The following is a 113,736-nucleotide window of genomic DNA, read 5'->3' as shown; positions in this document are numbered from 1 at the left end:
AAGCCCATGTGGTTGAGCACGATGGTCAATCCCGGAAACATCGCGGCCACCTGTGCAGCCTCTTCCAAATGCCAGTAAGGCACACGTAAATCCCAGGACAGCCCATGCCGCTCCAGCAGCGCCAGGCCTCCGAGCCACTGCTCGTCCTGCAGGCTGCCCGACAAGCCGCGCACAGTATCCGCCTGGTGTGGCGTGGCAGCGGTGAGCGGCTTGCTGCGGATACCTCGCACCAGTGGAAATTCCAGGTGCAGTCCCAGAATGTCGGCGCAGTTATCAGCATGCAGCCAGGCATGGGCCACTACCGCATTCGGGAACCCGTAGCGGGCATATTGCTCATGCACCCAACGGGTCTCCCCCACTTGATCGCTGCGCTCGTGCTCGGCCTCGCAATGCACAGTGGCCAACACCCGGTGCGCAGCGCTGTCGGCCAGGTAATCCGGCGCCCGGTAATGCCGGCGCAAAGGCTGATAGTCACCGAGGAAAAACCCCGGGTCCGGCGCCCCTTGCAGCCACGGGTAACGACCGCAATCCAGGTCCCAGAGGTGATGGTGTGCGTCGATCAGGGTGATCGGTGCAGCCCCGTTCATCTCAAGGCCCAGGCGTTCGTGCAGGCCGAGGCTGCTCACCGCACGATGACCTGGGAGACATCCGGCTCCAGCAGGGTTTCGAAGTAACGCTCGAAGGTCCAGGTATTAAGGTCGAGCATGCCCACGCGCTGGTCCTTGAGGGTGACAAACGCCAGGTCTCGCGTGGGGTGCAGGCTCATGGCAATGGCAGTGCTGTCCAACTCGACACGGCGGATTTGCTCCAACTGCGGGCTGAATACCGAGAGCGATTGTTCGCCGTAATTGGTCACATAAAGCCGGTCCTGGCGGTCGCGGTAGATCCGAGTCGGGTCCGCACCGGTACGCCCACGATGGGTCACTTTCAGGGTCTCGACGTCGACCGCGACGATGCTGTTATCGCCACGCGTGGTCACGTACAACGTGCGCTCGTCACGGCTGAAGCAATTGCCTTCCGGCTGGCTGCCCGGCTGCATGGGCAGCGGCGCAATCGTCGGATCCTGGGGCTTGAGCCGGGTGATGGTGTTGCTCAACAGGTTGAGGGCAAACGCGGTCTCGCCATTGCGAGTCATAGCCACCAGATGGCTCTTGTAGCCGCCGGAAGGAATCGCCCGGTCCGGTACATCACGCAAGTGGGGCTGATCGAAGATCAGCAAGGTCGAGTTGCCTTCGCTGAGCACGTAGAGGCGGTCCTGATCATCCATCGCCAGGCCATGGGGGCGGCGGAACGGCCAGATGCTCAGGGTGCGTACATGCTCGGCGCGCTCAAGGTCGATGACGAACACCGAACAACCGCCCTCGCCTTCGTGGCTGGAAGTTTCGATGCCGTAATGGCCGACGTAGGCAAAGCGGTTTTTCGAGTCCACCACAAACTCGTGCGGGAACTCCGGCAACCGGATGTGCTTGAGCACCGCCCCCGTCTGCACGTCATAGAAACTGAAGGTATGGGCGCATTTTTGCACCAGCAAGAGCACTTCCTGATTCATGGTTCGATTCCTCTTCAAGGTAAGTCTTAGGCCTGTTCGCACTTGCGTGGCAAGATCATGGCGAGCACCGCCGCCAGCGCCACCGATAGGGCCAGGCTGTAGACGCCGATGCTTTGGGAGTATTGGCTGATCAGTACGCCGACGATGTACGGCCCGCAAAACCCGCCGAGGTTGCCCAGGGCATTGATCAGACCACGAGCACCGCCAGCCGCTTCAGCGCTGAAAATTTTCGCCGGGATGGTCCAGAAAATTCCCGCTGCCGCTTGCAGGAAGAACCCGCAGCCCACCAGCGCGGCAAAAGACAGCCAGATCTGCTCACGCAGGATAACCGACAACGTCAGGCACAGCGCCAGGCCAGCCAGGGGCACGGCAATAAATGCCCGGCGCTTGCCGCTGCGATCCGACAGGTTGGAGAACATCAGCATGCCGAACATCGCAGCGATATAAGGCAGGGTCGCCAGCATGCCCACCTTGCCCATGCCGCTCTGGGTCAGTTCCTTGACGATGCTCGGCAGCCACAGGGTGTAGCCATAGATACCGGCCTGGTAGAAGAAGTTGAGGGCGATCAGATGCCAAAGGGTCTTGTCAGCCATGACCTCGGACAACGAGGCGTTTTTCACGGCCTTGGCGGCAATGGCTTTCTGTTCTTCGGCCAGGGTGGTGATCAAGTAATCGCGCTCACGCTCACTGATCCACTTGGCCTCTTGCGGTCGGTCGCTGATGGTCAACATCCACAACACCATCACCGCCGCCGACAACAGGCCTTCGATGATGAACAGCATCCGCCAGTCCAGGGCCGCAATAATCCAGCCGGATAACGGCGCGGTGATGATGCCGGCCAATGGCACGAACATGATCACAATCGCGTTGGCCAGCCCGCGCTCCTTGTCGGGGAACCAGTTGCTGATCATGGTCAACACCACCGGCAACATACCGCCCTCGGCCACCCCCAGGGCAAAACGCAGGAACAGCAATTGATAGTGGTTGGTGACAAAGCCCGTGAGGATCGAAATCACCGCCCAAGCCAGCAGCGACCAGCCGATGAAGCGTTTGCCACTGCCATGTACCGCCAACTTGCCGCCGGGCACTTGCAGGAACAGGTAGCCGACAAAAAAGATACCGCCCGCCAGGCCCACCATACTGGCAGAAACACCCAGTTCGTCAGCCATGCCACCGGGCATGGCGAAGGCGATATTGATGCGGTCCATGTAAGACATGATGCAGGTGATGACAATCGGTGGAATCACCCGTAGCCAACGAAGATCGACAACGGGCGGACTCTGGGTAGTCGCCGGGGAGCTGGTTTGCATATCTTGATTCCCACTTCTTATTTTTTTTGTGGAAGCGCTTGAGTACTTGGGTTGCTAGCGCCGGTTGAGGCCCATGCGGCAAGCGATTTCGAAGGCCTGGCGCATCGCGCCGACGTTGGCCTTGCCCTGTCCGGCGATATCAAACGCGGTACCGTGGGCCGGCGTGGTGATCGGGATCGGCAGGCCGCCCTGCACCGTGACGCCACGGGAAAAGCCCATCAACTTGATCGCGATCTGGCCCTGGTCGTGGTACATGGTGACCACCGCATCGAAGGCATTGGCATCACCCTGGACCTTGAGGAAGATCGTGTCGGCCGGGTACGGGCCATCGGCATCGATCCCCAGGACCTGGGCGGACTTGACTGCCGGGCCGATGATGTCCAACTCCTCACGACCAAAACTGCCGTTGTCACCGTTGTGCGGGTTGAGCCCGCAGACGCCGATGCGCGGCTGCGGCAAACCGCTGCGCTTGAGTGCCGTGTCGATCAACTGGATGGCCTGCACCACCCGTTCCTGGCTCAGCAAGCCTGGCACCTGGGCCAGCGCCACGTGGGATGTCACCCGGGAAGTCCAGAGGTTGTCGAGTACGTTGAATTCGCAGAACGGCCCGTCAAAATCCAACAGCTCGGCAAACCAGTGCAACTCGTCGCTATGCTCCATCCCGGCCATGTGCAGGGACGTTTTGTTCAGAGGACCAAACAGCAGGGCATCGGTGGTGCCTTGCTGGGTCAGGCGCAGGCCTGTTTGCAGGGTGTCGAGGCTGTAGCGGCCACCGTTGGCGCTGGCCTGGGCATAGACAAAGTCACGACTGGCATCGCCTCGGAAGGGGTAGAACAGCGGCGTATCGTCGCTGAACACCAGGTCATCCAGAGAGTCGATGGTGCGGTAGGGAAACGACAGGCCGGCGATCGCCATGCCACGCAGCATTTGCGCTTCATCGGCAATCAACAGCACATTGGCCTGGGCGCGGACAACAGGGTCAGCCAGCAACCTGGCCACCAGCTCGGGGCCAATACCGGCGGGGTCGCCCAGGACCATGGCAATGCGGGGTGCGGTCATGCGGGATTCCTCTTAAAACGGCGTGCATTGTTGTTCTTGTATAGGGGCGCAGTTACAAAAGATATCGCCCGTTGGATGGCATGAACTATCAACGCTACGAGTGATAACCGTCCAATCAAAGGTGATGATAGGGCGATACACTGAGGTTATCGCCAGACGCCCCCACTTCCCCCTTGGCAAGCCTGCACAATTCTTGTAACTCTGGGTGCTCTCCTCCTGACCCGAGTCTTGTCCATGAGTCGAATTCCCGAAGCGCACCTGATCCACAGCCGCCTGCGCCTGAGGCAATTGCGCTTGATGCTGGCTCTGGATGAATTGGGCTCATTGCGCAGGGCCGCCGATGAAATCGGCATGACCCAACCCGCCGCCACCAAGATGCTGCACGAGGCCGAAAACCTGCTGGGGGTCGAGTTGTTCGAGCGCATGTCTCGTGGGATGCGGGCCACACCGTTTGGCGAAACGGTGATTTACTACGCCAGGATGGTGTTCGCCGAGCTGTCAGGCATGCGTGAAGAACTGGCCGCGCTGGAATCCGGCAACCTGGGCCGGGTGACCATCGGCGCGATTCCGGCACTGGCGTCCGGGTTGCTGACCCGCACTATTGCCACCCTCAAACAGAGTCATCCTCGCCTCTCGATGAGCATCCAGGTAGACACCAGCGACGTGCTGGTCCAGGCCCTGTTGCAGGACCAGTTGGACGTGATTTTAGGGCGTATTCCGCCTGGCGCCCGCGCCGATGAACTGCTCTTCGACAGCCTCGGCGAGGAAGCCCTGTGCGTGATCGTCGGCGCCCAACACCCGTTGGCCAGCGCCACGGCCCAGGACCTGAGCTGGGGCCAACTGCAAGGCATGACCTGGGTCTTGCAGCAACACCCCAGCCCGATGCGCTCGATCATCAACCAGGCGTTCTACAACGCTCAACTCGACATCCCGAGCAGCATCGTCGAAACCACCTCGATCATGACCCTGCTGTCACTGATCCAGCAGACCGACATGTTGGGCGTCACACCGTTGTCGGTGGTCAATGAATACCCCGGCAAACACCTGCTGGCCGTACTGCCGATCGAGTTTGAACCGCGCCTGCCGCCGTATGGCTTGATTACCCGGCGGCATCGGATCAAGTCGTCAGCCATGCAGGCATTTATGGGGGCGGTGAGGACTGTGTATGAGCAACAGGTTCAGGAGACGGATTGACTTGCCCCAGAAACTCGCAAACCTTAACTGGCCTCTGAGTTGAGCACGGCAACGCCATTACGCCTCGCAAGAGACTTCATCTGGCAAAGGATAATCGCTCGCATGGATGAGTACCCTGGCCTAAAATTCGAGGTATGGTCGTCTACCCCCGCCGTCTCATGGACAGCGGACAGGCCACAAGAGTTGGGAATCCACGTGCATATATATGAGAAAGGACGACGTTTAGTGGATGATACTTTTGGAAAGGTCATATACCAAGGCCAAGAGCTTGACCGAAAAACTTTATAATTCATGTCTTTCCATGCTGCCCCTTAAAGAACCGCGTTTGAAGGGCTGAACCACCTAGGCCAAGCCCTTCAGAATGTCGCGATAGAACCGTGAACTTTGCCTCAAACGGGCTCACCGCATCCACGAACCGCAGAGAGCACCGTTCACTGAATTGGTAGCTTCTGCTCGTGGAGACCAGGCTGCGGGATATCCACGACGACCTCTTTACCACCGAGAACCTTCGCCAAGAACAACGCCGTTACCCATCCGAAAGTCGTGGAACTCCGCGAGCTAATGCAGTGGTCGGAAGGGCAGGTGTGGTGTTCTCCGTAGCGTCATGGATCGATGAGCGCCGTTTTTAAAGCTCAGATCGACTGGGTGCCTTTGGCAATGGGTGCAGTACGTCCAACCCAAGGTAAAACCTTGGCAGTCATGCAGGTCTGTGGAGGCTCCCAGTCTTTCAACGTGGTGAATCAGTTGCGCGTTCTGGGTCGCTGGATGCGCATGGTGACAATCCCCAATCAGTCTTCCGTGCCCAAAGCATTTACCGAGTTCGACGAGGATGGACGTATGAAGCCTTCGTCTTACTACGATCGCCTGGTCGACGTGATGGAAGAACTGATGAAGTTCACCCTGCTATTGCGTGACCGTCAGGATTATCTGGTAGACCGTTACTCGGAACGCAAAGAGTCGGCTGAAGAGCTGTCGAAACGGGTAAATCAGCGCTCCATTTAAACATCTATCAAATAAACACTCAGGGTTACGTTGATGAAATGATGGTCGGTGACCGGCACCACGATGCTTGCCGGTAACCGACAGCATTAGGAACTCATTTCTTTATGGAGACAATCGTTCCTTTACCTCCCTCGACCCGAAAGGTGAATGACACACGATCTCCTACCTTCAACCCTGCCAATTGATCATCCGATACGGAAAAGGCCATGGTCATCGGCGGCCATTGAACAGCTGGAACGGCACCGTGAGCGAGTGTCACGGTATGTTTCGCAGGATCAATGGCCTTGATCGTGCCCTCGGCATTGGCGACAGCCATCTGCTTTGATTCCTGCTTCATTTCCATGCCTTCCATACCGTCCATTTTCATTGCTGACGTGTCTTGTGCATGGGCAGCGAAAGAGAGCACAACCGCAGTGCTGGCAACTGTAATAAGGGTCAGTTTCATACGACATTTCCTTTCAGAGTTACGGGTTTGCTAGGTAGATTTCGACGACGCATTAAGCGATAGGCCGCCGGGATGACAAACAGGGAAAGCAAGGGCGCGGTTACCATACCGCCGACCATTGGCGCGGCAATTCGGCTCATCACTTCGCTGCCGGTACCACTGCCCAACAGTATGGGCAACAGGCCCGCGATGATGACAGCCACAGTCATAGCTTTGGGACGCACCCGCTGCGCAGCGCCTTCACGAATCGACGCCACTAGTGCACGTTCAGAGTTATCGCCGAGGTCTACACGTTCGGCCCAAGCATTCTTCAGGTAGAGCAGCATGATCACGCCGAACTCCGCAGAAACCCCGGCTAGTGCGATGAAGCCGACCCCCGTTGCCACCGACAGATTGAAACCGAGCAAATAGAGGAACCATGCCCCTCCGGTGAGAGCAAAAGGGAGTGTGGCCATGATCAACAATGCCTCATCGAATCGAGCGAATGTCAGGTAAAGCAGCACGAAGATGATCAATAGCGTGGCCGGTACGACCAGTTTGAGTCGTGCGTTAGCTCTTTCGAGAAACTCGAACTGCCCCGAGTAGCTCAGGCTCATACCAGGCTGCAACTTGACCTGTTGATTGACGACCTGACGAAGATCGGCGACCACGGAGGCAATGTCACGACCACGCACATCGATGTACACCCAGCCCGAAGGCCGCGCGTTCTCGCTCTTGAGCATTGGTGGACCGTCAGTGATCTTGATTTTTGCCACAGTACCGAGGGTGATCTGGATGCCTGACGATGTGTAGATGGGCAATTGTTCCAAGGCTCCCGGTGAGTCACGCCACTCTCGCGGATAACGGACGCTGATCGGAAAACGTGCGAGCCCCTCAACGGTCTCCCCGATATTTTCGCCTCCGATAGCACCGGCCACGATGGACTGCACATCAGCGATATTCATGCCGTAGCGGGCGGCTGCATTACGATCGATATCCACATCGATGTATCGGCCACCGGTCAGGCGCTCGGCCAACGCGGAGCTGACACCCGGCACATTCTTGGCTGCCTTTTCAACCGCCTGGGTGACCGAATCGATTTCCGTCAGGTTAGTGCCGGCAACTTTCACCCCGATGGGACTTTTGATCCCTGTGGCCAGCATGTCGATGCGGTTGCGAATCGGGGGTATCCAAATATTGGTCAGGCCAGGCACGCGTACCACGCGGTCCAGCTCCTCCACCAATTTTTCCTGGGTCATGCCTGGGCGCCATTGCTCATGCGGTTTGAACTGAATTGTGGTTTCAAACATTTCCAACGGCGCTGGATCGGTAGCGGTCTCAGCACGACCTGCCTTGCCAAAAACGTGTTCAACTTCAGGGACTGTTTTGATTAGGCGATCGGTCTGTTGCAGCAGTTGTGCAGCCTTCTGTGCAGACAACCCCGGCAGGGCTGAAGGCATGTAGAGCAGATCCCCTTCGTCCAGTGGTGGAAGGAACTCCCCACCCAAGCGAAACATTGGCCATAGCGCACTGACAAATACCAACAGCGCCACCAGCAGAGTAGTTTTCGGACGACGCAGAACTGCGTCCAACGCGGGTTGGTAGATCCGTATCAACCAGCGGTTTAAAGGGTTCTGTTGCTCACTCGGAATTCGTCCCCGAATCCAGTAACCCATCAGCACCGGCACCAGCGTCACCGACAATCCCGCCGCTGCCGCCATGGCGTAGGTCTTGGTAAACGCCAGTGGGCCAAACAGTCTTCCTTCCTGAGCCTCCAATGTGAACACCGGAATGAACGAGAGAGTGATGATCAACAGACAAAAGAAAAGCGCGGGGCCGACCTCGGCCGCTGCATCGGTCATCACATGCCAATGCTGCTCACCCTTCAACTCCTGCCCAGGATGAGAGGTGTGCCAGGATTCTATTTTTTTGTGTGCGTTTTCAATCATCACCACTGCGGCATCGACCATGGCACCGATAGCGATAGCGATCCCACCCAAGGACATGATGTTGGCGTTGATGCCCTGGTATCGCATGACAATGAATGCAATCAACACCCCCACAGGTAGCGAAATGATTGCCACCAAGGATGAGCGCAGGTGCCAGAGGAAGATCCCGCACACTAGGGCAACGACGATGAACTCTTCCAGAAGCTTGTAACTGAGGTTGTCTACTGCGCGGTCGATCAGCTTGCTGCGATCGTAGGTTGTGACGATTTCTACGCCTGCTGGGAGACTGCTTTTCAGCTCATCCAGTTTGCTCTTCACCGCCGTAATGGTCTCGCGAGCATTTTTACCGCTGCGCAAAATCACCACCCCACCGACGGTCTCGCCTTCCCCGTCAAGTTCAGTGATGCCTCGTCTCATTTCCGGCCCAAGCTGAATCGTGGCGACATCGCCAAGGCTTACAGGCACACCGCCTGATTCCAACTTCAGCGGGATCGTCCGAAAATCGTTGAGCGTCTTTAGATAACCCGAAGCTCGCACGATAAACTCGGTTTCGGCCATTTCCAGCACGGCACCACCGGTTTCCTGATTGGCCTTGCCGATGGCTTCAGTCACCTGTGCCTGAGTAATCCCGAGATTGGCCATCTTGAGCGGATCGAGCTGTACTTGGTATTGCTTGACCATGCCGCCCACGGTGGCCACTTCCGCAACATTGGGCAGCGTCTTGAGTTCAAATTTCAGGAACCAATCTTGAAGCGCACGTAGTTGCGCGACATCGTGCCCACCAGTGCGATCCACCAGTGCGTACTGATAGATCCAGCCCACTCCCGTAGCATCCGGCCCCAATGCGGGCTTTGCGCTGGCTGGCAACCGGCTTTGTATTTGACTCAAATACTCCAGCACCCGAGAGCGAGCCCAGTACAGGTCCGTACCGTCTTCGAACAGCACGTAAACAAAGCTGTCGCCGAAGAAGGAGTACCCGCGCACGGTCTTGGCTCCAGGTACTGAAAGCATGGTGGTGGCCAGCGGATAGGTGACCTGATTCTCGACAATCTGCGGTGCTTGTCCCGGATAAGGGGTACGGATGATCACCTGTACATCGGAGAGATCCGGTAGGGCATCGATGGGCGAGTTCTGAACTGACCAGATGCCCCAAGCTGTGACGAAAAGTGTCGCCAACAGCACCAAAAAGCGGTTGGCAACAGACCAACGGATGAGGGCAGCGATCATGGCTGACCTCCCGTTTTATCTAGACGCTCGACACGCAATCCATCGTCGGTTTGGCTCACCGCGACCCGAACCTTGTCGCCCGTTTTCAGACCCTGAATCAGGGTCGGATTGGCAAGTGGAAACGTCATCGTCATGCCCGGCATGCCCAGTGTCTTGAAGGGGCCGTGGGCGAGTGTGACTTCTTTATCGTCGATTTCGACGATCTGCCCGTCTGCCTCATGCAAATTTGAGGCTGCTGCGATACGGGGTGGTTCGTCTGCTGAACTGGCCACGATACCCTTGAGACTGGCCTCCGAGTCGAGCAGAAATTGCCCTGAGGTAACTACCTTCTGACCTTCATCCAGACCTTTAACGATTACTGTCTTGCCACTGCTTTCCTGCCCGAGCTGCACTTCAACGGGGCGATAGCGGCCAGCATCTTCGGCTAGCATCACCAAGGCACGTCGACCCGTGCGAATGACCGCCTCGCTCGGCACCCACAACACACTCTGCTCAGTTGAGCTGCTCAAGCGCACTTGCGCCGTCAAACCGGGCCTTAGGCGGCCGCCTGGATTGGGTAGTTCGACCCGTACGCGCAGGGTGCGGCTGTCCGCATTGGTGTCCGGCAGAATTGTGCTGACAGTGCCATTGACCTTGATCCCAGGGAAGGCCGGCAACTGCGCCTCGACCTTTTGCCCCTCGGCGATGGTGCCCGCGTCGGATTCAGGAACGGACACCGCCAGCCAGACACTGCTCAGACCATTGACTCGCGCCAGCGTCTCGCCCGCCGCGACGGTCATGCCTATGCGCAGGTTGAGCTCTTGCAGCACCCCGCCAATCGGGCTGGTCAACGTCAGATAAGGTTGGATCTTACCGCTACGTTCGATCTGGGCAATCACTCCCGGCGGCATTCCACTGAGCCGTAAGCGCTGCCGCGCAGCGGCGAGCAAGTCGCGATCACCGTTGTTTTTCAGGGCCAGGAACTCAGTCTGAGCCGCCGCCCACTCGGGCACCAGAATATCCGCCAGCGCCGCATTGGCTTTGAGCAGATCTCCGGGTGCATGGGCGTAGACCCGCTCTACAAAGCCTGGAGTACGGGCTTGGATAACCGCGACATCCCGTTCGTTAAAGGCGAGGATGCCACTCACATCAAGGCTGGACGCAAACACTCCACGGCTGACCATCGCCGAGCGCAGACCGAGATTCTGCGCCACGCTCGGATCGATGCTGACCGTCGCTTGATCGTTGCCGCCACTGGCGTATTGCGGAACCAGCTGCATGTCCATGAACGGCGATTTACCCGGTTTGTCGAACTTCTGTTGAGGGTACATCGGGTCATACCAATACAGTGCTTTGCGTTCATTTGGTGCGTTTAGATTTTGCTCAGGCGAAGCGCCCTTCACTTCGCTGACGCGTTGAAGCGCCAGCCAGTAACCACCGGCGATGCCCACTGCCATTGCAACGCCTGCCAACAACACCCCACTCTTTTTAAGGCTCATTGGCTGGCCTCTCCATACGCAAAATACAGTCGTGCATTGGTCAGTGCTCGCTGTTCTTCCACTTCGACTTGTTTGAGGCGAGCCTCGATGAGTTCACGTCGGGCGGCGACAACCGCATTCAAATCGCCTTTACCGGCGCGATAGCTGGCCATGCTGAGTTCGACTTTTTCTTTGGCCAACGGCAGCAGACTTTGCGCATTGCGCTGGACCGCACGATTGAGCCGTTCATAGTCAGCCAGTTCACTTTCCAGTTGCTCGGTATGCTCGCGTGACAAGGCTTCGCGCTCGGATTCGAGTTGGTTGACTTCGGCTTCTCGGGCGGCAATTTTTGGGTTCTGCCGAGTCTGCGGAAACAACGGCAGATCCCAGGAAAGTTGCACGCTTACCATGTCGCCGAACTGCCGATCACGGTGCTGATAATCCACCTCCCAACTCCAGTCGGATTTTTTCTCCGCCTGCGCCTCGCGCACCTTGGCTTGCGCTTCACGGGTCATCGGCCCGTACGCGGCCAGCTCGGGATGATGTTGCAGTTTATGGGGCAAGCCTGACGTATCGATCGGCCACTGCGGAAGACTTCCCGCCGGCGTCGCGTTGGCGGCCGGACCAATCCAGCGTTTCAGCGCCGCGCGCGCTTGAGCACGCTGGCGTATCAGATCGTCCTGCTGCTCGGCCAGTTGCGCCGCTTCCTGCTTCGGAGTCACGGCATCGGCCGGTTGCGCGCGACCGCCGGCAATTTGCGCGCGGACGGTGTCGCTCAGCAGGCGGTTCTCCTTGTAGAAGTCCTGGAACAGCGCGTCTTTGCGCTCGATTGAATAGCTGCTTATCCAGGCCAGCGCCGTGGCTTGGCGCACGTTCAATCGTTCGACCTGACGCTCAGCAGCGGCACGCTCAACCCCTGCGTTCGCCACCTCGATCCGCGCCCTCCGCTTGTCACTATTGGGCATGTCTTGCCTGACCCCGACCATTTGCATGGTCATGAAGTCATCATTGACGCTCCAGCGATCTGGGCCGCCGATGGGATAGTTCTGCAGACCAGCGAGCAACTTCGGGTCAGGTAGCTCACCCGCTGGAATGGCCGCACTGCTGGCAGCCTGAATCTTTGCATCCTGTGCAGACAGCGACGGCGCGGTGTTTTCGGCCAGCCGCAAGGCTTCGTCGAGCGTCAGCGAGGTAGCGAAGCTCGGCAAGGCCAGTACGCTTGCCGCCAGGCCGGCCACTAGGGACCAACCTGTGCAAAAGCACTTGGGGTTCATGTTTGCGATTCCTGTGATGATCCGCTGCGCGCGTCAAAAGATCTGCGCACAGCCATGCCATCCCGTTAAAACAGGATGAGGTTCAATAACGGATAGGAATCAGACGCGGGGCGGTCGCCATACCCCGGACGGGTTGGACACAGAAACGGAATCACTTGAAAAGACCAGCACGACGGGGCTGAACAGTGCCACGGGCGGCTTGACGATCGAGACTTGCAGCATCCCGCCCGTCTTGCACTCCTGACCCGGTTTGCAGGGTTTCCCATGCTCGGTCGGACTCTTCATGTCATTGCAACAATCCATGCCCATGTCGTCCATCATCGCCATGCCCATGGCTTTCATCGGGCACGGTTCTGTTGGTGCCTGCACCCCCGCCATCCCGCTGAGGGGAAGCGCCAGGCTGATCACAAAAATAAGGCAAAACCGCAGGTAGCGTTTCATGGGGTTGGAGTGTAGCCGTCAGAATTGGCGCGAACAATTAATTAGACACTGGCTTTCATCTAGCGCATGCAAGCCGCTTGATAACGCGCGATATAAGCCCATCAGCATTAAGCCTGCATTATTTTGTTTTGACGCAAGACGCCCTATCTTCAGGAAAAAAGCGATTCTCACGAATCGGCTGCGGCTGGATTAAGATGACATGCCCTCAGCCACCTGAATCAGCATTTGTTCGACTAGATGTGTGCCAATGGTTGTAGTGAGCATCGCCGATGGGCTCTCTCCCACAAAACGGGCTTTGGGTTTTGAAAGCCATCGTTCGGCCTTCCCTTTGTCACCGAAGATCACCTCGGCCATTGCAGTAATGTGTCCAAACCGGAACAGGCGGTCGCTCTCATGCAACGTTAAGAGCTGATTGGCTGCCAATTTTTTTTGAGCGTTTTGGGTTGAATGATTCTGTCGCGTTCTTCGTCGCTTAGGGTTCCATCATCACAGAGCACCTTGATCAGGCTGGCCGAGAAGCCAGCTACAATCACGTCGTGAATGTCCAGATCCGAAGCATTGACCGAGATATGAAGAAGCGCCTCCAGACGCGTGCGGTAAGCATGATAGACATCATGACGCAGAACGCCAGCAAACATTGGCCGCACTGATGTTGCGTTGTCCAGGGGCATCAGCACTAATGTGCCATTCGCTACCGTTAGCTCCAGGTCGTCCCCAACACCTAACCCCATTTGGTCAAGCAACTCTGGAGGTAGGTCAATGATGATGTCGCCAGTACCGTCCTCAGTATTCTGGCACTTGACTATCCAACGCTCGCTCATGATTGTCCGGCCCTCATCCGCGATTAGAGAATGACACACATCATTATGCTCGGGCGCAGAGCTGACCAAAGGAACGTGCACTCCTCCAGTAGACATGCACTGCCGCTGCTCGAACGCCGGATAGCGAGTAAAACAGCAAAAAATGGGTCAATGGCTTTGCCGCCTTTCCATTGTCACATGGTTACGAGCTTGATCTGGCAACTACACGAAAAGGATATGACATGAACCCTGTTGAGCTTTATGTTTCCGTCGACGTCGAGACTTCTGGACCTATACCAGGCGAATACAGTCTGCTTTCCATTGGAGCCTGCCTTGTAGATCAACCTGCCACATCCATCTATCTTGAGCTACGGCCTGACAGTCCAAAACACGACCCAGAAGCACTGGCAGTATCGGGCCTGAGTCTGGAGAAGCTGGAGCGCGAAGGACTCACTCCGCAACAGGCGATGCTGACATTTGGTGAATGGCTGAAATCATCCTGCCAAACGGGGCAGAAGGTCATTTTCGTAGGACTCAATGCACCGTTTGACTGGTCATTCGTCAACTACTACTTCCACAAATACTTGGAAACCAACCCCTTTGGTTTTACCGCTATCGACATGAAGGCCTACTTCATGGGAGCTGTAGGTTGCAGCTGGCAGGAAACAAAATCATCCAAGATGACCTCTGCGCTGAAGCCACTCAGCGAACCGAACCATAACGCATTGGATGATGCTCGCTTTCAGGCAGAGCTCTTCGCGCTAATGCTGGCGGATAAAGGTAACCGCTGACGTGCCTCCCATGGCACCGACTTGAAGCTTATCTAAGCCAGGTTGCCTCAACATATCTGCCGCCCCTGAACGACCAAGCCTTGATGCCTTCTGGTTTTTCGGACTTCCCAACGATAACGGCTATTGGGTGCGGCAGATCCTGCGTGTAACGCGCAGCAAATCTGGAGAAACTTCCTATGTCTGCCGGAGAAATCACCGGAACAGATTGGGGATGTGTATGCCAATAGCCCACCAGACGTAACCCTTGTTCGTTGGCAGCTTGGATCTCCTGACGGCACCGCTCCGCATCCAACTCTAGCCAAGACCAGCCTGACCGATCGGCGCGATGAGGCAACGTGGCCAAGGCCAGCAGCAACCCTTTCGGATTAACCGGGTTGACGAATAACTGTCCCCCTCGCTCCACGCCAAAAAGGCCCTGCCGATGACTATCCAAGATGTCCGCGACAGCTTGCGATACCAATAGCTCGGAATCCACCTCCGCCCATCTCCAGCGCCAAGCGATATCCGTCATACCATTTCATCCTTAGGTTCCGGCCATCCGCGCTCGAGTAGGAGTTGCTGCGCCCCCTCTGGCAGTTTGGGCCCATGGTATTGGCCTCCTAGGCTCGGCACATCTTCAGGCCTGTAAATATTGCTGACCCAAGATGCAGTGGCAATGTTGCCGGTCAATGCGCGTAAAGCCGTGTGCGACACCATAGAGGCAATATTGGTCATCCCCAGTGATCCGCCTGGAATAAAGCTCTCCCCACACGCGGGCAGTGGAACCACACCTCCTCCCGGCCACTCTGTAAACTTATGAAGAAAATCGCCGATGTCCGTGAATAAATGACGGCCATCAAAGGTACCGGCTGGTGCGAATAGCGCGTGGCCTACCTGGGTATACGGTTCGCTCCAGGCTTGTAAAAGTCCCCAAGAAACGCCGCTGGATTTGGCTCGCCATACAGTGACCTCCGACTGCCAGTCTGCTGTCGTAATCACCACAAGATCTGCGTTATCGAACACTTCTGGTTTGCTGCTCATAACGACTTCGGCGAAAGTCGAATAAGCGGTGCATTCTGTAGTCGGAAGATCTAACAGAATCTTGTCCCTCAACGCTGAGGCTTTCAGCCTCCCTAGGCTATCCGCTCCCAGAACGTGCCTACCCAGATTGGCTGACACCAGAGTGTCAGGATCGATGAGGGTTAGGTGGCCGACACCGGAGCGTGCCAATTGTATTGCCACCGCACTGCCTAACGAGCCAACGCCAACACAAACGACCCGAGCATTTTCAAGGTGCTTTGCAGTGCCGCTTATATCGCGGGACAGAATGGACGCACGATCAAGCACGTCTAGGGCAGTTGCGCGGACAAGTGCCGGAGGATGCGCATTTGCGATGGCTGGCCGGCGGCGCGATGTGCGCAAGCCAAACTTTGCCCCCCGCTCTTGCTGTACGCCAAGCGAGCGCACATTGAGGCAATAAGTTGGAGCATCCGTCCCCCCAGGAAGCTCCAGGACAATCCATCGACTCGCCAACGTTCCATGCAGCTCAAACCATGCCAGCAATTGCTCGGCATCGTCTGGTTGAAGGTGAGGCGTGAGCCACAGCAATAAATCTTCTGGATCCGGGGTGCGGATATCCGGATAAGTCTGAAGCTTGACGTAAAAACCAGGAGTTTCGGCCGCGCGAATGACAGCGGAGCGCCCGACAACCCGTCGGTAATGCCCTTTGAGTGCAGCTATGTTCGATGCTAGCCAAACCGTTTCCTGACCGGATGGCAGAGCCCTGCGCGGATCGCTGAGAGCAAACAACTGCGAGGCAGCCTGAGGTCGATCCAAAAGTAAAAGGTTCTGGTACGACTGTCCGTGCTGAAAAGACCAGTAGGTAGTGATCTCATTCTGAAATTCGATATCGCGCGTTGCCTGACTTGATCCCATCTTGGACAACGAAACGATCTGGGCCAAGCGAGCAAGGCTGTCCTCTACCACGACCTCCGGAGAGCCCATAATGGGGCGTTCCTGAAAGCCATGAAGGCAAAGCCCCGACTTAGTGGCATGCGGCCAAACCAGCCATGGAGAAGGTTCGACGTTCAGCCGCAAGAGCCCACGGGGAAAGTTGGAGGGGAAACCAATACGCAGTCGCCGCTCCTGCCCCGTGTAATCGATGGGCAAGGGGAAGTGAAAGCACGCCGCTTCGTCAGCCCGCATGGGTGCGGGCTGGAGCAATGCATCGGCTGCATCCTGACCTAGGGTATTTCGCAGTGCTGCGATTCCGCGCTGCAATGGCGTCTTAAGAGGATCAGCCAAGGCGTCCAACTGGCTTTACGCTCGACTGAGAGGTTCCGCCACCGCTGGCCCCTCCGAAGAGCGAACCCATCGAAGCAGAGTTTCGAGTAGTGCCATCCGGTCGACCGGGCATCGTCCAATTCGCAGGGATTTCATTGTTTACTGTTGTGATGAACGCCGGCGCAATACCGAAGTTCTTTTTCACTGCCTCGGCAAAAGAATCATTGGATTCAAAACTTTCCAAACCTAATGACACAGAAGCACTGGCGTCCGCATGCCATTTGGAAAATGCTTGACGATAGCCTTGCCCCTCACCCGGTCGATTCCACTTCTCTGCAAAGTTTTCGCCGTTATCGGCAGGGTTGCAGACAAAGCAATCGCTACCTCTATACGCAATGTGCTGCGGTATTCTGCGAACGATTTCCAAAATTGCATCGAGCGGTGCCAATGGCTTTGACTGGGACTCTTTCACGACATCCAGGTATGCGTGAGTGGCCAGGGTCGTAATGACCGCAGAAATTGGGCGAGTATCAGCGCTTTTTGTCTTGATAGCCCATTCATCGCGATGCCGCTTCAGCAGCTTTATGGTCGCGCGCAGGGGATCTTGATCGATGTAATCCTGATAGTGCGGCAAAGGATCTTGTGTCGCGGCATCAAGCATTCTCTGGCTTTTGGCAATCACCAAGCTTTCCAGAAAGATTTCCTGGGCGGAAGCGACCTGCAACCAATTCGAGTAAGGAATAGGGCTACTTGCTTTCCACCCTGTGACCCGATCCGGAACCTCCAGCTTACCCTCGCCGTTTGCTTCGCCATTTCCGTTGATCGCGCGGGCAGGTGTGACATCAATGTGGAAACCTGGATTTTCGTCGGCATAAACGATCCGAATACCACGACGTAGCTGCTTAACTTCTTCCTGAACGCGGGAGCCTTCCCTGAAACGCTGCTCAATCGCCTCTAGAACTTCCTTTGCACCAGCGCCCTGAGCGTGGGGGAGCCAGATAATCGCATCCGCGTCAATGGTGTCCAGATCCGCAGGCGCGCCGGCAATTGGCTTAATGGTCGTCTTCAGCCGCATTGAGCCCTGGACGAAAATATGAGCCTCAGCGAGCAGCGGATTGTCAGAAGCCGAGAGGATTTTTTCCAGCTGGGAGTAGCGATCATTGATTTTTTCGTACTGCGCTTCCGTCAGCGAGATTTCCCGCGCGGCGCGAAGCAGAAAATATTCCCAACTGCTGCGCTTGGTCTGTTCGTTGCTCAAAAGCATTACATAGCCTCCTGGGCCGAGGGACCCAATTGCAGTGTTTGCGTAAACCGATGTTGGTTTTCTTTGTCCCGGTCGAAGATCAGGTACGTATGTTGATGCTGTGTGGTGAGCAACGCGCCAAATTCGATCGCTAATGCCGCAGGAATTGCGGCGAAGACGTGGATAGGATCAGGAGTCAGAGCCTCAAGCTGGCTCAGTCGTATTTGGAGTGCGTCGCGAAAGGCATGAATCACCCGACGGTTCTGTACCATCGCGTAGCTTGGTTCAGGAATCGACAGCTCTGCAATACGTGCACCGGGTAGAGCGTCGGTCACGTCGCGAACTGGAACTTGCGCAGAAATGGAGAGCACCAACGCCAGTGGACCATCGCCGTTGGGTGGAGGCGTAAACAGAAAACTCGGCGGCTCAGCAGACTGATCGGGCCAGCGCAAAAGATGCTCGCGGTGAAAAGAGAAGATTAAGCGTTTGGAACGATCGCCGATGCTCTGGCCCAACATCATCAAAGCTGGGATATCGGCCAAGCCTACTACTGCTAGTGCGGGCGAGTCGCCATAGGTGCCGCCGCGACGCTTGAGTTGCTGCTCCAGCTCATACTGGATGATGTCTTTGACGTTCTGCCAATAGGCACCGTCCCTGCCGCGCGGTCCGGGCGCAGGGAACGCAATTTTGATGCCTTGATCGAAGGCGGTTAATCCCTCCGCAGACATCGCAGTCAACAGATCGCGAACGGGAATATCGTTGATCGTCTGGAAATGCTGACTCTGGACAATGAGAGGAATCGCTCTGCCACCATCAGGGGTCGTTGCGGCGATTCGGATGCGCTCTAGGTATGCTTGGTGTAAACCACTCAAATCATTTTCAGGATAACCGTCTGCGTCACGATCAATTTTGTCATGACAGCCTGGGCACAGGAGCATCAGGTTAGCAGTATCGTTCGTGTGCGCCTCAGCATCATGATCCGCGCGTCCCCGAGGCCCCTTGGGACTGGCGGGTAGGATATGCGCCACTTCGCCCCATTTCATTGGCTTGCCGGCACGATAGTCGAACGTTAGATCTGTGCCGCACAGTTCGCAATGACCAGCGGTCTGTGTCCATACGATCCGCTTCGTCTCATCATTCGTGTTAAAGCGCCCACTCGCGGGCTTAGCGTCTTCTGGTTCTGCCATTTCGACCTACCCCCGAGAAACATCCATGATTGAAAACGATGATGGCAAGATAAGATCATATTAAGGTCATTTGCCGCGATTTCAAGGTAAGCGGATGGCGAACACATCTTTACTTCGCCCTCACATCGATCCGCTTCCAACTGCCATATAAGGCTCCGTCTCGCTAAGAGGAGTGAGTAGGTCGCGGGAGCGATGCGATCATTTGATCAAAGGCCGCCACCGCATATCTTCCATCAAGGCTTTTCAAGGTTGGCATTTCTGAAGGAAAACCGAATCGCACTCTGCCGGGAAGCACTTCATCCATAGCTGAGTACCAGGTCAGCAGAGCTTGTTGGAGGCGCACGTGTAGCTCGAATCTACTCCGTCGGCGGGTGGTGTCAGCTTTGGCTCGCTCTCGCGCGAGCTGAGGGTCTATGCGGCCAACAATGTAACAGTCAGCAAAGCCAATACGTCCTTGTGCGATCGTTTCTCTTGTGGCGTCCAACTCTATTTGCCAGTCGTGTTCGCTCGCCTCGCCGATCTGCCAAAGACTCCAAATGTAGTGGAGTTTGAGGGGGTCACTGTCACACAAAGCCCACGAAGAAATGTCTTCCATGGCCAGCGCCGTTTGCCAGCGATCCACGTTTCGCTCTGCCCAAAAAGCTGCTGCTCCAGCTGGATCCTTTATCCGATCCGGCTCATTTTCAAAACGGCCGTTTTCAGGAATGACATGTTGCCCTCCATGCTTAGCGCACCAAGTGGTTTTCCCGCTGGTGCTGATACCTTCAACAACCAAAATCATCGTTATGACTACTCCGTTAATTGCGCCATCCTTGTAAGTCTCAAAGCATCGGGGGCTTACGTGGTTTCTGCCGCCACCCACTGATGCGGCAGCAGTTGCCCGATCTCACTCGCTCGTTGTGTCGGCAGCCGCATCAGCACATCTTTGAGATAGGCATACGGATCGTGCCCATTCAGCCGCGCCGACTGGATCAAACTCATGATTGCTGCTGCCCGTTTGCCGCTGCGTAGTGACCCGGCGAACAACCAGTTCGAGCGTCCAAGCGCCCACGGCCTTATCTGATTTTCGACCGCGTTATTATCTATGGGCACGGCGCCATCCTCGACATATCGAGTCAGTGCAGTCCAGCGCTTGAGACTGTAATCCAGAGCTTTGGCGATAGCCGACCCTTCGGGCACAAGGTCGCGCTGGGCCATCATCCAGGTATGTAGTGCGTCGATAATGGGCGCCCCTTTTTCCTGACGTATTCGCCAGCGATCTTCGTCGGTCATTTCCCGAGCTTGTCGTTCGATTTCGTACAAGCTGCCAATTGAGTGCAGCGCCTGTTCGGCCAGTTGGCTTTTGTTCGTTGCGTGCAGATCGAAAAACTTGCGGCGGGCGTGGGCCATGCAGCCGATTTCGGTGATGCCTTGCTGGAAGCTTGCTTTGTAGCCGGCGAAATCGTCGCACACCAGCTTGCCGTTCCACGGGCCAAGGAAGCTGCGTGCATGTTCGCCCGCACGGCTCGGACTGAAGTCGTAAACCACTGCCTTGAGCGCCGAAAACGGCGTAGTGCAGTAGGCCCAGACATAAGCACGATGGGTTTTCTTCTCACCCGGGGCGAGCATCTGTACCGGGGTTTCGTCTGCGTGGATCACGCCTTGGGCAAGTACCGCTTCGCGCAGCGCATCAACCAGGGGCTGGAGCTGCACACCGGTTTGGCCAACCCATTGCGCCAGTGTCGAGCGGGCGATAGCCAGGCCTGCGCGGCCAAAGATTTTCTCTTGCCGGTACAGCGGCAAATGGTCGGCGAATTTGGCCACCATCACGTGAGCCAGCAGCCCTGCGGTCGGTATACCCTTGTCGATTACCTGGGCCGGAACCGGTGCCTGAGTCAGCGTTTCACACTCGCGGCAGGCCCATTTCCCACGCACGTGTTGCTCGACGGTGAACACGCCCGGCGTGTAATCCAGCTTCTCGCTGACGTCCTCGCCGATCCGCTGGAGCTGGCAGCCGCAGGGGCATTGGGTGTTGTCGGGTTCGTGATAAATCACGGTGCGCGGAAATTGCGCAGGCAAAGGAACACGCTTGGGTTGCTTGCGTGGTTCGGCCGGCGCAGCCGGCGGATTCAACGCTTTCAGCTCGGCTTCGATGGCCGCGATGTCGGTATCAAGCAGGTCGTCGAGCAGGCTGCCCTGAGCAGGACTCAATTGCTCACTGCGCTTGGCAAACTTGTTACGTTTGAACCAGGCTATTTCGTGGGTGAGTTGCTCGATGATGGTTTGGTCGCGGTCGTTCTTCTTGCCCATCCTGTCGACTTGCTGCCCGAGAGAATCAACCTGCGACAGCAACTGCGCCGCGAATGCACGCAGTTGGTCGGGGGTCATCTGATCGAGGTTGGGCGAGGAAGTCATGCCCTGGATTTTACCAAAGCAGGTCGCTTGCGGCAGCAGGCCAAGGCTGTTGATGCTGATCCCGGATTGACCCAGTTGCCGACGCAAGACTGCCCCATCTCGAAACCTGCAAAAATCCAGCACAGACAATGATTCACGAGGATTCAGACTGGGTCAGTGAAATCTCGGCAACTCGGTCAACTCGGCATCGGCGCCAACACATTGGGGCTATGGTGCCTTGCACGACGGTGAACGCTATGAGGTGCATCTCTGCGAAACCTGTTTTTTTGCTACCCTCGCTTACCTCAAGCAGGAGAGACGCACAGCGCACATGTTTGAGACTGACCCTAAATGGCCGGGAGACGATTTCGGGCTGGCCACCAAGGATGACTTTTTCCATGACAGGCACTGACCGACAACCATGGTGAGGTCATCTATCTAGGCTTTTTGGAACCGGATGACGGCGACTCCATGTACTGACGGAAGGATCGCATTAAGTCCTCGTCGGTAGCCTTTGGTACGGGCGCGCACCGCGTGGATTTGGCTGGGTGTCGCCAACCGTTGTGGCGATACCGCATAAGCCAAAGCATGAGTCGCAGGGGAAATTGCTGGGCAACTCACTTACCTTTGGAATGACCAACCAGGCTATCGAACACGCACATTGAAGAGATTGTGAACACGGAGGCGCCGCTCATGAAACTCTCGGACTTCGCGATTTATTTGGGAGCAGGTGAGCCTATGTCAGGTTGTTCTTTGCCTCTAGAGGCAGCAACGGATCTGGCTAAGACGCGATGTCCCGAGCACCCCTTCTGCTTGGTTTCGGACTGGATACTCTTTGACCTCACGATGACGCCCGAGCAGATAGGTGCCGTTCATTCCGTTGGACAAGAGCCTTCAGCTGTCTATGCGCGCAAAGTTGTTTTGGACAGTAGACGTAGATTTCAGGAAGGCGACTGGGTAGTGAGCACGTTAAAGATTTGGTGCGAGGACGAAGGGCTTTTTTGTACGCGTAACACGCTCTACATACTTTTAGGAAATGGACGCCGACATTCGCTTACGCTCACAGACTATTTATCACTTATCTGAAAGCGGCCTGCCGCGGCCCACATGATTATGGACTGATGGGCTCGCAGCCTGTGCGGTTTTGTGGCGGCAAGTCCATGTTGTTTGAACGCTCCTGCCCAACGCGCGTAACAATCTGATTTCATCACATAGAAAAGACCCAAGCCATTTTACACATGATTAAGGAATCGCTATTTGGGCTTCGTCGGCTTGGGCGGTGCTACCGTATCGATGTACTCGAAGAATGCACTCGCTTGCTCCTCTGCCGACAGTTGAACTAATGAGGTGGACCGACGTTTTTTGGATAGTTGGGGATCTGTCTGCACGAGAACGTCCACAGACTTCTGAGCCGCTCGTTCGTGCTCAGTCAGCGCTGAATCGAAGACCTTAGAAATGACACGCTGATGACGGTCATCACGCGTAAATTTCACAACGTTCGACTTCATCGGTGCCGGCACATCAAACGGGCATACCAAATGCAGCTGCGCTTTCTTGGGCCGCCCACCTATCGCCAAGTATTGCAATTCCTCCACCTGACCGGCGCTTACTGTGTAGGCGGTAGACCGGTATGCGTTAAGGATGTCTATAACATTCACCGACTGCCGACCCGCACTGCGACATTCCACATATGCAAGCTTCAAAAGCAGCGCTACCAATCGCTTGATCCCAAAAGTGCAACGGTATACCTCCTCAGCAAGCTCAACGATGTCCACGCTAATGTAACCATTGCTCACCCGCAGGCATTCAGCGATGTAATCTATCCAATCCTGGCTATTGGGCTCTTCCGGTAACATCAGTCGAGGAGCAGCAAGCAGCCGCTGAGTATCTTCGCTGTTTCGCTTAAGAAGCTTGTGGGCAAGACTGTAGTTGCACACGAAAACCATGGGTGGGCCAATCGCTGCCATGGTCAACAGGATATCAGTCACCATTGCGGCCCCAGCCCCCGTGCTAATGTGTTGCATCTCCTCCAGTATCGTGAGAGAGACCCCATGCTTGTTAGCCGCTCGTCGCGACTCCTTTAGAAGTATGGCAACAGTGCTCATGCGAAGCTTGGGGTTATCTCCAAAAACAAAGTTCTCAAGAAGAGCTTTTCCGCTCGCCTTACCTCTAGCACTCGCATACCAATGCGACAGCAGGGGCACGGTGCCTTGGTAAAGATCGCACGACAGCTCTGTTGGCTGCGGTAGTACCTTGCGCAACGCCACAATGGTTTGGCTTTTTCCAATCCCGGCCAAACCCGTTAAGCACAGGGGGGATACTTCGAGCTCTGGTGGGTTGAATACCCTCGCTGAGTATTGGGCCTGGCTCGAGAAGAGCTGCTGACTGTGTAATGACGCCCTGCCCACCATCTCTTTGATGAATGCCAGGGAAAACTGATTGGGGATAAAAATTTGTTTAAGCGTACTTTCCAACAGCTCAGCTGCAATCAGAGGATCGATGGATTCCAGTCCCGCTACAGGCTCTGGTCTTACGGTGACCTTGGTACGGATTTTTTCTGAGTCCAAGCAATCACTGAACCGAGTGTCGGTTAGAGTGTTCATCCCGTTTTACCTGTTAAGCGATCATAGTCGTCTGAATCTCGCCGCACCGACGAGTTTCTTGGAGGACGCCCCGGTTTTCGACTACCGCTGAATGCTTCCTCCCCTGTGTTCTGCTTGAACTTGTCCCACATGTGCTGCTCCGTGGCTGGGGTTTCGTCGCGAAGCACAGCCTTACCTTCGTGCCTCATTTGATCAATGTCTTGGAGATCGCGTAGCGAAATATCCACGAACCTCTCACTGGTCCTTTGAGAGCGGAGGAAGTCGAGCTCATAGAGCGTACCGTTTACCTCAATCCATATGTGCCGTACGCACATTGTGAGGGTGTAGGCTGATGTAGAAATCACTCCGTTCTTCGCTACCCGATCAAACACACCTGTCGCGACCAGCGATTGAGATCTGTACTTACGCCCGTAAAAGTACACTGCATCCTTCTGGATTGTGGCTGGTCTTTCCGCCAGGAATTTCCTGACAGCAGTATCGGGATGCATCGTTTGGCCTGAGTTTCTGGCCCGCTTGTCCCAGTACTGAAAGATCGCAACCGGTGTAGGCTTAACTCCCGCCAGTATCAGCTCCTCATCCATTCGACGACTGGCGTCTGACACACGATTATCCAGTAGCACCTGCACGATTTCTCGTTTTGCCATCTGCACGAAATTCAGCGTGCTGTGGAAATAGCTGGGTTGATCCCATGTTTTCTTGTCTCTCGGGTGAGATGACTCCACCGTCGCTTTGGACTGTCCGGAGAACACAGGGGTATTCTCAAAGGTGCCTAGCCAACTGATTTCGGACTCCACGTCGTAGTTAGCTCCCGGACCGCGATCGAATACGAGCGCCCCAGATAGACCGTGACTTGGCCAATCATCAGCCTCAATGGGAATCCCGAATAGCTCACAATATTTGACCTTATCGCTAGCCATCGAATACAGGCACATTCTGTAGGCGTCCATGCTTTCCTTTCCATCAGCGAAACCGATGCCCAAGATGAGTCCCGAGAGTCCACACACGGCTCGAACGACGCAAAAGCTATCGACCGCGCTACCCTCCGTTACTCCGGAAAGCTTCTCGGAGATGTAATAGCCATCAAATTCAACACGCTGATTCACGTTGAGCAATCGATCCGCGAAGCTTCCCAGAGATCCCGAGATGGCACGCGTCTTGTGCGTCCCTCTAACCCCAATGGATCGCTGCTTAGGATTGACCGCTTGTTCAATCTGATATCGGACTTGGGAAAACGTGGGAAAAGGTTCACCGTTGGGATGAATGAACCTGATGCCATCGCTACCTTTCTTCGTCACACACCCAAACACCTTGGTAAGAATTTCTGCATAAATGGTGTTTGCAGTTTTGTAGGGAGAACGGCAAGCGATATATCCCGAAAGAATCTTTTCTTTCATCGCTTGGTCGGACCGAAAGCCCCAGCTCTTACCATGTGGCGAGGGGCGCCCCAATTTGCGTACGTATGACGGATCATCTCGATTCCACCCACCAATACGATGCAGTGGTGGCATCAGCGCCCATTTGTTGTGGCCGAATACGATGTAGGTATAGAACCAGAGCCGTAGACGAGCAGCATTTTGCTCAGGCTTGTGAGCCTTGGCATGTGCATTGATGATGGCGTCCGGGCTGTCACTGGAGAGTATTTCGGCGAGTCTTAGGACCAGATCAGAAATGGCAGCGAAACGACGATTGACCTTCTGATCATAGCTTTCCTTGGAAGACACACGTCGGCTCTCTCGATGCGATATGGAAATGCCTCCAACAGGCTCAAGCCACGGGGGAGTATTGTCTGTTATACCGAGCTCGAGTATCAGTCCATCCTCAAGCGCCTCTTCAAATTCGATTCGTGTCAACGTAATGAGAAGTGAGGCAAGCTCATGATTGCCGTCATAAAACTCAACCAGGCGGACTCGGTTGGTACTGCCGTCACTGTGGAGGAAGTGGTAGATCTTCCCCTTTTCCAGAGACAAAAAACCCTCAGGCGCGACCAGTCTAGCGCCCGAGATCACGACGCTATCCCCTGAAAAAGTGATGCGTATATCTGAAGAAGATCACCTCCTTCCATGTCGAGAGGCTGATCAATGAGTATAGGTTTTAAGAAGTTGACCAGGAGCTTGCGTTGCCAGATGTCCTGGTAGATTTTCGCAATGAATTGATCCCGACTCGCCCAGCATTTCGCGTATCGGATCGCAACGTACGCTACAGGCTCGCCGGCAAAAGCTGCTTCCCGAACCGCAGAGCTAAAGTCATCTAACAAATTAGGACCTAGCGACAACGGCAGTTCGTGGGTCATGAATAGCAGGTCCAAATTGGCAATCACTGTAGGGGACAGCTCATCCATGGACATCTGCACAGTTCTGACGCCAGCGCTGGCGTAGTAGAGCTTTTCCAACTCGGTTCGAAGGGTAGCGTGCGCGCGATCTTTCTTTTGCTGCACCGGGGTTTTTGCAGCCGTGATCCGACGTTCACCGAATGCCGCTTTGCTGTCCTTCACCGTCCAGTTGATGGCATATGGAATGCCTTCCTGGTCCTTCAGATACAACAGGAGGTCTCCTTGGTAGGGGAACGGCATTTTCACCCGCCGCCCATCGGCCAAGTCCACACCGATCTCGTGATGCTTAAATCCCAACTCCTTGGCTATCTCGACCGTCCCAGTGACAGGACAGAGGAAGTAGCCCTTCGTGAGTGGATGACCGCGGAGCGGATGCCCGGAGCTCAACGGCCACAGCATTTTCTGCTCGTGAAGGTCGATCAAATCGGGATGGTAGAGCGCTAACTGACTAAAGACCTTTTCTGGAGTCGAAAGAGCATGTATTGCGCGGCCCAGCCTTCGACTATTGAGCCGGCTTATGCGAGAACCCTTCGGTGCCTCCCGGGGAATTGCCAACGTCGCCGGGATGTACGTGTCGCCCCATTCGAACCGACCTTGCCGGCTCATTATGAGCTCCATTCTTTTCTGCGGTGTCATACAGATAGTCCAATTTCTATAGGGCACCACTCAGTCATAAAAGCTGGGGATAAAATCAATGACTTACGTGGAGCCCTTGCCGTTCGGGCACGTGTACATCAGCGCTTCTGTGGATAAAGCGCATTTCTTGTGGATGAACGAATCCTTGCGAGGCTTGACGCCTCACAACCAGAAATAGAGAATGGAATGGTCAGCCGGTTAAATCTGACTTATCCACAGGGACTCAAGGTCGCACTTGAGTCCCTGTCTCTAATTAGTTCGTAACGTAGAAATTTAATAGTTATTCATCGGTAGCCTCGGTGATTCCGCCATTGCTTACCCCATAGTCAGTTATCACTCTACCTTCTCTGGGTTTAAACGCGCATAGAAGAAGCATATTACCGTTAGGACGGCGACAGTGACAACAGATAGCGTTGTTCCCGTCGGTGGGTGTTCGTGGGCTATAAGAGGTTAATCGACAAGCTCTCATAATCATTTTTTACTTAAAATATCCAGTTATACGATTTGGAAATTAAAAGCCTAATTAAGAATTTTGGAATACCACTGTTATAAAAATAAATCTCCCTCCGTGTAGAAGCATTTCCTAGTCTTAATGCTCTATCGAGGATGGACTAATGAGTATCTGCATTTCAACAGCGCCCACAGAAGTGCTCAAATGGTTTGAAGATGAAACCTTCTACAGCCTTTGCAGCCGCCAGCACTGCTGGTTGGGGCATATAGATACGCCGGCAACGCTAGAGTGGCTCTATGGCCCTAACTACCGCTCAGTAACTCACGATTTCCCTGGCAATCTCGATGCGCTAAGCAGCCGGCTTACTGATTGCTGGGGCGACGTAGAGTCCATAATCTATGGACACACCATCTTCCCGTTATTTCGCCCATTCCAGTGCCAGACACAGATCCAAAGTGTAGAGACGTTGATGAGAGGTCCATCAGTCGGCTCACTGAAATATCGCTTAGGGTTGCTAACAGGCCGGTTCGGGGCTGAGCACCCCTTGAAAGCATGTTCCATCTGCATGGGCCGAGATCTGAGTCTACATGGCGTAGCTTACTGGCATAGGAGCCATCAATATCCAGGAGTGCTTTTGTGCCCAATACACCATTCGCCTCTGCTGGTAAGTGCACTCAATCGCCCATGGTCAGGGCGCTTTCGCTGGGTCCTTCCGGAAGAGCAATATCTGGAACCCTATACATCAGCCCTTCAAACGAACAGTGCAGCGCGGTCTATTGGAGGCGCTGTTTTGGATCTGGCATCCCTCCCATTATCGAGACGTTTTGAACCATCCATAGTCTGCACCGTGTATCGAGACTTTATAGATAGACCTACGCACAACCTATCAGCTTTTTTGGAGCACACTAACTTACTGCAGCCGTATTCACCGTTCACATCACTCCCTACTACTAATAAGCAAGCGAAGATGTTCATCTCGCAAATGTTAAGAGCCCCACGTGGCCATCACCATCCGTTGAAGCACTTGACGTTAATAACTTTCCTTTTCGACAGCTTCGCTGAGTTCGTTAGTGCGTATGATCGCATGGTAATTTCGCACGATGAGCAACCCCATTTCAGAGTTAGTGCTAATAAGCGCCTCAAAACAACGCGAGTTTTAACATCCCCGAATCGCCAGACTATGGCTCGCAAGCCAAAAAAGCTAAAACCTCCTATACGGGCTAGCATAGTTCGGCTCTTGTTAACAGGATTACCAAAGCAGGATATTTGCGATAAATTCGATATCACTATCTGTACGCTAAATCGGATTATCCGAGAAGAAGAAGGCCTAAAGTATAAAAGGAAAGAAATTGAGCTGGAATTAAATCTACAAGCGTATCGATCAACGTGGACAAATGCAGTCTCTTTAAATAAAGATGCTAGTGCCAAAAAAATACGATATGTTATTCCTGAAACCTACGCTTGGCTATATAGAAATGATCGAGAATGGCTGAATACGCAAATCCGCAAATTGCCGTCAGGGCGTTGCGGAAACAATTCTAGATTGAATTGGGATGAGCGTGACGTGTCGCTTGTCTCTCTGGTCGAGACCGTCTTAAAAGAAAGCGCTCAAAAACCGGATGGAGCACATATTAAAATGAATGATATTTATCGTTTGGTGCCTATGTTGTATCGATCCCTCGAGATAAAGGACCGCTATCCGAAGACTAGAGCATTAATTCGCAAAATTATTTGTGGACGATATTAGTTCTTATGAACTCCGCTTACTCTGATGTTTGACGTTCAAAATTATGCATCGCTATAAACAAGCGGTTTTTTTGGGGCGGGAAAGTCGCAGCACGCATACCTTGCCTTTTTTCTACGGGCGAGACTATCTAAAGTTTCAGATTCCGCAAAATCTTTAAACGGATACGGACAAGACCAGTACCCCATGCCATGCGCTTCATCCTCTTGTACAAACTGAAGCGACTCGAATCCACCAGAGTTATAAGTATGCCAAAGAGAGTTTATAGGACGAAAGCTAGCGCTGGCTGCTCTCAGGCTATTCAGAAAATGATCGAAGCTGTCAAAATAAACTATTACCATGTCAAAATAAGAGAAGCTCAGAACATTGACCATCAGTCCGTTATTTTGGGACTTGGCACAGTTCATCGAATGTATGCGCTTATCGAGCCATTCTAGGTCATTTTCAAGTTGATCGATACGTTCAGACGTTGTAGATCTAAGTTGAAGCAGTCTTTCTATTAAAACGCAAATGGCTTTTTCAATTGGAATATGGAATGAGCATTGATAGAAACCCACTACGAAAGAGGCCAATTTAGCTTCCACTTCATCAACACCGGTGTCTGCAACTACCTCATTCAGATATCTGCCATTGCAGCCACTCCACATTACTTCCAGCCCATGATTATCGACCGAAAAATTTTCACCACAAAATGGACAGTTGTGAACCAGCTTGGTTGAATGCTTTGTACAAAGATTCACATCGCTGTGCAAGGGACGGCGCCAGTACGAATAGCCCAATGACTTTATGTCGTCTGATAAACAATCAGGGCAGAATGAGTGTGAAAGCGCGCTGCTCTCAATCACATATCTAGAATTGGTGTAGCTGGCTAGCGAATATGAAATGTCATGATCATCCTTGAAAACTGACTTCATTGGATAGTTAGTATGCTCATGCAGAAGCCGATTAAACCCATGACATCCTGACCAGCCAAGGATGGAAGCAATCTTTCTAACATCCTTGGTTAGGATATTCCCATTGGCTAACGAGGAAAGCTCATGTTTTCCGAAATTCAGGTACAGAGTCCGCGCTACGTATGAACGCAAAGACTCACCACGCTGGATTCTGAGACGCATCGAATCCCCAGTGATTGGCATTTCTTTCACCACGACACAACCGACGATCAAGAAATGTCGAGAGGCTACCTAGCCTGGCAGCCCCATCGACAGTTTTAATTCGCAAGCGACAGCTTTAATTCACAAAGACCAAAGGTCTCAAGGCTGTTGCCGTCTTACTCCACCGTCACCGACTTCGCCAAGTTACGCGGCTGATCAACGTCTGTACCTTTAAGCACAGCGACGTAGTACGACAGCAGCTGCAGCGGGATGGTGTAGAGAATCGGCGACAGGGTGTCGTGGATGTGCGGCATGTTGATGACGTGGGTGCCTTCGCCGTTGGTCATGCCGGCCTTTTCGTCGGCGAACACGATCAGTTGGCCGCCACGGGCGCGTACTTCCTGCAGGTTGGATTTGAGCTTTTCCAGCAGTTCGTTGTTCGGCGCGACGGTGACCACCGGCATGTCATCATCCACCAGGGCCAACGGGCCGTGCTTCAGCTCGCCCGCCGGGTAGGCTTCGGCGTGGATGTACGAGATTTCCTTGAGTTTCAGCGAACCTTCCATCGCCACCGGGTATTGCGCGCCACGGCCGAGGAACAGGGTGTGGTTTTTGTCGGCAAACAGTTCGGCGACTTTTTCCACGGTGCTGTCCATGGCCAGGGCTTCGCCCAGGCGGGTCGGCAGGCGGCGCAGTTCTTCCACCAGCGTGGCTTCAACACCTTCGGCGAGGGTGCCACGCACCTGGCCCAGGGACAGGGTCAGCAACAACAAGCCAACCAGTTGGGTGGTGAAGGCTTTGGTGGAGGCTACGCCAATTTCGCGACCGGCTTGGGTCAGCAGGGTCAGGTCGGATTCGCGCACCAGGGAGCTGATACTGACGTTGCAGATCGCCAGGCTGGCGAGGAAGCCCAGCTCTTTAGCGTTGCGCAGCGCAGCCAGGGTGTCGGCGGTTTCGCCGGACTGGGAGATCGTCACGAACAGGGTGTCGGGCTGCACCACCACTTTGCGGTAGCGGAATTCGCTGGCGACTTCGACCTGGCACGGGATGCCAGCCAGTTCTTCCAGCCAGTAACGCGCAACCATGCCGGCGTGGTAGCTAGTGCCGCAGGCGACGATCTGCACGTTGCGCACTTTGGCGAACAGCTCGGCAGCTTGCGGGCCGAAGGCATTGACCAGCACTTGGTTCTGGCTCAGGCGGCCTTCCAGGGTGCGTTGCACCACGGACGGTTGCTCGTGGATTTCCTTGAGCATGAAGTGCCGGAACTCGCCTTTGTCGGCAGCTTCGGCACCGTCGCGGTATTGCACCGCCTCGCGCTCTACGGGGTTACCATTGACGTCCCAGATCGCCACGCTTTCACGGCGGATGTCGGCAATATCGCCCTCTTCCAGGTACATGAAGCGGTCGGTGACCTGGCGCAGGGCCAGTTGGTCGGAGGCGAGGAAGTTTTCCCCCAGGCCCAGGCCGATCACCAACGGGCTGCCACTGCGCGCGGCAACCACGCGGTCAGGTTGGCTGGCGCTGACCACGGCCAGGCCATAAGCGCCATGCAGTTCCTTGACGGTGGCTTTGAGGGCGACGGTCAGGTCGCCGAGGTCCTTGAGCTTGTGATTCAGCAGGTGGGCGATGACTTCAGTGTCGGTGTCCGAGGTGAATACGTAGCCCAGGCCTTTGAGCTGCTCGCGCAGCACTTCGTGGTTTTCGATAATGCCGTTGTGCACCACCGCCAAGTCACCGGAGAAATGCGGGTGGGCGTTGCGCTCGCACGGCGCACCGTGGGTGGCCCAGCGGGTGTGGGCGATGCCAAGACGGCCGACCAGCGGCTCGCCGAGCAGGGCTTGCTCCAGCTCACTGACCTTGCCCGGGCGGCGCATGCGCTCAAGCTTGCCGGCGTTGGTGAAGACAGCCACACCGGCGCTGTCATAGCCGCGGTATTCCAGGCGCTTGAGGCCTTCAAGCAGGATGGCGGTGACGTTGCGTTCAGCGACTGCGCCTACAATTCCACACATGGTATTTCTCCTAGATGATTGCCGCGCATATCAGCGTAATGCCGCGGGCTTGGATCTGGTCGCGGGCCTCAAGCGGCAGGCGATCATCGGTAATAAGGGTATGGACACTGCTCCAGGGCAGTTCCAGGTTGGGGATCTTGCGGCCGATCTTTTCGGATTCGACCATCACCACCACTTCACGGGCGACCTCGGCCATCACGCGGCTCAGGCCCAGCAGTTCGTTAAAGGTGGTGGTGCCGCGCAGCAGATCGATGCCGTCGGCGCCGATGAACAGTTGATCAAAGTCGTAGGAGCGCAGCACTTGCTCGGCCACCTGTCCCTGGAATGAATCCGAGTGCGGGTCCCAAGTGCCACCGGTCATGAGCAGCACCGGTTCGTGCTCCAACTCACTCAGGGCGCTGGCCACGTGCAGGGAGTTGGTCATCACCACCAGGCCAGGCTGGTGGCCCAGCTCGGGGATCATGGCAGCGGTGGTGCTGCCGCTGTCGATGATGATGCGCGCGTGTTCACGCAAACGCATCACGGCTGCACGGGCAATGGCGCGCTTGTAGGCCGAGATGGGTTGGGCGGCGTCGCCCACAAGCTCTTGGGGCATGGTGATGGCGCCACCATAGCGGCGCAGCAGCAAACCATTGCTTTCCAGGGCGGCCAGGTCCTTGCGGATGGTCACTTCCGAGGTTTCGAAACGCTTGGCCAACTCGTCCACGCTGACTTCACCCTGTTCATTGAGCAAGGTCAGGATGTTGTGGCGTCGTTGGGGTGTATTTCGTTTCGACATGGTGATGATAAGTTTCGTTTCGAAAGATAACGAAGGCAATCAAAACCTATTGGCAGGAAATCGTCAAGCAGATCGAAAAGTCTTTTTGACACAACACTGAGCAAAATGTGGGAGCGGGCTTGCTCGCGAATGCGGTGTGTCAGTCAACTTTTCAGGGCCTGACCCGACGCTTTCGCGAGCAAGCCCGCTTCCACATTTGAACTGTGCTGATTTCGACTCTGTGGATAACTCAGGTCTTCTTGATTTTGACCGGGCGTTTCCAACCGTCGATGTTGCGCTGACGGGCGCGGGCCACCGCCAGTTGAGACTTATCCACATCCTGATTGATGGTGGAACCCGCAGCGGTGTTGGATCCGTCGCCGATGGTGACGGGTGCAATCAGCGAGTTATTCGAGCCGATGAATACGTCCTCACCGATCGTCGTCTGATACTTGTTCGCGCCATCGTAGTTGCAGGTGATCGCACCCGCACCGATGTTGCTGCGAGCACCGATGACCGCATCACCGAGATAAGCCAAGTGGCCTGCCTTGGCATCGTCGCCCATGCGCGCGTTTTTCAGTTCAACGAAGTTACCCACATGGGCCCTGGCGCCCAGCACGCTGCCCGGACGCAAGCGCGCAAACGGCCCCGCGTCGCTGCCCTCGCCCATCACCGCACCGTCAATATGGCTGTTGGCTTTGACCACCACGCCTTTGCGCAGAGTGCTGTCCTTGATCACGCAGTTCGGGCCAATGACCACGTCGTCCTCAATGATCACACGGCCTTCGAGGATCACGTTGATGTCGATCAGCACGTCGCGGCCTACGGTGACGTCACCCCGCACATCGAAGCGCGCCGGGTCGCGCAAGGTCACGCCCTGGGCCATGAGGCGGCGGCCTTCGCGCAGTTGGTAGTGACGCTCCAGTTCTGCAAGCTGCTTGCGGTCATTGGCGCCCTGCACTTCCATCGGGTCGTGGGGCTGTTCAGTGGCGACCAGCAGGCCATCACTCACGGCCATCTCGATCACGTCGGTGAGGTAGTACTCGCCCTGGGCGTTGTTGTTGGACAGGCGGCTCATCCAGTCAGCCAGCTTGTTGGCAGGGACGGCGAGAATGCCGGTGTTGCCTTCGGTGATGGCGCGCTGGGCGTCGGTGGCATCTTTGTGTTCAACAATGGCCGCAACCTTGCCGTCAGCGTTGCGCACGATTCGGCCGTAGCCGGTTGGGTCATCGAGCTCAACGGTGAGCAGGCCCATCTGACCAGGCACTACGTGTTTGAGCAGGCGTTGCAGGGTTTCCACTTCGATCAGCGGCACATCGCCGTAGAGGATCAGCACGGTATCGGCGGTGATGAACGGCACGGCTTGCGCAGTGGCGTGGCCGGTGCCGAGTTGTTTGTCCTGCAGCACGAAATTCAGGTCATCGGCGGCCAGGCGTTCACGCACCACGTCGGCGCCATGGCCAATCACCACGTGAATCCGCTGCGGGTCCAGTTGCCGGGCGCTGTGGATAACATGGCCGAGCATGGAATTGCCCGCGACCGGGTGTAGCACCTTCGGCAGGGCCGAACGCATGCGGGTGCCCTGGCCTGCGGCGAGTATGACGATTTCAAGAGACATGAATGGCTACCAATCCTGGGCGGTCCAGCTTCAGACCAGAGAAGTGTTTTGCAAAAAAAGAAAAAGGGTAGCCGAGGCTACCCTTTTTAATCAATCGCGCACGATGTACGACGGCGTAGCCGCTTACTTCTTGCGCAACTGCTGGAGCGTGCGCAGCTGAGCTGCAGCCTCGGCCAGACGTACAGCAGCAGCGCTGTAGTCGAAGTCCGCGCCCTTTTCGTTCAGGGCCTTCTCGGCAGCCTTGACGGCTTCCTGAGCGGAGGCTTCATCCAGGTCGCCAGCACGCTGCACGGTGTCGGCAAGTACCTTGACCATGTTCGGCTGAACCTCGAGGAAACCACCAGAGATGTAAAACACCTCACGTTCCCCGCCTTGCTTGGTCAGCGTGATCGGACCTGGCTTCAAGCTGGTGATCAACGGCGCGTGGCCCATGGCAATACCCAGATCACCGAGTTCGCCGTGTGCAATCACCATTTCTACCAGACCGGAGAAGATTTCCCCTTCCGCGCTGACGATATCGCAATGGACTGTCATAGCCATCTGATTGCCTCAACCTGATGAGCGCCCGTCGCCGGGCGCCGGGATTACAGTTTCTTGGCTTTCTCGATCGCTTCTTCGATGCCGCCGACCATGTAGAACGCTTGTTCTGGCAGGTGGTCGTAGTCACCGTTGAGGATGCCTTTGAAGCCAGCAATGGTGTCTTTCAGGGAAACGTATTTACCCGAAGCACCGGTGAAGACTTCAGCCACGAAGAACGGCTGCGACAAGAAGCGCTGGATCTTACGAGCGCGGGATACCAACTGCTTGTCGGTTTCCGACAGCTCGTCCATACCCAGGATCGCAATGATGTCCTTCAGTTCTTTGTAACGCTGCAGCACGTACTGAACGCCGCGAGCGGTGTCGTAGTGCTCCTGGCCGATCACGTTCGGGTCCAACTGGCGCGAAGTCGAGTCGAGTGGATCGACCGCTGGGTAAATACCCAGGGAAGCGATGTCACGGGACAGAACGACGGTGGCGTCCAAGTGGGCGAAGGTGGTAGCAGGCGATGGGTCAGTCAAGTCATCCGCAGGTACGTATACCGCTTGGATCGAGGTGATCGAACCTTCTTTGGTCGAAGTGATACGTTCTTGCAGAACGCCCATCTCTTCAGCCAGGGTCGGCTGGTAACCCACTGCAGAAGGCATACGGCCCAGCAGTGCGGATACTTCAGTACCGGCCAAGGTGTAACGGTAGATGTTGTCGACGAACAGCAGAACGTCGTTACCTTCGTCACGGAACTTCTCGGCCATGGTCAGGCCAGTCAGTGCTACGCGCAGACGGTTACCCGGCGGCTCGTTCATCTGACCGTAAACCAGTGCCACTTTGTCCAGAACGTTGGAGTCCTTCATCTCGTGGTAGAAGTCATTACCCTCACGAGTACGCTCACCCACACCGGCGAACACGGAATAACCGCTGTGCTCGATGGCGATGTTACGGATCAGTTCCATCATGTTTACGGTTTTGCCTACACCGGCACCACCGAACAGACCGACTTTACCGCCTTTGGCGAACGGGCAAACCAGGTCGATAACCTTGATGCCGGTTTCCAGCAGATCGTTGCCGCCAGCTTGCTCGGCGAACGAAGGTGCTGGACGGTGAATGCCCCAGCGCTCTTCGGTGTCGATCGGGCCAGCTTCGTCGATCGGGTTACCGAGTACGTCCATGATCCGGCCCAGGGTCGCTTTACCGACCGGTACGGAGATGGCAGCGCCAGTGTCCAGAACGTCCAGACCGCGCTTCAAGCCTTCGGTGGAACCCATTGCAATGGTACGAACCACGCCGTCGCCCAGCTGCTGCTGAACTTCCAGAGTGGTGCCTGCATCGCTTTGTACTTTCAAAGCGTTGTAGATGCTCGGTACGCTGTCGCGTGGGAATTCCACGTCGATAACGGCGCCGATGATTTGAACGATACGTCCGCTACTCATAGCTGGATCCTCTGAATATTTGAACCGTTAAACCGCGGCAGCGCCGCCGACGATTTCCGAGATCTCTTGGGTGATCGCAGCCTGACGCGCCTTGTTGTAGATCAGCTGCAAATCGCTGATCAGATCACCGGCGTTATCGGTAGCGTTTTTCATCGCGATCATCCGCGCCGCTTGTTCAGCTGCGTTGTTCTCGACCACCGCCTGGTACACCTGCGACTCCACGTAGCGCACCATCAAGCCGTCAAGCAGCTCTTTGGCGTCTGGTTCGTAGAGGTAGTCCCAGTGGTGCTTGAGTTCCTGATCCGGAGTCGCCACCAGTGGAATCAATTGCTCCACGGTTGGCTGCTGGGTCATGGTGTTGATGAACTTGTTGGATACCACGGACAGGCGGTCAATCCGGCCTTCCAGGTACGCATCCAGCATCACCTTCACACTGCCGATCAAATCATTGATCGACGGCTCTTCACCCAGGTGGCTGATAGCTGCAACGACGTTACCGCCGAAGTTACGGAAAAAGGCCGCACCCTTGCTACCAACAACACACAGATCGATCTCGACGCCCTTTTCGCGGTTTACCGCCATGTCCTTGACCAGGGCCTTGAACAGGTTGGTATTCAAACCACCGCACAAACCACGGTCACTGCTCACTACCACATAACCCACACGCTTAACGTCGCGGTCGATCATGAACGGGTGGCGGTATTCCGGGTTGGCGTTGGCCAGATGCCCAATTACCTGGCGGATACGCTCCGCATAAGGACGGCTAGCAGCCATGCGCATTTGTGCCTTGCGCATTTTGCTGACCGCCACTTTTTCCATGGCGCTGGTAATTTTTTGCGTGCTTTTGATGCTCGCAATCTTACTGCGAATCTCTTTTGCGCCTGCCATGTAACACCTATCAGGTTAGCAAGCGGGAGCCTTGCGGCTCCCGCTGCGGCTTACCAGGTTTGGGTGGCCTTGAACTTCTCGATACCGGTTTTCATGCCAGCATCGATATCGTCATTGAAGTCACCCTTCACGTTGATCTTGGCCATCAATTCGGCGTGATCGCGGTTGAAGTAAGCAATCAGCGCTTGTTCAAAGCTGCCGACCTTGGTGATTTCAACGTCGGTCAGGAACCCACGCTCAGCGGCATACAGCGACAACGCCATGTCAGCGATCGACATTGGGGCGTATTGCTTCTGCTTCATCAGCTCGGTAACGCGCTGACCATGCTCAAGTTGCTTACGGGTCGCTTCGTCCAGGTCAGAAGCGAACTGGGCGAATGCCGCCAGTTCACGGTACTGAGCCAGAGCGGTACGGATACCACCGGAGAGCTTCTTGATGATCTTGGTCTGAGCGGCACCACCCACACGGGATACCGAAACACCGGCGTTCACTGCAGGGCGGATGCCCGAGTTGAACATGGCCGATTCCAGGAAGATCTGACCGTCGGTGATAGAAATCACGTTGGTCGGAACGAACGCGGAAACGTCGCCAGCCTGGGTTTCGATGATCGGCAGTGCGGTCAGGGAACCGGTTTTGCCGGTCACTGCGCCGTTGGTGAACTTCTCTACGTACTCTTCGGACACGCGGGATGCGCGCTCCAGCAGACGGGAGTGGAGATAGAACACGTCGCCTGGGTAAGCTTCACGGCCTGGTGGACGGCGCAGCAGCAGGGAAATCTGGCGGTAAGCCACTGCTTGCTTGGACAGATCGTCATAAACGATCAGCGCGTCTTCACCGCGGTCGCGGAAGAATTCACCCATGGTGCAACCGGAGTACGGTGCCAGGAATTGCAGCGCAGGAGATTCCGAAGCACTGGCAGCCACGATAATCGTGTTGGCCAGGGCGCCGTTTTCTTCCAGCTTGCGAACCACGTTGGCGATGGTCGATTGCTTCTGACCAATGGCTACGTAGACGCAGAAAATGCCGCTGTCTTTCTGGTTGATGATCGCGTCGATGGCCAGAGCGGTTTTACCGATCTGACGGTCACCGATGATCAGCTCACGCTGGCCACGGCCGACTGGAATCATGGCATCGACAGCCTTGTAGCCAGTCTGTACAGGCTGGTCTACCGACTTACGCCAGATCACGCCTGGAGCAACTTTCTCGACCGCGTCGGTCTCGGTGTTGCCCAGTGGACCTTTACCGTCAACAGGGTTACCCAGTGCGTCGACTACGCGACCCAGCAGTTCCTTACCAACCGGAACTTCCAGGATGCGGCCTGTGCACTTGGCGCTCATGCCTTCAGCCAGACTGGTGTACGCGCCCAATACAACGGCACCTACCGAGTCTTGCTCCAGGTTGAGGGCCATACCGTAGACGCCGCCCGGAAACTCGATCATCTCGCCGTACATTACGTCGGCCAGACCGTGAATCCGCACGATGCCGTCAGATACGCTGACGACAGTGCCTTCGTTACGGGCTTGGGAGGTCACATCGAGCTTGTCGATGCGGCCCTTGATAATTTCACTTATTTCGGAAGGATTGAGTTGCTGCATTGCTCTGCTGCCCCTTCAAACTCAAGATTTCAATGCTTCGGCAAGATTCGCGAGTTTGCCGCGAATCGAGCCATCGATAACCAGGTCGCCGGCGCGAATGACAACACCCCCAATGAGGGATGGGTCTTCCGCAACTTGCAGGCGCACTTCCCGGTCGAGTCGTGCACTGAGAACCTTGGCGAGTTTGTCTTGCTGTTCTTGGTTCAATGCAAAAGCACTGGTCACTTCAACGTCTACCGACTTCTCTTGCTCGGCCTTGTACAGGTCGAACAGAGCGGCGATCTCCGGCAAAAGCGGGAGACGGTCGTTTTCGGCAACGACGTGGATGAAGTTCTGCACTTTCACATCAAACTTGTCGCCGCACACGTCAATAAACGTGGCGGCCTTGTCTGCGCTCGTCAGTCGCGGGGCCTTGAGCACGCGCTGCATGGTGTCGTCTTGCGACACTGCTGCAGCCAGGCCGAGCATGGCTGACCAAGAGGCCAGCTGCTGGTGGGCCTGGGCGTGCTCGAAGGCTGCCTTAGCGTAAGGTCGGGCCAACGTGGTCAATTCTGCCATGATCGCCCTCGCTTAAATTTCAGCAGCCAGTTTGTTTACCAGCTCCGCGTGCGCGTTTTGATCGATTGTGGCACCCAGGATCTTCTCAGCACCGCCGACGGCCAGAGCACCCAGTTGGGCACGCAGCGCATCTTTGACACTGTTCAGTTCCTGCTCGATCTCGGCCTGAGCCTGAACCTTCACACGGTCAGCGTCGATACGGGCTTTTTCAACAGCCTCTTCAACGATCTGATTACCGCGCTTCTTGGCTTGCTCAATGATTTCAGCTGCCTGTGCCTTAGCATCGCGCAGTTGATGGCCCGCTTTCTCTTGGGCCAACTCCAGGTCGCGAGCTGCACGAGTGGCAGCGTCCAGTCCATCCGCGATCTTCTTTTGACGTTCATGCAAAGCTGCGATGACCGGAGGCCATACGAACTTCATGCAGAAAACGACAAAAATCAAGAACGCTAAGGACTGACCAATAATGGTTGCATTAATGTTCACGCCAATACCTCGCTCGTTCGTTGCACAACACACCAATCACTCGAAAAAACGAGTGATTAACCGGCGAGTTGACCAACGAAGGGGTTCGCGAAGGTGAAGAATAGAGCGATACCAACACCGATCATGGTCACGGCGTCGAGCAGGCCGGCAACGATGAACATTTTAACTTGCAGCATTGGCACCATTTCTGGCTGACGCGCTGCGCCTTCCAGGAACTTGCCGCCGAGCAGGCCGAAACCAATGGCAGTACCCAGGGCGCCCAGGCCGATCAACAGTGCAACAGCGATAGCGGTTAGACCAACTACAGTTTCCATCTTTCCTCCCGACTTTTACGTCGTATGGTTTAGGTTTTTTAGATTTTAAAGCGGTAAAACAAATCGTTTCATAGCCCTGTTGGGCCACCTTCCCGTGTTACCGGGAAGGACATCAGACTAGTCGAGACTGGTCTTAATGGTTCTCTTCGTGCGCCATCGACAGGTAGACGATGGTCAGCATCATGAAGATGAAGGCCTGCAGGGTGATGATCAGGATGTGGAACACCGCCCACGCCCACTGCAGAACAATGCCCAGGCCGCTAAGCCAGAGCAGGCCGCTGCCGAACATCACAGCGATCAAAATGAACACCAGCTCGCCGGCATACATGTTGCCGAACAGTCGCAGGGCCAAGGAGATTGGCTTGGCGATCAGGGTTACGAATTCCAGCAAGAAGTTCACCGGGATCAGCAGGGCTTGAACGAAGATGTTCTTGCTGCCGAACGGGTGCAGGGTCAGTTCGCCGATAAAGCCGCCAATGCCCTTGATCTTGATGCTGTAGAAAATGATCAACGCAAACACCGACAGGGCCATGCCCAGGGTAGCGTTCGGGTCAGTGGTCGATACAGCACGGAATGGAATGTGCGGGTCGCCGGAGATCGCCATGGCCAACTGAGGAATCCAGTCCACCGGAATCAAGTCGACGGCGTTCATCAGGAACACCCAGACGAAGATGGTCAGTGCCAGCGGTGCAATCACCGGGCTACGGCCGTGGAAGCTGTCTTTCACGCTGCCATCGACGAATTCGACCAATACTTCAACGAAGTTCTGCAAAGCACCTGGCTGACCGGAAGTCGCCTTCTTTGCCGCCATGCGGAAAATCAGGACGAAGATCAGACCCAATGCGACCGACCAACCCAGAGTGTCCAGGTGGAAAGCCCAAAAGCCCATTTCTTTGGCTTCTGCTGCGGAGTGGGCGAAGCCCCAGCCGCCGTTGGGAAGCTGACCGAAGGTCAGGTTCTGCAAGTGGTGCTGGATATAGCCCGAAGCGGTTGTTTCTGCCATGGTTGCCTCAAACGCCCTAAGGTTTCGAAAGTCTTGTTTTCATTAGCAGGGGAGCGAACCAGCTGACCAGTTGGGTCAACACGAAGACGCCGAATACAGCCAGCGGCGCCAATGGCTTCACACCTGCAAAGGTCAGTGCAAACAGCACTGCCGTCAAAATCAGTTTCCCTGCCTCGCCAGCATAAAAAGACCGGACGATCGCCTGGGCTGCTCGGGCGCCGGAAAACCGAAAGGCCCTGTGAGCGAAATACATATTGGGCAGCAAGGCTATCAGGCCTCCGCAGAGTCCTGAATATCCGGCTACGACTCCATGCCAATACCAAAGCGCCAATGCGGCGATCAGCAAAACGACAAATTGAGCCAATAAAACCGGAAAAACGGCCAAGCGATGGAACGGCAACGTGTTTGGCGTGCGGGTTTCCATCACTCTTGCTCCTCAATGGTCGGCTGCCGAGAATCAATAACTTGGCATAATTTGTGCCGACAAAATGCGCGCAGAGTATAGGGGCGGTTCTGCCCCTATTCAACTGTCCGGTAGTGTTTTCCGATCACGCGCTACATAAGCAAATGTTTCAGCGGATGTGGGCAAGGACGCCCTGAAGCTCATCAAGCGAGTTATAGCCGATGACTAATTGCCCTTTGCCTTTCTTGCCATGGCGGATTTGCACCGCAGAGCCCAGGCGCTCGGCCAGGCGCTGCTCAAGGCGCGCGATATCCGGATCAGGTTTGGCCGTTTCGACCGGAGCAGGTTTGCCACTGAGCCATTGGCGAACCAAGGCTTCGGTCTGGCGAACGGTGAGCCCCCGTGCGACAACGTGTCGCGCCCCTTCAACCTGTTGATTTTCCGGCAATCCGAGCAAAGCACGGGCATGACCCATTTCCAGGTCGCCATGGGACAGCATGGTTTTGATGACTTCCGGCAGCGCGATCAGACGCAGCAAGTTGGACACGGTCACGCGGGACTTGCCCACCGCATCCGCGACTTCCTGCTGAGTCAGTTTGAATTCCTGCTGCAACCGTTGCAACGCGATCGCTTCTTCGATCGGATTGAGGTCTTCACGCTGGATGTTCTCGATCAACGCCATGGCGATGGCGGTTTCGTCCGGCACATCGCGCACCATCGCCGGGATGGTGTCCTTGCCGGCCTGCTGGCTGGCGCGCCAGCGGCGCTCACCGGCGATGATTTCAAAGCGCCCGCTGCCAATCGGGCGGACCACGATCGGCTGCATCACACCCTGGGCCTTGATCGAATTGGCCAGCTCTTCCAACGCCTGGGGGTCCATGTCCCGGCGCGGCTGGTATTTACCGCGCTGGATCAGGTCCAGCGGCAGGTGTTGCAGCTCGCGCTCGTCGGCCTGCACCGCTTGTTCTTCAAGCGAAGTGACAGTCGGACCACTCAACAGTGCATCCAGTCCACGTCCGAGACCTCGTTTCTTGACGGCCATGGGGATTCCTTAAGTTGGCTGGGCTGCAGCGGTGCGTGAGTTGCGGCGTTGACGGCGAACCATCTCGCCAGCCAATGCCAGGTAGGCGATAGCGCCACGCGATGATTTGTCGTACGCCAGCGCGGGCATGCCATAGCTTGGCGCTTCGGCCAGGCGGATGTTGCGTGGGATCACCGTGTCATAAAGCTGATCGCCAAAGTGCTCCTTGAGCTGCGCCGACACATCGTTCATCAGGCTCAGGCGCGGATCGTACATGGTCCGCAGCAGGCCTTCGATTTGCAGGTTCGGGTTGAGCAACTCGGCGATTCGCTTGATGTTATCCACAAGGTCGCTCAAGCCTTCGAGCGCGAAGTACTCGCACTGCATGGGGATAATCACCCCATCTGCCGCGACCAAAGCGTTCAACGTGAGCATCGACAGCGACGGAGGGCAGTCGATCAAAATGTAATCGTAGTTCTCGCGGATCGGCGCCAGGGCGCTGCGCAGACGGCTTTCTTTCATCTGCATTTCCAGCAGCACCACTTCCGCCGCGGTCAAATCGCGGTTGGCCGGCAGCAGTTGATAACCGCCGTGCTCGGAGTAGTGCATGGCCTGGGCCAGGTCGCACTCGCCAATCAGCAAGTCATAAACCGAGTTTTCCAGGCCGTGTTTATCCACACCGCTACCCATGGTGGCGTTGCCCTGTGGATCGAGATCGATCAACAGCACCCGGCGCTTGGTCGCGACCAGGGATGCTGCGAGGTTGATGCAGGTGGTGGTTTTGCCCACGCCACCTTTCTGGTTCGCTATCGCGAATACCTTAGCCATTCTTGCTTGTGTTCCCAATCATGCCGTGCGGCGCAGTATCAGCAGATGGCGTTGGCCTTGGCAACCGGGTACGGCCAAGGCGTGTTCGCTATCGAGGTGGAAGTCTGCCGGCAATGCTAACAGCTCGTCGCTTGGATGAACGCCCTTCATTGCCAGCCAACGGGTGTCGCGGTCGCCTAAGTGGCGGGTCCAGTTGCTGAAGTTCTCCATGCTGCTGAATGCCCGGGAAACAATTCCGTTGAAGGGCTGCTGCGGCGTGAAGGCTTCGACGCGACTGTGGATAACTTGAAGGTTATCCAGCTTGAGTTCGAGTTTGACCTGGGTCAGGAAGCGGGTTTTCTTGCCGTTGCTGTCCAGGCACGTGACTTGCGACTCTGGAAACAGGATGGCCAACGGGATGCCAGGCATGCCGCCGCCACTGCCAACGTCCAGCCAGCGGCCGTTTTCGATAAACGGCATCACGCTCAGGCTGTCGAGCAAATGACGCGAGACCATTTCGTTCGGGTCGCGCACCGCCGTCAGGTTGTAAGCCTTGTTCCATTTGATCAACAGGGCCAGGTAGCCCAGCAGCAACTCATGCTGGGCATCGGTCAAGTGCACACCCAACTGGCGTGCACCTGTGGATAACTCTTCGGCGTGTTGCGAGGTGACCAACGAACTCAAGCGCTTTGCTCCAACTGACGGCCCGCGCCGCGTTTTTTCAAATGAATCATCAACAGCGAAATGGCTGCCGGGGTGACGCCGGGAATACGTGAAGCCTGGCCGAGTGTCTCCGGCCGAGTTATCCCCAGCTTGCTTTGGATTTCTTTCGACAGCCCGGAAATCCCGGTGTAGTCGATATCCACAGGCAGCTTGGTGTCTTCACTGGCACGCAGGCGAGCGATCTCGTCCTGTTGGCGATCAATATAACCGGCGTATTTGGTCTTGATTTCAACCTGCTCGGCGACCTGTGCGTCTTCGGCGCCGTGGCCTGTCACTTCGACCAGACCAGCGTAGTCGATTTCCGGACGTGACAGCAGGTTCAGCAAATTGTATTCGTGGGTCAGCGGCGTGCCGAATTTTTCGGCAATCGCGTCGCCTTGCTCGGTGCCCGGGCGAACCCAGGTACTTTTCAGGCGCTGCTCTTCCAGCGCGATGCTTTCGCGTTTTTTGCAGAAGGCGGCCCAGCGTGAGTCATTGACCAGGCCCAACTCGCGACCTTTTTCGGTCAGGCGCAGGTCGGCGTTGTCTTCACGCAGGATCAGGCGATATTCCGCCCGGGACGTGAACATCCGGTACGGTTCCTGGGTGCCCAGGGTGATCAGGTCGTCCACCAATACGCCGATGTACGCCTCGTCGCGACGCGGGCACCAGCTGTCTTTGCCCTGTGCACGCAGTGCCGCGTTGGTCCCGGCCAGCAAACCTTGGGCGCCGGCCTCTTCGTAACCGGTGGTGCCGTTGATTTGCCCGGCGAAGAACAGGCCGCCGATGACTTTGGTTTCCAGGCTGTACTTGAGGTCACGCGGGTCGAAGTAGTCGTACTCGATGGCGTAGCCCGGGCGCACGATGTGCGCGTTTTCCATGCCACGAATCGATTGCACGATCTGGATTTGCACGTCGAATGGCAGGGACGTGGAAATGCCGTTCGGGTACAGCTCGTGAGTGGTCAAGCCTTCGGGCTCGATGAAGACCTGGTGGCTTTCCTTGTCGGCAAAGCGGTGGATCTTGTCTTCGATCGATGGGCAGTAACGCGGGCCAATGCCTTCGATCACTCCGGAATACATCGGCGAACGATCGAGGTTCGCGGCAATGATTTCGTGGGTTCGGGCGTTGGTGTGGGTAATCCAGCAGCTTACCTGTTTGGGGTGCTGCTCTTTGGAACCCATGAACGACATCACCGGGATCGGTGTATCACCGGCTTGCTCGGTCATCACCGAAAAATCCACAGAGCGCCCGTCGATACGCGGCGGGGTTCCGGTTTTCAGGCGGCCGACACGCAGTGGCAATTCACGCAGGCGTTTTGCCAAGGCAATCGACGGCGGATCACCAGCGCGGCCACCGGAATAGTTCTGCATACCTATGTGGATAAGTCCGCCTAGGAACGTACCGGTGGTCAACACCACGGATTCTGCAAGGAAACGCAGGCCCATTTGGGTAACGACACCGCGTACTTGGTCCTGCTCGACGATCAGGTCATCCGCTGCTTGCTGAAATATCCACAGGTTCGGCTGGTTTTCCAGGGTTTCGCGTACCGCGGCCTTGTACAAAATGCGGTCAGCTTGTGCACGAGTAGCACGTACCGCCGGGCCTTTGCGGCTGTTGAGCACGCGAAACTGAATACCACCTTTGTCGGTAGCCATGGCCATGACGCCGCCCAGGGCATCGATTTCCTTGACCAGGTGACTCTTGCCAATCCCACCAATGGCGGGGTTGCAACTCATGGCACCGAGGGTTTCCACGTTGTGCGTCAGCAACAGGGTTTTGACGCCCATGCGTGCTGAGGCCAGTGCTGCCTCGGTACCGGCATGACCGCCGCCGATGACGATCACTTCAAAACGGGAAGGGAAATCCACCACGCACCTCGTGCCTGCTTATGTAGGTAATCAGGAATTGATTGTTGAAAGAGTTTTAGAGCTTTGGCGGCAAGTATAGGGACTTAGCCCTTCCTAAAGAACCCTTTGCACAAAATTTAACCAGCTGTGGATGAATCACAGACAATAGAAATTAAAAGAGAAGAAATTTATAAGATCTTTATTTTTATGTTTATTTCTACTGAGCCTACTTTCTGTGGATAGATCCATACAAGCCTTTATTTACGTGATGTACAGAGGTTCAAAAGTCTGTGGTCATGTGCCAATGAGGCCCTTGGATAAGTACTTTAAGCCTGTGGATTAAACGGATGGTTATCCACAAGCGGGTTTTTACTCAGGTTTCAGGCCCTGTTATCAACTGGGCACAGGGGCGGTTATTCACAGGGCTTAATCCAAAGAAAATTCCCCAGATGGCCAAATAACGCCCACGCAAAAGCTGCTCCGGACGGGTTGTTGACTCAAAAGTGGAATGGAGTGCTCTGAAGCGAGCGAAACAGACAGGCGCGAATGGCCTGTCTGTGGACAACGATGGGTTATTTACCGATACAGAAGCTGGAAAAGATCCGCCCCAGCAAATCATCTGAGCTGAATGCGCCAGTGATCTCACCCAACAGCTGCTGCGCCTGACGTAAATCCTCAGCCAGCAGCTCCCCTGCCCCAGCCAAGGTCAACTGAGCCCGACCGTGCTCCAACGCCGCGCTGGCTTGGCGCAACGCCTCCAGGTGCCTTCGGCGTGCACTGAAGCTGCTTTCCGACGTCTGCTCATAGCCCATGCAAGCTTTAAGATGGTCGCGCAGCAATTCCAGTCCGTCACCGCCCGAGTTTGCACTCAGGCTTATCGTGACATGGCCATCCTCGCTGGTTTGCATGGCAATGGCTTCGCCGGTCAAGTCGGCCTTGTTGCGGATCAAGGTCACTTTAGTCGGGTCCGGCCGCTGCTCGAGGAATTCCGGCCACAAGGCAAAAGGATTCATAGCCTCCGGCGCCGTGGCGTCCACCACCAGTAGCACCCGGTCCGCTTCACCGATCGCTTTGAGGGCACGTTCTACCCCGATCTTTTCCACTTGGTCGTCGGTGTCGCGCAAACCTGCAGTGTCGACCACATGCAGCGGCATTCCGTCGATATGGATATGTTCGCGAAGGATATCTCGGGTGGTGCCGGCAATCTCGGTAACGATGGCCGCTTCGCGACCTGCCAGGGCATTGAGCAGGCTCGACTTGCCAGCATTCGGTCGGCCAGCGATCACCACCGTCATACCATCACGCAATAAGGCGCCCTGCCCGGCTTCACGCAGCACTGTGGATAACTCATTACGAACTTTATCCAGCATCGCCAGGACATGCCCATCGGCAAGGAAGTCGATTTCCTCCTCCGGAAAATCAATCGCGGCCTCGACGTAGATACGCAGGCTGATCAATTGCTCGGTCAGGTTATGCACACGCAACGAAAAAGCGCCCTGCAATGAGCGCAATGCGTTGCGCGCAGCTTGTGCAGAACTCGCTTCGATCAAGTCAGCAATGGCTTCGGCTTGGGCCAGGTCGAGTTTGTCGTTCAGGAACGCACGCTCACTGAATTCTCCGGGGCGTGCCAGGCGGCAACCCAACTGCAGGCAGCGCTGTAGCAACATATCCAGAACAACCGGGCCGCCGTGGCCCTGAAGTTCCAGCACATCCTCCCCGGTGAACGAGTTAGGGCCAGGAAAATACAGGGCCAGGCCTTCATCCAACACTGTTTCATCAGCATCCAGAAAAGGGCCGTAATGCGCGTATCGGGGTTTCAACTCGCGGCCGCTGATGGCCTGCGCTGCTACGCTGGCCAGCGGCCCGGAAATTCGAACGATACCGACACCGCCGCGACCTTGAGCGGTAGCGACAGCAGCGATGGTTTCACGAGGAGCGCTCATCAGCTGGTTCCAGAATAAAAGTGACGGAAAGCAAAACGCCCCACTAGGGGGCGTTTTGAGTGGTTATCCACAGAGTAAATTACGCCGCAGCTTTTTTGGTAGCCGCTTCGATTTTACGCGTGATGTACCACTGTTGAGAGATCGACAACACGTTGTTGACCACCCAGTACAGAACCAGACCAGCAGGGAACCACAGGAAGAAGAAGGTGAAGATGATTGGCATCATTTTCATTACCTTGGCCTGCATCGGATCCGGAGGAGTCGGGTTCAAACGCTGCTGGATAAACATGGTCGCGCCCATGATGATCGGCAGGATAAAGAACGGGTCTTTGATCGACAGGTCAGTTATCCACAGCATGAACGGCGCCTGGCGCATTTCCACGCTTTCCAGGAGAACCCAGTAAAGCGACAGGAATACCGGCATCTGCACCAGAATCGGCAAGCAACCACCCAGCGGGTTGATCTTCTCTTTCTTGTACAGCTCCATCATGGCCTGCGACATTTTCTGCCGGTCATCACCATGTTGCTCTTTCAGAGCGGCCAGTTTCGGCGCCACGGCACGCATGCGCGCCATCGACTTGTAGCTGGCTGCCGACAGAGGGAAGAAGATCCCTTTGATCAGCATGGTCAGGAAGATGATCGAGAAGCCCCAGTTGCCGACGATGCTGTGGATATGTTGCAGCAGCCAGAAGATCGGCTGGGCAATGAACCACAGAATGCCGTAATCCACAGTCAGTTCCAGACCTGGGGACAACTCTTTCAGTACTGCCTGGCTTTTCGGGCCAGCGTACAGAGTCGCGCTGGTTTCAGCCTTGGCACCTGGAGCGACGGTCAACGCCGGGCCAGTAAAACCAATGATGTAGTTGCCTTGGCTGTCTTTGCGGGTTTGAACCAGGTTGCTTTCACCCTTGTTCGGGATCCATGCGGTCACGAAGTAGTGTTGTAACCAGGCAACCCAGCCGCCTTGGACTGTTTCTTTCAGCGCGCCCTTGTCGATATCTTTCATCGACACTTTTTTGTACGGCTCGCTACTTGTCCACAGGGCTGCTCCCAAATAAGTCGCGGTACCGGTGGCAGTGCTGGAAGAAGGGTCGGCGCTGTTGTCACGCTTGAGCTGAGCGAACAGGTTGCCGCTCCAAGGCTTGGCGCTTTCGTTGTCGATCAGGTAAGTGACCTTCAAGTCGTACAAGCCGCGGGTGAAACTGAAACGCTTGATGTAGTTGACGCCGTCGTGGCTGAATTTCAGGTCGACGTTCAACTGGTTCTGGCCATCAGCCAGTTGATAACTCTTCTGTTCGGTCGAATAAACCGGACGACCGGTAGCACGAGCATCCGGACCGTCAGTGCCTGTCAGGCCACTTTGTGCCAGATAAGTACGTTCACCACCGTTATCGAACAGTTGGAACGGAACATCCGGATGGTCTTGGCGACGTGGATACAGCGGCAGTTTCAGCTGCGCGATGTCACCACCTTGTGGGTCGATAGCCAGGTCGAGCACATCCGTTTTAACGTGGATGAGGTCTTTATTGGTGACCACTGGCGTTTCTAGAGGGGCGTTTGTCTCGCCATTCGCGCTGGGAACATCGGCACTCGCGGACGCATTGTTACCCAGCGGGGTGTCCGGAATAGCCGGCGCAGCCTGATTGGTAGCAACATTCTGAGTCGGCAGGGCAGCTTGGCCGTAGTCCTGGTTCCACTTAAGAACCATGACGTAGGACACGATTGCCAGGGCGACGATCAGGATCGTGCGTTTAATATCCATGATTACTCGGCCATCGAAGAAGAACGGGAGGTAGGGATAGGCGGAACCGGGTCATAACCACCGGGATTCCACGGATGACAGCGGCCTAAACGACGAAAGGCCAGCCAGCCACCGCGCAGAAGACCATGATTTTCTATGGCCTCTAACGCGTAGCAGGAACAACTGGGGTAGAAACGACAGTGGTCAGCCATCAGAGGACTAATGGCATAACGGTAAAACTGGATCGGAACGAGGGCCAGTTTACGCATTGGTGCTGTCTACCCCTACAGTTTCGGTGCTGACTGCTGGTACTGGCTTGTTGGTACGCGCCAAACGTTTCCAGAGCTTGCCGAAATGCTGAATCAATTCGGGGTTTTCTACGTCCCCCAAGCCTTTACGCGCGACGATAACAATATCCCAACCAACCAGAGTTTCCTGGTGGAGGCGGAACGATTCGCGCATCAGACGCTTGAGGCGATTGCGCTCAACGGAGAGCTTTACGCTCTTCTTGCCGATCACCAACCCGAGACGGGGGTGATCCAGATCGTTGTTACGCGCAAGGAGCAGGAGATTTTTCCCCGGAACCTTGCCGGTGGGGGAGTCAAAGACTGCCTTGAAATGCCGGGGGGTTAGCAGACGCTTTTCCCGACTGAAGTCCTGACTCACCACCAGTACCGGATTATCAAACTGCCAGACGCGCACGACCTTTGGCGCGGCGACGCGACAGGACAGCACGGCCGTTCTTGGTAGCCATGCGAGCACGGAAGCCGTGAGTACGGGCGCGTTTGATGGTGCTTGGTTGGAAAGTACGTTTCATGGCGTTGTTACCTGGTTCGTCCACAACGGGCCGGAATGGCCCCCGTTTTAAGAGACCGGCGATTCTAGAGAAAGCAAGCCTCTAGGTCAATTTCCAACCAGCTTTTCCTGTAATTAGATCTTCACAGGCATTTCGGCCTTTTCTGTTCGCCAGGCTTTCCTGAGCAACGTCATAGATATAGAAATAAAGGAGGAAGTTATTTAAAGCTTTTCTGTAAAGCTTATAAAAGCTAGGGGAGCGATTATCTGTGGATAACTGCCTTGAGGCCATATTCCACCTGATGTACAGAGAATGACAACTAGGCGGGGAAGCGGTGCTTAGCCTGTGCTGCGCTGTCGGATAAGCTGTGGGTGGAATGGCATGTTATCCACAGGCCTGTTACCCACAGACTTTCGACCCCACTTGTACAACGAGCTTAGGTGCGCTTATCCACAGAGCTTATGCACACACCATTGGTCGCCTTTTTTACGGTTAACGCATTGATTTTGGCTGCCCTGTGCGCAACCTACATGTGGATAAGTGGACGGCTGGCCGCTACAATGGCGGCTGTTTTTGCCTCACCGGCTTTCAACTTAGGGGATATCCGTGTCAGTGGAACTTTGGCAGCAGTGCGTGGAGCTTTTGCGCGAAGAGCTGCCTGCCCAGCAATTCAACACCTGGATCCGTCCACTACAGGTCGAAGCCGAAGGCGACGAGTTGCGTGTTTACGCACCGAATCGTTTTGTTCTCGATTGGGTTAATGAGAAGTACCTGAGTCGCGTTCTCGAATTGCTCGACGAACACGGCAACGGCCTTGCGCCTGTGCTTTCTTTATTAATAGGCAGCAAACGTAGCTCGGCACCTCGTGCAGCGCCGAATGCACCGTTGGCTGCGAGCGTCTCGCAGGCTCAGGCCGCAGCGGCACCTGTTAATAACTCGCCTGCGCAAATTGCCCAGACACCTCCGAAATCCTCGGCGCAGAAAAACGCACCTATAAATGAAGAGCCGTCTCGCGACAGCTTTGACCCGATGGCCGGCGCCAGCTCTCAGCAGGCTCCGGTTCGTGCCGAACAGCGCACCGTCCAGGTAGAAGGCGCGCTCAAGCACACCAGCTACTTGAATCGCACGTTCACGTTTGAAAACTTCGTCGAAGGTAAATCCAACCAGCTAGCCCGCGCGGCTGCCTGGCAGGTCGCCGACAACCCCAAGCACGGTTACAACCCGCTTTTCCTTTATGGCGGCGTCGGCTTGGGTAAAACCCACTTGATGCACGCTGTGGGTAACCACCTATTAAAGAAGAATCCAAATGCCAAGGTCGTATACCTGCACTCGGAGCGCTTCGTCGCTGACATGGTCAAGGCCTTGCAGCTCAACGCAATCAACGAGTTCAAGCGGTTCTATCGCTCCGTTGATGCTTTGTTGATCGATGACATTCAATTTTTCGCCCGTAAGGAACGTTCTCAGGAAGAGTTTTTCCACACGTTCAACGCACTGCTCGAAGGCGGCCAGCAGGTCATCTTGACCAGTGATCGTTACCCGAAGGAAATCGAAGGACTGGAAGAACGCTTGAAGTCGCGTTTTGGCTGGGGCCTGACCGTAGCGGTAGAGCCGCCGGAGCTGGAAACGCGTGTCGCGATCCTGATGAAAAAGGCCGACCAGGCGAAAGTCGATTTGCCGCATGACGCCGCTTTCTTCATTGCCCAACGCATTCGCTCCAACGTGCGTGAGTTGGAAGGTGCACTCAAGCGGGTCATCGCTCACTCGCACTTCATGGGCCGCGATATCACGATCGAGTTAATTCGCGAATCCCTAAAAGACCTGCTGGCGCTGCAAGACAAGCTGGTGAGTGTGGATAACATCCAGCGCACCGTGGCTGAGTACTACAAGATCAAGATTTCCGACCTGTTGTCTAAGCGCCGTTCGCGCTCGGTGGCACGTCCACGTCAGGTGGCAATGGCGCTATCCAAAGAGCTGACCAACCATAGCCTGCCGGAAATCGGTGATGTGTTTGGCGGTCGCGACCACACCACGGTCTTGCACGCGTGCCGCAAGATCAACGAACTTAAGGAATCCGACGCGGATATTCGCGAGGACTACAAGAACCTGCTGCGTACACTGACTACTTGATGACACCAGCGCAGCTTATTTAAGGCAAGGGACTAGACCATGCATTTCACCATTCAACGCGAAGCCCTGTTGAAACCCCTGCAACTGGTCGCAGGCGTCGTCGAGCGCCGACAGACCTTGCCGGTGCTTTCGAACGTATTGCTGGTTGTCGAAGGCCAGCAATTGTCCTTGACCGGTACCGACTTGGAAGTCGAGCTGGTGGGTCGTGTGCAGTTGGAAGAGCCTGCTGAACCGGGCGAAATCACTGTGCCGGCGCGCAAGCTGATGGACATCTGCAAAAGCTTGCCTAACGAAGCGCTGATCGACATTAAGGTCGATGAGCAGAAATTGGTGGTCAAGGCCGGCCGCAGCCGTTTCACGCTGTCCACCTTGCCTGCCAATGACTTCCCGACTGTAGAGGAAGGACCTGGCTCGCTGACGTGCAGCCTGGAGCAAAGCAAACTGCGTCGTTTGATCGAACGCACCAGCTTCGCCATGGCTCAGCAGGACGTGCGCTATTACCTCAATGGTATGTTGCTGGAAGTCTCCGAAGGCATTATCCGCGCCGTGGCCACCGATGGTCACCGTCTGGCGATGTGCTCCATGCGTGCAGATATTGGTCAGCCGGATCGCCACCAAGTGATCGTGCCGCGTAAAGGTATCCTTGAGTTAGCACGTCTGCTCACTGAACCGGATGGTAATGTCAGCATCGTTCTGGGCCAGCACCACATTCGCGCCACTACCAGTGAATTCACGTTCACTTCCAAACTGGTCGACGGCAAGTTCCCGGATTACGAGCGCGTGCTGCCTAAAGGCGGCGACAAGCTGGTGATCGGTGATCGTCAGGCTCTGCGTGAAGCGTTCAGCCGGACTGCAATTCTGTCGAACGAGAAGTACCGTGGTATTCGTCTGCAACTGGCTAACGGTCAGTTGAAAATCCAGGCCAATAACCCGGAGCAGGAAGAAGCGGAAGAAGAAGTGGGCGTTGATTACAATGGCGGCTCGCTGGAGATCGGTTTCAACGTGAGCTACCTGTTGGACGTGCTGGGAGTGATGACGACCGAACAGGTGCGTCTGATTCTGTCGGATTCCAATAGCAGCGCCCTGGTGCAAGAATCCGATAACGACGACTCGGCTTACGTTGTTATGCCGATGCGCCTGTAATCATGCTCAGCAGAAGCTAGATGTCCCTCAGTCGCGTCTCGGTCACCGCGGTGCGCAATCTGCACCCGGTGACCTTCTCCCCTTCCCCCCGCATCAATATTCTCCACGGCGCCAATGGCAGTGGCAAAACCAGCGTGCTGGAAGCCATTCATTTGTTGGGCCTCGCCCGTTCCTTTCGCAGCGCTCGTTTGTTACCTGTGATCCAGTACGAGCAATTGGCGTGCACAGTGTTTGGCCAGGTTGAATTGGCTGAAGGTGGGCACAGTAGCTTGGGGATATCGCGCGATCGAGGTGGAGAGTTCCAAATTCGTATCGACGGGCAAAACGCTCGCAGTGCTGCGCAACTGGCGGAAATCCTGCCGTTGCAACTGATCAATCCAGACAGCTTTCGCTTGTTGGAAGGTGCACCAAAAATCCGCCGGCAATTCCTCGATTGGGGAGTGTTCCACGTGGAACCGCGTTTCATGGCCACTTGGCAGCGCCTGCAGAAGGCCCTGCGGCAGCGGAACTCGTGGCTACGGCATGGTACACTTGACGCCGCTTCGCAAGCGGCTTGGGACCGGGAACTGTGCCTGGCCAGCGACGAAATAGATGAATACCGCCGTGCCTACATCAAAGCCTTGAAACCAGTCTTTGAGCAGACCTTGAGTGAGTTGTTGGATCTCGAGGGGCTGACGCTGAGCTACTACCGTGGTTGGGATAAAGAGCGTGAGCTGAGCGCTGTGCTCGCCACGTCCTTGCAGCGGGATCAGCAAATTGGCCATACACAGGCAGGCCCCCAACGGGCTGATCTGCGCCTTAGATTAGGCGCACACAATGCCGCGGACATTTTGTCCCGCGGTCAGCAGAAGTTGGTGGTGTGTGCACTACGTATTGCCCAAGGGCATTTGGTTAGCCAAGCTCGGCGCGGTCAGTGTATTTATCTGGTGGATGACTTGCCGTCCGAACTCGACGAGCAACACCGCCGCGCGTTATGCCGCTTATTGGAAGACTTACGCTGCCAGGTGTTTATCACCTGTGTAGACCATGAATTATTGAGGGAAGGCTGGCAGACGGAAACGCCAGTCGCTTTGTTCCACGTGGAACAAGGCCGTATCACCCAGACCCACGACCATCGGGAGTGAAGGCATGAGCGAAGAAAACACGTACGACTCGACCAGCATTAAAGTGCTGAAAGGTTTGGATGCCGTACGCAAACGTCCCGGTATGTACATTGGCGACACCGATGATGGTAGCGGTCTGCACCACATGGTGTTCGAGGTGGTCGACAACTCCATCGACGAAGCTCTGGCCGGTCACTGCGACGACATCAGCATTATCATCCACCCGGATGAGTCCATCACCGTGCGCGACAACGGTCGCGGCATTCCGGTAGATGTGCACAAAGAAGAAGGTGTTTCGGCGGCCGAGGTCATCATGACCGTGCTGCATGCCGGCGGTAAGTTCGACGACAACTCCTACAAAGTCTCCGGCGGTTTGCACGGTGTAGGTGTATCGGTAGTGAACGCACTGTCCGAAGAGCTGATCCTGACTGTTCGCCGTAGCGGCAAGATCTGGGAACAGACCTATGTGCACGGTGTGCCACAAGAACCGATGAAAATCGTCGGTGACAGTGAGACCACCGGTACGCAGATCCACTTCAAACCATCGGATGAAACCTTCAAGAACATTCACTTCAGCTGGGACATTCTGGCCAAGCGTATTCGTGAGTTGTCCTTCCTCAACTCCGGTGTGGGTATCGTCCTCAAGGACGAGCGCAGCGGTAAGGAAGAACTGTTCAAGTACGAAGGCGGTTTGCGTGCCTTCGTTGAATACCTGAACACCAACAAGACTGCGGTCAACCAGGTTTTCCACTTCAATATCCAGCGTGAAGATGGTATCGGCGTGGAAATCGCTCTGCAGTGGAACGACAGCTTCAACGAGAACCTGTTGTGCTTCACTAACAACATTCCACAGCGCGATGGTGGTACTCACTTGGTGGGTTTCCGTTCCGCACTGACGCGTAACCTGAACAACTACATCGAAGCAGAAGGCTTGGCCAAGAAGCACAAAGTCGCCACCACCGGTGACGATGCACGTGAAGGTCTGACCGCGATTATCTCGGTGAAAGTTCCGGATCCTAAGTTCAGCTCCCAGACCAAGGACAAGCTGGTTTCTTCCGAAGTGAAGACTGCTGTGGAACAGGAGATGGGTAAATACTTCTCCGACTTCCTGCTGGAGAACCCGAACGAAGCCAAGCTGGTTGTCGGCAAGATGATCGACGCTGCACGTGCCCGTGAAGCCGCGCGTAAAGCCCGTGAGATGACCCGTCGTAAAGGCGCTTTGGATATCGCCGGCCTGCCGGGCAAACTGGCTGACTGCCAGGAGAAGGACCCCGCCCTCTCCGAACTGTACCTGGTGGAAGGTGACTCTGCTGGCGGTTCCGCCAAGCAGGGTCGTAACCGTCGCACACAGGCCATTCTGCCGTTGAAGGGTAAGATCCTCAACGTTGAGAAAGCTCGCTTCGACAAGATGATTTCCTCGCAGGAAGTCGGCACCTTGATCACGGCGTTGGGCTGCGGTATTGGCCGTGACGAGTACAACATCGACAAGCTGCGCTATCACAACATCATCATCATGACCGATGCTGACGTCGACGGTTCGCACATCCGTACGCTGCTGCTGACCTTCTTCTTCCGTCAGTTGCCGGAGCTGATCGAGCGTGGCTATATCTACATTGCTCAGCCGCCGTTGTACAAAGTGAAAAAGGGCAAGCAAGAGCAATACATCAAAGACGACGACGCCATGGAAGAGTACATGACACAGTCGGCCCTGGAAGATGCCAGCTTGCACTTGAATGACGAAGCGCCTGGTATTTCGGGAGCGTCGCTGGAGCGTCTGGTTAACGACTTCCGCATGGTGATGAAGACACTCAAGCGCTTGTCACGCCTGTACCCTCAGGAGCTGACTGAGCACTTCATCTATTTGCCTTCGGTGAGTCTGGAGCAGTTGGGCGATCACGCTCACATGCAGAATTGGTTGGCACAATATGAAGCGCGTCTGCGCACTTCCGAGAAGTCTGGCCTGGTGTACAAAGCCAGCCTGCGTGAGGACCGTGAGCGTAACGTATGGCTGCCAGAGGTTGAACTGATCTCCCACGGCCTGTCGAACTACGTCACCTTTAACCGCGACTTCTTCGGCAGTAACGACTACAAAACTGTCGTTACTCTCGGCGCGCAACTGAGCACCCTGCTGGACGACGGTGCTTACATTCAGCGTGGCGAGCGCAAGAAGCAGGTCAAGGAATTCAAGGAAGCTCTTGACTGGCTGATGGCGGAAAGCACCAAGCGCCACACCATCCAGCGATATAAAGGTCTGGGCGAGATGAACCCGGATCAGCTATGGGAAACCACTATGGACCCCGCTCAGCGTCGCATGTTGCGTGTGACCATCGAAGACGCCATTGGCGCTGACCAGATCTTCAACACCCTGATGGGTGATGCGGTCGAGCCTCGTCGTGACTTCATTGAGAGCAATGCCTTGGCGGTGTCCAACCTGGACTTCTGATCAGGTAAACCTGCTAAAGCAAAAAGGCCAACGCTGAGCGTTGGCCTTTTTTATTGGGCGTTGAATAAGCAATTTTCAAATGCTCCACGTGGAACATCGATTTTAACCGGAGGTTGCCGTTACGACACTCTCCAACCGATAGCCATAGCCATAGATCGTCAGCAGCTGCCAGCCTCGGTCAGCGGTCAGTCCGAGCTTGTTACGCAGCCGATAGATATGTGTATCCAGCGGCCGCGACGACACCATTTCTTCATGAGACCAGAACCGCTCATAGAGGTATTCGCGGGACAACGGGCGGGCCAGGTTGGCGAACAAACAACTGGCTAAGCGGTATTCACGCTCGGTCAAGTTGATAGGTTTGCCTGCGCGGGTAACGGTCAGTTCAGCGTCGTCAAAAGTCAGGTCGTTGAAGCTCTGTACTTCATGGGTGGCGGTTTTTTGTAGGCCATGGCGTCGCAAAACGGCACTGACTCGTGCCTTAAGTTCGTTAGGTCGAAAAGGCTTGCTGACGTAATCGTCCGCTCCGCTGTTGAGTGCGGTGACGATGTCGCTCTCGGCATCGCGACTGGTCAGCATGATGACGGCGGGCGGTGACTCCATGTGTTCACGAGTCCAGCGCAGCAATGCGATGCCACTGATATCGGGCAGTTGCCAGTCGAGTATCAGTAGGTCGAAGGTTTCCCGTCGTAGTTGACGCAATAGGTCTTCACTGCGCTCGAAGCAATGCAGTGACCACGGTTGCTCTGCGGTACCGGGGATCTGTCGCAGTGTCTGCTCAACCCGACGCAATTCAGCGGGTTCGTCATCCAGTATTGCGACGCGCATGATGGTGTCCTTTCTACTAAAAATATGGCGCAAATGCCGGCCATCGAATCTGAACAATTGTGGTCAGATTCAGCGGGCCTTGAATCTATCGCTACGCTGATATCAAAGCGCCTTTAATCCATTGAAAGACCTTGATACCTAGAGGGAAGATACCCACTCCTGCCCGCAAGGAAAAGGCTCTGCACGAAGCGCTCAGGAACATCTAACAGTGAGACCGATATGAGCTTCACTGGGTTCAGTACATCGTTCACACCGAACAGGGAGAAACCGGGGTATATGGCGCGCTCAACTATCCACTATCAATGCTCATACAACCCTGCGGCGTTAGCCCAGTGATGCTCTGGCGCAAAGCTGAAAAACGCCAACCCACCCGAGCACAGCTTCTGTTCCACGGTTTGGTTCGCGAGTGGCTGTGGATTGGCATGGTCTTGCTGCCAGTGACCCTCTACCTTTCCCTGAGCCCAGGCCTGGCTCTCAACAACCCTCTGTATGACAGCCTTCGGCGTCTGACCCCGTTGCCGGTTGACCCACGTATCTTGTTGGTGACCATCGATGATCAGAGCCTGAAGAGGCTCGGCCCTTGGCCGTGGCCGCGTAGCCAGCATGCCGACCTGATAGATCGGCTCAGTGCCGCTAGGCCAGCGGGAATATTGTTTGATGTGGTCTTCAGTGAGCCTGGCGATGCAGAGGATGATCAGCGACTGGCTGATGCTGTGTGCAACGCTGGCAATGTCTTGTTACCGCTGGTGAATGAAGGCACTGCAGGAGCAGATTCCGCGGATAAAGCGTTATTGCCGCTGCTCAAGTGCGCCAAAGGCATAGGGCCTATCAACGTCGAAGCGGATAACGATGGTGTCGTGCGCAGCCTGTATTTGCGTGAGGGGCCGCCAGGAAACACACTCGCGCAGCTAGCGTGGCAGGCCTATACGTTGACTGGGAAAACGTCAGCCATGCCCGGGCAGCCGCAGGAGCCGAGCAACCCGCTTTGGCATCGTGAACATGCGATTCGTGTGCCCTTCACTGTGCAAAGTCATTTCCCGAGCGTGTCCTACGCCAGCGTCTTGCATGGCGAGGTACCGCCGGAAATACTACGCGATCGGCAGATACTGGTCGGTGCCACGGCCTATGGAATGGGCGATCGGTTTGTCACACCGCTCTCCTCCACCGTTGGCTCCACGGCAGGTGTGGAGCTCCAGGCCAATATCCTTAACGGCTTGCTGCAGGGACGCAGCATTGTTGATCTACCTGGTTGGCTAGCCGCCTTGATGGCGACGTCTCTGGTGGCATTATTGCTGGGGCTGCTGTTGTATCGGCCGCGTTATGCACTGTGGATGACGTTGGCTTGCATGGCTGTCGCATTGCTGGGCTCGTGGGCCTTGCTGCGCCTTGGCCACTGGTGGTCACCTGCAGCGTGCCTGATCGGCCTGCTACTCAGTTATTTGATCTGGAATTGGCGCCGTTTGAGTGTGGTCCTTGCGTATTTTGGATGGGAGCTGGCCCGGCTGGATGACGAACCCAAAGTGCTTCCCGAGCGTCGACGCGCGCCCGCTAGCCAAGGCGACGTGTTGCAAGGGCGGATCTTCGCGCTTGAGCAGGCGGTAAGCCGCACGCGCGATACACGGCGTTTTATGGCGGATGGGCTGGAATGTTTGCCTGTGGCTACCCTGATTACCGATCCGCAAGGCAGCATCCTGCTAGCCAACCGAGTTGCCCGTGATGTGTTCGGCAATGATCTGGTTACTAGGAATCTTCTGGAACAGCTCGCCGACCTGGGCTATCCGCCACTGCATAACGGTGTTCGTCCTGCCCTCTCAGCACTTGAGCTCATTGAGTTTCGTGACATTCACCAGCGCAGCCTGCGCATGGAGCTTGCGCCCCTGCTGCCGGCCGAAGGCGATGTCGCGCTCGGCTGGTTGCTGAGCCTCACGGACTTGAGCAAAGAGCGCGAAGCCCAACAGCACCGCGAGACAATGCTGCGCTTCCTGTCTCATGACCTGCGTGCGCCACATTCGGTGATCCTGGCGTTGCTGGACGTGCACAATGGCGAGTCACCGATATTTGCCCAGATCGAACAACAGGTGAAGCGTGCCTTGAGCCTGACCGAATCCTTCGTGCAATTGGCCAAGGCTGAGGCAGATGGCTACCACTTCCAGCCCACGTTGTTTGCCATGCTGGTCATGGATGCCTTTGACCAAGTCGCGGTGATCGCCCAGCTCAAGGGTATTCATTTGGTCCACGACCTGGATGAAGCGGATGAAGGCATGGTTTCAGCCGATCAATCATTGCTGACCCGAGCGCTGTTCAACGTGCTGGAAAACGCCATCAAATACTCGTCGTCAGGCACCACAGTCACGTTGGGCCATTGCGGCGCGCAAGGGTGGTTGGAATGCCGTATCAGCGATCAAGGGCCAGGCATTGCGCCTGAGGATTTGCCGGAGCTGTTCAGCCAGTACCGACGCTTCGATTCAGCCCAAGGCAGTGAGGGATTAGGGTTGGGGCTGACCATGGTCAAAGCCGTTATTGAGCGTCACGGCGGGCGCATCCAATGTGAAAGCGAGTTAGGTAAAGGCTCGACCTTCAGCTTGCAACTGCCGCTGCTCGACGACTGAAAAAACATACTGTTTGGTTGTGCATAAAAAACCGGTCACAAGGACCGGTTTTTTTATGCCGAAAAAACTTATGCACGTTTTTAGCGGTTTTATGAGTTTGAGAAATATGTAAGTAAATCAGATTGTTATGATCAATAAAGGCCAATTTTCCAACAAACCGTACACAGGTTATCCACAGCTGCTCAAGTCGCCAGCGTCTCGACAACGATGGGCTCTGGAGGCAATGAACCCATCGCCCGTTGCTGCGCTTCGTTCCACGCTGCGGCGCGGTCATTCAAGGCGGCAATGGCGCGCGGCCCTTCACCTTCTGCGTACATCGGCTCGCCAATTACGACGGTGATAGTGCCTTCGCGTTTGGCCCAGCCAGTCTTCGGCCAGAACTTGCCAGCGTTATGCGCAATCGGCAACACCGGCAGATTGGCGTTGACCGCCAAGGCGGTGCCGCCCCGCGAGAATTTACCCACGGTGCCGTAAGGCACTCGCGTGCCTTCGGGGAAGATCAGTACCCAAACGCCATCCTTGAGCAGCTCATCGCCCTTCTTGGCTACGTGCTTAAGCGCCGCCTTGGGGTTGTCACGGTCGATGGCGATCGGACGCAACATAGCCATGGCCCAACCGAAGAACGGCACGTACAGCAGTTCACGCTTGAGCACTTGGCTCAGGGGCGAGAAGTACGCCGAGAGGAAGAAGGTTTCCCAGGTGCTCTGGTGGTTCGACAGAATCACACAGGGTTGGTCCGGGACGTTTTCAGCGCCCTTAATCTCGTAGCGAATGCCCAAAAACACCTTGGACAACCACAACGCGCAGCGGCACCAATAGACGTTGATAAAACGATAGCGCGCCTTGAACGGCAGGAACGGTGCAATAAAAAAGCTCAGGGTGCACCAGAGAAGCGAACTGGTGCCCAGCAGCAGGTAAAAGAAAAAGGTTCTGATGGCCTGCAAGATCGACATGGCGGCATTTACCGTTGCGGGACACGGCCCGCCTGTTAAAAGCGCACTCCCGAACAATCCTTGGCCAGGAAGTCGAGGGCGGCTAGTTGTTGATAAGTTCTGCGGCAACCGCCGCCAGATCGTCAAAAATCAAAGTGCCTACCGGCAGGTTTTTCGCCTGGGTCTTTTCGCCTTTCCCGGTCTTAACCAAAACTGGCTGAGAGTCGACGGCCTTGGCCGCCTCCAAGTCACCGAGGCTGTCGCCGACAAACCATATCCCAGCCAAGGGCACCTTGTAATGTTCTGCAATGGTTTTCAACATGCCAGGATTAGGTTTGCGGCAATCGCAGCCTTCATCCGGCCCGTGTGGGCAATACACCACCAGCCCCACCTCACCGCCCTGCTCGGCCACCAACGTGCGCAAGCGCGCGTGCATGGCGTCCAGGGTGGCGATGTCGTAGTAACCGCGGGCGATGCCGGACTGGTTGGTGGCGATAGCCACCGTCCAGCCGGCTTTGCTCAACTGCGCGATGGCCTCGATCGAGCCGGGCAGTGGAATCCATTCCGCCACCGACTTGATGTAAGCGTCGGAGTCGTAATTGATCACCCCGTCCCGATCGAGAATCAGCAGTTTCAACATGATCAGCCCAGTACGGAAATGTCAGCGATGTTGATGAACAAGCCACGCAGACGCGCGAGCATGGCGTAGCGGTTTTTCCGCACACCAGCATCTTCGGCATTGATCATCACCGCTTCGAAGAACGCATCCACCGGCTCACGCAAGGTGGCCAGGCGCGCCAGTGCTTCGGCGTAGTTGCGTTCGGCGAGCAGCGGCTTCACCGCGTTTTCTGCCTTGGCAATTGCCGAGTTCAGCGAGAACTCCTTGGCATCGGCGAACAGGCCCGGGTCGACGTCGGCATTGCCGAGGTTGTCGGCCTTGCTCAGCAGGTTCGATACACGCTTATTCACGGCGGCCAGTGCATCGGCTTCCGGCAGCTTGCGGAAAGCTTGTACGGCTTGCACACGCTGATCGAAGTCCAGCGCCGAACCCGGTTGCAGGGCACGTACCGACAGGTACACCGAAACGTCCACACCTTCGTCTTCGTAACGCGCACGCAGGCGGTCGAATACGAACTCCAGTACTTGCTCGGCCAGGCCGGCTTGCTTGACCTTGCCACCGAACTGGCCGACCGCAAACACCACGGCCTGGGCCAGGTCGAGGTCGAGCTTCTTTTCGATCAGGATGCGCAGCACGCCCAGGGCCGCACGACGCAGGGCATACGGGTCTTTGCTGCCGGTAGGCACCATGCCGATACCAAAGATACCCACAAGGGTGTCCAGTTTGTCGGCGATGGCCACCGCCGCACCGGTCAGGGTGCTCGGCAGTTCAGCACCGGCACCGCGTGGCATGTACTGTTCGTTCAGCGCCAGGGCGACATCTTCCGGCTCGCCGTCATTGAGGGCGTAGTAGTAACCGGCAACACCTTGCATTTCCGGGAACTCGCCGACCATCTCGGTCGCCAGGTCGCACTTGGACAGCAGGCCCGCACGCGCGGCCCAGGCAGCATCACCACCAACGCGCGGCGCGATGTAGGCAGCCAGCTTGGAAACCCGCACAGCCTTGTCGTAGACGCTGCCAAGTTTCTCCTGGAACACCACGTTTTGCAGACGCAGGTTGAAGTCTTCCAGCTTCTGCTTCTTGTCTTGCTTGAAGAAAAACTCGGCATCGGTGAGGCGCGGGCGCACAACTTTTTCGTTACCGGCGATGATCTGCTGCGGGTCCTTGCTTTCGATGTTGGCCACCGTGATAAAGCGCGGCAGCAACTTTCCATCCACGTCCAGCAGGCAGAAGTACTTCTGGTTGTCCTGCATGGTGGTGATCAGCGCTTCTTGCGGAACGTCGAGGAAACGCTCTTCGAACGAGCACACCAGCGGCACTGGCCATTCAACCAGCGCGGTCACTTCGTCGAGCAGGCTTGGCGGCACGATGGCGGTGCCTTCCTGCAAGCGAGCCAACTCTTCGGTGCGCTTGCTGATCAGCTCGCGGCGCTCATTGGCATCGGCCAGCACGTAAGCAGCGCGCAGGTCGGCGGCATAGTTGGCGGGCGAGGAGATGCGCACGGCTTCTGGGTGGTGGAAGCGATGACCACGGGAGTTCCGGCCAGCCGTCTGGGCGAGGATCGTGCAGTCGATGACGTGATCACCGAGCAGCATCACCAGCCATTGGGTTGGACGTACGAATTCTTCCTTGCGCGCACCCCAGCGCATGCGCTTAGGGATCGGCAGGTCGTTCAGGGAGTCTTCAACGATGGTCGGCAACAGGCTCGCCGTCGGCTTACCGGCGATGACTTGGCTGAAACGCAGTTTTGGGCCGCTCTGGTCGATCTCGCTCAGCTCGACGCCACACTTCTTGGCAAAACCCAGAGCTGCTTGAGTCGGGTTACCTTCAGCATCAAAAGCAGCCTGACGCGGCGGGCCGTCGAGGTTGATGCTGCGGTCTGGCTGCTGGGTTTCCAGTGCGGTTAGCAACACGGCCAGGCGACGTGGCGCGGCGTAGACTTTTTTCGCAGCGAATTTCAGGCCGGCTGTGTGCAGGCCTTTTTCGATACCGGCCAGGAACGCATCGGCCAGGGTGTTGAGTGCCTTGGGTGGCAGCTCTTCGGTGCCCAGTTCAACCAGGAAATCTTGAGCACTCATTGTGCAGCCTCCAGCTTAGCCAACACTTCATCACGCAAATCCGGGGTTGCCATCGGGAAGCCCAGCTTGGCGCGTGCCAGCAGGTAGGCTTGGGCGACGGAACGCGCCAGGGTGCGTACACGCAGGATGTATTGCTGGCGCGCGGTGACCGAGATGGCACGGCGGGCATCCAGCAGGTTGAAGGTATGGGAGGCCTTCAACACCATTTCATAGCTTGGCAACGGCAGCGGCTGGTCGAGCTCGATCAGACGCTTGGCTTCGCTTTCGTAGAAATCGAATAGCTCGAACAGTTTCTCAACGTTGGCGTGTTCGAAGTTGTAAGTGGACTGCTCCACTTCGTTCTGGTGGAACACGTCGCCGTAGGTCACTTTGCCGAATGGGCCGTCAGCCCATACCAGGTCGTAGACCGAGTCCACGCCTTGCAGGTACATGGCCAGGCGCTCAAGACCATAAGTAATCTCGCCGGTCACCGGGTAGCACTCGATGCCGCCCGCTTGCTGGAAGTAAGTGAACTGCGTCACTTCCATGCCGTTGAGCCAGACTTCCCAGCCCAGGCCCCAGGCGCCCAGCGTTGGCGACTCCCAGTTGTCTTCGACGAAACGGATGTCGTGCACCAGTGGGTCCAGGCCGACATGTTTGAGCGAGCCCAGGTACAGCTCCTGGAAGTTGTCCGGGTTCGGCTTCAGTACCACCTGGAACTGGTAGTAGTGCTGCAGACGGTTCGGGTTTTCGCCGTAGCGGCCGTCAGTCGGGCGACGACTGGGCTGCACATAAGCGGCGTTCCAGGTTTCCGGGCCGATGGCCCGCAGGAATGTTGCGGTGTGGAAAGTGCCGGCGCCTACTTCCATATCGTAGGGCTGAAGTACCACACAACCTTGCTCTGCCCAGTATTGCTGGAGGGCGAGGATCAAGTCTTGGAAGGTACGCACGGCTGGCGTAGGCTGGCTCACGAAATTCACCTGTTACTTGGGCTGCGATTTAAAGAGCGGGAGTATACCCGATTCGGCCCCGCCACCACTCCCTGGAGCCTTATGCCACGCTGCTTTTGGTGTTCTGAAGATCCGCTGTACATGGCTTATCACGATCAGGAGTGGGGAACGCCGCTGCGCGATGCGCAGGGTCTGTTCGAGTTGCTTTTGCTCGAAGGGTTCCAGGCGGGCCTGTCCTGGATCACCGTTTTACGCAAACGCGAGCATTATCGAAAGGTCTTGTTCGGCTTTGATGCACAGCGTTTGGCCAAGCTGACCGATGCTGAAATTGAAGCACTGATGCTCGACCCGGGTATCGTGCGCAATCGCCTGAAGCTCAATGCCACCCGCCGCAATGCCGCGGCCTGGCTGGCGCTGGAAGACCCGGTGGACTTGCTCTGGTCGTTTGTCGGCGGCGTGCCCAAGGTCAATCACTTTACGGATCGCAGCCAGGTCCCGGCTATCACGCCAGAGGCCGAAGCCATGAGCCGGGCCTTGAAAAAAGCCGGTTTCACGTTCGTCGGGCCGACCATTTGCTACGCGTTCATGCAGGCCTCGGGGATGGTCATGGATCACACTCAGGACTGCGACCGTTACGCGGACTTGGCCAACGCCGGTTAGAATGGCGGCTTTGCGCACCACACACGATCAGGAGTGACCTGTGGAAAAGTTTAAAGGCGCCTTGCTGGTAGGCGCTCTTCGGTTGTTTGCCCTGTTGCCTTGGCGCGCTGTTCAAGCCGTCGGCACGGCGATTGGCTGGATCATGTGGAAAACCCCCAACCGCTCCCGCGAGACGGTGCGGATCAACCTCTCCAAGTGCTTCCCGGACATGGACCCCGCCGCGCGTGAGCGCCTGGTTGGCCAGAGCCTGATGGACATCGGCAAGTCCCTGACCGAAAGCGCCTGCGCCTGGATCTGGCCGGCCCAGCGCTCCATCGACCTGGTGCGTGAAGTCGAAGGCCTGGAAGTGCTGCATGAGGCCCTGGCCTCGGGCAAAGGCGTGGTCGGCATCACCAGCCACCTGGGCAACTGGGAAGTGTTGAACCACTTCTATTGCAACCAGTGCAAACCGATTATTTTCTACCGCCCGCCCAAGCTCAAGGCGGTGGATGAGTTGCTGCGCAAACAGCGCGTGCAACTGGGCAACCGCGTGGCCGCGTCGACCAAGGAAGGCATCCTTAGCGTGATCAAAGAAGTGCGCAAGGGTGGCCAGGTGGGTATTCCCGCCGACCCGGAGCCGGCGGAATCGGCCGGTATCTTCGTGCCGTTCTTCGCCACCCAGGCGCTGACCAGTAAGTTCGTGCCGAACATGCTCGCCGGTGGCAAAGCGGTGGGCGTGTTCCTGCATGCGCTGCGGCTGCCGGACGGCTCGGGTTACAAAGTGATTTTGGAAGCGGCGCCGGACGATATGTACAGTACCGACACGGCCACGTCCTGCGCGGCGATGAGCAAGGTGGTGGAGCGGTATGTCGGGGCTTACCCGAGCCAGTACATGTGGAGCATGAAGCGCTTCAAGAAACGCCCACCGGGTGAGGCGCGGTGGTATTGATATACGACTGACTTACGGTCGATGCAAAACCAATGTGGGAGCGGGCTTGCTCGCGAAGGCGGTGTATCAGACACACATTAGGTGACTGACACTATGCCTTCGCGAGCTAGCCCGCTCCCACATTTGGTTCCGATTAAGCCTGGCGGTCGAGTTTCTTCAGGAACACCGTCATCTCTTTTTCGGCCTGCTTGTCGCCATGGGCCTGGGCCGCTTCAATGCCCTTCTCCCACGCCAGCCGCGCCGCAGCACTATCACCCAACCCCGCCTGCGCCTTGCCCAACAACTTCCACGCCGCTGAATACTTCGGGTCAAACTCGACACACTTTTGCAAATGCTCCGCCGCCTTGGCGTTGTCCTGCACGTCCAGATAACCCTTGCCCAAGCCAAAGCGCAGCAACGAATTATCCACACCCTTGGCGAGCATTTTTTCCAGGGATTCGAGCATTTATTGTCACCTTGAGCGAAAGAAGGCTGTTGTGGCGAGGGAGCAAGCACCCTCGCCACAATGGAAATTCTCGACTTAGAAGAAGCTCAACCCCACGTGGAACAGCTTCTCCACATCGCGGATATGTTTCTTATCCACCAGAAACAGGATCACATGGTCACCCGTGGCGATCACGGTGTCGTCATGGGCGATGATCACCTCTTCGTCACGAATAATCGCACCAATGGTGGTGCCCGGCGGCAGGCCGATATCGCGGATGGCCTTGCCAATGACCTTGCTCGACTTCGAATCGCCATGGGCAATCGCCTCGATGGCCTCCGCCGCGCCCCGGCGCAGGGAGTGCACGCTGACGATATCGCCTCGGCGCACGTGGGCGAGCAAGGTGCCGATGGTGGCCAACTGCGGGCTTATAGCGATGTCGATATCGCCGCCCTGGATCAGGTCGACATAGGCCGGGTTGTTGATGATGGTCATCACCTTCTTCGCCCCCAGCCGCTTGGCTAACAGCGAGGACATGATGTTGGCCTCGTCATCGTTGGTCAGGGCCAGGAAGATATCGGCGTCGGCGATGTTCTCTTCCATCAACAGGTCGCGGTCCGAGGCGCTGCCTTGCAGTACGACGGTGCTGTCCAGGGTGTCGGACAAATGCCGGCAACGTGCCGGGCTCATCTCGATGATCTTCACTTGGTAGCGGCTTTCGATGGCCTCGGCCAAACGCTCGCCGATTTGCCCACCGCCGGCGATGACGATGCGTTTGTAAGTCTCATCCAACCGGCGCATTTCGCTCATCACCGCGCGAATATTCGCTTTGGCGGCGATGAAAAACACTTCGTCGTCTGCTTCGATCACCGTATCGCCCTGAGGCAGGATCGGCCGGTCGCGACGGAAAATCGCCGCTACGCGGGTTTCCACATTCGGCATGTGTTCACGCAGCTGGCGCAATTGCTGGCCCACCAGCGGGCCGCCGTAATAGGCTTTTACAGCGACCAATTGCGCCTTGCCTTCGGCGAAGTCGATCACCTGCAAGGCCCCCGGAATTTCGATCAGGCGCTTGATGTAGTGGGTCACTACTTGCTCAGGGCTGATCAGCACGTCCACGGGAATCGCGTCGTTGTCGAAAAGCCCTGCACGGGTCAGGTAGGCCGCCTCACGTACGCGGGCAATTTTGGTCGGGGTGTGGAACAGCGTGTGAGCGACCTGGCAGGCGACCATGTTGGTCTCGTCACTGTTGGTCACCGCCACCAGCATGTCGGCATCGTCGGCACCGGCTTGGCGCAACACCGTCGGGAATGACGCGCGGCCTTGTACGGTGCGGATGTCCAGGCGGTCACCGAGGTTGCGCAGGCGTTCGGCATCGGTATCGACCACGGTGATGTCGTTGGCCTCACTGGCCAAATGTTCGGCCAGCGTGCCGCCAACCTGCCCTGCTCCAAGGATGATGATTTTCATCCGGTCACTCCCTTAAACGCATTCAGCCGCGCGCGGCGGCAATCTTGATCAGTTTGGCGTAGTAGAAGCCATCGTGCCCGCCTTCCTGTGCGAGCAACTGGCGGCCATGGGGCTGTTTGATGCCGGCCGCCGTGGCGAGGTCCAGTTCGCGTGCGCCGCTGGTGCGGGCAAGGAATGCTTCGATTACTTCGGTATTCTCGGTGGGCAAGGTGGAGCAGGTGGCGTAGAGCAAGATGCCGCCGACGTCCAGGGTTGGCCACAGGGCGTCGAGCAGTTCGCCTTGCAGCACGGCCAGGGCGGCGATGTCGTCGGGCTGGCGAGTGAGCTTGATGTCCGGGTGGCGGCGGATCACACCGGTGGCGGAACACGGCGCATCGAGCAGGATGCGCTGGAAGGGTTTGCCATCCCACCAAGTGGCGGTGTCGCGGCCGTCGGCGGCGATCAGTTCGGCGCTCAGGCCCAGGCGAGCAAGGTTTTCACGCACGCGCACCAGGCGTTTGGCTTCCAGGTCGACAGCCACCACACCGGCGAGGTCTTTTTCGACTTCCAGAATGTGACAAGTCTTACCGCCCGGTGCGCAACAGGCGTCGAGCACGCGCTGGCCGGGCGCCAGGTCGAGCAGGTCGGCGGCCAGCTGCGCGGCTTCGTCCTGCACGCTGATCCAGCCTTCGTCAAAGCCCGGCAAGGCGCGTACGTCGGTGGCCGCCTCCAGCACGATGCCGTCGGGGCTGTATACGCACGGTGTGGCGTTGATACCGGCGTCGATGAGCAATTGCAGGTAGGCGTCGCGGCTGTGATGGCGACGGTTAACCCGCAGAATCATCGGTGGGTGCGCATTGTTCGCCGCGCAAATGGCTTCCCATTGCTCAGGCCAGAAGGCTTTCAGGGATTTTTGCAGCCAGCGCGGGTGAGCGGTGCGTACCACCGGGTCATGTTCCAGCTCGGCCAGCAGCGCTTCGCTCTCGCGCTGGGCGCGGCGCAGCACGGCGTTGAGCAGGGCCTTGGCCCATGGCTTTTTCAGTTTGTCGGCACAACCGACGGTTTCACCGATGGCGGCGTGGGCCGGCACGCGGGTGTAGAGCAACTGATAAAGACCGACCAGCAGCAGGGCTTCCACATCGGCATCCGCCGCTTTGAAAGGCTTTTGCAGCAACTTGGCCGCCAACGCCGACAAACGTGGCTGCCAGCGGGCGGTGCCAAAGGCCAGGTCTTGGGTGAAGCCGCGATCACGGTCCTCAACTTTATCCAACTGGGTAGGTAGCGAACTGTTCAGCGAAGCCTTGCCGTTGAGGACGGCGGCGAGGGCCTTTGCGGCGGCCAGACGCGGGTTCATTGAGCGACCGCCCCGAGAACCATGCCCAGCGCAAATTTCTCACGGCGGCTGTTGAACAAATCGCTGAAGTTTAGCGCTTTGCCTCCGGGCAATTGCAGACGAGTCAGGCGCAGCGCCTGTTCACCACAGGCGACCAGCAGGCCGTCTTTGCTGGCGCCGATGATCTCGCCAGGAGCGCCTCTGCCGTCAGCCAAGGTGGCGGACAACACTTTCAAGGCTTCGCCACTGAGGGTGCTGTGGCCGATCGGCCACGGGTTGAAGGCGCGCACCAGGCGCTCCAGCTCTACGGCCGGGCGGCTCCAGTCGATGCGCGCTTCGTCTTTGTTGAGTTTGTGGGCGTAGGTGGCGAGGCTGTCGTCCTGCTCTTCGCCTTCCAGGGTTCCGGCAGCCAGGCCAGCGATGGCTTGGATTACAGCAGGCGGGCCCAGCTCTGCGAGACGGTCGTGCAGGCTGCCGCCGGTATCTTCGCCCGTGATCGGCGTAGTGACTTTGAGCAGCATCGGGCCGGTGTCCAGACCCGCCTCCATGCGCATCACGGTCACACCGCTTTCGCTGTCACCGGCTTCCACGGCGCGCTGGATCGGCGCCGCACCGCGCCAGCGCGGCAACAGCGAAGCGTGGCTGTTGATGCAGCCCAGGCGTGGGATATCCAACACGGTCTGAGGCAGGATCAAGCCATAGGCCACCACCACCAGCAGGTCCGGCTTCAGTGCAGCCATTTCTGCCTGAGCCTCGACGTTACGCAGGGTCGGCGGTTGCAGCACGGGAATGTTGTGCTCCAGCGCCAACTGCTTGACCGGGCTCGGCATCAGTTTTTGCCCGCGACCGGCCGGGCGATCCGGCTGGGTGTACACCGCGACGATGTCATAAGGGCTGGCAAGCAGCGCCTTGAGGTGTTCGGCAGCGAATTCGGGAGTGCCGGCAAAAACAATGCGCAGTGGCTCGGTCATGGGAGGTCTCGGTTAAAAACAGTCACAAAAGAAAAAGGCTTGCCGCAGCAAGCCTTTGGAAGAAGGGCATCAAGCTTGCTGGCGATGCTTTTTTTCCAGCTTCTTCTTGATCCGGTCGCGTTTAAGCGTGGACAGGTAATCAACAAACAGCTTGCCGTTGAGGTGGTCGCATTCGTGCTGGATGCAAACCGCCAGCAGGCCATCGGCGATCAGCTCGTAGGGCTGGCCATCACGGTCCAGCGCCTTGATCTTCACGCGCACCGGGCGTTCGACGTTCTCGTAGAACTCCGGCACCGACAGGCAGCCTTCCTGATATTCGCCCATCTCATCGGTCAGCGGTTCGAACTCGGGGTTGATAAACACCCGCGGTTCGCTGCGATCTTCCGACAGGTCCATGACCACGACGCGCTGATGCACGTTGACCTGGGTCGCAGCGAGGCCGATACCCGGAGCTTCATACATTGTTTCAAACATGTCATCGACCAACTGACGAACCTTGTCGTCCACTACGGCCACCGGTTTGGCGATCGTGCGCAGGCGCGAGTCGGGAAATTCGAGGATGTTCAAAATAGCCATAAGCGTAATTGCTGCACATGTGAGGTAGAGGCAAATCGGCGGTGGGATGGACCCAGGCAGCCGGTGTGAAAGGTTCGAAAGCCGCGAAGGCTATGGCATTTCACGCGAACGCACATAATAAAGGAGATTCACCCCATGAGGAAATCGCTACTCGTCTTGCTGTTTTGGGCGCCGCTCGCCACGGCCCTGCTTCCCCAGCCCGGCCAGCGGCAGGAACACGCGACGCAACAGGCTATCCAGCACTTTTTACTGCACAACCGCATTCTCGATACCGCCCGGGATTTGGACAACGCGCCTTACATTGTCGCGGCCGACGGGGGGCGAGTGCTGGGCGCCAACGGCGAGCGTGTGTATGCACGGGGCGTCCTGGACCCAGCCCAGCCACAGTATGGGATCTTTCGCCGCGGCAGGGCCTACACCGACCCAGACACCCAGGAACTACTGGGCATCAACGCCGACGACATTGGCACCGCACGCTTTGTGACGGCGGGCGACCTCACCACCCTGGCGGTGCAGCGGGCCACCCAGGAAGTACGTCCTGGTGATCGACTGTTGCGCGCCGAGCCTCCTATCGAGCTGACCACCCTGAAACCTGCACCCTTTATTCAAGGGCACATCATCGACGTTCCCAGAGGAGTCACCCAGATCGGCGCACTGGACGCCGTGACCTTGAATAAGGGCCGCCGCGACGGGTTGGTTGAAGGCCAATTGTTGTCCGTGATCAAAGCGGGCGCCAGCGTACGCGACACCCTCACTGGCGCCCCAACCCAACTCCCCGACGAACGCGCCGGCACTCTGCTGGTGTTTCGTACCTATGAAAAGCTCAGTTACGGCCTGGTGCTCAGCGCCTCACGTGCTTTGGCCGTAATGGACCGATTCGAGACTGCCCAACAAACACAATAAATAGCCTGCTAAATAAGTTACCAACAGAGTTATCCACAGCTTATTCCGGTCAAGGATGATCAAATGTATCCGATAAACAGCAGCGAAATTTCCCCGTCAGAACTGGAAGCTCGACTACGGTTGCACAGGCTGCCGGAACTAGGCCCCAAGCGTTTTGGTGTGTTGATCGAGGCGTTTGGGTCTGCTTCAAAGGCCATCAGCGCCCCTGCGAGTGCTTGGCGTTCCCTCGGGTTGCCGGCCAGTAGCGCCGATGCTCGGCGTAGCCCTGAAATACGTGATGGTGCCGCTCAAGCTTTGGCGTGGTTGGAGCATCCGGCTCAGCATTTGCTGATGTGGGACCAGCCTGAGTACCCTGCCTTGCTCGCCCAGATCGACGACGCGCCGCCGTTGTTATTCGTCGCCGGCGACCCGAAAATCCTGGAAAAACCGCAGTTGGCCATGGTTGGCAGCCGCCGTGCTTCGCGCCCCGGCATGGACACTGCAGCCGCTTTTTCCCGCAGCCTGGCGAGTGCCGGTTTTGTCATCACCAGTGGCCTCGCGTTGGGCATAGATGGCGCGGCGCATCAGGCAGCCCTGGACGTCGGTGGTCAAACAATCGGCGTGCTCGGCACCGGACTTGAAAACTGTTATCCACAGCGCCACCGAACGCTCGCCGCCGCGATGATTGCCCAAGGCAGTGCGGTGGTTTCCGAGTTTGCGCTAGACGCTGCGCCCCAGGCTGCGAACTTCCCCCGGCGCAACCGGATCATCAGTGGCCTGTCATTGGGCGTGCTGGTGGTGGAAGCCAGCATGGCCAGCGGTTCGCTGATCACCGCGCGATTGGCGGCTGAGCAAGGGCGAGAGGTGTATGCGATCCCGGGCTCCATCCATCATCCAGGCGCCAAGGGCTGTCACCAGTTGATCCGTGATGGCGCAACACTGGTGGAGTCCATTGAGCATATTCTGGAAGGGTTACGCGGCTGGCAGGCGCTGTCCCACTCGACGCCCATGCCGGTCACTCACCCGTTGGTGGCGCTGCTGCACGCGGCGCCGCACACCAGTGAAGCCTTGGCCATTGCCAGTGGGCGACCTTTGTCCCAAGTGCTGGCGACCCTTACCGAGCTTGAACTTGAAGGCCAGGTGATTTGCGAAAGCGGGCGCTGGCTTGCGCGCTGCTAGGTTTTGTAAAGAAGATCGGTAAACTGCGCAGAGCTTTAGTCCGGAGAGTGAGCAATGGTCAACAGGTGGCGTGTGCTGGAAACCGCACGAGAAATTCGCGCAGGCGCGGTGATCGCCTATCCGACCGAAGCGGTCTGGGGCCTTGGCTGTGACCCGTGGAACGAAGAAGCGGTGGACCGGCTGTTGGCGATCAAGAATCGGTCGGTGGACAAGGGCCTGATCCTGGTGGCGGACAATATTCGCCAGTTCGATTTTCTCTTTGAAGACTTCCCGGACACCTGGATCGAACGCATGGCCAGCACCTGGCCCGGGCCGAATACCTGGCTGGTGCCTCATCAGGACTTGCTGCCTGAGTGGGTAACCGGTGTGCACGATACGGTGGCATTACGGGTGAGCGATCATCCGCTGGTGCGGGATCTGTGCTCGCTGGTCGGGCCGCTGATTTCCACCTCGGCCAACCCACAAGGGCGCCCGGCTGCGCGCACGCGGATTCGCGTTGAGCAGTATTTCCGTGGTCAGGTTGATCGGGTGTTGGGCGGTGCCCTGGGTGGGCGCAAGAACCCGAGCCTGATTCGCGATTTGGCGACGGGTGAGGTGGTGCGGCCTTCTTGAGACCGAGGCGCGGCCATCGCGGGCAAGCCCGGCTCCCACATTCGACTGCATTCCAACTTAAGGAACACGGCCAAAATATGGGAGCGGGCTCGCCCGCGATGGGGCCCTTCAAATCAACAACTGTCTTAAGCCTTTATGGCAGGAGGATGGTCGACCCAGTAGTCCGCCGCGCCGACAACTCGGTCTGCGCCTTCGCCGCATCCGCCAGCGAAAACCGCTGGTTGATATCAATGCGCACCTTGCCGCTCTTGATCATCGAGAACAGGTCATCGGCCATCGCCTGCAAATCCTTCGGATTGCTGGCGTAGGTCACCAAAGTCGGCCGGGTGACATACAGCGAGCCCTTGGCCGCCAGAATCCCCAGGTTCACGCCATCCACCGCGCCCGACGCATTCCCGAAGCTCACCACCAGCCCACGTGGCGCCACGCTGTCCAGCGAGGTCAGCCAAGTGTCCTTGCCGACGCCGTCGTACACCACCGGCACCTTTTTGCCGTCGGTCAACTCCAGTACGCGTTGTGCGACGTCTTCCTTGCTGTAGTCGATGGTTTCCCACGCTCCGAGGGATTTGGCCAGCGCGGCTTTTTCCGGCGAACTCACCGTGCCGATGAGCTTCACGCCCAAGGCCTTGGCCCATTGGCAGGCCAGCGAACCGACGCCACCAGCCGCGGCGTGGAACAGGATGGTTTCGCCGCCCTTCAATTCATAGGTCTGGCGCAGCAGGTACTGCACGGTCAGGCCCTTGAGCATCGCGCCGGCGGCTTGTTCGAAACTGATATCGTCCGGCAAGTGCACCAGATTGGCGGCGGGCAACACATGCAGCTCGCTGTAGGCACCCAGCGGGCCGCTGCCGTAGGCCACACGGTCGCCGACTTTGAATTGCGTGACCTCGCTGCCCACCGCGTCAACCACGCCGGCACCTTCGGCGCCCAAGCCCGATGGCAGCGCGGGCGGTGCATAAAGGCCACTGCGGAAATAAGTGTCGATGAAGTTCAGGCCGATGGCCTCGTTGCGCACGCGAACCTGCTGCGGGCCAGGTTCTGCCGGGGTGCAGTCCACATACTCAAGCACTTCGGGGCCGCCATGGGCACTGAACTGGATACGTTTGGCCATCTACACTTCTCCTGAGGTCGAACATGGGTAGCCCACTATCGGACTCCTAAGCTTGATCTTCGTCAACTGCGGCGCAACGGGGTGCGGTGGTATCCTGTGCGCCCATTTGCCGCCGACGCCCAATGGCCTCGCGTAGCTTTGCCCGATTCAAGGTGATGCCATGACTACCCGCACCGAGGCTGTTAAAGCCTACCTGCTCGACCTGCAAGACCGCATTTGCAGCGCCCTGGAAACCTTCGAGACGGACACTCGCTTTATCGAAGACGCCTGGATCCGGCCTGCCGGCGGTGGCGGTCGCACCCGTGTGATCGAAAACGGCACGGTCATCGAAAAAGGCGGCGTTAACTTTTCCCACGTGTTCGGCAGCGGCCTCCCACCGTCCGCCAGCGCGCATCGTCCTGAGCTGGCCGGCCGTGGGTTTGAAGCCCTAGGCGTGTCGCTGGTGATCCACCCACACAACCCCCATGTGCCGACGTCCCACGCCAACGTGCGCTTTTTCATCGCCGAAAAAGAAGGCGAAGAGCCGGTGTGGTGGTTCGGTGGTGGCTTCGACCTCACGCCTTACTACGCCAATGAAGAAGACTGTATCCATTGGCACCGCGTGGCCGAGCAGGCCTGTGCGCCGTTCGGCGCGGATGTGTACTCGCGCTACAAGGCCTGGTGCGACACCTACTTCCACATCAAACATCGCAATGAGCCACGCGGCATCGGCGGCCTGTTCTTCGATGACTTGAACGAGTGGGGCTTCGATACCTGCTTCGCCTTCATCCGCGCCATCGGCGACGCCTACATCGACGCCTACCTGCCGATCGTGCAGCGCCGCAAGGCCATGGCTTACACCGAACAGCAGCGCCAATTCCAGGAGTTCCGCCGTGGGCGCTATGTCGAGTTCAACCTCGTCTACGACCGTGGCACCCTGTTCGGCCTGCAATCGGGCGGGCGCACTGAGTCGATCCTGATGTCGCTGCCGCCGCAAGTGCGCTGGAGCTACGACTGGAAAGCCGAGGCTGGCAGCGAAGAGGCGCGCCTCACCGATTACTTCCTGCAAGACCGCGACTGGCTCGGCCTCGCGGCGCCCAAGGCGGCTGTCTGATGGACCGTTATGTCGTGTTCGGCAACCCCATCGGCCACAGCAAGTCGCCGCTGATTCATCGCATGTTTGCCGAGCAGACCGGCGAGCAACTGGACTACAGCACCTTGCTCGCGCCGATGGAAGATTTCACCGGCTGTGCCCGTGAGTTCTTTCAGCAAGGTCGTGGCGCCAACGTCACCGTGCCGTTCAAGGAAGACGCCTACCGTTTGGCCAACAGCCTGACCGAACGCGCCCAGCGTGCCGGGGCGGTGAATACCTTGAGCAAGTTGGCCGATGGCACGTTGCTGGGTGACAACACCGATGGTGCCGGCCTGGTGCGCGACCTGAAGGTGAATGCCGGGTTGAGCCTGCAAGGCAAACGCATTCTGTTGCTGGGCGCCGGTGGCGCGGTACGCGGGGCGCTGGAGCCGATGCTCGCCGAGCAGCCGGCGTCGCTGATCATTGCCAACCGCACCGTAGAAAAGGCCGAATTGCTCGCCGAGCTGTTCGACGACCTGGGCCCGGTGTCGGCCAGCGGTTTCGACTGGCTGCGTGAGCCGGTGGACCTGATTATCAATGCCACGTCCGCCAGCCTTTCAGGTGATGTACCGCCGATTGCCGGCAGCCTGATCGAGCCGGGTAAGACGTTCTGCTACGACATGATGTACGCCAAAGAGCCCACGGCGTTCTGCCGCTGGGCTACAGAGCAAGGCGCAGCCGTGGCGATGGATGGTTTGGGTATGCTCGTGGAACAGGCGGCGGAAGCGTTCTTCCTATGGCGTGGTGTGCGCCCGGATTCGGCGCCGGTGTTGGCTGAGTTGCGTCGCCAGTTGGCCTGACACAAATCCAAATGTGGGCACGGTCAAAATGTGCGAGCTGCATTTAGTCTTCGAAATGGATGGGGCAGTTGTCGGCCCCTTCCAGCTTCTTCAATTCTTCAACGACGTGTGGTCTCGCCCTGCGCACTATCAGACTGCGCCCTACGGCCCGCAACCGCCGCGCCTCCTGATGCAGCATCTCCACCCCGGAATAGTCGATAAAGTTGATCTGCTGCGCCTCAATCACCACCCGCTCGCCCTGCAAGCTTTGCAGGCGCACTTGTAGGTAATGGCTGGCGCCAAAAAAGATCGAGCCGCCCACCCGCAACACATCCTCGTCGTCATCACGCCACTGTTGCACGCGCGGTTGCGAGGTACGCTTGAGGTAGAAAAACAGCGAGGCCAGCACCCCGGCGTAAATCGCTGTTTGCAGCTCCAGCAGCAAGGTGGCGACGCACGTCAGGCTCATCACCACAAACTCGGCGCGACTCACGCGCAACAACGCGCGAATGCCACGATGATCCACCAGGCCCCAGCAAATCAGCAGGATGCTCGCCGCCATGCTGGGGAGTGGAATGTGCGCGATCAACGCTGCGCCGAACAGCGCAAACAGCGCCACCCACAAGGCAGAAAACACGCCCGCCAAGGGTGAGCATGCGCCCGCCTCATAGCTCAGGCCTGAGCGGGTAAAGGAACCGGCTGACAGGTAGCCGGAGAAAAAACCGCCGACGATATTGGATAAACCTTGCGCACGCACTTCCTGATTGGCGTCGAGCAATTGCTGCGAGCGCGCCGACAGCGAGCGCGCAATCGACAGGCTGGTCACCAGCCCCAGCATGCCCACTGCCACGGCACTCGGCAGCAGGCGCAGGAGCATGTCCAGGTCCATCGGCAATGGGCTGAACGGCGGCAGCTTGCCCACAAACGAACTGACCCGCGCCACATGCCCGAACATCGCCGGCCACAGCCACGCCAGCACGCTGCTCAACGCCAGAGCAATTAACAACGTTGGCCAGCGTGGCACCCGGTACTTGAGCAACGCGCCCATCAGTAAGGTGCTTAAACCGAGGGCGAGCGAGGCATGGTCCCACTCGCCACAGTGATCGATAAGCGCCAGCAAACTTTTGATTGCTGTGGCTTGGCTTGGCAAATCCAGCCCCAACAGGTTGGGCAGTTGCCCCAAGGCAATCACCACGGCGGCGCCTAAGGTGAACCCCAGTACCACCGAATGGGAGACGAAATTCACCAGCGCGCCGAAGCGCAGCATCCCCAACAGCCACTGGAAAACCCCGGCGAGAAAGGTCAGTAACAGGATCAACGTGATGTAGTCCTGCGACCCAGGCACGGCCAAGGGGCTGACGCTGGCGTAGAGCACGATGGAAATCGCCGCCGTCGGGCCGCAGATCAGGTGCCAGGAGGAACCCCAGAGGCAGGCGATCAATACGGGAATGATGGCGGCGTACAAGCCGTATTCGGGTGGGAGACCGGCGATCAGCGCGTAGGCAATCGACTGCGGCAGGGCGAGCACAGCGCCGCTGAGGCCGACCATCGCGTCCCGGCCGACGCTGGCGCGGGTTTGGCGCGGCAGCCAGGCGAGGAAAGGGAAGAGTGTATGGCGGTTGGGCCGGGGCATCGCAGGCTCGGGTTTGAAGGGTTGGCTCAGAATATCAGTACACACCGACCTCTGTGGGCGCTGGCTTGCCTGCGATAGGATCATCTTGGTCTAACTGATAGACCGAGTCGTCTGCATCGCAGGCGAGCCAGCTCCCACAAAAGCGAGTTCCCACAGAATCGATTTCGGGGATTAGAGCTTGGCTTTTACTGCCGCCAACGCATCCTGGCCATCCACGGTTTTTACGCCATCGAGCCACTTGTCCAGCACCGCCGGATTCGCCTTGATCCACGCCTTCGCCGCATCGGCATTGCTGACCTTGTTGTTGACCACCTCGGCCATGATGCTGTTCTCCATGTCCTGGGTGAAGCTCAGGTTGGTCAGCAGTTTGCCGACATTCGGGCAGGCCTGTGCATAACCCTTGCGGGTCAAGGTATACACGCTGCCGGTGTCGCCGAAGTACTTCTCGCCGCCTTTGAGGTAATGCATTTTCAACTGCACGTTCATCGGGTGCGGCGTCCAGCCGAGGAAGGTCACGAATTTCTGTTTCTTAACCGCCCGCGACACCTCGGCCAGCATCGCCTGCTCACTCGACTCGATCAGCTTCCACTGGCCGAGGTCGAAGTCGTTCTTCTTGATGATCTCCTGCAGCGAGATATTCGCCGGCGCGCCGGAGCCGATGCCGTATATCTTCTTATCGAACTTATCGGCAAATTTGTTCAGGTCGGCGAAGTCGTGCACCCCCGCGTCCCACACGTAGTCCGGCACGGCGAGGGTGAACTCGGTGCCGTCGAGGTTTTTCGCCAGTTGCACCACGTCACCGTTAGCCACGAACTTGTCATAGAAGCCCTGCTGCGCCGGCATCCAGTTGCCCAGGAACACATCCACCTGGCCGTCCTTGAGCCCGCCAAACGTGATCGGCACCGCCAGGGTGTCAACCTTCGCCTTGTAGCCCATGCCGTTCAACAGAAAACCGGTGATGGCATTGGTGGCGGCGATATCGCTCCAGCCGGGATTTGCCATCTTCACCGTGTCACAGCGGGAGTCCGCGTACACATTGGCGCTAGTCAGCACCAGCATGCCCAACACTACAGTCAACTTTTGCATGGCCTTCCCTCTGTTTTATTAGTTTTGGCAGGGTTGTGGATAACGTGCCTTGCGCTCCAGGTCGTCGAGGTCGATATGGTTGCGCATGTATTGCTGACTGGCGTCCACCAGTGGCTGGTGATCCCAGCTCTTCAGCTTGCCTTGGGTCAGCGCCTCAAACACCAGGCGGCGACGGCGTTGACTGGCGAGCACCTGCTGGTGGATCGCCGGGATGTCCCATTTAGCCCGCGCCTCACTCAAAAACGCCTCGTACAGTGCTCGGTGTTCCGCTGACTGGCTGAGGTTCTCCCGCTCGCGCGGGTCGTTGTGTACATCGAACAGTAGACAAGGGTCGTCTTCGCTGTAGATGAATTTGTACGCGCCCCGGCGAATCATCATCAGCGGGCTGATGGTGCCTTCGGCCATGTACTCGCCAAACACTTCATCGTGACCCTCCTGCCCTTGCAAGTGGGGGACCAGTGAACGGCCGTCCAACGGCAAACGCGGGTCCAGTTCGCCGCCGGCCAGCTCTACCAAGGTCGGCAGCAGATCGGCGGTGGACACGGCGTTGCTCACGCGGCCAGCGGCAAACTGCCCCGGCGCACTGACCAGCAGCGGCACGCGGGCGGCCATTTCAAACCAATGCATTTTGTACCAGAGGCCGCGCTCGCCGAGCATGTCGCCGTGGTCGCCGGAGAAGATGATGATGGTGTCTTCGGCAAGGCCCGTGTCTTCCAGGGTTTGCAGGAGTTTGCCGACATTGCTGTCGATGTAGCTGCACGCGCCGAAATAAGCCCGGCGCGCATCGCGGATCTTGTTCAGTGGCAGCGGCTTGTTCCACAGGTCGTAAACCTTCAGCAGGCGCTGGGAGTGTGGGTCAACATCGGCCTGAGCTGGTGTCGTAGGCATTGGGATGTCGCTGTCGTCGTACAGGTCCCAGAAGGGCTTGGGAATGGTGTAAGGGTCGTGTGGGTGAGTCATCGACACGGTTAGGCAGAACGGCTGGTCGCCGTCTTCACGAATATGGTCGAACAGGTATTGCTGGGCCTTGAACACCACCTCTTCATCGAAATCCAGCTGGTTGGTGCGCACGCACGGCCCGGCTTGCAGCACCGAGGCCATGTTGTGATACCAAGTGGGGCGCACGTCCGGCTCATCCCAGTTCACCGCCCAGCCATAGTCGGCGGGGTAGATGTCGCTGGTCAGGCGTTCTTCAAAACCGTGCAATTGGTCTGGCCCGCAGAAGTGCATCTTGCCCGACAGCGCGGTGCGGTAGCCGAGGCGGCGCAGGTAGTGGGCATAGGTCGGTACATCAGCGGGGAAATCCGCCGCGTTGTCGTAGGCGCCGATCTTGCTCGGCAACTGGCCGCTGACCAGGGTGAAGCGCGACGGCGCGCACAGTGGGCTGTTGCAATAGGCGGCGTCGAACACCACGCCCTGCTCGGCGAGGCGGCTCAGGTTAGGCAACTTGATCGCAGAGGGTGCGTAGAGCGGAAGCATCGGCGCGGCCATTTGATCGGCCATAATAAAAAGAATGTTCTTGCGCTTCATGAGTCTTCGGCATTCCATAGGCGGTATTTATGCGAATCAGCATGCCGCCCATAGAAAATGGGGTAAAGCCCATGGAAAGCAATGTCTAGGATAAGCACAGCTTATGTATGAAGCCCTCGGTGATTTATCCCTCGACCTGCTGCGCGCTTTCGAAGCGGCGGCGCGCCACCGCAGTTTTACCGCTGCTGCGATGGAGATGGGCACCACTCAGCCAGCCATCAGCCAGCAGATCAAGCGCTTGGAAGAACAGCTTGGGCTGCGACTATTTGATCGGATCTACCGTGGCATCGAGCTGACCGACGTGGGCGCGCTGTTGTTCGAGCACGTCCAGGGCGGCTTGCAGGCCATCAACCACGGCCTGGGCGCGATCATCCAGCAGGACCAACATGAAGTGCTGCAAGTGGCCACCGACTTCGCCTTCGCCGCTTACTGGCTGATGCCGCGGCTGCATCGCTTTCACCAGGCCAACCCGCAAGTCGACGTCAGCCTGGTCACCAGCGAACGCAACCACGCGACCTTGCGCAGCGATATCGATGTGGCGGTACTGTTTGGCGATGGCCGTTTCAAGCAAGGCGACAGCCTGTGGCTGTTCAACGAGGAGGCGTTCCCGGTGTGCAGCCCGCAACTGCTCAAGGATCGCACCACGCCGCTGACCGTGCAGACGTTGCAGGACTACCCTTTGCTGCACCTGCGCCAGGAAAACAACAGCCAGTGGTTCGATTGGAACGGCATATTTCGCGAGCTGGGCATTACCACCGCGCCCACCCCCGGCCAGCTGCGATTCGACAACTACACCCTGCTGATCCAGGCCGCTATTGCCGGCCAGGGTGTGGCTATTGGCTGGCGTCACCTGGTGGATAACTTGCTGGAACAGAAGTGGCTGTGCCGGCCGATCAGCGACACGGTGATCTCGCGCTTCGGTTACTACGTGGTGCAGCCGCAGCGCAAACGCCGGGGGCAATTGGTCGAGCGCTTTGTCGACTGGCTGGTGGCCGAGCAAGCCAGCAACGTGCAGTCGCTGACCGGGCTGGCCCTGCCTTCGATAGCGGTCTAGGATCGGCGCATGATGGATCCGGATTTCGCCATGCAACGTATCAAGGGCTACCACGCCCATATCTACTTCGACGCCAGCACGATCGACCAAGCGCGCAAGCTCTGCGAAGACGCCGCCAAGCTGTTTGCGCTGCGCATGGGCCGGGTGCATGAACGGCCGGTGGGGCCGCACCCGGACTGGAGCTGCCAGCTGGCGTTCGAGCCCGAATACATCGGCGTGGTGTTGCCGTGGCTGGCCCTGCATCGCGACGGGCTGGTGGTGTTCCTGCACCCCGAGACCGGCGATGACGTGAAGGATCACACCGATTACGCGATCTGGATGGGGGCGATGCGCGAGCTGGATTTGTCTATTTTTTAACCAGGTTTAAGACCCATCCCGTCATCTTGTACCAAGGTGACGGGATTTTTTATGAAATTACCCAATATGTGGGACTGTTATTTATATATTGAGATATTGCCAGCCATAGGTTTATATTCGCCCATCTGCTTTTTTCAGCACCCACTCATTTCAGGTGAAGCGATGCAGGCGCAATTGATCGCGCTCGACTGGGGGACCAGCTCCCTTCGTGCTTATAAACTCGGCCCAGCCGGCAGGGTGCTCGAACAGCGCGCGCTGGCGTTCGGCATCATGCACCTGCCCAGTGAACCCCGGGAGATTGCCGGCGTGCACTGCAGCGATGGCTTCGAGTTGGCGTTCGATGCCGCTTGCGGCGACTGGCTGGATGCCGAGCCCGGCCTACCGGTGATCGCCTGTGGCATGGTCGGCAGCGCCCAAGGCTGGAGCGAAGCGGCCTATCGCAATACGCCGGTTGATGTCGCCAGCCTCAGCCAGGCCCTGCATTCCGTACGCAGCCTGCGCGGTGTGCAGGTGCATATCGTGCCCGGCGTGATCGAACAGGTCGGCTTGCCCAACGTGATGCGCGGCGAAGAAACCCAGGTGCTGGGCGTGCTGCAAGGTCTCGCTGCGCAGGTTTTGATCGGCCTGCCCGGCAGCCATTCCAAATGGGTCGAGGTGGCGGATGGCTGCATCACACACTTCGACACCTTCATGACCGGCGAGCTGTTCGCGGTGCTGAGCAAGCACAGCATTCTGGGGCGTACGCAAAAGCCCTCCGAACACTTCCAGGCCGAGGCTTTTGATCGCGGCGTGAACGTGGCGCTCTCCAAAGACGGCCAGCGCGGCGCGCTCTCAACCTTATTCAGCGCCCGCACGCTGGGGCTGACCGCCGAACTGGCCCCCGACCAGCAAGCGGATTACCTGTCCGGCCTGCTGATTGGCCATGAACTCGCCGGTTTGCCCGAGCACGCCAAACATAAACCCATCGTTCTGGTCGGTAACGCCCCGCTCTGCGCCCGCTACCAACGTGCCCTCGCCCTTTGCGGCTTCGCCCACGTCAGCCTGGCGCAAGAGGCCAGCGAACGCGGCCTGTGGCAATTGGCAGTGGCCGCCGGGCTTACTCAACCTGTCTTGGAGGCCTGACATGCTCAAGCAAGCACTCGCACACAACGGTTTGATCGCAATCCTACGCGGCGTACGGCCAGACGAAGCCGAGGCGATCGGCCAGGTGCTCTATCAGGCCGGCTTTCGCGTGATCGAAGTGCCGCTCAATTCGCCGGACCCTTACACCAGCATCCGCACCCTGCGCGACAGCCTGCCCGCCGATTGCCTGATCGGCGCAGGCACGGTGTTGACGCCTGCCCAGGTCGAGCAGGTCAAAGCCGCCGGTGGCCAAGTGATCGTCATGCCCCACAGCGATGCCAAGGTGCTACGCGCAGCGAAAGCAGCGGGCTTGTACCTGTCGCCGGGTGTGGCCACGCCCACCGAAGCCTTCGCCGCACTGGCCGAAGGCGCCGACCTGTTGAAGCTGTTTCCGGCCGAGCAAATGGGTCCGGGTGTCATCAAGGCGTGGCTGGCGGTACTGCCGACGGGCACGTTGTTGCTGCCGGTGGGCGGTGTGACCCCGGACAACATGCAGGTGTATTTCGACGCGGGCGCCAAGGGCTTCGGCCTGGGTTCCGGGTTGTTCAAGCCGGGCATGTCCGTGGATCAAGTGGCGAGCAGTGCCCAGGCGTATGTCGCCGCCTGGAACGCGTTGAACTGATGCCCTGAATTGATTTCAAGCTTTGCGCCCTCGGCGCTGCATCGACAAGAGAGATAAGAAGATGAAAATCACCAAACTGACGACCTTCATCGTCCCGCCGCGCTGGTGCTTCCTCAAGGTCGAAACCGACCAAGGCGTGACCGGCTGGGGTGAGCCCGTAGTCGAGGGCCGCGCCCACACCGTGGCCGCTGCCGTCGAAGAACTTTCCGACTACCTGATCGGCAAAGACCCACGCAATATCGAAGACATCTGGACAGTGCTCTACCGCGGCGGCTTCTACCGTGGCGGCGCGGTGCACATGAGCGCCCTCGCCGGTATCGACCAGGCGCTGTGGGACATCAAGGGCAAGGCGCTGGGCGTGTCGGTCAGCGACCTGCTGGGCGGCCAGGTGCGCGACAAGATCCGCGTATATTCGTGGATTGGCGGCGACCGGCCGGCCGACACGGCGCGTGCCGCCAAAGAGGCGGTGGCCCGTGGTTTTACCGCGGTGAAGATGAACGGCACCGAAGAGCTGCAGTTCGTCGACAGCTTTGAAAAAGTCGACCTGGCCCTGGCCAACGTGGCCGCCGTGCGCGACGCCGTCGGCCCTAACGTTGGCATTGGCGTCGACTTCCATGGCCGCGTGCACAAGCCGATGGCCAAGGTGCTGATGAAAGAGCTCGACCCGTACAAACTGATGTTTATCGAAGAGCCGGTGCTCAGCGAAAACTACGAAGCGCTCAAAGAACTGGCGCCGCTGACCAGCACGCCGATTGCCTTGGGCGAGCGGCTGTTCTCACGCTGGGATTTCAAGCGCGTACTCAGCGAAGGTTACGTCGACATCATCCAGCCGGACGCCTCCCACGCCGGTGGCATCACCGAAACCCGCAAGATTGCCAACATGGCTGAAGCCTACGACGTGGCCCTGGCCCTGCACTGCCCGCTCGGCCCGATTGCCCTGGCGGCCTGCCTGCAATTGGACGCGGTTTGCTACAACGCGTTTATCCAGGAGCAGAGCCTGGGCATTCACTACAACGAGAGCAACGACCTGCTCGACTACGTGCGCGACCCGGGCGTGTTCGACTATGACAAAGGCTTCGTGAAGATCCCCAACGGTCCTGGCTTGGGTATTGAGATCAACGAGGAATATGTGATCGAGCGCGCGGCCATCGGTCACCGCTGGCGCAACCCGATCTGGCGCCATGCCGATGGCAGCTTTGCCGAGTGGTGATCACCGCGAACCCAAGGTGAAAACCCTATCAATGTGGGAGCGGGCTTGCTCGCGAAAGCGGTCTAACAGCCGCAGATGTGTCGACCGACACTCCGCCTTCGCGAGCAAGCCCGCTCCCACAGTTTTATTCAGTTTCGTCAGTAAAACCTGTCCTCAATAAACATAAGAAGAGGCATCCCCCCATGCAACCTGAATCCTTCACTGGGCAGGCTTCTCTCGTCACGCCCAGCAGAAAGCGTTTCTTCATCATGGTGCTGCTGTTTATCACCGTGGTGATCAACTACCTCGACCGCAGCAATCTGTCGATTGCCGCCCCGGCGTTGACCAGCGAGCTGGGCATCGACCCGGTGCACGTCGGGCTGATTTTCTCCGCCTTCGGCTGGACCTACGCCGCCATGCAGATCCCCGGCGGTTGGTTGGTGGACCGGGTGCCACCGCGCATTCTCTACACCGCTGCCCTACTGTTGTGGTCGATTGCCACCGTGATGCTCGGGTTTGCCGCCAGCTTCATCGCGCTGTTCGTGCTGCGCATGGCGGTCGGCGCCTTGGAAGCACCGGCCTACCCGATCAACAGCCGTGTGGTCACCACTTGGTTTCCTGAGCGCGAGCGCGCCACGGCCATTGGCGTTTATACGTCGGGGCAGTTTGTCGGGCTGGCGTTTCTCACGCCCGTGTTGGCTTGGCTGCAACACGCCTTTGGCTGGCACATGGTGTTTGTCGCCACCGGTGGCGTCGGCATTCTGTGGGCATTGATCTGGTACGCGGTGTACCGCGAGCCGAAGGATTTCAAAGGCGCCAACGCCGCTGAAATCGAGCTGATCCGCGAAGGCGGCGGTTTGGTAGACATGCAGGCGCAAGCCACCAAGGCACCCTTCAGTTGGGTCGACCTGGGCATCGTGTTAAGCAAGCGCAAGTTGTGGGGCATCTACTTGGGGCAGTTCTGCCTGAACTCCACGCTGTGGTTTTTCCTGACGTGGTTTCCGACCTACCTGGTGAAATATCGCGGTATGGACTTCATCAAGTCCGGCCTGCTTGCGTCGCTGCCCTTTCTGGCGGCGTTCGTGGGTGTGCTGTGTTCGGGGATTTTTTCTGACTGGTTGATTCGTCGGGGCTCGTCGGTAGGTTTTGCGCGCAAGCTGCCGATCATTAGTGGGCTGCTGATTTCTACGGCGATTATTGGCGCCAACTATGTGGACTCAACGGCCTGGGTGATTGCGTTCCTTGCGGTGGCGTTTTTTGGCAATGGCTTGGCGTCGATCACCTGGTCGCTGGTGGCCACCCTGGCACCGGCCCGCCTGCTGGGGCTGACCGGTGGGGTGTTCAACTTTATCGGCAACCTGTCGGCAATAACCACGCCGATTGTGATTGGCTTTCTGGCCAGTGGTGATTCGTTCGCGCCAGCGATTACCTACATTGCGGTGCTGGCATTGCTGGGGGCGCTGTCCTACGTGTTGCTGGTCGGCAAGGTCGAGCGTATTGAACTGAATGAATAACTTGTGGCTGCCGGCTTGCCACAAAAGCATCCGTATCAGTTGAGTACGCCGTTCAGGATTTCGTAGACGATGCCCGTGCCCACTGCGATCAACACCACGTCCGGCCCGGACCGGCGCCATTCATACCCTTGGTAAACCGGTAGGCGTGCCAGGGCACGGTTATCCAGGCGTTCGCCGTAGTAACCGCGTGGCAACGGCTGTCCGCGTACCAGGCGTACGTTCGGCGGTGGCGGTGCGCCACGGGAGAACTGGCCATGGTTGTCGTGGATGATCTGTCGCACCGGGCCGAAGTCCTGAGGCGGGCCGCGGCGATTATTCTGCGGGCCGCGATGGTCGCCGCCACGTTGCTCGTGCTGGCCTTGCGGGCCGCCACGGCCAGGGCCATCGCCGTCACCGCGTTGGTCAGGCGGCGCGGCCTGTACCAGGGCACTCGCACCGAGCATCAGCACGCCGAGACCTGTGATCAAGCGTTTAGGCATTTTCATGGGGTGTTCCTTCAGTACTGCACGAACAAAAAAGGGATTTCGAACTGGGTTCGAAATCCCTTGGTCTTGTCAGTTTAGGTACTGATTCGACAGTATGATTCCTCTGTATCAGGAACTTTACCTACCTCTACACGGCGTTTACTTTCGGGCGTTACGGACACCCTCCGACAACGCCGCGCACAAGCTCAACACGCCATCAATTGCCTGCTGATCATTTTTGGCATTGGCGATGTGGTCAATCAGTGCCGAACCCACCACCACACCATCGGCCAAGCGTGCGATGGCGGCGGCCTGTTCCGGTGTGCGAATACCAAAGCCGATGCTGATCGGCAGGTCGGTATGCCGACGCAGGCGAGTCACGGCTTCTTCAACGTGTTCCAAGGTGGCGGCACCTGCACCGGTCACACCGGCCACCGACACGTAGTACACAAAGCCGGAGCTGCCGTTCAGCACGGTCGGCAGGCGCACGTCATCGGTGGTCGGCGTGGTCAGGCGGATAAAGTCGATGCCCGCTGCCTGAGCCGGGTCGCATAGCTCGCCGTTATGCTCAGGTGGCATGTCGACCACGATCAGACCGTCCACGCCCGCTTCTTTGGCGTCAGTGATGAATTGCGGCACGCCGTATTTGTGGATCGGGTTGAAGTAGCCCATCAACACCAGTGGCGTGTCGTTGTTGTCTTTGCGGAACTCGCGAACCATCTGCAAGGTTTTGCTCAGGTTCTGCTTGGCTCCCAGTGCGCGGATGTTGGCCAGTTGAATCGCCGGGCCGTCAGCCATCGGGTCAGTGAAAGGCATGCCCAACTCGATCACGTCGGCACCCGCGGCGGGCAAGCCCTTGAGGATCGCCAGCGAGGTGTCATAACCCGGGTCGCCAGCGGTGACGAAGGTCACCAGGGCGGCGCGGTTTTGTTCTTTCAGCTGCGCAAAACGCGTTTGCAGGCGGCTCATCAGTGTTTCTCCTGCTTGGCTGGCTCTTGTGGAGAGTTTTCCATGTGGTGCATCACGGTCTGCATGTCTTTGTCGCCACGGCCAGACAAGTTCACCACCATCAGGTGATCTTTCGGCAGGGTCGGTGCGCGTTTGAATACTTCGGCAAGGGCGTGGGCAGTTTCCAACGCGGGAATAATCCCTTCCAGGCGGCAGCATTTATGGAACGCTTCCAGCGCTTCGTCGTCAGTCACCGACGTGTACTGAGCGCGGCCGATGTCGTGCAACCAGGCGTGTTCCGGGCCGATGCCGGGGTAGTCGAGGCCAGCGGAAATCGAGTGGGCGTCGATGATCTGACCGTCTTCGTCCTGTAGCAGGAAGGTACGGTTGCCGTGCAGTACGCCCGGTACGCCGCCGTTGAGGCTGGCGGCATGCTTGCCGGTTGCGATGCCATAGCCTGCCGCTTCAACGCCGATGATTTCGACGCTGGTGTCATTCAGGAATGGGTGGAACAGGCCCATGGCGTTCGAGCCACCGCCGATACACGCCACCAAGCTGTCCGGCAGGCGACCTTCCTGGGCTTGCATCTGGTCACGGGTTTCCTTGCCGATCACGGCCTGGAAGTCGCGCACCATTGCAGGGTACGGGTGCGGGCCAGCCACGGTGCCGATCAGGTAGAAGGTGTCATCAACGTTGGTCACCCAGTCGCGCAGGGCTTCGTTCATCGCGTCTTTGAGCGTGCCGGTGCCGGACACTACCGGGACCACTTTCGCGCCCAACAGCTTCATGCGAAATACGTTGGCCTGTTGGCGCTCAATGTCGGTGGTGCCCATGTAGATCACGCAGTCGAGGCCGAAGCGCGCGGCCACGGTGGCGGTGGCCACGCCGTGCATGCCGGCGCCGGTCTCGGCGATGATGCGTTTTTTGCCCATGCGCCGCGCCAGCAGGATCTGGCCAATGCAGTTGTTGATCTTGTGTGCGCCGGTGTGGTTCAGCTCTTCGCGCTTGAGGTAGATCTTGGCGCCGCCGCAGAACTCGGTCAGGCGCTCAGCGAAATACAGCGGGCTTGGGCGTCCGACGTAATCGCGCTGGAAGTAGGCCAGTTCTTCGTTGAAAGCCGGATCAATCTTGGCCGCTTCGTATTCACGGGCCAGGTCGAGAATCAACGGCATCAGGGTTTCAGCGACGTAGCGGCCGCCGAATGCGCCGAACAGGCCATTGGCATCGGGGCCGTTGCGAAGATCGGTCTGGGACTGAGTCATGGGGCGCTCCAGGAAATAATTCGTGTGAGAGGCAATGACGGCCACTCTACCCCTGACACGCTACGCTGAAAACCGATAAGATCGCCGTAACCTGTCAGGAAAACTCACGAATGAGCCGAGACCTTCCGCCCCTCAATGCCCTGCGCGCATTTGAAGCCACCGCCCGGCTCAACAGCGTGAGCCAGGCCGCAGAGCAACTCCATGTGACTCACGGTGCAGTCAGCCGCCAGTTGAAGGTGCTGGAAGAGCATTTGGGTGTGAGCCTATTCAGCAAAGACGGGCGCGGCCTTAAACTCACAGATTCAGGTGTTCGGCTGCGTGATGTCAGCGCCGAGGCATTTGAACGTTTAAGGGATGTGTGCGCCGAGCTGACTCAGGCCAGCGCGGATGCGCCCTTCGTGCTGGGTTGCTCGGGGAGCTTGCTGGCGCGCTGGTTGATACCGCGCCTGGGCCGCTTGAACGCAGACCTGCCGGGTTTGCGCCTGCACCTGTCGGCGGGTGACGGCGACCTCGACCCCAGACGCCCCGGCCTTGATGCTCTGCTGGTGTTCGCCGAACCGCCGTGGCCGGCGGATATGCAGGTGTACGAGTTGGCCAGTGAACGCATCGGCCCGGTGATGAGCCCACGCTTCGCCGGTTACGAACACCTGCGCCAAGCCCCGGCGCAAGCGCTCTGCGGCGAAGACTTATTGCACACCACTTCTCGCCCGCAAGCCTGGCCCAGCTGGGCGCAGCAGCACGGCATCGCGCCCGGCGCGTTGAAGCACGGCCAGGGGTTTGAGCATTTGTATTATTTGCTGGAGGCAGCAGTGGCAGGGCTTGGAGTGGCGATTGCGCCAGAACCGTTGGTAGCAGAGGACCTGCGTGCGGGTCGCCTGGTGGCGCCGTGGGGTTTCAGCGAAACCCCGGCGCACCTGGCGTTGTGGCTACCCAAGCGCGCCGCAGATGGGCGCGCCGGTCAGTTGGCGCAGTGGCTCAAAGTTGAGCTGTTGCGCCAGCCGGTATAGCTGGTCAATCAGTCACCGCGTTTGCACAGCAGGTAAGCCGCCAGCAGACCCAGTGCACCAACGGCGACGCCGGCGGTAGTCCATGGGTGTTCTTGTGCGTAGTCCCGGGTTGCAACACCGGTTTCGCGGATTTTGACTTTGCTTTCTTCGTAGGCATCGCTGATCAGATGACGGGAGTGCTTGAGGGCATTCTCGGCGTTGCTTTTCAGGGCCTTGAGCGTTTTGCGCGACTCATCGGACGCATCATCCTTGAGGCTCTCAAGGGACTTGAGCAGGCTCGAAATCTCGGCTTCCATGCTTTCCAGCGACGCTTTACGTAAAGAAGTGTTGGCCATGTGGACATCTCCTGAAGTGATTGTGAGTGGCATGTGTAGATACCGACTGCGGCCAATTCAGAAAGTGCAGTAAATATGAACTTTCGCGTAGGAACGGCCGCCAGAAGCAGTACGAACATTGACTGCTACGCTTCAGTAGAGACCTCAGGAGAAACGCTATGTCAGATCATCACACCTACAAGAAAGTCGAACTGGTGGGCTCGTCGACGACCAGCATCGAAGACGCTATCAACAACGCCATTGCCGAGGCGAACAAGAGCATCAAACATTTGGAGTGGTTTGAAGTGACCGAGACCCGTGGTCACATCAAGGACGGCAAGGCCGCGCATTTCCAGGTCACGCTCAAAGTGGGATTCCGAATTGCCAGTAGTTGATCGCGTCGGTTGAACTTGCTGACTGGCCGATTGCCATAACCTGCGCTACACCCTTGGAGTGCCGATGCAATGCGTCGGCACGCTCTTTTGGATCAGCGCAAGGAAAGTATCGGATGAAGAAGCTTCTGTTAGCGGTAGGTTTGTTGAGCATTGCGGGGACGGCAATGGCGGCGGGCAAGCCTTGTGATGAGCTTAAAAGCGAAATCGCGGCGAAAATCGACGCCAATGGTGCCTCGGGTTATTCGCTGGAAGTGGTAGACAAAGGCGCGGCACCGAAAGACCACACAGTCGTCGGCAGTTGCGAAGGTGGCACCAAGGAAATCGCCTACAAGCGCGGTTAACCCTGTGTTCCAGACATAAAAAACCGACGCGAGTGCGTCGGTTTTTTTTCGCCTGTGGGTTATTAGCCCTTCATCAACTGCGCCAACAGCTCGTAGGAATGAATCCGGTCGGCATGCTCGTAGAGGTCGCAGGTGAAGATCAGCTCATCGGCGCCTGTCTGCTCGATCAGCACTTCCAGTTTGGCGCGGATCTTCGCCGGGCTGCCGACCATCGCCAGCCCGAGGAAGCTGCCGACCGCGTCTTTCTCATGGGGCAGCCATAGGCCGTCCATGGTTTTGACCGGTGGGCGCTGCACCAGGCTTTGCCCGCGCATCAGTGCCAGGATGCGCTGGTACACCGAGGTTGCGAGGTAGTCGGCCTGCTCGTCTGTGTCGGCGGCTACCAGCGGGATGCCGAGCATCACGTAGGGTTTGTCCAGTACAGCCGAAGGCTTGAAGTGATTGCGGTACACGCGAATCGCCTCGTGCATCAGGCGCGGTGCGAAATGCGAGGCGAACGCGTAGGGCAAACCCCTCTCTCCCGCAAGCTGGGCGCTGAACAGGCTGGAACCCAGCAGCCAGATCGGTACGTTGGTGCCAGTGCCGGGCACGGCGATCACCCGTTGGTCGGGCGTGCGCGGGCCTAGGTACGCCATCAGTTCGGCCACGTCTTCGGGGAAATCATCGGCGCTGCCCGAACGCTCACGGCGCAGGGCGCGGGCGGTCATCTGGTCGGAACCGGGCGCGCGGCCCAGGCCCAGGTCGATGCGGCCGGGGTACAAGCTTTCCAGGGTGCCGAACTGCTCGGCGATCACCAGCGGTGCATGGTTGGGCAGCATCACGCCGCCAGAGCCGACACGGATGGTCGAGGTACCACCGGCCAGATAGCCCAGCAATACCGACGTGGCTGAGCTGGCGATGCCATCCATATTGTGGTGTTCGGCCACCCAGAAACGGTTGTAGCCAAACTTTTCCACATGCTGGGCCAGGTCCAGCGAGTTGCGCAACGACTGCGCCGGGCTGCCATTGGCGCGCACGGGCACCAGGTCCAGGGTCGAGAACTTCACGTCGGACAGCGATTTCATAAGCCTGCTTCTCCAGTAGGTGCGCAGGCTTATAAACGAACCAAAACCTGCCGCTTCATGTGCATGCTCTATGCAATGAGGGCATATACCCGAGATTCAATAGCGGTTAGGGATATTTCCTACTATATCGCTAGGTTTCTCCTACAAGATGAACTTTGCCGAGCCGTCTAACCTCAGAACCTTTACTGAAGCAAAACCACCGTTCGAGGAGAAAGCTATGAGTATCGTTAAAAAGGCATCCGCGCATTGGGAAGGTGATCTGAAGACTGGCCTGGGTTCCATTTCTACGGAAACCGGCGTGCTGCGCGAAGCTCCCTACGGCTTCAAGGCCCGTTTCGAGGGCGGCAAGGGCACAAATCCTGAGGAGTTGATTGGTGCGGCCCACGCCGGCTGCTTCTCCATGGCGTTTTCCATGATTTTGGGTGACGCTGGCCTCAAGGCTGACAGCATCGACACCCAGGCCGAAGTGACGCTGGATCCAGTGGAAGGTGGCTTCGCGATTACCGCCGTGCATCTGGTGCTCAAGGCCAAGATTCCAGGCGCGAGCCAGGCGCAGTTCGACGAACTGAGCAAAAAGGCCAAGGAAGGTTGCCCGGTATCTAAGGTGCTGAATGCCAAGATCAGCCTGGATGCCACGCTGGTTAACTGATACAGCACATTTCCAATGTGGGTGCGTGCTTGCTCGCTCCCACATTTAGTTCTGCGTTAAATCAGAACTCGTGTTTCCCGGATGTGGTCCTATACGCTATGCAGCCTAGGCGCACACCCGTGCGCAGTGCATTCAGGGAGCTACACACATGAAACGTTTCGCCTTGGCAATCATCTGCGGTGTTTTGGCCACGTCGGCCGTGGCCGCGCCAAAAGATTGTGAAGAGCTCAGAAAAGAAATCGAGGTGAAGATCCAGGCTAAGGCTATTCCGTCTTACACCCTGGAAATCATCACCGAAGAGGAAGCCAAGGACCATGACAGCGCCATGATTGTCGGCTCCTGCGAAAACGGTACCAAGCGCATCCTCTATCAGAAAAACAGCGACTGATCAGATGCAGTTCACGCTGCGTTCTTCGGCCAGCAACTGCCGCGTCGCGTTATACAGCCGAATGTTGGGCGTAAAGGCCAGCGAGCGACCTTCCAGCACATAGTGCTGGCCTGGCTGGAAGTTGTCGTATTGCAGGGTCATGAAGCAGGTGCGGTCGTGAGTCTGGTCCAGCCCTCCAAAGCCTGTCCCTGTGTTTACCTCGAAATCAAAACGCACCATCAATTGGTGGCTGCCAGGTGGCACCTGGAAAAAACGCCCGTCGTTGAGGTTTTTCCCATCCAAACGTTGTGCCATCACCAGTTTGGCCCCCGGTGTCGGGGTGGCGAAATCGACCCAGGCTTGATGCGGGTCGGCCCGCGGTATTGGCGTCGAAGCACAGGCGCTGAGAAGCAGAGCGGTGACGGGTAGCAAGAGCTGACGCATGGCAGGCACTCAACGACGGGAAGGAATGGAGCCCGGCGCCGATGGCAGCAGACTCATGATGAGTATAAACGCGCTGGGCATGGAAACATTCCGCGCAGGCAGGCTAGTCTGGCGAACCAATCACCCAGGAGTCGTCGGAGCATGTTGAGGGGTTTTCTTCCAGGGTTGATGGTTGTGCTGCTCAGCGGCTGCTCCAGTGTCAGTTATTACTCCCAGTTGGCTGACGGCCAATGGGAGTTGCTGCGCGCGCGCGAGCCGGTTGCCGAGGTTATCGCCGACCCTTCCCGCCCACAGGTATTGCGCGATCACTTGGTCCAGGCGCAGAAGGCGCGTGCCTTTGCCAGCGAGCACCTGCATTTGCCCGACAACCAGAGTTACCGGCTGTACGCCGACATTGGCCGGCCCTATGTCGTCTGGAACGTGTTCGCTACTACGGAATTTTCCCTGTCTCCCCAGACCCATTGCTTCCCAATCGCCGGTTGCGTCGCTTATCGCGGTTATTACAACCAGGGCGCAGCACGCGGCGAGGCGGCGTTATTGCAACAGCGAGGCATGGACGTGTCGATTGGCGGTGTCGAGGCCTATTCCACCTTGGGCTGGTTCAACGACCCGATCATGAGTTCGATGATGAACTGGGGCGATGAGCGCCTGGCCACGTTGATCTTTCATGAGCTGGCGCACCAGCGTTTTTATGTGAAGGATGACACCGAGTTCAACGAGTCGTATGCCAACTTCGTCGAACAGGAAGGCACCCGCCAATGGCGTGCGGCACGTGGCTTGGCGCCTTTGAGCAATGCGGCGCTGCAGCAGCGTGATCAATTTATCCGGCTGGTGCTCGATACCCGCAAACGCTTGGAAAAACTCTACGCGCAACCGCTGGCGACGGATGTAATGCGCCGAGCCAAAGCCGCAGAGTTCGAGCGCTTGCGCACGGAGTATCAGCACATGCGCGATAGCCAATGGGGCGGGGATAAACGGTACGACGTGTGGATCAACCAGCCGATGAACAATGCGCGACTGTTGCCGTTCGGGCTGTATGACCAGTGGGTGCCGGCATTCGCGGCGTTGTTTGCGCAGGAAGGTCGGGATTGGGTGAGGTTTTTTGCGGCGGTTGAAAAATTGGGTGGGTTGCCGGTGGCGCAGCGTAAAGCGGCGTTGAGGCAGTTGGAGACTGTTGGCCGCTAGGGCCTCTTCGCAGGCAAGCCTGCTCTCACATTCGACCGCACTCTCATGTTGAAACTCGGTCAAGTGTGGGAGCTGGCTTGCCTGCGATAGCGGTCTCAAGCCCGCCGCAAAAACGCCTGATGCATCTCATCCAACGTCGCAAAATGCCAAGTCGGCGCTTCAGCATTCAACTCTTCAAAACTGCCAAACCCATATCCTACAGCCGCCGAATCCAGGCCGTTGCTGTGTGCGCCTATCAGGTCATGCTTGCGATCGCCGATCATCAAGGTGGTCGCCGGGTCCAGGCCTTCTTCATTCATTAAGTGCGCAATCAACTCGACTTTGTTGGTGCGCGTGCCATCGAGCTCGCTGCCGTAGATCACTTTGAAGTGCTTGGCAAAATCAAAATGCCGCGCAATCTCGCGGGCAAACACCCACGGCTTGGACGTGGCCACGTACAGCTGGCGACCCTGGCCATTCAGTGCTTGGAGCAGCGGCATAACGCCCTCGAATACGCGGTTTTCATACAGCCCGGTGACCTTGAAGCGTTCGCGATAGAAATTCACCGCCTCCCAGGCCTTGGCCTCGTCGAAGCCGTAGAACTGCATGAAGGCTTGCAGCAACGGCGGGCCGATAAAGTGCTCCAGCTTGGTCAGGTCCGGCTCGTCGATACCCAGTTTGCCAAGGGCATACTGGATCGAGCGGGTGATGCCTTCGCGCGGATCGGTCAGGGTGCCGTCCAAGTCGAACAGGACGGTTGAGTAATGCAGGGTCATTGATCGAATCCTTCCGCCAGGTGCAGGTCTTTGAGCTTCACGTAGTTCGCCGCGCTGTAGGTGAAGAACGCGCGTTCCTTGTCAGTCAACGGACGGATTTGTTTAACCGGGCTGCCCACATACAAAAAACCACTGTCGAGTTTCTTGCCTGGCGGCACCAGGCTGCCGGCGCCGATGATCACGTCATCTTCCACCACAGCACCGTCCATCACGATGCTGCCCATGCCGATCAGGATACGGCTGCCGATGCTGCAGCCGTGCAGCATGACTTTATGGGCGATGGTTACGTCGTCGCCGATCAGCAGCGGGAAACCGTCAGGATTGAATGGCCCGGCGTGAGTAATGTGCAGCACGCAGCCGTCCTGCACGCTGGTGCGCGCCCCGATGCGGATGCGGTGCATGTCGCCGCGAATCACCGTCAGCGGCCAGACCGAGCTGTCGGCGCCGATTTCGACATCGCCGATCACCACCGCCGAAATGTCGACAAAAGCCCCGGCGCCCAGGGTTGGCGTGTGGTTCTGATAGGTGCGAAGGGTCACGATAGCCTCTCTCTTATCTGCTGATAGCTGCGGTGGGTGTTGATTGTAATTAAGATGGCCCCATCTTTGTTCTTACATGTTTCTTCAGCCAAGGTGCCAACCGTGAGCGCGAACAACCCTCTTCTGCAGTCCTACGACCTGCCGCCGTTCTCGGCGATCCGTGCCGAGCACGTGCAGCCGGCCATTGAACAGATCCTCGCCGACAACCGCGTTGCGATCGAAGGCATCCTGCAAAGCCAGGGCAAAAATCCGACATGGGCTGGCTTGGTGCTGGCCATGGACGAACTGAATGATCGCCTCGGCGCCGCCTGGAGCCCGGTCAGCCACCTCAATGCCGTGTGTAACAGCGCTGAACTGCGTGAAGCCTACGAGTCGTGCCTGCCGGCGTTGAGCGCCTACTCCACCGAGATGGGCCAGAACCGCGCGCTGTTCCAGGCCTTTGAAGCCCTGGCCAACAGCCCGCAAGCGGCTGGTTTCGACGTGGCGCAAAAAACCATCCTTGAGCACGCCTTGCGTGACTTCCGCCTGTCGGGTATCGATTTGCCGCCTGAGCAGCAAAAGCGCTACGCCGAAGTGCAGAGCAAGCTGTCCGAGCTGGGCAGCAAATTTTCCAACCAACTGTTGGATGCCACCCAAGCCTGGACCAAACACGTCACCGATGAAGCCACCCTCGCTGGTCTGACCGACTCGGCCAAGGCACAAATGGCCGCCGCCGCCCAGGCCAAAGGCCTCGACGGCTGGCTGATTACCCTGGAGTTCCCCAGCTACTACGCGGTGATGACCTACGCTCACGACCGCGCCCTGCGTGAAGAAGTCTACGCGGCCTACTGCACCCGTGCGTCGGACCAAGGCCCGAATGCCGGTAAGAATGATAACGGTCCAGTGATGGAACAGATCCTCGACCTGCGTCAGGAGCTGGCCAAACTGCTGGGCTACGCCTCGTTCTCCGAATTGAGCCTGGCCACCAAAATGGCTGAGTCCAGCGACCAGGTGCTGAGCTTCCTGCGCGACCTGGCCAAGCGCAGCAAGCCATTTGCTGCCCAGGACCTGCAACAGCTCAAGGCTTACGCTGCCGAACAAGGCTGCGCCGACCTGCAAAGCTGGGACAGTGGTTTCTACGGCGAAAAACTCCGTGAGCAACGTTACAGCGTGTCTCAGGAAGCGCTGCGCGCCTACTTCCCAATCGACAAAGTGCTGGGCGGCCTGTTTGCCATCGTGCAACGCCTGTACGGCATTGAGATCGCCGAGCAAAAAGGCTTCGACACCTGGCACCCGGACGTTCGACTGTTTGAAATTAAAGAAAACGGCCAGCACGTTGGCCGCTTCTTCTTTGACCTGTACGCCCGTGCCAACAAGCGTGGCGGTGCCTGGATGGACGGCGCTCGCGACCGTCGCCGCACCATCGATGGCGTGCTGCAAAGCCCAGTGGCCAACTTGGTGTGCAACTTCACCCCGGCTGACAGCGGTAAGCCCGCCCTGCTGACCCACGATGAAGTCACCACCCTGTTCCACGAATTCGGCCACGGCTTGCACCACCTGCTGACCCGTGTCGAGCATGCTGGCGTTTCCGGGATCAACGGCGTGGCCTGGGATGCGGTGGAGTTGCCGAGCCAGTTCATGGAGAACTGGTGCTGGGAGCCGGAAGGCCTGGCGCTTATCTCCGGCCACTATGAAACCGGCGAGCCGCTGCCGCAGGACCTGCTGGAAAAAATGCTTGCTGCGAAGAACTTCCAATCCGGCCTGATGATGGTGCGCCAGCTGGAATTCTCGCTGTTCGACTTCGAACTGCACGCCACCCACGGCGATGGCCGTAGTGCGGCGCAGGTGCTTGAAGGCGTGCGTGATGAAGTCTCGGTGATGCGCCCACCGGCTTACAATCGCTTCCCTAACAGCTTTGCGCACATCTTCGCCGGCGGTTACGCGGCGGGTTACTACAGCTACAAGTGGGCGGAAGTGCTGTCGGCGGATGCCTTTTCCAAGTTTGAAGAAGACGGCGTTCTCAACGCTGAAACCGGCCGTGCATTCCGCGAGGCGATTCTAGCTCGCGGCGGTTCCCAGGCGCCGATGGTGCTGTTCGTCGACTTCCGCGGACGCGCACCGTCGATTGACGCACTCTTGCGCCACAGCGGCCTGAGTGAGGACGCGGCAGCATGAGTGAAGGGCCTGTGATTACTAAAAAGCAATTCATCGCCGGGGCGGTCTGCCCGGCGTGCAGCGAGCCGGACAAGTTGAAAATGTGGACCGAGGACAACGTGCCGCACCGCGAATGTGTGGCCTGCGGTTATACCGACACGTTGAATGACCAAGGTCTGTCGGTGCCCAAGGAATTGGGCACGCGGGTTAATACATCGGCGTTGAAAGCGCCGGACCCGAAGGTGCAGGCGGTGCAGTTCTTCCCCAATCCCAAGCTGAAGAAGGACTGATGCCCACTTAGGGTGTGAGCACTAACTCAGGACCTTTCTTTGGCTCGACACGGCTATTGCCGGCCGTGTTGAGCCAGCTTTTCATCGAGCACAGCGCAAACTCACTGGTGCTGCAGTCGCCGTTGGCCAAGGCGGTGCGCAACTTGTCGATATCGGCCTTCATCATGTAGCGCACACTGTCCTTGAAGCCATTACTGGTGCCGAAACCGCCCAAGGTCATCTCGTTTAGCGCGTCCTCCTTGCTCCACCCTTGGATCACCACACGGTACATCGCCGCCATCAGGCCGGTGCGGTCGGATCCGTGCTTGCAGTGCATTAGCACCGGACCGTTCGCTTGTGCTTCCTGAATAGCTCTTAGTGCTGCCAGCACGTCGGAATCGTCGACGTGGTTGGTGCGATAAGGCAGCTGCACCTGTTTGATATCAGAAGTCTTAAGCCACGCCGCATCAGATTCAGGCAAAAAGTTGATCACCGTACCGACCTTCAGGTTTTCCAGTACAGGTAACGCGCTGCTGCTCGGCAGTGCGCTGCGATACAGCGTGGGCGTCATCTGGTGCAGGTTGAATTGGTCGCCCACAGGCTGGGCCCATTCCGGGGAACGTAGAGAGGAGGTGCCGTCTGCTTGGGCCTGGGCAGTGGAGAACAGTGCCAGGAACGCCATGCCTAGGGCAGGCAGCAATCGAATCTCGAACATGTGCTTTGTGACCGAATAGGTAGTTGGCTGATGGGCCACAGATTCGCCTAGCGGGAGTCAACGCCGCGTGAGGTACTCGTCAAAGGATCGTGAATACCTGGCCTGATCCGGTGTTTTTATCGCCGAATCGGTTCTTCTCAATTCTTAGCCTGCTATCATTTGTAACTATTGTTTGCCAGTGTGTTCTATCCCTTTGGATCCAATTTCTTCGGCAAGCCTTCACGCTGCTCCCAGAAGCGGCTGATAAACCCGTGACCACATGATGAGGTGCACCTATGTCTGATCAAGATCAAGACAACCCCCGGCGTGACTTTTTGCGCAAATCCTTGACCTTGATCCCGGTGGTCACGGTTGCCAGCACTGGCTTTGGTGGCTCGATGCTGATGGCCACGCCGAAGCCGGCCCACGCCGCAGAGGCTAAACCGCCCGTCAGCGATAAAGCTTATGAGCCGAGCTACTTCACCGCCGAAGAGTGGGCATTCATCAATGCGGCCGTCGCCCGCCTGATTCCCGCCGACGCCCAAGGCCCCGGCGCCCTGGAAGCTGGCGTGCCGGAATACATCGACCGCCAGATGAATACACCGTATGCCGCTGGCGCGCTGTGGTTCATGCAAGGCCCGTTCAACGCTGATGCACCGTCAGAGATGGGCTGGCAGAGCAAACTGGTGCCCAAGGACATCTATCGCCTCGGTATTGCCGCGACGCACGCATGGTCGAAGGCGTTCAATGGGAAAGTTTTTGCTGCGCAAGACAGCGCTACCCAGGACGATATGCTGCGACGCATGGAGGCGGGCGGCAGCGAAATGACTGCACATTTCGAGGCGGTGCCGGCGAAGATGTTTTTCAACTTGCTGCTGCAAAACACCAAGGAAGGGTTCTTCTGTGACCCGATCCACGGCGGCAACAAAGGCATGGTTGGCTGGACCATGATCGGCTTCCCCGGCGCTCGCGCCGACTTCATGGACTGGGTGGAACGCAACGAGCAATACCCCTTTCCGGCTGTTTCCATTCGTGGCGAGAGGGCATAAACGTGGCGACCATCATGAAGAAAGTCGATGCGGTGATCGTGGGTTTCGGCTGGACCGGTGCGATCATGGCCAAGGAGCTGACGGAAGCTGGCCTCAACGTGGTAGCGCTGGAGCGCGGCCCGATGCAGGACACGTACCCGGACGGCAACTATCCGCAGGTCATCGACGAACTGACCTACAGTGTGCGTAAAAAACTCTTCCAGGACATTTCCAAAGAGACAGTGACTATTCGCCATAGCGTGAATGACGTCGCCCTGCCCAACCGTCAGTTGGGTGCGTTTCTACCGGGTAATGGCGTGGGCGGCGCAGGGCTGCACTGGTCGGGCGTGCATTTTCGTGTCGACCCTATCGAGTTGCGCATGCGCAGCCATTACGAAGAGCGCTACGGCAAGAACTTCATTCCCAAAGACATGACCATCCAGGACTTCGGCGTGAGTTACGAAGAGCTGGAGCCGTTTTTCGACTACGCGGAAAAAGTCTTCGGCACCTCCGGCCAGGCCTGGACGGTTAAAGGTCAGTTGGTGGGCGAAGGCCGCGGCGGCAACCCGTATGCGCCGGATCGCTCTAACCCGTTTCCGTTGGCGTCGCAGAAAAACACGGTCTCCGCACAGCTGTTTCAGAAAGCGGCTGCCGAGGTCGGTTACAAACCCTACAACCTGCCGTCGGCCAATACCTCGGGGCCTTACACCAACCCCTACGGCGCGCAGATGGGACCGTGCAACTTCTGCGGCTTTTGCAGCGGCTATGTGTGCTACATGTACTCCAAGGCGTCGCCGAACGTAAATATCCTGCCGGCGTTGCGCCAAGTGCCGAACTTCGAGCTGCGGGCCAACTCCCACGTGCTCAAGGTCAACCTCGACAGCACCAAGAGCAAGGCCACGGGCGTGACCTATATTGACGGCCAGGGTCGCGAATGCGAGCAGCCGGCAGACCTGGTGATCATCGGCTCCTTCCAGTTCAACAATGTGCGGTTGATGCTGCTGTCGGGCATTGGCAAGCCCTACGATCCGATTACCAACGAGGGCGTGGTGGGCCGCAACTTTGCCTACCAGAACATGGGCACCATCAAAGCCTTCTTCGACAAGGACACTCACACCAACAACTTCATTGGTGCGGGCGGCAATGGCGTGGCCATTGATGACTTCAACGCGGACAACTTCGACCACGGGCCGCACGGTTTTGTCGGCGGTTCGCCGATGTGGGTCAACCAGGCTGGCAGCCGGCCGATTGCCGGTACGTCCAACCCGCCGGGCACTCCGGCGTGGGGCAGTGCGTGGAAGCGCGCCACCGCCGATTACTACACCCACCAGGTGTCGATGGACTCCCACGGCGCGCATCAATCCTACCGGGGCAACTACCTGGATCTGGACCCGGTGTATCGTGATGCCTACGGCCTGCCATTACTGCGGATGACGTTTGACTGGCAAGAAAACGACATCAAGATGAACCGCTTCATGATGGAGAAGATGGGCAAGGTCGCCGAAGCGATGAACCCCAAGGCGATTGCTGTGCTTGGTAAAAAGGTCGGTGAGCACTTCAACACTGCGGCCTACCAGACCACCCACCTCAACGGCGGCGCGATCATGGGCACTGACCCGAAAACCAGTGCGTTGAACCGCTACCTGCAGAGCTGGGATGTACACAACGTGTTTGTCCCAGGCGCATCGGCTTTCCCACAAGGCTTGGGCTACAACCCTACCGGCCTGGTAGCGGCGTTGACCTACTGGTCGGCGCGGGCGATCCGCGAGCAGTACCTCAAAAACCCCGGCCCACTGGTTCAGGCATAAGGAGCGATGACCATGAAAGCACTCGTTATCGCCTCCCTGGCGCTCTTCAGCAGTTGCTCGGTGAGTGCCGCTGAAACCGACCTGATCAAGCAGGGCGAATACCTGGCCCGCGCCGGTGACTGCGTGGCCTGCCACACCGCCAAGGGGGGCAAGCCCTTCGCTGGCGGCCTGCCGATGGAAACCCCGATCGGCGTGATCTACTCCACCAACATCACCCCGGACAAGGCTGGCCTGGGCGACTACAGCTTCGAAGACTTCGACAAGGCCGTGCGCCATGGCGTCGCCAAGAACGGTAGTACGCTTTACCCGGCGATGCCCTACCCGTCTTACGCGCGTGTCAGCGACAGCGACATGCACGCGTTGTATGCGTACTTCATGAAGGGTGTTGAGCCGGTCGCGCAAGAGAACAAGGACAGCGATATTCCTTGGCCCCTGAGCATGCGCTGGCCTTTGGCCGCCTGGCGCTGGATGTTTGCGCCGACAGTGCAAGAGCATCCGGCACAAGCGGCCACCGATCCGGTGGTCAGCCGTGGCGCGTATCTGGTTGAAGGCCTCGGCCACTGTGGTGCCTGCCACACGCCGCGCGCCCTGACCATGCAGGAAAAAGCCCTGAGTGCCACTGATGGCAACGCCTTCCTGTCCGGCAGCGCGCCGTTGGAAGGCTGGATCGCGAAAAGCCTGCGTGGCGACCACAAGGACGGCCTCGGCAGTTGGAGCGAGGAGCAGTTGGTGCAATTTCTCAAGACCGGCCGCAGTGATCGCAGCGCGGTGTTTGGCGGCATGAGCGATGTGGTGGTGCACAGCATGCAGTACATGTCCCAGGACGACCTGACCGCAATCGCCCGTTACCTCAAAAGCCTGCCGGCGGTGGACCCTAAAGATCAGCCGCACCAGTACGACAAACAGGTGGCCGAGGCGCTGTGGAAAGGCGACGACAGCAAGCCGGGCGCGTCGGTGTACATCGACAACTGCGCGGCCTGCCACCGTACCGACGGCCATGGCTATACGCGGGTGTTCCCGGCGCTGGCGGGTAACCCGGTGTTGCAGACGGCAGATGCTACGTCGCTGATCAACATTGTGTTGAACGGCGGAACCTTGCCAGCCACCCACACGGCACCGTCTACGTTCACCATGCCGGCCTTCGCGTGGCGGTTGTCGGACCAGGAAGTGGCGGATGTGGTCAGTTTCGTGCGTGGCAGTTGGGGCAATAAGGGCGCGCCGGTAAAAGCCAGCGACGTGGCGGACTTGCGCAAGAGTGATAGGCGCACTACTTCGGGCGATGACCTGGGGCAAGTGACGCAAAAGCACTAATCCTGTGCCCGCCGCCAAACGGCACTGGTCATAACGATGACGCCTCTATACTGTACATAAAAACAGTATTGAGGCGTTTTCATGTCTACACCTCTGCCGCCCCGTGGCCGGGGCACGGCTACCAACCTGCATAACCGCTTTGCGCCTACCGTCAGCGTGGCCGAGGACGACGGTTGGTTCCAGGAAGTGCCGCCGACCCAGGGCACTGAAGTGCGTATCGAAACGGCCAAAAGCATCATCACCCGCAATAACTCGCCGGACCTGCCGTTCGACCGCTCGATCAACCCTTATCGCGGCTGCGAGCATGGCTGCATCTACTAGTCGATAAGACACTCACTGGTCTAGCCAGAATTTCACACCACCTCTGAACTTCGAAAATCATACATCCAGTGTCAAAATAGTAGAGAAATGATACCTTCCGGCTTAGGGAAAAGGAGAGTGGATTAGCTATGCGAAGATGGATATATGAAAAATCACAAGCAATATGTTTAGGGTCATTGGCGCTTTATATTCTTATATGGTGCACTGTCTCACACATCGGTGTTCAAGTAACGTATGTATTAGGACCAGTAATTTTGTTTTTTGGTCTAATTGCATATTTTTTTGAACCGTCCGACAAAAGCGACTCATAGGAATAGCGGGAATTAATTAATGAAAATTCTGTTTCGCTCTCTGCTTAAATTTAATTTAAGTGCCTTTTTTGTTTTTTTTGTATTTGGTGTGATTGTTTTTCTAGTTGAGCCTCGCAGCCCCAATCTAAAATTCGCAGTTATACTGGTTTTGATTTTTGCTTGGTTTATATTTGGAAATTTGAAAATAATTTACAAAGAAAGAAAAGCAATTGTCGAATCGTTAAAAAGAGGAAGTATAGAAGTCGCGGCAAGTGCGATAGAGTTTAAAGAAAAAGCCGCTATACGTGCGAAAGAAAAAATGCAGGAAAGGGCTGAAAAAGAAAGTGACTCTTCTACGCCAAGCAGTAAAGATTGAGCGATATTGAATTACCTGATTATGGCTGCATCTACTGCTACGCACGGCCCAGCCATGCCTATTGGGACATGTCGCCGGGGCTGGATTTCGAAACCAAACTGATCGCCAAGACCAATGCCGCCGATGTGCTGGAGCACCAGCTGTCGAAGCCGGGCTATGTATGCGCGCCGATCAACCTGGGCTCCAATACTGACCCGTACCAGCCCATCGAGCGCGAATACAAGATCACTCGGCAAACCCTCGAAGTGCTGCTGCGCTACCGCCACCCAGTGACTATCATCACCAAGGGCTCGCTGATTTTACGCGACCTCGACCTGCTGACCGAGCTGGCCCGGCAACGGCTGGTGGCGGTGATGATCAGCCTTACCAGCCTGGACGACGAGCTCAAGCGCATCCTGGAACCGCGCACGGCGGCGCCCAAGGCGCGGTTGCGGGCGATTCGGGTGATGCGTGAGGCCGGTATCCCGGTGGGCGTGCTGTGCTCGCCGATGATCCCCATGATCAACGACAGTGAGCTGGAAAGTCTGCTGACTGAGGCCCACGCTGCCGGTGCACAAAGTGCAGCCTATATGATGCTGCGCCTGCCGCTGGAGGTGGCGCCGCTGTTCGAGGAGTGGCTGGCGGCGCATTACCCGCAGCGTGCGGCCCATGTGATGAGCCTGGTGCGCCAGGTGCGCGGTGGTGAGGTGTACGACAGCCGCTTCGGTGTGCGCATGCGGGGTGAGGGTCCGTTCGCCGATCTGTTGGCGCAACGCTTCAGCAAGGCGATCAAGCGCTTGGGGCTTAATCGTCGAGGAGAGTTTAATCTGGATTGCACAGCGTTTTGCCCACCGGGCAGGCAGATGGCATTGTTGTAGACTAATGAGGAAAAGCGCGGCATTTCTGTAGGAATAATCGCGTTTTGACATCAATGAAACCATTGATCTAGAGCGGTTCATTCAGGTTGAGTTAAGTTTCGGCGGTTACCTTGTTCAACGAGTGACTGGCGGGTCGAAGATTCGGTCTTAGGTGTTTTACGATCACTGACCTAGCGCCGAATTGCCCTGAACACTCTCCCTGCATTAATCAAGAGGATGAATCATGAGTGACAAGGATAAACAGCCGTTGGCTGCGTCGGCTTCAGCCTCTCACGAGGCGGAGTCCGCCGATGCAGCGCTAAAGCACATTGTTGACGGCTTTTTGCATTTCCATCACGACGTCTTCCCTGAGCAGGAAGCACTCTTCAAGAAACTCGCCACGGCCCAGAGCCCACGGGCGATGTTCATCACCTGCGCCGATTCGCGCATCGTGCCGGAGCTGATCACCCAAAGCTCCCCCGGCGACCTGTTCGTGACGCGTAACGTCGGCAACGTGGTGCCGCCCTACGGCCAGATGAACGGTGGTGTTTCCACAGCGATCGAGTACGCCGTACTCGCTTTAGGTGTGCAGCACATCATCGTGTGCGGGCATTCCGATTGCGGTGCCATGCGCGCGGTACTCAACCCCCAGAGTCTGGAAAAAATGCCGACGGTGCGGGCTTGGCTGCGCCACGCCGAAGTCGCCAAGTCCATGGTTGAGGACAACTGCGACTGCGCCAATGAAGGTGAGAGCATGAAGGTGTTGACCGAAGAAAACGTCATCGCCCAGTTGCAGCACTTGCGCACCCACCCTTCCGTGGCTTCGCGCATGGCCAACGGTCAGTTGTTTATCCATGGTTGGATCTACAACATCGAGACCAGTGAAATCCGCGCTTACGATGCGGATCAAGCGGCGTTCAGACCGCTGAGCGGTGACGGGCCAATCCCTTGCGCGACGCCTAAAGCGCGCTTCTAAAACACTTCCCTGCCGGGTAATGCGGTGGCTGCCATGGACGCAGCCAGGCTTTGCCGCGCCCGGCGAATGCCTCGGGAGAGTCATCATGCGTGCTGCTCAATTGAAAGCTGTATTGCCGCGGGAGCTGCTCGCCTCCGTGGTTGTGTTTCTGGTTGCCTTGCCCTTGTGCATGGGCATCGCGATTGCTTCCGGTATGCCGCCGGCCAAAGGGCTGCTCACCGGGATTATCGGTGGCTTGGTGGTGGGCTGGCTGGCAGGTTCGCCGCTGCAAGTCAGCGGCCCTGCGGCCGGCTTGGCGGTGTTGGTATTCGAGCTGGTGCGCCAGCACGGGATGATGATGCTCGGGCCGATCCTGCTGTTGGCGGGGCTCCTGCAACTGGTGGCTGGGCGTTTACGCCTGGGCTGCTGGTTCCGTGTTACGGCGCCGGCGGTGGTGTACGGCATGTTGGCGGGGATCGGCGTGTTGATTGTGCTGTCCCAAGTGCATGTGATGCTCGACGGCGCACCCAAGCCTTCGGGGCTGGATAACCTGGCGGGCTTCCCGGCGGCAGTTATCGAGGCGATTCCAACCCTCGGCGGTGGTCTTGGCTGGCAAGCCGGGTTGCTCGGCCTATCGACGATGCTGGTGATGTACCTGTGGGATAAATTCCGTCCGCAAAAACTGCGCTTCGTGCCCGGTGCCTTGTTGGGCGTGGGGTTGGCGACGGTCACCAGTCTGGTGCTGGCGTTGCAGGTCAAACGCGTGGAAGTTCCGGAAAACCTCGCCGATGCTATCGACTGGCTGCGCCCCGCCGACCTGCTGAATCTGGCCGATCCGCAGCTGTTGATCGCTGCGTTCGCCGTGGCGTTTATCGCGAGCGCTGAAACCCTGCTATCTGCCGCAGCGGTTGACCGCATGCACAGCGGCCAGCGCTCTGACTTCGACAAGGAGTTGTCAGCTCAAGGCGTGGGCAACATGCTCTGCGGTTTGGTGGGCGCCCTGCCGATGACCGGCGTGATTGTGCGCAGTTCGGCCAATGTGCAGGCCGGCGCCACCACGCGGTTGTCAGCGATGTTCCATGGCCTGTGGCTTCTGGGATTTGTGCTGTTGCTGTCGAGTGTGCTGCAAAGCATTCCGGTGGCGAGCCTGGCGGGTGTGCTGGTGTACACCGGGATCAAGTTGGTGGACGTGAAGGCGTTCCGGGCGTTGGGCCGCTATGGGCGGATGCCGATGTTCACCTATGCCGCGACGGCGCTGGCGATCATCTTTACCGACCTGCTCACCGGCGTGCTGGTGGGCTTCGGGCTGACATTGTTAAAGCTGGCCTTCAAGGCTTCGCGACTGAAAGTCAGCCTGATCGACCTGCCCCAGGACGGTGAGATGGAGTTGCGCTTGACCGGTGCGGCGACCTTTTTGAAAGTCCCGGCGCTGACCCAGGTGCTGTCGACAGTGCCTGCGGGGACCACGTTGCATGTGCCGCTGAGTAACCTGAGTTACATCGACCATTCGTGCCTGGAGTTGCTCGAGGAATGGGGCCGTGCCAATGCGGCCAAAGGTTCGACGCTGGTGATTGAGGCGCGGGGGTTGAAGCGCCGGTTGGAAGGCCGGGTGCGTACGACGGTGGGAATCGGTTCGGCGCCTGCCTGAACACCACAAAATACTGTGGGAGCCGGGCAAGCCCGGCTCCCACAGTCGTTCCATGTTCGCTGGGAAAATTAGGCTGGCTGATCCAGCGTCAACTCAACGCCCAACTGTCGCGACAGGCACGGCCAGCGCTTCCACGCCGCTTCCGTTTCCGGGCTTTTCAGCTGTTCGCGATACGCCTCGACCGACTCCAGTGCAAAGCTATCTTCGTTGAGCATCTCATCTACCGCCAAGTGCACGGCTTCATCCAGCTGGTTGGCGAATGCTTCGCCGATCAGTTGATGAGCAATCAAGTTGGCCACGGTGGTGTCCGCCGGAATCAGCGGTTGGCCGAAATGCTTGATATACAGATCGTTGACCTCCTCCACTAAACGGTGAGCCAGGTAAGCCTCATCCAGCAGGCCGTCGAGGCCTTCGTGGCCGGCGAGGATCGCGGGCGGTTGCAGGAAAAAATGCTCGGCGATTTTCAGCACCGGTTTGATCTGGCTTTCGATGCCGGCTTCGCGGGCTACGTCATTGGCGGCTTCCAGCAAGTCTGGGACGAGCTCGATGTAGGCGGTAACAAAACGGGTCATGACAATGTTGCGATCACCGTCAGCCAGGGAGATGGCTGAATGCAGGTGCGGCAATTGTTTTTCCAGTTGCTCGGCAAGCTGGCCGGTGCTGGCTTCGTGTTGATGGGCACGGGAAATCTGCTCGCGCAATGCGGCGGTGTTCATGAAAGCTCCAGTGAAACAGGCGTAGGAAAAGGGAAGTGACAAGGTAGCTCGTTTATACGAGAGCCTAAGACGCGTTTGTCATAATTATTTCATGGTTATGCGCATGCGTTATATCGATTTGCCATCGTTCGTCGGATAAACGTTTGCGGCCCCGTATTTATTAGGTCCGCCTGTCTGTTTTTGCTCATTTGCTCCTGCACATTGCGGGGTTGGTGCGGCTGTCTATACTCGGTTTTGTACGCAATTAGCTGATGACGCCCAACTGCATGACGCAGGCAAGGCTTGGCGGTTGTAAGCAGTATGGAAGCCGCTCCCTTCGCCGCAGGTGCAAACCGGCGGGATAACAAGAAACATAAAGGGGAACCCGCAATGACGCGACATCCACACGTTTGGATGGGCCTACTGTTGTGGTCAGTATTCGGTCAGGCGTACGCCGCCTGGACAACGAATATGACGCCAGGGGCTACTGAAGTCAGTCACGCCGTGTTTGACCTGCACATGACCATTTTCTGGATCTGTGTGGTGATCGGCATTGTCGTGTTTGGCGCGATGTTCTGGTCAATGATCTTGCACCGTCGGTCCACGGGCCAGGTGGCGGCCAAGTTTCACGAAAGCACCACCGTGGAAATCCTCTGGACCGTGGTGCCGTTGCTGATCCTCGTGGCCATGGCCATTCCGGCCACCAAGACCCTGATCAACATCTACGACAGCACCGAGTCGGATATCGACATTCAGGTCACCGGCTACCAGTGGAAGTGGCATTACAAATACCTGGGCCAGGACGTGGAGTTCTTCAGCAACCTGGCCACACCCGCCGAGCAGATCCATAACCAGGCCACCAAGGGCGAGCACTACTTGCTCGAAGTCGACCAGCCGCTGGTGCTGCCAGTGGGCGCCAAGGTGCGTTTCCTGGTGACGGCCGCTGATGTGATCCACTCCTGGTGGGTGCCGGCCTTTGCAGTCAAGCGCGACGCCATCCCCGGCTTCGTCAACGAGGCGTGGACTCGGGTCGAGAAACCTGGCATCTACCGTGGCCAGTGCGCTGAGCTGTGCGGTAAAGACCATGGGTTCATGCCCATCGTGGTCGAGGTCAAATCCAAGGCCGACTACGACACCTGGCTCGGCGAGCGCAAGGTAGAAGCCGCCAAGCTCAAGGAATTGACTTCCAAAGAGTGGACGCTCGAAGAGCTGGTGGCCCGTGGCGACAAGGTCTACCACACCACCTGCGTGGCCTGTCACCAGGCCGAGGGCCAGGGCCTGCCGCCGATGTTCCCGGCACTCAAAGGCTCGCCAATTGCCACCGGCGCCAAAGAAGACCACCTGCACCGCGTGTACTTCGGCAAGCCCGGCACCGCCATGGCGGCGTTCGGCAAACAGCTGTCGGAAGTCGATATGGCCGCCGTGGTCACCTACGAGCGCAACGCCTGGGGCAACAACAAAGGCGATATGGTCACGCCCAAAGACGTGCTGGCTCTGAAACAGGCGGAAAGCAAATGACTGCCTCAACTGCGTATGCCCTGAACCGCACAGCCCATTCCTTTACAGGAGAACGGCCATGAGCACTGTGATCGACCATGGTCATGCCGACCATGCCCACGGCCCCGCCAAAGGCCTGATGCGCTGGGTGCTGACCACCAACCACAAAGACATCGGCACGATGTACCTGTGGTTCGCCTTCACCATGTTCCTGCTCGGCGGCTCGTTCGCCATGGTGATACGTGCCGAGCTGTTCCAGCCCGGCCTGCAAATCGTGCAACCGGCGTTCTTCAACCAGATGACCACCATGCACGGCCTGATCATGGTGTTCGGTGCGGTCATGCCGGCCTTTGTCGGCCTGGCCAACTGGATGATCCCGCTGATGATCGGCGCGCCGGACATGGCCCTGCCGCGCATGAACAACTTCAGCTTCTGGCTGCTGCCGGCGGCGTTCCTGCTGCTGGTCTCGACGCTGTTCACTCCCGGCGGCGGGCCGAATTTCGGCTGGACCTTCTATGCCCCGCTTTCCACCACCTACGCGCCGGAAAGCGTGACGTTCTTCATCTTTGCCATCCACCTGATGGGCATCAGTTCGATCATGGGCGCGATCAACGTGGTCGCCACCATCCTCAACCTGCGCGCACCCGGCATGACTCTGATGAAGATGCCGCTGTTCGTCTGGACCTGGCTGATCACCGCGTTCCTGCTGATTGCAGTGATGCCGGTACTGGCCGGGTGCGTAACCATGATGCTGATGGACATTCACTTCGGCACCAGCTTCTTCAGTGCGGCCGGCGGCGGTGACCCGGTGCTGTTCCAGCATGTGTTCTGGTTTTTCGGACACCCCGAGGTGTACATCATGATCCTGCCGGCCTTCGGCGCCGTCAGCTCGATCATCCCGACCTTCTCGCGCAAGCCGCTGTTCGGCTACACCTCAATGGTCTACGCGACCGCGAGCATCGCGTTCCTGTCGTTCATCGTATGGGCGCACCACATGTTTGTGGTCGGCATTCCCTTGGTGGGCGAGCTGTTCTTCATGTACGCCACGCTGCTGATCGCCGTGCCGACGGGCGTGAAGGTGTTCAACTGGGTGAGCACCATGTGGCAAGGCTCGCTGACCTTCGAGACGCCGATGCTGTTTGCCGTGGCCTTCGTGATCCTGTTCACCATCGGTGGCTTCTCCGGGCTGATGCTGGCGATTGCCCCGGCGGACTTCCAGTACCACGACACCTACTTTGTGGTGGCGCACTTCCATTACGTACTGGTGCCCGGCGCGATCTTCGGCATCTTCGCCTCGGCCTACTACTGGCTGCCGAAATGGACCGGCCACATGTACGACGAAACCCTGGGCAAGCTGCACTTCTGGCTGTCTTTCGTGGGCATGAACATGGCGTTCTTCCCGATGCACTTCGTGGGGTTGGCCGGCATGCCGCGCCGGGTGCCGGACTACAACCTGCAGTTCGCCGACTTCAACATGGTCTCCTCGATTGGCGCGTTCATGTTCGGCGCTACACAGATCTTTTTCCTGTTCATCGTGATCAAGTGCATCCGTGGCGGCCCGCCGGCGCCGGCCAAGCCGTGGGATGGCGCCGAAGGCCTGGAATGGAGTGTTCCTTCGCCCGCGCCGTATCACACATTTACGACGCCGCCGGAGGTCAAGTGAACGCTTTGTCGCGCGGTGAACACTCTCAGTGTGGGAGCGGGCTTGCTCGCGAAAGCGGTGTGTCAGTCGCCGCAAAAGTTGTCTGGCCTACCGCCTTCGCGAGCAAGCCCGCTCCCACATTGACCGCGTTCGCCTTGGGTGAGCGCCATGCTTGAGTCCGTGCCCATCAAACGCCTGGTCACCCGTCTGCTGATCCTGGTGGTGGCGATGTTCGCCTTCGGCTTCGCCCTGGTGCCGATCTACGACGTGATGTGCAAGGCGTTCGGCATCAACGGCAAGACCGCCGTGCAGTACGAGGGTGAGCAGATGGTCGACCCTACGCGCCAAGTGCGCGTGCAGTTTATGTCCACCAATGCCATCGACATGGTCTGGGAATTCCACTCCAAGGCCGATGAGGTGGTGGTCAACCCCGGTGCGGTCACCGAGATGCTGTTCGTGGCCTACAACCCCACTGATAAACCCATGACCGCCCAGGCCGTACCGAGTATTTCCCCAGCCGAAGCGGCGATGTATTTCCACAAGACCGAATGTTTTTGCTTCACCCAGCAAGTGCTGCAGCCAGGGCAGCGCATTGAAATGCCGGTGCGTTTTATTGTCGACCGCGACATGCCCAAGGAGGTGAAGCATTTGACTCTGGCGTACACGCTGTTTGATATCACTGCGCGCCAACCACCGGTAGCCGTCCATACCGGCGGCT

General features: G+C 57.7%; 105 protein-coding genes and 5 pseudogenes (2 of these 110 cut by a window edge). 44 read left to right on the top strand and 66 right to left on the bottom strand.

Annotated features, from left to right (window positions below):
• The 4 genes in view from FW764_RS06210 to FW764_RS06195 are tightly spaced (at most 54 nt apart) and all read right to left on the bottom strand, a layout consistent with a single transcriptional unit that may run on beyond the window.
• Window positions 1-626: the 5' portion of an amidohydrolase family protein gene (locus tag FW764_RS06210; RefSeq protein WP_323146174.1), read on the bottom strand. Its footprint begins 334 nt before the window's first position; only the first 626 of its 960 coding nucleotides appear in the window; its start codon is at window positions 624-626; its stop codon lies beyond the left edge, outside the window.
• On the bottom strand, window positions 623-1,549 hold the full coding sequence (locus FW764_RS06205) for a YncE family protein (protein WP_032863422.1): 927 nt from the start codon (window positions 1,547-1,549) through the stop codon (window positions 623-625). The genes FW764_RS06210 and FW764_RS06205 overlap by 4 nt, the downstream gene beginning before the upstream one ends.
• A 26-nt stretch (window positions 1,550-1,575) precedes the next feature.
• Window positions 1,576-2,859 (bottom strand): MFS transporter, encoded by a 1,284-nt coding sequence (locus tag FW764_RS06200; RefSeq protein WP_446433196.1) that lies wholly within the window; start codon window positions 2,857-2,859, stop codon window positions 1,576-1,578.
• 54 nt (window positions 2,860-2,913) lie between these two features.
• A complete protein-coding gene (locus FW764_RS06195) occupies window positions 2,914-3,918 on the bottom strand; it encodes a 4-hydroxythreonine-4-phosphate dehydrogenase PdxA (protein ID WP_065943590.1) in 1,005 nt (334 codons plus the stop codon).
• A 234-nt stretch (window positions 3,919-4,152) separates the two neighbouring features.
• On the opposite strand from FW764_RS06195, the gene FW764_RS06190 reads away from it, so the two are divergent.
• Complete coding sequence (locus tag FW764_RS06190; RefSeq protein ID WP_323146176.1) at window positions 4,153-5,112, top strand: LysR family transcriptional regulator; 960 nt, start codon at window positions 4,153-4,155, stop codon at window positions 5,110-5,112.
• 525 nt (window positions 5,113-5,637) lie between these two features.
• Window positions 5,638-6,114: pseudogene (gene arsH / locus FW764_RS06185) on the top strand (arsenical resistance protein ArsH); the annotation flags it as partial.
• A 94-nt stretch (window positions 6,115-6,208) separates the two neighbouring features.
• On the opposite strand, the gene FW764_RS06180 reads toward arsH, so the two are convergent.
• The 7 genes from FW764_RS06180 to FW764_RS06150 form a co-directional block, all read right to left on the bottom strand.
• Window positions 6,209-6,559 carry a copper-binding protein gene (locus FW764_RS06180; protein ID WP_122612832.1) on the bottom strand — a complete coding sequence of 117 codons (351 nt, stop codon included), beginning with the start codon at window positions 6,557-6,559 and terminating at the stop codon, window positions 6,209-6,211.
• Window positions 6,556-9,714 (bottom strand): efflux RND transporter permease subunit, encoded by a 3,159-nt coding sequence (locus FW764_RS06175; protein WP_446433195.1) that lies wholly within the window; start codon window positions 9,712-9,714, stop codon window positions 6,556-6,558. Before FW764_RS06175 ends, FW764_RS06180 begins: the two co-directional genes overlap by 4 nt.
• Window positions 9,711-11,192 (bottom strand): efflux RND transporter periplasmic adaptor subunit, encoded by a 1,482-nt coding sequence (locus FW764_RS06170; protein WP_446433194.1) that lies wholly within the window; start codon window positions 11,190-11,192, stop codon window positions 9,711-9,713. The genes FW764_RS06175 and FW764_RS06170 overlap by 4 nt, the downstream gene beginning before the upstream one ends.
• The gene (locus FW764_RS06165) at window positions 11,189-12,445 is read right to left on the bottom strand and encodes a TolC family protein (protein WP_446433193.1); all 1,257 of its coding nucleotides are present in this window, start codon (window positions 12,443-12,445) and stop codon (window positions 11,189-11,191) included. Before FW764_RS06165 ends, FW764_RS06170 begins: the two co-directional genes overlap by 4 nt.
• A gap of 99 nt (window positions 12,446-12,544) precedes the next feature.
• Window positions 12,545-12,886: a hypothetical protein gene (locus FW764_RS06160; RefSeq protein WP_446433192.1), complete on the bottom strand. Its 342-nt coding sequence runs from the start codon at window positions 12,884-12,886 to the stop codon at window positions 12,545-12,547.
• Between the two features lie 189 nt (window positions 12,887-13,075).
• On the bottom strand, window positions 13,076-13,240 hold the full coding sequence (locus FW764_RS06155) for an antitoxin Xre/MbcA/ParS toxin-binding domain-containing protein (protein WP_446433191.1): 165 nt from the start codon (window positions 13,238-13,240) through the stop codon (window positions 13,076-13,078).
• A 47-nt stretch (window positions 13,241-13,287) separates the two neighbouring features.
• Window positions 13,288-13,707: an AbrB/MazE/SpoVT family DNA-binding domain-containing protein gene (locus FW764_RS06150; protein ID WP_446433190.1), complete on the bottom strand. Its 420-nt coding sequence runs from the start codon at window positions 13,705-13,707 to the stop codon at window positions 13,288-13,290.
• Between the two features lie 221 nt (window positions 13,708-13,928).
• On the opposite strand from FW764_RS06150, the gene FW764_RS06145 reads away from it, so the two are divergent.
• Window positions 13,929-14,477 carry a 3'-5' exonuclease gene (locus FW764_RS06145; protein WP_446433189.1) on the top strand — a complete coding sequence of 183 codons (549 nt, stop codon included), beginning with the start codon at window positions 13,929-13,931 and terminating at the stop codon, window positions 14,475-14,477.
• A gap of 28 nt (window positions 14,478-14,505) precedes the next feature.
• Here FW764_RS06145 and FW764_RS06140 read toward each other — a convergent pair whose 3' ends face one another.
• From FW764_RS06140 to tnpC, 6 genes are all read right to left on the bottom strand, one after another.
• Window positions 14,506-14,988 (bottom strand): Mov34/MPN/PAD-1 family protein, encoded by a 483-nt coding sequence (locus FW764_RS06140; RefSeq protein ID WP_042556859.1) that lies wholly within the window; start codon window positions 14,986-14,988, stop codon window positions 14,506-14,508.
• The gene (locus FW764_RS06135) at window positions 14,985-16,769 is read right to left on the bottom strand and encodes a HesA/MoeB/ThiF family protein (RefSeq protein ID WP_446433188.1); all 1,785 of its coding nucleotides are present in this window, start codon (window positions 16,767-16,769) and stop codon (window positions 14,985-14,987) included. The genes FW764_RS06140 and FW764_RS06135 overlap by 4 nt, the downstream gene beginning before the upstream one ends.
• The gene (locus FW764_RS06130; RefSeq protein ID WP_086794039.1) at window positions 16,753-18,003 is read right to left on the bottom strand and encodes a nucleotidyltransferase domain-containing protein; all 1,251 of its coding nucleotides are present in this window, start codon (window positions 18,001-18,003) and stop codon (window positions 16,753-16,755) included. The genes FW764_RS06135 and FW764_RS06130 overlap by 17 nt, the downstream gene beginning before the upstream one ends.
• Window positions 18,003-19,169 (bottom strand): SAVED domain-containing protein, encoded by a 1,167-nt coding sequence (locus FW764_RS06125; RefSeq protein ID WP_446433187.1) that lies wholly within the window; start codon window positions 19,167-19,169, stop codon window positions 18,003-18,005. Before FW764_RS06125 ends, FW764_RS06130 begins: the two co-directional genes overlap by 1 nt.
• A 163-nt stretch (window positions 19,170-19,332) precedes the next feature.
• Window positions 19,333-19,950 (bottom strand): hypothetical protein, encoded by a 618-nt coding sequence (locus FW764_RS06120; RefSeq protein ID WP_446433186.1) that lies wholly within the window; start codon window positions 19,948-19,950, stop codon window positions 19,333-19,335.
• A 56-nt stretch (window positions 19,951-20,006) separates the two neighbouring features.
• Window positions 20,007-21,563, bottom strand: coding sequence for an IS66 family transposase (gene tnpC / locus FW764_RS06115; protein ID WP_150788101.1), 1,557 nt, complete (start codon window positions 21,561-21,563; stop codon window positions 20,007-20,009).
• 199 nt (window positions 21,564-21,762) lie between these two features.
• Between tnpC and FW764_RS06110 the strand changes: the two are divergent.
• Both FW764_RS06110 and FW764_RS06105 read left to right on the top strand, forming a co-directional pair.
• Window positions 21,763-21,954 (top strand): annotated as a pseudogene (locus tag FW764_RS06110) (hypothetical protein); the annotation flags it as partial.
• Between the two features lie 281 nt (window positions 21,955-22,235).
• Window positions 22,236-22,628: a DUF6957 family protein gene (locus FW764_RS06105; RefSeq protein ID WP_446433185.1), complete on the top strand. Its 393-nt coding sequence runs from the start codon at window positions 22,236-22,238 to the stop codon at window positions 22,626-22,628.
• 167 nt (window positions 22,629-22,795) lie between these two features.
• On the opposite strand, the gene FW764_RS06100 is transcribed toward FW764_RS06105, so the two are convergent.
• The 3 genes from FW764_RS06100 to FW764_RS06090 are packed head-to-tail and all read right to left on the bottom strand — an operon-like array spanning window position 22,796 to window position 27,080.
• On the bottom strand, window positions 22,796-24,145 hold the full coding sequence (locus FW764_RS06100; RefSeq protein WP_446433184.1) for an AAA family ATPase: 1,350 nt from the start codon (window positions 24,143-24,145) through the stop codon (window positions 22,796-22,798).
• On the bottom strand, window positions 24,142-26,112 hold the full coding sequence (locus FW764_RS06095; protein WP_446433183.1) for a transposase: 1,971 nt from the start codon (window positions 26,110-26,112) through the stop codon (window positions 24,142-24,144). The genes FW764_RS06100 and FW764_RS06095 overlap by 4 nt, the downstream gene beginning before the upstream one ends.
• A 35-nt stretch (window positions 26,113-26,147) precedes the next feature.
• Window positions 26,148-27,080: a hypothetical protein gene (locus FW764_RS06090; protein ID WP_446433182.1), complete on the bottom strand. Its 933-nt coding sequence runs from the start codon at window positions 27,078-27,080 to the stop codon at window positions 26,148-26,150.
• Window positions 27,081-27,724: 644 nt separating this feature from the next.
• Between FW764_RS06090 and FW764_RS06085 the strand changes: the two are divergent.
• Window positions 27,725-28,210, top strand: a pseudogene (locus FW764_RS06085) (TniQ family protein); the annotation flags it as partial.
• A 531-nt stretch (window positions 28,211-28,741) separates the two neighbouring features.
• A complete protein-coding gene (locus FW764_RS06080; RefSeq protein WP_446433457.1) occupies window positions 28,742-29,308 on the top strand; it encodes a TnsD family Tn7-like transposition protein in 567 nt (188 codons plus the stop codon).
• A gap of 41 nt (window positions 29,309-29,349) precedes the next feature.
• On the opposite strand, the gene FW764_RS06075 is transcribed toward FW764_RS06080, so the two are convergent.
• From FW764_RS06075 to rpmH, 22 genes are all read right to left on the bottom strand, one after another.
• Entirely contained in the window at window positions 29,350-30,471 is a 1,122-nt protein-coding gene (locus FW764_RS06075; protein WP_446433181.1) for a hypothetical protein, read from the bottom strand.
• 104 nt (window positions 30,472-30,575) lie between these two features.
• Window positions 30,576-32,408, bottom strand: a complete 1,833-nt coding sequence (gene glmS / locus FW764_RS06070; protein ID WP_242153658.1) for a glutamine--fructose-6-phosphate transaminase (isomerizing) — start codon at window positions 32,406-32,408, stop codon at window positions 30,576-30,578.
• A gap of 10 nt (window positions 32,409-32,418) precedes the next feature.
• The gene (locus FW764_RS06065; protein WP_446433180.1) at window positions 32,419-33,186 is read right to left on the bottom strand and encodes a DeoR/GlpR family DNA-binding transcription regulator; all 768 of its coding nucleotides are present in this window, start codon (window positions 33,184-33,186) and stop codon (window positions 32,419-32,421) included.
• 229 nt (window positions 33,187-33,415) lie between these two features.
• Window positions 33,416-34,783: a bifunctional UDP-N-acetylglucosamine diphosphorylase/glucosamine-1-phosphate N-acetyltransferase GlmU gene (glmU, locus tag FW764_RS06060; RefSeq protein WP_446433179.1), complete on the bottom strand. Its 1,368-nt coding sequence runs from the start codon at window positions 34,781-34,783 to the stop codon at window positions 33,416-33,418.
• A gap of 123 nt (window positions 34,784-34,906) precedes the next feature.
• Window positions 34,907-35,323 carry a F0F1 ATP synthase subunit epsilon gene (locus FW764_RS06055; RefSeq protein ID WP_083356002.1) on the bottom strand — a complete coding sequence of 139 codons (417 nt, stop codon included), beginning with the start codon at window positions 35,321-35,323 and terminating at the stop codon, window positions 34,907-34,909.
• Between the two features lie 44 nt (window positions 35,324-35,367).
• Window positions 35,368-36,747, bottom strand: a complete 1,380-nt coding sequence (gene atpD, locus FW764_RS06050; protein WP_083356001.1) for a F0F1 ATP synthase subunit beta — start codon at window positions 36,745-36,747, stop codon at window positions 35,368-35,370.
• 27 nt (window positions 36,748-36,774) lie between these two features.
• On the bottom strand, window positions 36,775-37,635 hold the full coding sequence (gene atpG, locus FW764_RS06045; RefSeq protein WP_159961255.1) for a F0F1 ATP synthase subunit gamma: 861 nt from the start codon (window positions 37,633-37,635) through the stop codon (window positions 36,775-36,777).
• 50 nt (window positions 37,636-37,685) lie between these two features.
• Window positions 37,686-39,230 carry a F0F1 ATP synthase subunit alpha gene (atpA, locus tag FW764_RS06040; protein ID WP_446433178.1) on the bottom strand — a complete coding sequence of 515 codons (1,545 nt, stop codon included), beginning with the start codon at window positions 39,228-39,230 and terminating at the stop codon, window positions 37,686-37,688.
• Window positions 39,231-39,251: 21 nt separating this feature from the next.
• On the bottom strand, window positions 39,252-39,788 hold the full coding sequence (locus FW764_RS06035; RefSeq protein WP_057439298.1) for a F0F1 ATP synthase subunit delta: 537 nt from the start codon (window positions 39,786-39,788) through the stop codon (window positions 39,252-39,254).
• 12 nt (window positions 39,789-39,800) lie between these two features.
• The gene (locus tag FW764_RS06030) at window positions 39,801-40,271 is read right to left on the bottom strand and encodes a F0F1 ATP synthase subunit B (protein ID WP_017135122.1); all 471 of its coding nucleotides are present in this window, start codon (window positions 40,269-40,271) and stop codon (window positions 39,801-39,803) included.
• 56 nt (window positions 40,272-40,327) lie between these two features.
• Complete coding sequence (atpE, locus tag FW764_RS06025; protein ID WP_002555987.1) at window positions 40,328-40,585, bottom strand: F0F1 ATP synthase subunit C; 258 nt, start codon at window positions 40,583-40,585, stop codon at window positions 40,328-40,330.
• Between the two features lie 133 nt (window positions 40,586-40,718).
• Window positions 40,719-41,588, bottom strand: coding sequence for a F0F1 ATP synthase subunit A (gene atpB, locus FW764_RS06020; RefSeq protein ID WP_017736231.1), 870 nt, complete (start codon window positions 41,586-41,588; stop codon window positions 40,719-40,721).
• Between the two features lie 16 nt (window positions 41,589-41,604).
• Window positions 41,605-42,012, bottom strand: coding sequence for a F0F1 ATP synthase subunit I (locus FW764_RS06015; protein WP_015886649.1), 408 nt, complete (start codon window positions 42,010-42,012; stop codon window positions 41,605-41,607).
• A 148-nt stretch (window positions 42,013-42,160) separates the two neighbouring features.
• A complete protein-coding gene (locus FW764_RS06010) occupies window positions 42,161-43,033 on the bottom strand; it encodes a ParB/RepB/Spo0J family partition protein (RefSeq protein ID WP_446433177.1) in 873 nt (290 codons plus the stop codon).
• Between the two features lie 9 nt (window positions 43,034-43,042).
• A complete protein-coding gene (locus tag FW764_RS06005) occupies window positions 43,043-43,840 on the bottom strand; it encodes a ParA family protein (RefSeq protein ID WP_017477894.1) in 798 nt (265 codons plus the stop codon).
• 18 nt (window positions 43,841-43,858) lie between these two features.
• Window positions 43,859-44,503, bottom strand: a complete 645-nt coding sequence (gene rsmG, locus FW764_RS06000) for a 16S rRNA (guanine(527)-N(7))-methyltransferase RsmG (RefSeq protein ID WP_094949089.1) — start codon at window positions 44,501-44,503, stop codon at window positions 43,859-43,861.
• Window positions 44,500-46,392 carry a tRNA uridine-5-carboxymethylaminomethyl(34) synthesis enzyme MnmG gene (gene mnmG, locus FW764_RS05995; RefSeq protein WP_446433176.1) on the bottom strand — a complete coding sequence of 631 codons (1,893 nt, stop codon included), beginning with the start codon at window positions 46,390-46,392 and terminating at the stop codon, window positions 44,500-44,502. The genes rsmG and mnmG overlap by 4 nt, the downstream gene beginning before the upstream one ends.
• A gap of 551 nt (window positions 46,393-46,943) precedes the next feature.
• Window positions 46,944-48,314 carry a tRNA uridine-5-carboxymethylaminomethyl(34) synthesis GTPase MnmE gene (mnmE, locus tag FW764_RS05990; protein ID WP_446433175.1) on the bottom strand — a complete coding sequence of 457 codons (1,371 nt, stop codon included), beginning with the start codon at window positions 48,312-48,314 and terminating at the stop codon, window positions 46,944-46,946.
• A gap of 79 nt (window positions 48,315-48,393) precedes the next feature.
• Window positions 48,394-50,076 carry a membrane protein insertase YidC gene (gene yidC / locus FW764_RS05985; RefSeq protein WP_446433174.1) on the bottom strand — a complete coding sequence of 561 codons (1,683 nt, stop codon included), beginning with the start codon at window positions 50,074-50,076 and terminating at the stop codon, window positions 48,394-48,396.
• Between the two features lie 2 nt (window positions 50,077-50,078).
• Window positions 50,079-50,324, bottom strand: a complete 246-nt coding sequence (yidD, locus tag FW764_RS05980; RefSeq protein ID WP_083355989.1) for a membrane protein insertion efficiency factor YidD — start codon at window positions 50,322-50,324, stop codon at window positions 50,079-50,081.
• Entirely contained in the window at window positions 50,317-50,721 is a 405-nt protein-coding gene (gene rnpA, locus FW764_RS05975; protein WP_446433456.1) for a ribonuclease P protein component, read from the bottom strand. The genes yidD and rnpA overlap by 8 nt, the downstream gene beginning before the upstream one ends.
• A gap of 16 nt (window positions 50,722-50,737) precedes the next feature.
• On the bottom strand, window positions 50,738-50,872 hold the full coding sequence (gene rpmH / locus FW764_RS05970) for a 50S ribosomal protein L34 (RefSeq protein WP_003213577.1): 135 nt from the start codon (window positions 50,870-50,872) through the stop codon (window positions 50,738-50,740).
• A gap of 585 nt (window positions 50,873-51,457) precedes the next feature.
• Here rpmH and dnaA point away from each other — a divergent pair.
• From dnaA to gyrB, 4 genes are read left to right on the top strand one after another with little or no spacing between them, the layout of a single operon-like run.
• The gene (dnaA, locus tag FW764_RS05965; protein WP_446433173.1) at window positions 51,458-52,978 is read left to right on the top strand and encodes a chromosomal replication initiator protein DnaA; all 1,521 of its coding nucleotides are present in this window, start codon (window positions 51,458-51,460) and stop codon (window positions 52,976-52,978) included.
• Between the two features lie 39 nt (window positions 52,979-53,017).
• Window positions 53,018-54,121 (top strand): DNA polymerase III subunit beta, encoded by a 1,104-nt coding sequence (gene dnaN / locus FW764_RS05960; RefSeq protein WP_083355987.1) that lies wholly within the window; start codon window positions 53,018-53,020, stop codon window positions 54,119-54,121.
• 20 nt (window positions 54,122-54,141) lie between these two features.
• The gene (gene recF / locus FW764_RS05955; protein WP_010565854.1) at window positions 54,142-55,245 is read left to right on the top strand and encodes a DNA replication/repair protein RecF; all 1,104 of its coding nucleotides are present in this window, start codon (window positions 54,142-54,144) and stop codon (window positions 55,243-55,245) included.
• Window positions 55,246-55,249: 4 nt separating this feature from the next.
• Entirely contained in the window at window positions 55,250-57,667 is a 2,418-nt protein-coding gene (gene gyrB, locus FW764_RS05950) for a DNA topoisomerase (ATP-hydrolyzing) subunit B (protein WP_446433172.1), read from the top strand.
• Between the two features lie 102 nt (window positions 57,668-57,769).
• On the opposite strand, the gene FW764_RS05945 is transcribed toward gyrB, so the two are convergent.
• Window positions 57,770-58,492, bottom strand: coding sequence for a response regulator transcription factor (locus FW764_RS05945; RefSeq protein ID WP_446433171.1), 723 nt, complete (start codon window positions 58,490-58,492; stop codon window positions 57,770-57,772).
• A 332-nt stretch (window positions 58,493-58,824) separates the two neighbouring features.
• Here FW764_RS05945 and FW764_RS05940 point away from each other — a divergent pair, with 332 nt between their 5' ends.
• Window positions 58,825-61,101 carry a CHASE2 domain-containing protein gene (locus FW764_RS05940; RefSeq protein ID WP_446433170.1) on the top strand — a complete coding sequence of 759 codons (2,277 nt, stop codon included), beginning with the start codon at window positions 58,825-58,827 and terminating at the stop codon, window positions 61,099-61,101.
• Window positions 61,102-61,283: 182 nt separating this feature from the next.
• Here the strand turns inward: FW764_RS05940 and FW764_RS05935 are convergent, their stop codons facing one another.
• From FW764_RS05935 to glyQ, 4 genes are all read right to left on the bottom strand, one after another.
• Entirely contained in the window at window positions 61,284-62,054 is a 771-nt protein-coding gene (locus tag FW764_RS05935) for a lysophospholipid acyltransferase family protein (protein ID WP_446433169.1), read from the bottom strand.
• A gap of 82 nt (window positions 62,055-62,136) precedes the next feature.
• Window positions 62,137-62,676, bottom strand: a complete 540-nt coding sequence (gmhB, locus tag FW764_RS05930) for a D-glycero-beta-D-manno-heptose 1,7-bisphosphate 7-phosphatase (RefSeq protein WP_446433455.1) — start codon at window positions 62,674-62,676, stop codon at window positions 62,137-62,139.
• Window positions 62,676-64,730 carry a glycine--tRNA ligase subunit beta gene (glyS, locus tag FW764_RS05925; protein ID WP_446433168.1) on the bottom strand — a complete coding sequence of 685 codons (2,055 nt, stop codon included), beginning with the start codon at window positions 64,728-64,730 and terminating at the stop codon, window positions 62,676-62,678. The genes gmhB and glyS overlap by 1 nt, the downstream gene beginning before the upstream one ends.
• On the bottom strand, window positions 64,727-65,680 hold the full coding sequence (gene glyQ / locus FW764_RS05920) for a glycine--tRNA ligase subunit alpha (RefSeq protein WP_003213601.1): 954 nt from the start codon (window positions 65,678-65,680) through the stop codon (window positions 64,727-64,729). Before glyQ ends, glyS begins: the two co-directional genes overlap by 4 nt.
• A gap of 81 nt (window positions 65,681-65,761) precedes the next feature.
• On the opposite strand from glyQ, the gene FW764_RS05915 reads away from it, so the two are divergent.
• Together FW764_RS05915 and FW764_RS05910 are read left to right on the top strand one after the other, a co-directional pair.
• Window positions 65,762-66,319 (top strand): DNA-3-methyladenine glycosylase I, encoded by a 558-nt coding sequence (locus tag FW764_RS05915; protein ID WP_446433167.1) that lies wholly within the window; start codon window positions 65,762-65,764, stop codon window positions 66,317-66,319.
• A 40-nt stretch (window positions 66,320-66,359) separates the two neighbouring features.
• Window positions 66,360-67,247 carry a lysophospholipid acyltransferase gene (locus tag FW764_RS05910; protein ID WP_446433166.1) on the top strand — a complete coding sequence of 296 codons (888 nt, stop codon included), beginning with the start codon at window positions 66,360-66,362 and terminating at the stop codon, window positions 67,245-67,247.
• A gap of 133 nt (window positions 67,248-67,380) precedes the next feature.
• On the opposite strand, the gene FW764_RS05905 is transcribed toward FW764_RS05910, so the two are convergent.
• The 5 genes from FW764_RS05905 to def all read right to left on the bottom strand — a co-directional run bounded on the left by FW764_RS05905 (window position 67,381) and on the right by def (window position 72,000).
• Window positions 67,381-67,692, bottom strand: a complete 312-nt coding sequence (locus tag FW764_RS05905; RefSeq protein ID WP_446433165.1) for a hypothetical protein — start codon at window positions 67,690-67,692, stop codon at window positions 67,381-67,383.
• Between the two features lie 75 nt (window positions 67,693-67,767).
• Window positions 67,768-69,141: a Trk system potassium transporter TrkA gene (gene trkA / locus FW764_RS05900; RefSeq protein WP_083355979.1), complete on the bottom strand. Its 1,374-nt coding sequence runs from the start codon at window positions 69,139-69,141 to the stop codon at window positions 67,768-67,770.
• A 22-nt stretch (window positions 69,142-69,163) separates the two neighbouring features.
• Complete coding sequence (gene rsmB, locus FW764_RS05895) at window positions 69,164-70,474, bottom strand: 16S rRNA (cytosine(967)-C(5))-methyltransferase RsmB (protein ID WP_446433164.1); 1,311 nt, start codon at window positions 70,472-70,474, stop codon at window positions 69,164-69,166.
• Window positions 70,471-71,424 carry a methionyl-tRNA formyltransferase gene (gene fmt, locus FW764_RS05890; RefSeq protein WP_446433163.1) on the bottom strand — a complete coding sequence of 318 codons (954 nt, stop codon included), beginning with the start codon at window positions 71,422-71,424 and terminating at the stop codon, window positions 70,471-70,473. Before fmt ends, rsmB begins: the two co-directional genes overlap by 4 nt.
• Window positions 71,425-71,493: 69 nt before the next feature.
• Window positions 71,494-72,000, bottom strand: a complete 507-nt coding sequence (def, locus tag FW764_RS05885; RefSeq protein ID WP_446433162.1) for a peptide deformylase — start codon at window positions 71,998-72,000, stop codon at window positions 71,494-71,496.
• Window positions 72,001-72,135: 135 nt separating this feature from the next.
• On the opposite strand from def, the gene FW764_RS05880 reads away from it, so the two are divergent.
• From FW764_RS05880 to FW764_RS05870, 3 genes are all read left to right on the top strand, one after another.
• On the top strand, window positions 72,136-72,903 hold the full coding sequence (locus tag FW764_RS05880) for a peptidoglycan-binding protein (protein ID WP_446433161.1): 768 nt from the start codon (window positions 72,136-72,138) through the stop codon (window positions 72,901-72,903).
• Between the two features lie 63 nt (window positions 72,904-72,966).
• Window positions 72,967-74,061, top strand: coding sequence for a DNA-processing protein DprA (gene dprA / locus FW764_RS05875; protein ID WP_446433160.1), 1,095 nt, complete (start codon window positions 72,967-72,969; stop codon window positions 74,059-74,061).
• A gap of 54 nt (window positions 74,062-74,115) precedes the next feature.
• Complete coding sequence (locus FW764_RS05870) at window positions 74,116-74,673, top strand: L-threonylcarbamoyladenylate synthase (RefSeq protein ID WP_083355973.1); 558 nt, start codon at window positions 74,116-74,118, stop codon at window positions 74,671-74,673.
• A gap of 133 nt (window positions 74,674-74,806) precedes the next feature.
• Here FW764_RS05870 and FW764_RS05865 read toward each other — a convergent pair whose 3' ends face one another.
• Window positions 74,807-75,784 (bottom strand): quinone oxidoreductase family protein, encoded by a 978-nt coding sequence (locus tag FW764_RS05865; protein WP_446433159.1) that lies wholly within the window; start codon window positions 75,782-75,784, stop codon window positions 74,807-74,809.
• A 160-nt stretch (window positions 75,785-75,944) separates the two neighbouring features.
• Here FW764_RS05865 and hemF point away from each other — a divergent pair, with 160 nt between their 5' ends.
• Both hemF and aroE read left to right on the top strand, forming a co-directional pair.
• A complete protein-coding gene (gene hemF / locus FW764_RS05860) occupies window positions 75,945-76,877 on the top strand; it encodes an oxygen-dependent coproporphyrinogen oxidase (protein ID WP_446433158.1) in 933 nt (310 codons plus the stop codon).
• Complete coding sequence (gene aroE / locus FW764_RS05855; RefSeq protein WP_446433157.1) at window positions 76,877-77,695, top strand: shikimate dehydrogenase; 819 nt, start codon at window positions 76,877-76,879, stop codon at window positions 77,693-77,695. Before hemF ends, aroE begins: the two co-directional genes overlap by 1 nt.
• A gap of 43 nt (window positions 77,696-77,738) precedes the next feature.
• Here the strand turns inward: aroE and FW764_RS05850 are convergent, their stop codons facing one another.
• The 3 genes from FW764_RS05850 to betC form a co-directional block, all read right to left on the bottom strand.
• Window positions 77,739-79,307 (bottom strand): SulP family inorganic anion transporter, encoded by a 1,569-nt coding sequence (locus FW764_RS05850; protein WP_446433156.1) that lies wholly within the window; start codon window positions 79,305-79,307, stop codon window positions 77,739-77,741.
• 171 nt (window positions 79,308-79,478) lie between these two features.
• On the bottom strand, window positions 79,479-80,393 hold the full coding sequence (choX, locus tag FW764_RS05845) for a choline ABC transporter substrate-binding protein (RefSeq protein WP_446433155.1): 915 nt from the start codon (window positions 80,391-80,393) through the stop codon (window positions 79,479-79,481).
• 18 nt (window positions 80,394-80,411) lie between these two features.
• Window positions 80,412-81,923 (bottom strand): choline-sulfatase, encoded by a 1,512-nt coding sequence (betC, locus tag FW764_RS05840; protein ID WP_446433154.1) that lies wholly within the window; start codon window positions 81,921-81,923, stop codon window positions 80,412-80,414.
• A 103-nt stretch (window positions 81,924-82,026) separates the two neighbouring features.
• Between betC and FW764_RS05835 the strand changes: the two genes are divergently transcribed.
• From FW764_RS05835 to FW764_RS05810, 6 genes are all read left to right on the top strand, one after another.
• A complete protein-coding gene (locus FW764_RS05835; protein WP_446433153.1) occupies window positions 82,027-82,977 on the top strand; it encodes a choline sulfate utilization transcriptional regulator in 951 nt (316 codons plus the stop codon).
• Window positions 82,978-83,007: 30 nt separating this feature from the next.
• Window positions 83,008-83,334, top strand: coding sequence for a DOPA 4,5-dioxygenase family protein (locus FW764_RS05830; protein ID WP_446433454.1), 327 nt, complete (start codon window positions 83,008-83,010; stop codon window positions 83,332-83,334).
• Between the two features lie 162 nt (window positions 83,335-83,496).
• Window positions 83,497-84,456: a 2-dehydro-3-deoxygalactonokinase gene (locus tag FW764_RS05825; RefSeq protein WP_446433152.1), complete on the top strand. Its 960-nt coding sequence runs from the start codon at window positions 83,497-83,499 to the stop codon at window positions 84,454-84,456.
• A 1-nt stretch (window position 84,457) separates the two neighbouring features.
• Window positions 84,458-85,078 (top strand): 2-dehydro-3-deoxy-6-phosphogalactonate aldolase, encoded by a 621-nt coding sequence (locus FW764_RS05820; RefSeq protein ID WP_446433151.1) that lies wholly within the window; start codon window positions 84,458-84,460, stop codon window positions 85,076-85,078.
• A gap of 61 nt (window positions 85,079-85,139) precedes the next feature.
• Window positions 85,140-86,288, top strand: a complete 1,149-nt coding sequence (gene dgoD / locus FW764_RS05815; protein WP_017137927.1) for a galactonate dehydratase — start codon at window positions 85,140-85,142, stop codon at window positions 86,286-86,288.
• 182 nt (window positions 86,289-86,470) lie between these two features.
• The gene (locus FW764_RS05810) at window positions 86,471-87,781 is read left to right on the top strand and encodes an MFS transporter (RefSeq protein WP_446433150.1); all 1,311 of its coding nucleotides are present in this window, start codon (window positions 86,471-86,473) and stop codon (window positions 87,779-87,781) included.
• A 35-nt stretch (window positions 87,782-87,816) separates the two neighbouring features.
• On the opposite strand, the gene FW764_RS05805 is transcribed toward FW764_RS05810, so the two are convergent.
• From FW764_RS05805 to trpB, 3 genes are all read right to left on the bottom strand, one after another.
• On the bottom strand, window positions 87,817-88,266 hold the full coding sequence (locus FW764_RS05805) for an anti-virulence regulator CigR family protein (protein WP_446433149.1): 450 nt from the start codon (window positions 88,264-88,266) through the stop codon (window positions 87,817-87,819).
• Between the two features lie 138 nt (window positions 88,267-88,404).
• Window positions 88,405-89,214, bottom strand: coding sequence for a tryptophan synthase subunit alpha (gene trpA, locus FW764_RS05800; protein ID WP_446433148.1), 810 nt, complete (start codon window positions 89,212-89,214; stop codon window positions 88,405-88,407).
• A complete protein-coding gene (gene trpB / locus FW764_RS05795) occupies window positions 89,214-90,455 on the bottom strand; it encodes a tryptophan synthase subunit beta (protein ID WP_446433147.1) in 1,242 nt (413 codons plus the stop codon). The genes trpA and trpB overlap by 1 nt, the downstream gene beginning before the upstream one ends.
• A 110-nt stretch (window positions 90,456-90,565) precedes the next feature.
• Between trpB and FW764_RS05790 the strand changes: the two genes are divergently transcribed.
• Window positions 90,566-91,462, top strand: a complete 897-nt coding sequence (locus tag FW764_RS05790) for a LysR family transcriptional regulator (RefSeq protein WP_446433146.1) — start codon at window positions 90,566-90,568, stop codon at window positions 91,460-91,462.
• 8 nt (window positions 91,463-91,470) lie between these two features.
• Here FW764_RS05790 and FW764_RS05785 read toward each other — a convergent pair whose 3' ends face one another.
• Complete coding sequence (locus FW764_RS05785) at window positions 91,471-91,797, bottom strand: DUF883 family protein (RefSeq protein WP_003170746.1); 327 nt, start codon at window positions 91,795-91,797, stop codon at window positions 91,471-91,473.
• A gap of 158 nt (window positions 91,798-91,955) precedes the next feature.
• Between FW764_RS05785 and FW764_RS05780 the strand changes: the two genes are divergently transcribed.
• A complete protein-coding gene (locus FW764_RS05780) occupies window positions 91,956-92,171 on the top strand; it encodes a dodecin (protein ID WP_078739963.1) in 216 nt (71 codons plus the stop codon).
• A 113-nt stretch (window positions 92,172-92,284) separates the two neighbouring features.
• The gene (locus tag FW764_RS05775) at window positions 92,285-92,512 is read left to right on the top strand and encodes a DUF1161 domain-containing protein (RefSeq protein WP_446433145.1); all 228 of its coding nucleotides are present in this window, start codon (window positions 92,285-92,287) and stop codon (window positions 92,510-92,512) included.
• Between the two features lie 62 nt (window positions 92,513-92,574).
• Here the strand turns inward: FW764_RS05775 and FW764_RS05770 are convergent, their stop codons facing one another.
• Window positions 92,575-93,576, bottom strand: a complete 1,002-nt coding sequence (locus tag FW764_RS05770) for an LLM class flavin-dependent oxidoreductase (protein ID WP_446433144.1) — start codon at window positions 93,574-93,576, stop codon at window positions 92,575-92,577.
• Window positions 93,577-93,793: 217 nt separating this feature from the next.
• On the opposite strand from FW764_RS05770, the gene FW764_RS05765 reads away from it, so the two are divergent.
• The gene (locus FW764_RS05765) at window positions 93,794-94,225 is read left to right on the top strand and encodes an OsmC family protein (RefSeq protein ID WP_446433143.1); all 432 of its coding nucleotides are present in this window, start codon (window positions 93,794-93,796) and stop codon (window positions 94,223-94,225) included.
• Window positions 94,226-94,373: 148 nt separating this feature from the next.
• Window positions 94,374-94,613: a DUF1161 domain-containing protein gene (locus FW764_RS05760; RefSeq protein ID WP_446433142.1), complete on the top strand. Its 240-nt coding sequence runs from the start codon at window positions 94,374-94,376 to the stop codon at window positions 94,611-94,613.
• Here FW764_RS05760 and FW764_RS05755 read toward each other — a convergent pair whose 3' ends face one another.
• Window positions 94,614-95,036 (bottom strand): PA0061/PA0062 family lipoprotein, encoded by a 423-nt coding sequence (locus FW764_RS05755; protein WP_446433141.1) that lies wholly within the window; start codon window positions 95,034-95,036, stop codon window positions 94,614-94,616.
• A gap of 141 nt (window positions 95,037-95,177) precedes the next feature.
• On the opposite strand from FW764_RS05755, the gene FW764_RS05750 reads away from it, so the two are divergent.
• Entirely contained in the window at window positions 95,178-96,221 is a 1,044-nt protein-coding gene (locus FW764_RS05750) for an aminopeptidase (RefSeq protein ID WP_446433140.1), read from the top strand.
• 95 nt (window positions 96,222-96,316) lie between these two features.
• On the opposite strand, the gene FW764_RS05745 is transcribed toward FW764_RS05750, so the two are convergent.
• Entirely contained in the window at window positions 96,317-96,976 is a 660-nt protein-coding gene (locus FW764_RS05745) for an HAD family hydrolase (RefSeq protein ID WP_446433139.1), read from the bottom strand.
• Complete coding sequence (locus FW764_RS05740) at window positions 96,973-97,515, bottom strand: gamma carbonic anhydrase family protein (protein ID WP_446433138.1); 543 nt, start codon at window positions 97,513-97,515, stop codon at window positions 96,973-96,975. The genes FW764_RS05745 and FW764_RS05740 overlap by 4 nt, the downstream gene beginning before the upstream one ends.
• Window positions 97,516-97,617: 102 nt before the next feature.
• On the opposite strand from FW764_RS05740, the gene prlC reads away from it, so the two are divergent.
• Both prlC and FW764_RS05730 read left to right on the top strand, forming a co-directional pair.
• A complete protein-coding gene (prlC, locus tag FW764_RS05735) occupies window positions 97,618-99,669 on the top strand; it encodes an oligopeptidase A (protein ID WP_446433137.1) in 2,052 nt (683 codons plus the stop codon).
• A complete protein-coding gene (locus FW764_RS05730) occupies window positions 99,666-99,938 on the top strand; it encodes a YheV family putative zinc ribbon protein (protein WP_065902760.1) in 273 nt (90 codons plus the stop codon). The genes prlC and FW764_RS05730 overlap by 4 nt, the downstream gene beginning before the upstream one ends.
• Before the next feature lie 7 nt (window positions 99,939-99,945).
• Here FW764_RS05730 and FW764_RS05725 read toward each other — a convergent pair whose 3' ends face one another.
• Window positions 99,946-100,632 (bottom strand): dual specificity protein phosphatase family protein, encoded by a 687-nt coding sequence (locus tag FW764_RS05725; protein ID WP_446433136.1) that lies wholly within the window; start codon window positions 100,630-100,632, stop codon window positions 99,946-99,948.
• A gap of 275 nt (window positions 100,633-100,907) precedes the next feature.
• Between FW764_RS05725 and FW764_RS05720 the strand changes: the two genes are divergently transcribed.
• From FW764_RS05720 to FW764_RS05685, 8 genes and pseudogenes are all read left to right on the top strand, one after another.
• Window positions 100,908-101,660 carry a gluconate 2-dehydrogenase subunit 3 family protein gene (locus FW764_RS05720; RefSeq protein ID WP_446433135.1) on the top strand — a complete coding sequence of 251 codons (753 nt, stop codon included), beginning with the start codon at window positions 100,908-100,910 and terminating at the stop codon, window positions 101,658-101,660.
• Window positions 101,661-101,662: 2 nt separating this feature from the next.
• Window positions 101,663-103,447, top strand: a complete 1,785-nt coding sequence (locus FW764_RS05715; RefSeq protein ID WP_446433134.1) for a GMC family oxidoreductase — start codon at window positions 101,663-101,665, stop codon at window positions 103,445-103,447.
• A gap of 12 nt (window positions 103,448-103,459) precedes the next feature.
• Window positions 103,460-104,758, top strand: coding sequence for a c-type cytochrome (locus FW764_RS05710; protein ID WP_446433133.1), 1,299 nt, complete (start codon window positions 103,460-103,462; stop codon window positions 104,756-104,758).
• Between the two features lie 81 nt (window positions 104,759-104,839).
• A pseudogene (locus FW764_RS05705) lies at window positions 104,840-105,076 on the top strand (PA0069 family radical SAM protein); the annotation flags it as partial.
• Between the two features lie 333 nt (window positions 105,077-105,409).
• Window positions 105,410-105,745 (top strand): hypothetical protein, encoded by a 336-nt coding sequence (locus FW764_RS05700; protein ID WP_446433132.1) that lies wholly within the window; start codon window positions 105,410-105,412, stop codon window positions 105,743-105,745.
• A 17-nt stretch (window positions 105,746-105,762) separates the two neighbouring features.
• Window positions 105,763-106,602 (top strand): annotated as a pseudogene (locus FW764_RS05695) (PA0069 family radical SAM protein); the annotation flags it as partial.
• A 223-nt stretch (window positions 106,603-106,825) separates the two neighbouring features.
• Window positions 106,826-107,557, top strand: a complete 732-nt coding sequence (locus tag FW764_RS05690) for a carbonic anhydrase (RefSeq protein WP_083355943.1) — start codon at window positions 106,826-106,828, stop codon at window positions 107,555-107,557.
• Between the two features lie 85 nt (window positions 107,558-107,642).
• Window positions 107,643-109,184 (top strand): SulP family inorganic anion transporter, encoded by a 1,542-nt coding sequence (locus tag FW764_RS05685; RefSeq protein WP_446433131.1) that lies wholly within the window; start codon window positions 107,643-107,645, stop codon window positions 109,182-109,184.
• 68 nt (window positions 109,185-109,252) lie between these two features.
• On the opposite strand, the gene FW764_RS05680 is transcribed toward FW764_RS05685, so the two are convergent.
• The gene (locus tag FW764_RS05680; RefSeq protein ID WP_446433130.1) at window positions 109,253-109,900 is read right to left on the bottom strand and encodes a hypothetical protein; all 648 of its coding nucleotides are present in this window, start codon (window positions 109,898-109,900) and stop codon (window positions 109,253-109,255) included.
• A 369-nt stretch (window positions 109,901-110,269) separates the two neighbouring features.
• Here FW764_RS05680 and coxB point away from each other — a divergent pair, with 369 nt between their 5' ends.
• From coxB to FW764_RS05665, 3 genes are all read left to right on the top strand, one after another.
• Window positions 110,270-111,397, top strand: coding sequence for a cytochrome c oxidase subunit II (gene coxB, locus FW764_RS05675; RefSeq protein ID WP_446433129.1), 1,128 nt, complete (start codon window positions 110,270-110,272; stop codon window positions 111,395-111,397).
• Window positions 111,398-111,455: 58 nt separating this feature from the next.
• The gene (gene ctaD, locus FW764_RS05670) at window positions 111,456-113,039 is read left to right on the top strand and encodes a cytochrome c oxidase subunit I (RefSeq protein ID WP_003187339.1); all 1,584 of its coding nucleotides are present in this window, start codon (window positions 111,456-111,458) and stop codon (window positions 113,037-113,039) included.
• A gap of 147 nt (window positions 113,040-113,186) precedes the next feature.
• Window positions 113,187-113,736: the 5' portion of a cytochrome c oxidase assembly protein gene (locus FW764_RS05665; RefSeq protein ID WP_446433128.1), read on the top strand. It continues 2 nt past the right edge of the window; 550 of the gene's 552 nt are visible here — the first part of the coding sequence; it begins with the start codon at window positions 113,187-113,189; only part of the stop codon is in view: it crosses the right edge, with 1 base visible at window position 113,736.

It is taken from the genome of Pseudomonas sp. 1152_12 (genome assembly GCF_052850675.1).
Note: the sequence above shows the minus strand (reverse complement) of the source record. Positions and strands in the feature narration are given on the sequence as shown.

What these genes read in the sequence shown, in the direction of transcription:
- FW764_RS06205 (WP_032863422.1), bottom strand. Translation starts at nt 1,549, where the DNA reads ATGAATCAGGAAGTGCTCTTGCTGGTGCAAAAATGCGCCCATACCTTC.
- FW764_RS06200 (WP_446433196.1), bottom strand. Translation starts at nt 2,859, where the DNA reads ATGCAAACCAGCTCCCCGGCGACTACCCAGAGTCCGCCCGTTGTCGAT.
- FW764_RS06195 (WP_065943590.1), bottom strand. Translation starts at nt 3,918, where the DNA reads ATGACCGCACCCCGCATTGCCATGGTCCTGGGCGACCCCGCCGGTATT.
- FW764_RS06190 (WP_323146176.1), top strand. Translation starts at nt 4,153, where the DNA reads ATGAGTCGAATTCCCGAAGCGCACCTGATCCACAGCCGCCTGCGCCTG.
- FW764_RS06180 (WP_122612832.1), bottom strand. Translation starts at nt 6,559, where the DNA reads ATGAAACTGACCCTTATTACAGTTGCCAGCACTGCGGTTGTGCTCTCT.
- FW764_RS06175 (WP_446433195.1), bottom strand. Translation starts at nt 9,714, where the DNA reads ATGATCGCTGCCCTCATCCGTTGGTCTGTTGCCAACCGCTTTTTGGTG.
- FW764_RS06170 (WP_446433194.1), bottom strand. Translation starts at nt 11,192, where the DNA reads ATGAGCCTTAAAAAGAGTGGGGTGTTGTTGGCAGGCGTTGCAATGGCA.
- FW764_RS06165 (WP_446433193.1), bottom strand. Translation starts at nt 12,445, where the DNA reads ATGAACCCCAAGTGCTTTTGCACAGGTTGGTCCCTAGTGGCCGGCCTG.
- FW764_RS06160 (WP_446433192.1), bottom strand. Translation starts at nt 12,886, where the DNA reads ATGAAACGCTACCTGCGGTTTTGCCTTATTTTTGTGATCAGCCTGGCG.
- FW764_RS06155 (WP_446433191.1), bottom strand. Translation starts at nt 13,240, where the DNA reads ATGGCCGAGGTGATCTTCGGTGACAAAGGGAAGGCCGAACGATGGCTT.
- FW764_RS06150 (WP_446433190.1), bottom strand. Translation starts at nt 13,707, where the DNA reads ATGAGCGAGCGTTGGATAGTCAAGTGCCAGAATACTGAGGACGGTACT.
- FW764_RS06145 (WP_446433189.1), top strand. Translation starts at nt 13,929, where the DNA reads ATGAACCCTGTTGAGCTTTATGTTTCCGTCGACGTCGAGACTTCTGGA.
- FW764_RS06140 (WP_042556859.1), bottom strand. Translation starts at nt 14,988, where the DNA reads ATGACGGATATCGCTTGGCGCTGGAGATGGGCGGAGGTGGATTCCGAG.
- FW764_RS06130 (WP_086794039.1), bottom strand. Translation starts at nt 18,003, where the DNA reads ATGCTTTTGAGCAACGAACAGACCAAGCGCAGCAGTTGGGAATATTTT.
- FW764_RS06125 (WP_446433187.1), bottom strand. Translation starts at nt 19,169, where the DNA reads ATGGCAGAACCAGAAGACGCTAAGCCCGCGAGTGGGCGCTTTAACACG.
- FW764_RS06120 (WP_446433186.1), bottom strand. Translation starts at nt 19,950, where the DNA reads ATGATTTTGGTTGTTGAAGGTATCAGCACCAGCGGGAAAACCACTTGG.
- tnpC (WP_150788101.1), bottom strand. Translation starts at nt 21,563, where the DNA reads ATGACTTCCTCGCCCAACCTCGATCAGATGACCCCCGACCAACTGCGT.
- FW764_RS06105 (WP_446433185.1), top strand. Translation starts at nt 22,236, where the DNA reads ATGAAACTCTCGGACTTCGCGATTTATTTGGGAGCAGGTGAGCCTATG.
- FW764_RS06100 (WP_446433184.1), bottom strand. Translation starts at nt 24,145, where the DNA reads ATGAACACTCTAACCGACACTCGGTTCAGTGATTGCTTGGACTCAGAA.
- FW764_RS06090 (WP_446433182.1), bottom strand. Translation starts at nt 27,080, where the DNA reads ATGAGCCGGCAAGGTCGGTTCGAATGGGGCGACACGTACATCCCGGCG.
- FW764_RS06080 (WP_446433457.1), top strand. Translation starts at nt 28,742, where the DNA reads ATGGCTCGCAAGCCAAAAAAGCTAAAACCTCCTATACGGGCTAGCATA.
- glmS (WP_242153658.1), bottom strand. Translation starts at nt 32,408, where the DNA reads ATGTGTGGAATTGTAGGCGCAGTCGCTGAACGCAACGTCACCGCCATC.
- FW764_RS06065 (WP_446433180.1), bottom strand. Translation starts at nt 33,186, where the DNA reads ATGTCGAAACGAAATACACCCCAACGACGCCACAACATCCTGACCTTG.
- glmU (WP_446433179.1), bottom strand. Translation starts at nt 34,783, where the DNA reads ATGTCTCTTGAAATCGTCATACTCGCCGCAGGCCAGGGCACCCGCATG.
- FW764_RS06055 (WP_083356002.1), bottom strand. Translation starts at nt 35,323, where the DNA reads ATGGCTATGACAGTCCATTGCGATATCGTCAGCGCGGAAGGGGAAATC.
- atpD (WP_083356001.1), bottom strand. Translation starts at nt 36,747, where the DNA reads ATGAGTAGCGGACGTATCGTTCAAATCATCGGCGCCGTTATCGACGTG.
- atpG (WP_159961255.1), bottom strand. Translation starts at nt 37,635, where the DNA reads ATGGCAGGCGCAAAAGAGATTCGCAGTAAGATTGCGAGCATCAAAAGC.
- atpA (WP_446433178.1), bottom strand. Translation starts at nt 39,230, where the DNA reads ATGCAGCAACTCAATCCTTCCGAAATAAGTGAAATTATCAAGGGCCGC.
- FW764_RS06035 (WP_057439298.1), bottom strand. Translation starts at nt 39,788, where the DNA reads ATGGCAGAATTGACCACGTTGGCCCGACCTTACGCTAAGGCAGCCTTC.
- atpE (WP_002555987.1), bottom strand. Translation starts at nt 40,585, where the DNA reads ATGGAAACTGTAGTTGGTCTAACCGCTATCGCTGTTGCACTGTTGATC.
- atpB (WP_017736231.1), bottom strand. Translation starts at nt 41,588, where the DNA reads ATGGCAGAAACAACCGCTTCGGGCTATATCCAGCACCACTTGCAGAAC.
- FW764_RS06015 (WP_015886649.1), bottom strand. Translation starts at nt 42,012, where the DNA reads ATGGAAACCCGCACGCCAAACACGTTGCCGTTCCATCGCTTGGCCGTT.
- FW764_RS06010 (WP_446433177.1), bottom strand. Translation starts at nt 43,033, where the DNA reads ATGGCCGTCAAGAAACGAGGTCTCGGACGTGGACTGGATGCACTGTTG.
- FW764_RS06005 (WP_017477894.1), bottom strand. Translation starts at nt 43,840, where the DNA reads ATGGCTAAGGTATTCGCGATAGCGAACCAGAAAGGTGGCGTGGGCAAA.
- mnmE (WP_446433175.1), bottom strand. Translation starts at nt 48,314, where the DNA reads ATGAGCGCTCCTCGTGAAACCATCGCTGCTGTCGCTACCGCTCAAGGT.
- yidC (WP_446433174.1), bottom strand. Translation starts at nt 50,076, where the DNA reads ATGGATATTAAACGCACGATCCTGATCGTCGCCCTGGCAATCGTGTCC.
- yidD (WP_083355989.1), bottom strand. Translation starts at nt 50,324, where the DNA reads ATGCGTAAACTGGCCCTCGTTCCGATCCAGTTTTACCGTTATGCCATT.
- rpmH (WP_003213577.1), bottom strand. Translation starts at nt 50,872, where the DNA reads ATGAAACGTACTTTCCAACCAAGCACCATCAAACGCGCCCGTACTCAC.
- dnaN (WP_083355987.1), top strand. Translation starts at nt 53,018, where the DNA reads ATGCATTTCACCATTCAACGCGAAGCCCTGTTGAAACCCCTGCAACTG.
- recF (WP_010565854.1), top strand. Translation starts at nt 54,142, where the DNA reads ATGTCCCTCAGTCGCGTCTCGGTCACCGCGGTGCGCAATCTGCACCCG.
- gyrB (WP_446433172.1), top strand. Translation starts at nt 55,250, where the DNA reads ATGAGCGAAGAAAACACGTACGACTCGACCAGCATTAAAGTGCTGAAA.
- FW764_RS05945 (WP_446433171.1), bottom strand. Translation starts at nt 58,492, where the DNA reads ATGCGCGTCGCAATACTGGATGACGAACCCGCTGAATTGCGTCGGGTT.
- FW764_RS05935 (WP_446433169.1), bottom strand. Translation starts at nt 62,054, where the DNA reads ATGTCGATCTTGCAGGCCATCAGAACCTTTTTCTTTTACCTGCTGCTG.
- glyS (WP_446433168.1), bottom strand. Translation starts at nt 64,730, where the DNA reads ATGAGTGCTCAAGATTTCCTGGTTGAACTGGGCACCGAAGAGCTGCCA.
- FW764_RS05915 (WP_446433167.1), top strand. Translation starts at nt 65,762, where the DNA reads ATGCCACGCTGCTTTTGGTGTTCTGAAGATCCGCTGTACATGGCTTAT.
- FW764_RS05905 (WP_446433165.1), bottom strand. Translation starts at nt 67,692, where the DNA reads ATGCTCGAATCCCTGGAAAAAATGCTCGCCAAGGGTGTGGATAATTCG.
- trkA (WP_083355979.1), bottom strand. Translation starts at nt 69,141, where the DNA reads ATGAAAATCATCATCCTTGGAGCAGGGCAGGTTGGCGGCACGCTGGCC.
- rsmB (WP_446433164.1), bottom strand. Translation starts at nt 70,474, where the DNA reads ATGAACCCGCGTCTGGCCGCCGCAAAGGCCCTCGCCGCCGTCCTCAAC.
- fmt (WP_446433163.1), bottom strand. Translation starts at nt 71,424, where the DNA reads ATGACCGAGCCACTGCGCATTGTTTTTGCCGGCACTCCCGAATTCGCT.
- def (WP_446433162.1), bottom strand. Translation starts at nt 72,000, where the DNA reads ATGGCTATTTTGAACATCCTCGAATTTCCCGACTCGCGCCTGCGCACG.
- FW764_RS05880 (WP_446433161.1), top strand. Translation starts at nt 72,136, where the DNA reads ATGAGGAAATCGCTACTCGTCTTGCTGTTTTGGGCGCCGCTCGCCACG.
- dprA (WP_446433160.1), top strand. Translation starts at nt 72,967, where the DNA reads ATGTATCCGATAAACAGCAGCGAAATTTCCCCGTCAGAACTGGAAGCT.
- FW764_RS05870 (WP_083355973.1), top strand. Translation starts at nt 74,116, where the DNA reads ATGGTCAACAGGTGGCGTGTGCTGGAAACCGCACGAGAAATTCGCGCA.
- FW764_RS05865 (WP_446433159.1), bottom strand. Translation starts at nt 75,784, where the DNA reads ATGGCCAAACGTATCCAGTTCAGTGCCCATGGCGGCCCCGAAGTGCTT.
- hemF (WP_446433158.1), top strand. Translation starts at nt 75,945, where the DNA reads ATGACTACCCGCACCGAGGCTGTTAAAGCCTACCTGCTCGACCTGCAA.
- aroE (WP_446433157.1), top strand. Translation starts at nt 76,877, where the DNA reads ATGGACCGTTATGTCGTGTTCGGCAACCCCATCGGCCACAGCAAGTCG.
- FW764_RS05850 (WP_446433156.1), bottom strand. Translation starts at nt 79,307, where the DNA reads ATGCCCCGGCCCAACCGCCATACACTCTTCCCTTTCCTCGCCTGGCTG.
- choX (WP_446433155.1), bottom strand. Translation starts at nt 80,393, where the DNA reads ATGCAAAAGTTGACTGTAGTGTTGGGCATGCTGGTGCTGACTAGCGCC.
- betC (WP_446433154.1), bottom strand. Translation starts at nt 81,923, where the DNA reads ATGAAGCGCAAGAACATTCTTTTTATTATGGCCGATCAAATGGCCGCG.
- FW764_RS05835 (WP_446433153.1), top strand. Translation starts at nt 82,027, where the DNA reads ATGTATGAAGCCCTCGGTGATTTATCCCTCGACCTGCTGCGCGCTTTC.
- FW764_RS05830 (WP_446433454.1), top strand. Translation starts at nt 83,008, where the DNA reads ATGCAACGTATCAAGGGCTACCACGCCCATATCTACTTCGACGCCAGC.
- FW764_RS05825 (WP_446433152.1), top strand. Translation starts at nt 83,497, where the DNA reads ATGCAGGCGCAATTGATCGCGCTCGACTGGGGGACCAGCTCCCTTCGT.
- FW764_RS05820 (WP_446433151.1), top strand. Translation starts at nt 84,458, where the DNA reads ATGCTCAAGCAAGCACTCGCACACAACGGTTTGATCGCAATCCTACGC.
- dgoD (WP_017137927.1), top strand. Translation starts at nt 85,140, where the DNA reads ATGAAAATCACCAAACTGACGACCTTCATCGTCCCGCCGCGCTGGTGC.
- FW764_RS05810 (WP_446433150.1), top strand. Translation starts at nt 86,471, where the DNA reads ATGCAACCTGAATCCTTCACTGGGCAGGCTTCTCTCGTCACGCCCAGC.
- FW764_RS05805 (WP_446433149.1), bottom strand. Translation starts at nt 88,266, where the DNA reads ATGAAAATGCCTAAACGCTTGATCACAGGTCTCGGCGTGCTGATGCTC.
- trpA (WP_446433148.1), bottom strand. Translation starts at nt 89,214, where the DNA reads ATGAGCCGCCTGCAAACGCGTTTTGCGCAGCTGAAAGAACAAAACCGC.
- trpB (WP_446433147.1), bottom strand. Translation starts at nt 90,455, where the DNA reads ATGACTCAGTCCCAGACCGATCTTCGCAACGGCCCCGATGCCAATGGC.
- FW764_RS05790 (WP_446433146.1), top strand. Translation starts at nt 90,566, where the DNA reads ATGAGCCGAGACCTTCCGCCCCTCAATGCCCTGCGCGCATTTGAAGCC.
- FW764_RS05785 (WP_003170746.1), bottom strand. Translation starts at nt 91,797, where the DNA reads ATGGCCAACACTTCTTTACGTAAAGCGTCGCTGGAAAGCATGGAAGCC.
- FW764_RS05780 (WP_078739963.1), top strand. Translation starts at nt 91,956, where the DNA reads ATGTCAGATCATCACACCTACAAGAAAGTCGAACTGGTGGGCTCGTCG.
- FW764_RS05775 (WP_446433145.1), top strand. Translation starts at nt 92,285, where the DNA reads ATGAAGAAGCTTCTGTTAGCGGTAGGTTTGTTGAGCATTGCGGGGACG.
- FW764_RS05770 (WP_446433144.1), bottom strand. Translation starts at nt 93,576, where the DNA reads ATGAAATCGCTGTCCGACGTGAAGTTCTCGACCCTGGACCTGGTGCCC.
- FW764_RS05765 (WP_446433143.1), top strand. Translation starts at nt 93,794, where the DNA reads ATGAGTATCGTTAAAAAGGCATCCGCGCATTGGGAAGGTGATCTGAAG.
- FW764_RS05760 (WP_446433142.1), top strand. Translation starts at nt 94,374, where the DNA reads ATGAAACGTTTCGCCTTGGCAATCATCTGCGGTGTTTTGGCCACGTCG.
- FW764_RS05755 (WP_446433141.1), bottom strand. Translation starts at nt 95,036, where the DNA reads ATGCGTCAGCTCTTGCTACCCGTCACCGCTCTGCTTCTCAGCGCCTGT.
- FW764_RS05750 (WP_446433140.1), top strand. Translation starts at nt 95,178, where the DNA reads ATGTTGAGGGGTTTTCTTCCAGGGTTGATGGTTGTGCTGCTCAGCGGC.
- FW764_RS05745 (WP_446433139.1), bottom strand. Translation starts at nt 96,976, where the DNA reads ATGACCCTGCATTACTCAACCGTCCTGTTCGACTTGGACGGCACCCTG.
- FW764_RS05730 (WP_065902760.1), top strand. Translation starts at nt 99,666, where the DNA reads ATGAGTGAAGGGCCTGTGATTACTAAAAAGCAATTCATCGCCGGGGCG.
- FW764_RS05725 (WP_446433136.1), bottom strand. Translation starts at nt 100,632, where the DNA reads ATGTTCGAGATTCGATTGCTGCCTGCCCTAGGCATGGCGTTCCTGGCA.
- FW764_RS05720 (WP_446433135.1), top strand. Translation starts at nt 100,908, where the DNA reads ATGTCTGATCAAGATCAAGACAACCCCCGGCGTGACTTTTTGCGCAAA.
- FW764_RS05710 (WP_446433133.1), top strand. Translation starts at nt 103,460, where the DNA reads ATGAAAGCACTCGTTATCGCCTCCCTGGCGCTCTTCAGCAGTTGCTCG.
- FW764_RS05700 (WP_446433132.1), top strand. Translation starts at nt 105,410, where the DNA reads ATGAAAATTCTGTTTCGCTCTCTGCTTAAATTTAATTTAAGTGCCTTT.
- FW764_RS05690 (WP_083355943.1), top strand. Translation starts at nt 106,826, where the DNA reads ATGAGTGACAAGGATAAACAGCCGTTGGCTGCGTCGGCTTCAGCCTCT.
- FW764_RS05685 (WP_446433131.1), top strand. Translation starts at nt 107,643, where the DNA reads ATGCGTGCTGCTCAATTGAAAGCTGTATTGCCGCGGGAGCTGCTCGCC.
- FW764_RS05680 (WP_446433130.1), bottom strand. Translation starts at nt 109,900, where the DNA reads ATGAACACCGCCGCATTGCGCGAGCAGATTTCCCGTGCCCATCAACAC.
- coxB (WP_446433129.1), top strand. Translation starts at nt 110,270, where the DNA reads ATGACGCGACATCCACACGTTTGGATGGGCCTACTGTTGTGGTCAGTA.
- ctaD (WP_003187339.1), top strand. Translation starts at nt 111,456, where the DNA reads ATGAGCACTGTGATCGACCATGGTCATGCCGACCATGCCCACGGCCCC.